The following is a 114,584-nucleotide window of genomic DNA, read 5'->3' as shown; positions in this document are numbered from 1 at the left end:
ATCGAAATTAGGTGGCAGTACTGATTCCCGCATCCTGTCCCCTGGTCCACTATGACCACTCCGCCGCCCCGGCATGCATATGCTGCGGGCAACGGAGGCATCACCGCCATTCGGCAAAAATTGTATAAAAAACAACAGATGGATTATTATGCGGCCAGGAAGCAAGCGGCCCATACCTCTTTCGACCAGATCGAAATGTTGACAAATTTTATATACTTCGCTACATTAAGTACCTATCGGTACGAAATTCGCCGACCAGGATCTCGACATTGGTTGTACGCACCTTCAGAGTTGACAGACGCCATGAACAGCCTCAGTAAAGAGCAGACCGCCGCCGTTGCCGCCTTCATCCAGGCCTGCCACAGCGTATCGACGCTGCAGGATTTCCGCACCGTTGTAGGCCCTCGCCTGCGCGACGTGCTGCCCCACGCGATGTTCGCATGCGGTTGCATGCGCATGGCGGACCGGCGCATCGTGGAAGCGGTTAACCTCAGTTTCCCTGCAGCTTTCATGAACGGCTTTGTGGTCGAGGATAACCACTGCCCGTGCCCTGCGCTGCGCCGCTGGGTTGAGACGCGCAGCCCGGTATTCGTCGACCCGGATTCATCGTTGCTCTTGCCGGGCGACCGCGCATGGCTGGCCAACGCCGAGCGGCATGGCATCCGCAATGTCGCTATCCATGGGGTGATGAGCCTGAGCCAGGAGCACGCCTGCTACTTCTCGTTCGGGAACCTCGACCAGTGGAACCGCGAGACGGCTTTCCTGCTGCAACTGCTGGCGCCGCACCTGCATTACGCGCTCACCCATGTCGAGGAATTCGGCAACAAGCGCCCCAAGAAAATCCTCACCGAGCGCGAACAGGAAGTGCTGAAGTGGATCTGCGGCGGCAAGTCGAATTCGGAAATGGCCTCTATCCTCGGCATCAGCTCGTGGACGGTCAAGATCCACGTCAGCAACCTGCTGGCCAAGCTGAATGCCTCCACCCGCGGGCATGCCGTGGCCAAGGCCATCTCCTCCGGCCTGATCGAAGTTTAAGCCGCCTTCAGGTGCCGCTTGCGGGTCGGCGCCGGTGTCTTGGGCCACACGGCCATCGCGGTATCAATCACCGTCATCAGCTTTTCCTGGCCTGCGCCGCTCTTGGCCATCACGGCCAGGCCCGCAATCAATGAACTGAACAGCGCGGCCATCGCCTGCGGCGTCATCCCGGGCGGCAACTGGCCATCTTCCTCCGCCCGCCCCAGGCGCTGCAGAACCATCGTTTCCGTGCCCTGCAGGGCCGAGCGCAATGCCATCTCCACCGAGGCGGGAATGCTCGAGCCGCCGCAATCGGCGGTGCCGTTGATGATGAAGCAGCCGCCCGGCAGTTCGGGATCGGCCAGCATCTCGGCCAGCGAGCGCAGGAAACCTTGCAGGGCGGTGCGGCCGTCTGGCTCGTCATTGAGCTTGGCCGCATGGCGCGCGATCAGCAACGACAGGTAGCGCTGCAAGCCTTTCAGGTACAGGGCTTCCTTGTCGCCGAAGGCCGCGTACAGGCTCGGTTTCGACAGCCCCATCGCATCGGTCAGCTCGTGGAGGGAAGCGTCCTGATAGCCATGCTTCCAGAACACTTCCACCGCCCGGTCCAGGGCGTGGTCGATATCGAAAGTGCGTGGGCGGCCGCGTTCGCGCGTCATGGTGATCTCCATTAAATCGTTTGGTTGACGAATATTATACTAACCGGTATATTAAATACCTATCGGTACATAAATAAAGACGGACCGGTATTTTTCAATTTTTTTGCCGCCCTCTGCAGGGCGGCCTTTCAAGGAGAAGATGATGGGTAGACTGACTGGCAAAACCGCTCTGATCACCGGCGGCACCACTGGCATCGGCCTGGCGACGGCCAAGCTGTTCCTGAAAGAGGGCGCACGCGTTGCGATCATTGGCCAGGACGCACAGCGCGTCGAAGCGGCCGGCAAGGAACTCGGCGAAGGCGTCCTGGCGCTGCGCGCCGACGTATCCTCGGCGTCGGACATGGCCGGCGTTGCGGCCAAGCTGAAGTCGGTTTTTGGCAGCCTGGACGTGGTGTTCGCCAATGCCGGCATCGCCCAGCCGATGCCGTTCTCGGACGTGGACGCCAAACACATCGACAACCAGGTGGACGTCAACTTCAAGGGCGTGATCTACACCGTGCAAAGCGTGCTGTCGATGCTGAACAACCCATCGAGCGTGGTGCTGACCGGCACCACCCTGGTTGAACAGGGCGTGGCCGGCCTGGCGGTGTACTCGGCCACCAAGGCTGCAGTGCGTTCGCTGGCGCGTACCCTGTCGACCGAGCTGACCCCACGCGGCGTGCGTGTCAACGTCATCAGCCCGGGCCTGATCGAGACCCCGATCTACAGCAAGCTGGGCCTGCCGCCGGAAGCCGTGCAGGAGTGGGCCGGCCAGCTGATGGCCAAAGTGCCTGCCTCGCGCTTCGGGCAGCCTGACGAAGTCGCAAAAGCCGTGCTGTTCCTGGCAAGCGACGATTCGTCCTACATGATCGGCGAGAACATCCTGTTCGACGGCGGCATGGCGACCCTGTAATGCATCAAGGCCCGCTCGCGCGGGCCTTTCGATGTCATTACCGGGGAAAGGTCTCCCAGTACTTAGGCGCCCGCGGGCGCCTTTTTTTACAGGTCGAGAACCAGGGTGTGATCCAGTGAACGTGAGCAGCAAGGCATGAACTGGTTATTGCGCGCCTTTTCTTCTTCGGTGAAGTAACAGTCGCGATGTTCGGGCGTACCGGCCAGCACGCCCGTAATGCAGGTGCCGCACAGGCCCTCGTTGCAGGACAGCGGAATGGCGATGCCATGTTCGCTCAACACGCCGGCCACCGTCTTGTTGGCGCCGACCCGGATTACCTTGCCGGTACTGGCGATGCGCACGTCGAAAGCGCCCGGTTCGGGCAGCTCTTGCACCGGCGCGGCGAAGTGTTCGACGTGAACCTGTGCCGCCGGCCAGCCGTGCGCCGCCGCGCGCTCGCGCACGTGGGCGATGAAGCCTGCCGGGCCGCAGACGTAGACATGGGTACCAGTGTCCGGCACCGCCAGCAGCGCATCGGCGTTGAACAGCTGGTATGGTCCCTCATCGTCGAGGTGCAGCATGGCGCGACCGGCCCACGGCGACTGCGCGATCAGATCAAGGAAGGCGGCCCGCTCGCGCGAGCGGGCGCAGTAGTGCAGTTCGAAGTCACGGCCTTGCGCCGCCAGTTCCGCCGCCATCGCCAGCATCGGCGTGATGCCGATGCCGCCGCCCAGCAGCAAGGTGCGCCGGGCGGGGACCAGGGCGAAATGGTTGCGCGGGGCGCTGATGCACAGCACGTCGTCCGTGACGATTTCCTCATGCATGGCACGGGAACCGCCGCGCGACGCGGGATCGTCCAGGATGCCGAGCAGGTAGCGCCCGCGTTCCAGCGGCGAACTGCAGATCGAGTATTGGCGCACGATGCCATTCGGCGCCTGCACGTCGATGTGGGCACCGGCGGTGAAGGGCGGCAGCTCGCCGCCGTCCAGCGCGCGCAGCTCGAAGCTGGCGATGCCAAGCGCTTCTTCGCGCCGCTGCGCTACCCTGACCAGCAGCTGCGGCGCCATCGGAGCCGCTTCCATCACGCCGCCTCGGCCGGCGCGTAGGCCGCCAGCACTTCGGTCAGCGCGGCCACCAGCTTGTCGGCGTCTGCCCGCACGCGCACCACGCTGCGCAGGTATTGCTCGGTCGATCCGGCCTTGTTGCTGCATTCGCGGATCACCAGGCCATACTGATCGAGCAGGATATCGCGCACCTGCTTGCCCGACACGCCTTCCGGCAGTTCGCTGAACAGGAAGTTGCCCTTGGATGGATAAGTCTTCAGGCCCGGCACCGTTTGCAATTGGCGGTACATGTATTCACGGTCTTCGGCGACCTTGACGAAGCTCTGCGCATAGATGTCCTTGAACTGGCCGATGTTCTTCAGCACGAAGCCGGCCAGGCCGTTCACGTTCCAGTACGGGACTTTGGCGCGCAGGGCGGCGGCAGCGCGCGTATTGGCCACCGCGTAGCCCAGGCGAATGCCGTGCCAGCCGAGCGACTTGCCCATGCTCTTCACCACGATCACGTTGGGCGACTCCATCGCCAGCGCTTCCGCGCTTTCCAGGCCGGAGAATTCGATGAACGATTCGTCGATGATCAGGGCGTCGATGTCGGACAGCTCGCATGCCATCTTGCGGATATCGTCGCTGCTGAACCATGCGCCGGTCGGGTTGTTCGGATTGCAGATGACGACAGTCTTGGCGCCGGTTTCGCGCGCGCGGGCGATCACGTCGTCGGCGCCGATCACGAAGTCGCGGGCGCGGTCGCGGTGCACGAAGTGGACCGGGATGTTGAATTCAGGCGGCAAGTCGGTCCAGCGGCCAAAGGTAGGCACCGAGGTCAGGATCGGACCGCCGCTGTCGCGACACAGGATCGTGATGATTTCCGTGATGCCGTTTGCCACCACGATGTTCTCGGCCGGGGTGCCGACCAGGCCGGCAATCGCTTCCTGGTACACCGGCGAATAGTCCGGGTAGTACTTGAGGATATCGCCCATGTTCTGCGCGATCAGGTCCAGCATCTGCGGTGGCGGGAAATACGAATTGGCCGGCACGCAGAAGTCGGTCAGCTTGCCCTGGTACTTGGTGCGCGAACGGATCGCGAAAATGGACGGGTTGTGGAAACGGGTCTGGAAAATATCCAGGTTGTTAGCAGTCATAGCATCCTCCGCTGATAATCTTGAAGTCGCCGACGATTTCGACGCTCTTGCCGAAACGACGCACGATGTCTTGTTTGAGGGTGTCGCCCAGGCGATCGCTGGCGCGGTACATCACGCCCAGCACGGTGCCGCTGTGGGCGCAGTTGACGCCCAGCGCACCCAGCTCGCGGCTGGTGGCCAGCATTTCGTCGAACTGTGGCTTGAGGTGGATTTGCTGGCTCAGCGTCGCGCTGGCAGTTGCCGCTTCCGCCACGGCCAGCGGATCGGCATGGCGCAGGCCGCGTTTCAGCTTGGCCAGCGCGTCTTTCAGGTAAGGCTGGTTCTGGCGGTAGATGGCGCGCGCCTTCTTGCGGTCGAAGCCGATGGTGTCGATCTCGCCGCCGCAGTCCACGACCAGCACATTGAGGTCGGCTGGCGCCGGCATCGAGTCGATCAGGCGGCCGGTCAGGTGGTTGACTTCCGCGATGCCGGGGAAGTGCACGCAGTCGGACGGTTCGATTTCGGTCACCAGGCGCGCGAACAGTTGCGCGTCCAGGCGTACTTCGGCGCTGCGGAACACCGCTTCCAGCGCGGCCGTGATGTCGGCCGAACTGGACGCCATGCCTTTGCCGCGCGGGATGTCGCTGTAGATGGCGATCTTGTGGCCAAGGCGGAAAGCGTATTCGTGCGCGGCCAGCGAAATGGTGTCGCGGATCTTGGTGAAGCGGTTCAGGTCCGACAGGTGCAGGCCGTCGTCGTGTTCTTCGACGGTGGCATAGGAGAACAGGTTGACCGGGCAGTTGACCAGGAAGTCCTGTTCGTCGATGGCGCCTTGCATCAATTCACCGCAGGTGCCGGGCGCTTTGAGACGCAATGCGGATGCTGCGTCAACGCCAATGGATGTCGCTTGCATGATGGTTTCCTTTGGGTGGGAACAACAGATGTGCGCCGGCGCGGGGCCGGCGCGACAGGAGGGAATTAACGACTCAGGCTGCGGCTTTCACTTCTTCGTAGAGGTTGGCGAAATAGTTCAGCGCCTCAGGGTCGTAGTTCTTGATGTAGTCCGGAACCGGGCGGGCTTCGCCATCGAGCGCGATCGCAGTCGAGAACGGGATGGTGTCGCCGACCTGGCCCATGAAGTGGTCGACCTTGGACTGGTCGCCCTGGATCGCATGGAAGAATTCCAGGTGCTCGCGGGTGTACGGGTTGCACTCGGCGCCGTCGCACACGAAGCTCCAGTAGTCTTCGTAGTCGGCCAGGCGCATTTCGTGGTATTCGGCCATCGCCTGTTCGAACGAAGCTTCGTTCTTCAGCACGCGGTCCAGGAAACCCGATACCAGCTCGGCGTCGCGCAGCGAGTGGGTGATGCCCATCGCGGTCCACTGGTCCTTGAAGCTGCAGGCGTCGCCCACCAGCACCCAGCCGTTGCCGTAGGTCTGGCGGTGATAGGCCACCATGCGGCCCATGGCCTTGAATTCTTCCACGCGCTTGCCTTTGGCGACGATGGCGGCCACTTCCGGCGCCACGTAGCCATAGGTCTTATGGAAGTTCGCTTCCGGATCCTTGCTGAAGTCGCTCCACCAGGCGGTCGGACCGTACACCAGCACCAGGTGGCGGTCTTCCATGGTCGGGAAGATGGCGGTGCCGAAGCGGCCGCGCTTGTGGATGCACAGTTCCGGCTTGTCGATGCCGCTGAAGTAGCCGTAGTAGGCGAAGGTCGACTTCTCGCGCACCACGGTTTTCTCGGCGCCGACCATGCCGGCGAATTGCGACATGCGGCCATCGGCGCCGACCACCACGCGGGCACGTGCCGCCAGCAGCACGCCATCCGGGCCGCTGCCGCGCACACCGACCACCCGGCCTTCTTCGATGATCAGCGATTGCACGGTGGTGGCTTCGCGCACGTCGACGCCGGAAGCACGCGCTTCATCCATCAGCACCTTGTCCAGGTAGAAGCGGCGCGGGCCGGAGTAGTAGTCGACCACGCCGTGATCGTCGCCATGCAGCTTGATGAAACGGTCCTTGACCGCCTGCACCGGTACGCCACCGTGCAGGCTGATGCCTTCGATGGAGACTTCCAGTTGCTTGAAGCTTGGAGTCTGCTCCAGCACCTTGCCGGCCACGCCCAGGCGGTTCAGGTAGGACATGCCGCGCGGCCAGATGAAGTGGGTGGAGTTGGTGTCGCGCGGGAAGGTGTCGCGCTCGACCATCAGTACTTTATGGCCCTTGCGTGCCAGCCAGGTGGCGGTGGGCGCGCCGGACACGCTGCCGCCCACGACGATGACGTCAAACTGTTCCATGGTGATTCCTCAATAAGTGAAAATAGCGAGCATGATTCAGCTGGCTTTGCGGTAAGTGAATGCTTCGAACGAGACGCGGTAGGTCTTGTTGTTCTCGTTGTAGCGGGTGCAATACTGGGTCGGATACCAGCCATCGGTTTGCACGGCGGCCGGCTGCTTGACCGGTTCGCAATCGTTTGGCTTGGAGTCGAGGTAGTCCTTGCTCATCATCGGCTCGTAGAACGTGATGCGGCCGTCGAAGGTGCCGAGGATGAAGGTGTTGGTGAACGTGCCGCCGTTGAATTCAGGTGCGGTGGCATCGGCGTAGTGGTTGCCCATGTGCGCGTACACCAGGTTGGTGTTGAACATGTCCGGATGCACGTACTGCGCTGCTACCGGAACCTTGGCCTTGTCCGCGATGGCGCAGTTGACCAGGCCAGGGCAGGTGCCGGTGATGATGGCCAGGCGTTCGGTGTCGGCGATGGTGTAGAAGTGGAAGTCGAAGTGCGGACGGTCATACACCTGGTCCGGCACGTGGCCGTGTGCTTCCCAGTTGATGGTAATGCTTTTGAGCTGGCTTGGATTCGGGTCGAAGTACAGGGTGCGCGAGTGGCCGCCCACGCATTCGTCATGGTCGTCGATCTTGTCGTCGTTGTTCAGGTCCAGGCAGGTCTTGCCGTCGTTGAGCGGATGGTGCGGCAGGTTCTGCAGGGTCGATTCGTGGAATTCGACGCCGATTGCTTCCGGCTTACCTTTAGGGCTGATCTTGGTGTAGGCAGTGAAGCGGCCGTTGCCCATCGAAGCGCTGTCGCCGTAGCGCATGCCTGGCTTGTATTTGACTGGAGCTTCGTCGTCTTCATGTGCATGTACCTGCAGGGATGCTGCGAGCAAGGCGAGTGCGATGGCGGTATGTTGGAGTTTCATGTGTTGATCCTGTTTGGTTTGTAGTCACCGGCCGCGAACTGGTCGCGACATCGTTTTTTTGAATTCGAGGGTATGGTGACAAAACAGGATCGCAACCACCATAGCCCACCCGGGCTAGTACTTGTACGTGGAATGGTTGCAAGCGAAAAGGTTGTGCGAATTCTCCTATTGCGTTCAGAATCCTCTTATGAAATTTGATGACAGGAATATGGGAATGGATTTTTCGCAGTCTGCTACGCGCAAGCATCGCCGCTTGCTTGCTGCTTTGCTTGTTATCGGTGCGGGGATGCTCGCGTTGGCTGCGTTGGTCTGCCAGCCTTTGGTGACGGCAGTGCCATCGACGCCGCCAGCGGTCGATCCCGCCAGGCTCGAAGCGCACGTGAAAAAGCTGTCCATCGATTTTTATCCGCGCTCATTCGAGCAGCGCCCAAAACTGGAACGCACGGCGGCGTACATCGCAGAGCAATTCAAGGAAGCTGGTGCGCAGGTATCGATGCAGGATGTGGTGGTCGAAGCTGAGCACTACAAGAATGTCGTCGCGCGCTTCGGCCCCGAGAGCGGGCGCCTGCTCGTGATTGGCGCCCATTACGACAGCCACGGTGCAACACGCGGAGCCGACGACAATGCCAGCGGCATTGCGGGCTTGCTGGAATTGGCGCATCTGCTGGGACGGGCCGGACCAACGCGCCCGGTTGAACTGGTGGCATATACCCTGGAAGAGCCTCCGCACTTTCGCTCCCCTCACATGGGCAGCGTATGGCATGCGAGCGCACTGAAAGCGGCGGGACGTGACGTGGAGATGATGCTGTCACTGGAGATGATCGGCTACTTTACCGATCGTCCTGGCAGCCAGGCCTACCCGCTGGCTGCGATGAAACTTGCTTATCCTGATCGCGGCAATTTCATCGCACTGGTGGGGCAGTTCGGCGACTTTGGCCTTAGCCGTTCAGTGAAGGGCGTTATGTCGGGCGCGTCGCAGTTGCCGGTCTACTCGCTCAACGCGCCCAGCTTTGTGCAAGGCGTCGATTTTTCCGATCACCGCAGTTATTGGGCGCAGGGTTATCCGGCGCTGATGGTGACCGACACGGCATTCATGCGCAATCCGAACTATCACCGGGCCGGCGATACGTTCGAAAAGATCGATTACCAGCGGATGGCGATGGTGGTGCAGGCGGTCTACGCGGTGGCCAAAAGGCCTGGAACTTGACGTCCAGAGGACGGGGAACTAATATAACTGACTCATAAGTAAGTTACCCGGAATCAACTTTAAGTATGCAAGCCCCGACTGATACCAAGCCCCGCTGGGAGCGACGCAAGGACGCGCGTCCGCAGGAATTGCTGGCGGCTGCGCTGGAACTGTTCGTCGATCGTGGATTTGCCGCCACCCGCCTGGAAGACGTGGCGCGCGCCGCCGGCGTCTCCAAGGGCACGCTCTACCTGTATTTCGAAAACAAGCAGGAACTGTTCAAGGCCGTAGTGCGCGAGACCATTGTGCAGACCATCGGCCAGGCCGAAAGCGATGCCGCCGCCGCCCAGGGCATGCCCAGCGACGAGCTGCTGCGCCAGATGCTGCGCACCTGGTGGACCAAGGTCGGCGCCACCAAGGCCGCCGGCCTGACCAAGCTGATGATGGCCGAATCCGGCAATTTCCCCGAACTTGCCCAGTTCTATAATGAAGAAGTCATCGAGCGCGGCAGCGCCTTGCTGACCCGCATCCTGGAGCGTGGCGTGGAGCGCGGCGAATTCCGCCCGCTCGACCCGGTGATGATGACCAACGTCCTGATCGCCCCGGTGCTGACCCTGATGATGTGGAAGCACAGCTTCTTCCCCTGCGAGACTCACGAGGGCGTCGACGCCGACGCTTTCATGGACACCTTCCTTGGCCTGGTGCAGCAGGGGCTGGCCCCGAAAAAACCAGCTTAAATTGCCGATTTTGGTCGTTCACCCCCCCAAAACTGCAGACTGTCGCAATTTCCCGCGATCCGTTGTCTTAATCGTTAATATGCCCACCTGACCAGACAAACGATAAAATGACGGATTATTTATCCCTCACCGAGTCAACAAAGATGAATATCGAACAAGCCCGTTTCAATATGATCGAACAGCAAATCCGCCCTTGGGATGTGCTGGATACGGACATCCTCGATCTCTTGCTGGTCGTAAAACGCGAGAATTTCGTGCCAGAAGCCTACAAGAACCTGGCTTTTGTCGACACTTTCATTCCGCTGGCGGGTGGCGAGCAAATGCTGACCCCGAAGCTGGAAGCGCGCATGGCACAAGATGCGCAAATCAAGAAACATGAAAACGTGCTGCTGGTTGGCGCGGGCACCGGCTACCTGGCCGCGCTGCTGGCCCACCGTGCACGCCACGTTACCGCCGTCGAAATCGCGCCTGAACTGAAGGCGCTGGCGGAAAAGAACCTGGCGGCGAACGGCATTTCCAATGTGACCGTGGAACTGGGCAATGGCGCCCAGGGCTGGTCCAACGGCGCGCCGTTCGACGTGATCGTGTTCTCCGGCTCGCTGCCGGTACTGCCGGAAGCAGTGCTGCAGCAAGTGAAGGTAGGCGGCCGCATCGTGGCCATCATCGGCGATTCGCCTGTGATGTCCGCGCACCGCATTACCCGCACCGGCGACCACGGCTACGACACCGTCAAACTGTTTGAGACCGATGTCAAGCCGCTCGACCTGGCGGTGAAACCTTCGGCGTTCACTTTCTAAGGAACGCCAATGCAGCACTTAACCGCACCGGAACTGGCTGGCTGGCTGAATGATGAAAGCCGCAGCAAGCCTTTCCTGCTGGACGTGCGCGAGAACTGGGAATTCGAGACCTGCCATATCGCAGGCTCGACCCTGATGCCGATGCAGACCATCCCGGCCCGCATCGACGATCTCGACGAGGATGCAGAAATCGTCTGCATCTGCCACCACGGGGCGCGCAGCCTCAACGTGGCAGCATTCCTCGAGCATCATGGTTTCAGCAAGGTAAGCAATCTGACAGGCGGGATTCACGCCTGGGCTGTGCAGGTAGACAGCTCAATGCCGCAGTATTAGGCACGAAAACTAATCCTTTTTGACGACTCCAACGGAGATGCAAATGCAGAAACCCCTCCTCGCCGTGCTGGTATCCAGCGCCCTGTTCTCGCTGAATGCACAGGCGGCCGACCTGGTCCAGGTGTACAAACAGGCGCTCGCCAACGACGCCACTTACGCCAGCGCCCGTGCCGCGCTGGCAGCTGGCCAGGAACGCACGGCGCAGGGACGTTCGCAATTGCTTCCAACTGTCGGCCTCAGTGGCACTGCCTTGAAAAACAGCGGCGACCAGACTGACCGCATCAAAGGCCTCTCTGGCGACACGGATAACTACAGCCACACGATGCAGCTGCAATTGACCCAGCCCCTGTTCCGCTGGGCCAACTGGGAAAACTACCAGCAGGGCAAGCTGTCCACCGCCGCAGCGGAAGCCGTGTTTGCGCAAGCGCAGCAAGACGTGATCCTGCGCGTGTCGCAGGCCTACTTCGACGTGCTGACCGCACAGGACAACCTGACCGCGACCCAGGCGCAGAAGGCGGCCACCACCGAGCAGCTGGCATCTGCCAAGCGCAATTTCGAAGTGGGCACCCAGACCATCACCGACACGCACGAAGCGCAAGCAGCATACGACCTGGTGGTGGCGCAGGAATTCGCGGCCCAGAACGATCTGGAAGTGAAGCGTACCGCACTGCAGCAGATCATCGGCCAGGCGCCTGGTGCACTGGCACCGCTGCGCACCGGCGTGACTGTCGCCAGCCCGCAGCCGGCAACGCTGGAGCCGTGGGTGTCGGCGGCAGAAGAACAGAACTACGGCGTGACCGGCGCCAAGCTGAATGTGGAAATCGCCAAGCGTGAAATCAGCAAGCAGCGTGCAGGCCACATGCCGACGCTGGACCTGGTGGCGCAGAAGACCCGCAATTCGGTGAGCGGCGCTTCGCTGGCCAACAACAACGCCATCGGCGTGACCTGGAGCATCCCGATCTTCAACGGCTTCGCCGTGACCAGCAAGGTGCGCGAATCGATCGCCCTGGAAGACAAGGCCCGCAACGACCTGGAAGCTTCGCGCCGCCAGGCGGCACAGACCGCGCGCCAGGCTTTCCTCGGCGTGAACAGTGGCCTGGCCCAGGTCAAGGCACTGGAAGCGGCGGAAGTGTCGTCCAAGTCCGCACTGGAGTCGAACAAGCTGGGTTACCAGGTGGGCGTGCGTATCAACATCGACGTGCTGAATGCACAGCGCCAGTTGTACACCACGCAGAAAGACCTGTCGAAGGCGCGTTACGACACCATCATGAATGGCTTGCGCCTGAAGTCGGCGGCTGGTTCGCTCAGGGAAGAAGACCTGGAGCCGATCAACGCCCTGCTGGACCACTAAGCATCAATGTCGCCGCGGCGCCAAGCAAGGCGCCGCGGCAAGTCTCCGCGGGAAGTCACCTCAACGCAATCCGGCTCCCTGGCCGTCGAAACTGCGTTCGATCAGTTCGATCTTGTACCCGTCCGGGTCAGTCACAAACGCAATCACGGTAGTGCCGCCTTTTACCGGGCCCGGCTCGCGCGTGACATTGCCGCCATTGGCGCGCACTGCCTCGCAGGCGGAAACGATGTCGGTCGCGGAAATGGCGATATGGCCGTAGGCATTGCCCATATCGTATTTCTCGACGCCATAGTTATACGTCAGCTCCAGTTCCGCATGCTCCGGGTTGTGCCCGTAGCCGAGGAAGGCCAGCGTGTACTTGTATTCGGGATTGTCGCTGGTGCGCAGAAGTTTCATGCCCAGCACCTTGGTGTAGAAGTCGATGGAGCGCTGCAGGTCACCAACCCGCAGCATCGTGTGTAGGATTCGCATGGCTACATTGTATTGGTTTTCTCAGCGACCCGCCGGCACCACGCGCCATACCACGTTGCCCACGTCGTCCGCCACCAGCAAGGCCCCCGTTTTATCCACCGCCACGCCTACCGGCCGGCCCTTGGCCTTGCCGTCGCGCGTCAGGAAGCCAGACAGGAAGTCCACCGGCGGCCCGGATGGACGCCCTTCGGCAAACGGCACGAAGGCGACTTTGTAGCCGCTGAATTCCTTGCGGTTCCATGAGCCGTGCTGGCCGATGAAGGCGCCGCCTTGCCAGCTTGCCGGGAACAGCTTGGCATCATAGAAAGCGAGGCCGAGGGAGGCGGTGTGCCCGCCCAGCGCGTAATCCGGCATCACGGCCTTGGCCACCAGGTCCGGGCGCGGCGACTTGACGCGCGTGTCGACGCGCTGGCCATAGTAGCTGTAGGGCCAGCCATAAAAGGCGCCATCCTTCACGGAGGTCAGGTAGTCCGGTACCAGGTCCTCGCCCAGTTCATCGCGCTCGTTGACCACCGTCCACAGCGCCTTGGTTTTCGGCTCCCACGCCATGCCGTTTGCGTTGCGCAGGCCTGTTGCGAACAGGCGTGACTTGCCGGTGGCGCGCTCATATTCCCAGATCGCGGCGCGGCCTTCTTCCTTATCCATGCCGTTCTCTGCGACGTTGCTGTTCGAGCCCACCGTCACATACAGGAAGCGGCCATCCGGGCTGGCCGTGATGTTCTTGGTCCAGTGGTGGTTGATCGGGCCGGCCGGCAGGTCCAGCACCTTGATGCCTGCCGCGCTGATGGAAGTTGCCCCCTCGTTGTAGGGGAAGCGCACTACGGCGTCGGTATTGGCGACGTACAGGTCCTTGTCGACCAGCACCATGCCGAAGGGCGAGTTGAGGTCCTTGATAAAGGTGCCGCGCGTTTTTGCCACGCCGCGTTCGTCGATATCGCGCAACAGCGTGATGCGGTTGGCGGAAGGCGTGACCGACCCGGCCTTTTTCATTTCGTGCTTCATGATGGCGCCCTTGATGCCTTTGCCATCTTCCGGCTTGGGCGGCGCGGCCGTCTCGGCGACCAGCACGTCGCCATTCGGCAGCACGTACAGCCAGCGCGGGTGGTCGAGGTCGCGCGCATAGGCGCTGACGCTGAAACCCGAGGCGGGCAGCGGCTTGTCGTCGCCCTTCCAGCGTTCGACCGGCGCCACGTTGACGGTCGGGATCAGCTTTTTGTTTGGCTCCGGCAGGCTAGGGTTGGGGCCCCAGCTTGCCGGGTAGCTCTGCGCCAGTGCGTATTGGGCCAGTGCATATTGGGCCAGTGCTGCGGCGCAAGCTGCGAGCGAAAGGGTGGCGGTTCGCATGGCGGGCCTCAATCGCGTTTGGTGCCGGGAAGGGGATGCGCCTTCGACTCGCTGCCGGCCTGCGGCTTTTGCAGGCCTGGCTTGCCGTGCAAATCGGTGTCGACCAGGCCCTGCTCGACATCTTCCGCTGCCTGGCGGATCACGCTGCGCGTCTTCTGCTGGGTTGCGCCCTGCGGCGACTCGTCGCGCTCGTGCGGTAGGCGCTTGCCGGCGCTGCGGTCCACGGGCGTCTGCGTGTTGACCTTGCGGTCCTTGCTGTTCGGTTCCATGGTGTCGTCCTCCTCAATTCATGGTAGCGAAGGCTTGCAGCGGCGGTCGCCAGCTTGAACAGAAGCAATTCCACGGGTAGCATTGCAATATGGATATCGCCACCGACAATACTTGCCGCAACTGCGGCGCCACCACTTCCGGAAACTTCTGCCATATGTGCGGGCAGGAGACCCACCTGCATGCGCCAAGCTTCAGCGAGTTCATGCACGAGTTCATTGGCCACTACGTTGCGCTGGAGGGGCGCCTGTGGGGCACGATCACGCGCCTGCTGTTCCGCCCCGGCTTGCTGACCGCGGAATACGTGGCCGGGCGCCGCAAGCGTTACGTTGAACCGTTGCGGCTGTACCTCTCGCTCAGCATCATTTTCTTCGCCGTGCTGAAGTTCAGCGATGCCGGCGTTGCGACAGTTGATCCCCGTCCGCTGCCTCCGGGCGCGACGCAGCAGGTCGCTCCGGCGAAAGAGCAGCCTGCGATTGTCAACGAAAGGCTGCAGCAGGTACTGCAAAAGGAGACGCCCGGCATCTCCCACTCCATCGAGCGCTTCGACAGGATGAATGACCACGAGAAGAGCGCCGTGATGCAGGCAGGCTTCTATAAATACGCGCCCTACGCGATCTTCCTGCTGATGCCGGTATTTGCATTGTGGCTCAAATTGCTCTACCTCGGCACCGGCAAAAAGTACGGCGAGCATATGCTGTTTGCGCTGCATAGCAATGCATTCGCCTTCGTGATGCTTGGCGTATTTATCTTCCTGCCCGACGGATTCCTGAAGTTTGTTGCGCTCTGTTGGGTGGCGGGCTACCTGCCGTGGGCGATGCAGCGCGTCTACCAGAAAGGCAAGTGGGGAACCTTCTGGCGCTGGGTTCTGCTTGGCCTGCTGCACGGCGTTTCGCTGGCAATCGCCGTCCTCGGCGTGATGGGGCTGGGGATTATCTCTGCCCACTAAGCCGTACAAAGGCCGCGACTTCGCGCGCGGCCTGCTCCGGTACTGTTTGCAGCAGGAAGTGCGGTGCATCGAATTCGGTCACCGCGGTGGCCGGTTTGAGCTGCGCTACCAGCGTTGCCGCCGCACGCGGCACCAGCCAGTCGCGCGTCGCACGCAAGTAAAGAATCGGCACGGCGCATTTCTCCAGCCGGTCGCTGACATCGACCGCCAGCACCGCACGCATGCGCGCCTTCAGTGCAGCGGAACTCACTAGCCTCAATGCCGCTTTGAACGGCGCCCGCATCCGGGTATCGACCAGCCAGCTTGCCGGCAGCGCTTTCAGCGGGATTAAGCCGAATAGCCCCTTCAATACCGCCAGTCCTGGCCTCGGGCTGCGCGCAAACGTGCAGCACAACACCAATCCTTGCAACCGGCCCGGTGCCGATGCCGCAATTGAGATTGCAATCGGCCCCGAAAATGACTCGCCCAGAAGAACATAAGGTCGGTCGGAAGGAATCGCCGCCCGGGCAAGCGCCTCCAGCTGCTCGTACCCGCCGCAATGGTCGCCCGGATACCTCACCACGCGCACATCGAATTCCCCGCCGAGCGCTGCGATGAATGGCGCGAAAAGCTCGCCCGTCCCGTCCATGCCGGGCAACATGACGATGGTGTGCTTTAACTCTTTATTTGAGTGATCCACGGCGATACAGCCACACGCTATAAGCAGTAATCACGACGGTCAGCGCGAAGTCGGCCAGCGTCGTCGGTCCGTGGTTGTTGGTGAACAGCCTGACGACACTCCATGCGAGGTAAGCTCCGAACGCATAGGCGCCGGCTTTCCTCATGAAGAAGAGTAGCATTGCAGACGTGAAATGAAACAGCGGGAAGAGAAATCCCGCCAGGAACGCAACTGGCGACAGGGTACCGGTTGAAATGGCTAAATCGAGCTGTTGCCAGCCGCTGGATACCAGGTAAATCAATGCGCCAAGCTGGAACGTGCACAAGGCCGCGATCAGGTAGACCGGGACAGGACGCTTGTGCTGGTCGCCAGCGCTCAAGTCGGAACGCGGCGGAGCGTACAGGTTGTCGGCCACGTTTCGCTATTCCTGCCAGAAGTCGAATTTGGTGCTGCGGGCGTTTTTGTTCTGGCGACGTGTGCGTTCGGCAGCCTGGCGGGCTTCGGTCTCGGCGCGCTGGCGCTGGCGGTCTTCTTCGGCAGCTTGTGCCTTGGCGGCGCGCTCGGCGTAGACGCTGTCCAGGCGGCGCTGCGATTCGAAGCGCTCGCTGATGTTCTGGAGGTGGATGGCTTGCTGGGCCAGCGCCACCACCCACGCGATCGCCAGTGCCCACAGCACGAAAGTGTAGAACGATTGCCAAGACCCGAAAGAACCTTCCAGCAGGGGCCGCGCCTGGCCCAGCGCACTCTGGCCGACAAACGCCAGCAGGCCCGCCATGACACCCAAGACCACCGTCCCAAGCAACTGCCGCTTGGCCTGGAGGCGCATCTGGTCAAGTTCAAATTGGGCTTCTGATACGGAATCCATGGCGCGGCAAAGGGGAGCAAATCTCTCGATAGCTTGAATTCTACCGCACCTTGCCGCCTGGAAAGCCGCAGATGGCCTGCATTTGAGATGGATCAGTACGCCAAACGTTCCTCGCGCCCGGTCAGTTCCTCATTCCGCAGCTGTCGGCTGCCACAGTTCGACCTTATTCCCGTCCGGATCGATAAACCAGCCAAAGCGGCCGTAGTCGAAGGACTGGACATCGCCCACCAAAGTGCCGCCGCCATCGGCGACCTGTTTCAGCGCGCCGTCCAGGTCATCCACAATGAAATTGATCATGAACTCGCGTTTGGACGGGGCGAAATAGGAAGTCGTGCTTTTGAAGGGGCTGAACACCGTAGCGCCATTCGACGGCATCGTGGCCGGAGCGAAGGAAGCGTATTCCTTGGCCTCGGCGGGCAAGCCCAGGCAAGCCTGGTACCAGGCCATCAGCGCTTGCGGGTCCTTGGACTTGAAGAAAATCCCGCCAATGCCCAATGCTTTTGCCATTCCAGTCTCCCTTGTTATATACTGTGCAAACATACAGTATTTATTAGCGTATCGGCCAGCGTCGCAATGCATGGCATGAGCAAGCATTATGGGTTACTCTGCTGCGTGTTGCCACCCCCATATTTTGACCGAGATTTATATGTCCGCTACGCATCCGATGTACAACACGATTGCCTTGGTTGTCCGCCCCAATACCACCGGCATCGAAGAACCGGTGCGCGATGTGTTGGACTTCCTGAAGCAGGGCGGGTACAGCGTGGTGCTGGAGGCGGACACGGCCGAGCACCTCGCCATCTCGGATATCCCCTCGATGAGCGTGCAGGGCATTGGCGAGCGCGCCGACGCTGTAGTCGTGATGGGCGGCGACGGCACCATGCTGGGCATCGCGCGCCAGCTCGCGTCCTACGATACGCCGCTGATTGGCATCAACCAGGGCCGCCTCGGCTTCATGACCGACATCCGCCAGGAAGACATGCTGCCCGTGCTGGGCCGCATCCTCGGCGGCACGCACAAGGCTGAACGCCGCACACTGCTGGAAGGCCGCGTCATGCGCGAAGGAAAGGCGATCTTCTTCGGCACTGCCGTCAACGACGTCGTGGTGTCGCGCGGCGCCGGCGCCGGCATGGTGGAACTGAGCGTCGATGTCGACAACCAGTTCATGTACAACCAGCGTTCAGACGGCTTGATCATCTCCACCCCGACCGGCTCCACCGCCTATGCGCTGTCGGCCGGCGGCCCGCTGCTGCATCCAACCCTGGGCGGCATCGTCATGGTGCCGATTGCACCGCACGCGCTGTCCAACCGCCCGATCGTGCTGCCCGATTCCAGCGAAATCGTGATCGAGATCAAGCGCGGCAAAGACACCACTGTGAACTTTGACATGCAGACTTTCGCCAGCCTGGCGAATGGCGACCAGATTCATATCCGCCTGTCGCCGCACACTATCACCTTCCTGCATCCGGAGGGCTGGAGCTACTACAACACCCTGCGCGAAAAGCTGCACTGGAACGAATACCCTTCTACTGACGGCAAAATCTGATGCTTCGAACCCTGTCCATCCGCGATTTCGTTATTGTCGATTCGATTGAGCTTGAATTTTCCCCTGGCTTCACAGTCTTCACCGGCGAAACCGGTGCCGGTAAATCCATCCTGATTGATGCACTGACGCTGGCGCTGGGTGGCCGGGGCGATGGCAGCATGGTGCGCGAAGGCGCTGCCAAGGCCGACATCACCGCCGACTTCGCGCTGACCGAACAGGCACAAGACTGGCTCGTGGCGAATGAGTTCGCGGTGGAGGAGGGCGGCGCATTGCTGCGGCGTGTGATCGACAACGCTGGCCGTTCCAAGGCCTTCATCAACGGCGTGGCTGCGACGGCGGGGCAATTGCGGGAGCTGGGCGATATGCTGGTGGACATCCACGGACAGCACGCGCACCAGTCGCTGCTGAAAGCCGATTCGCAGCGCGAACTTCTGGATAACCAGAGCGGCGCCAATGTGCGCGAAGTGACGGCGGCATATCGCGCCTGGCGCGCTTTGTCGAAGCAGTTGGAAGAATACGAGGCCAACGCGGCCAACCTGCAGTTCGAGCGCGAACGCCTGGAGTGGCAGGTAACGGAACTGGACAAGCTGGCGCCGAAAAAAGGCGAGTGGACGGAAATCGGCAATGAACATTCGCGCCTGTCGCATGCGGCCAGCCTGCTGGAAGGCGCGCAGGAAGCACTGGGCGTGCTATCCGAAGCGGAAGATCATCCAGTGCTTTCGCAGGTCACCACCGTCGCGTCGCGGCTCGGCAAACTGGTGTCGGTGGACGCCGAGCTGCAGCCAGTCGTCGACCTGCTCGAATCGGCTCGCATCCAGTTGCAGGAATCGGTGTATGCGCTGAATAACTACATGGACCGGGTGGAGCTCGATCCTGAACGCCTGCGTCAAGTCGATGCGCGCATGGAAGCGCTGCATTCGGCCTCGCGCAAATTCCGCGTGCTGGCCGATGAACTGCCGGACGAGCATGAGCGCTTGTCGGAAAAGCTGGCGCAGCTGGCCGATGCCGCAGACCTGGAAGGCTTGCGCAAGCAAGAAGAAAAGCTGAAGGCTTCTTATCTCGCATTGGCCGCGGAGCTGTCGGTGACGCGCGCGAAAGCGGCGCACGCGCTGGGTGCAGCTGTCACGCAAGGCATGCAGGAGTTGAGCATGTCCGGTGGCCGCTTCGAAATCGCGCTGCGTCCGTGCGATCCGACTGCCTACGGCGTGGAGCAGGTGGAATTCCTGGTAGCAGGCCATGCCGGCGTTGCACCACGTCCGTTGGCCAAAGTGGCTTCGGGCGGCGAACTGGCGCGCATCTCGCTGGCGATCTCCGTAATCACCTCGCACGCAACGACAGTGCCGACCCTGATCTTCGACGAAGTCGATAGCGGCATCGGCGGCGGCGTGGCGGAAGTGGTCGGCCGACTGCTCAAGCGCCTGGGACAAGAGCGCCAGGTGCTATGCGTGACGCACCTGCCTCAAGTGGCAAGCCAGGGCAACCAGCATTTCCAGGTCGTCAAGGGAACTTCTGATAACGGCCGCACCGCCTCGCGCATCGAAGTGCTGGACCAGAAATCGCGCATCGAAGAAGTAGCGCGCATGCTGGGCGGCCTGGAAATCACTGCCACCACCCGCAAGCATGCCCGCGAGCTGCTGGCTTCCTGAATACGCCATGCCTACTTATATCTGTGTTATTCCAGTGGATTGCCGCCTGCTAGGGGAAGATGACTTGCGGCACTCCGTGGCGCTGATCAACAAGTGGCAAACCGGGAAGCCAGCGCTATTGGCCGGCCCACTTCAGTCAAGCAGCAAATCCTCTTGTCGGCGATGGACTTTACGGCGATCGGGTGAATTTAGCTGCGCGTTTTCCGCAGACACTATCGCGTGAATGTCGGGCTGAAGGTGCGCTTGCGTTGGGATGGGAGGTATTCGGGGAAGGCGCTGAACGGGCGGTGGCAGCACGCTCGAGAATTTTGGCCCAGGTTGCTCGGGCGGCGATGGTGCGGCAGCCGGTGTTCGGGCGACTTGTGGCTCCCGGGGGCGGGCCAGCTCGCGGCGGACAGCATCGGCTCCTCGCCAGTGATTTTCGCCTGGGAACAGCAACGCTACTTCCGACCACGCACTTCGGGAAATGCCTTTGCAGCGACAAATGAATTCGTGCGGCGATACTGCATTCCCGAGATGCACGATGTTGTCGCCAATGACTTCGGCATAAGCGTAGCCTGAACGGTTCCAGACGCGCAGCTGGGTGCCCTCGGGTAGGAATACCTTTTTCCATTGGTAACCACGCAGGCGGATCCCCGGTACTTCGCCGCCCTCGGTACGAGCCAGCCATTCTTCAATCGCCATTGCGGCGAGCTCGCCGGCGTTCAGCTCGGCCTGATGTGCATCCGCATACTGCAGTAAGCGGCACAAAGTGGTGGCGGGTATCGCCAGGCTTGCTATGTCTTTCATGCTGTTTTCCTCCGCTGTTTTGCGCTGAAACGCGCTGTTTTCCGCTGTTTCTTCTTTGATCACTGTACGCACGGGTAGTTCCCGGAAAAACAGCGGGAAACAGCGGAAAACAGCAGAAAACAGCGGCTCATTTCAGCGAAAACGACATACGCAGTTGGGAGGACGTCCCTCACTTCAGTAGGAGCCGGCCGGCAACTGGAGGAGGAATATTCGAAATTGCTTTCGAAGAGCTCTTGCGCTGATGCTGAAGCGGGAAATGGACGCACACGATCGAGCAGCAGAGCGCACAGCTTGCTCATTCAACGCGCAAATAGCGTACCGACTCAAAGGACTGATATAGTGCCAAACCCGCTGCCCGCTTTCTTTCATCGAAGTCTGCGCCTTGATAAAAGGGCTAACGCAATTCATCGAATTGTTGAAGGAGTGCGTCTACGAGAAACTTGGGATTCAAATTAATAAAATGGCGAATAGACGATGGATCCAGTTAGCGAAGTAAGAATTCTTGCCGAGTATGTGAGCGAGCACCCAGAGTTTACGGAAGCAGAGGCTCTGGATGCGCTTATCCGCGCCGGCGTTGGCATCTCGGTTGCCAGCGATGTTTACTCGTTCACCCAATCAGCTTGGGCGAGGGCGTTGGTCGCTCCGATTGGCATGAACTTCTCGGACGAATACATCGTTGCGAACGAGTCTGGGGAGATACTCTCACGTGGGAAGGTTTCGTCTCAAGCGCACTTCATAGCGGCGACCAAGCTCGTTGCTGACTACTACCGGACGAATGGTTTCCTTCGGCTTGCTGCAAGTTCTTCCGAATATGGGGCGATCGAGCAAATGGAGCGTGCAGGAAAAGACCCGAGTAAAGCCAAGGCCGCGCCGCAAATTCGCATCATTGGCGAAGTCACCCCGGAGGCTGTGAACAGAGTGCTCGCTCAACTAAACGTTTCGAAGCCTCCTGACCCCGATGAGGTTGCCAAAGCTTTTTCTGAGCACAGCCTTGAAGACACCGTGGATGGCGGAGTTAAGAGGCGTCCGTGGTGGCGTCTGTGGTAAATCAGGCTGTCGCGATCCTATAGAGTCTCAATCAAATATGCTGGAGGAAGGCGCCCGTCAGTCCCAGCAGTACCGGGTTTATAATGGCGCGCCCACGAATAACAAAAAAGTACCCAAGATGCCGTTCGCCAAAGAACCCGCCCTCCAGCCAGGCTCCGTTTCCAGAACCGCCGTGGTATTGGTCAATCTCGGCACGCCTGACGAACCGACGCCGGGCGCCGTGCGCCGCTACCTGAAGGAATTCCTGTCCGATCCGCGCGTGGTCGAAATTCCGAAGGCGGTCTGGTGGTTCATCCTGAACGGCATCATCCTGCCATTCCGCTCCAAGCAGTCGGCGCAGAAGTACGCTTCGATCTGGACCAGCGACGGCTCGCCGCTGAAGTTCCACACGCAAGCGCAAGCCAAGCTGTTGCGCGGCCTGCTAGGTGAGCGTGGCCACAACGACGTGACGGTAGCCATGGCCATGCGTTACGGCTCCCCATCCCTGCCCGAAGTCCTCGGCAAGCTCAAGGCCGATGGCCACGACCGCATCCTGATCCTGCCGGCCTACCCGCAATATTCTGGTACCACCACCGCCTCGGTCAGCGACGCCGTGTTCGACCACTATAAGAAGGTGCGCAATATTCCCGAGCTGCGCTTCGTGCGCGATTACCACGACCACGACGGATATATCGACGCGCTGAAAAAGACCGTGCTGGCCCATTGGGAATCCAACGGCCGCGGCCAAAAACTGGTGATGAGCTTCCACGGGGTGCCAAAACGTACCATCGACCTGGGCGACACCTACCAGCGCGAATGCATGGAAACCGCCCGGCTGCTGGCGGCCAAGCTGCGCCTGAACGAGAATGACTACCTGGTCACCTTCCAGTCCCGATTCGGCAAGGCTGAGTGGCTGCAGCCCTACACCGCGCCGACTGTGGCGCAATTGGCAAAAGACGGGGTGCGCAAGCTGGATGTGATCTGCCCGGGTTTCACCAGCGACTGCCTGGAAACCCTGGAAGAAATTGCAATGGAAGTGCGCCACGACTTCCTGTCCAATGGCGGCAAGGAGTTCAACTATGTCCGCTGCCTGAACAGCCATCCGGCCTGGATCGCTGCCCTGACCGAGGTTGCCGAGCAACACATGATCGGCTGGCCGACCATGTCGTCCATGCGCAAGCTGCGCAAGTAGCCAGTTGTTAGCACTTGCGGGTGGTGAGTGCTAACCTGCTAAAATAACTGGTTAGGGGAAGAGTTCGCTGAAGACGATCACCGCCGTAGCAAGGAAGCTCCACGCGATGATCGATGCTGTAATAAATGGCAACTTCATGATGCGCTCCGAGGGGACGCGGTGTCCAGGCACCGCATAGATTCATCTTAGTCAAAACCCCCGGTTTACGTATCTCAGAGCTTTGTAAAATTTGTAACTCTTCAGTTACAACAATCCCGCGGCGTGCGCCGGGCCTTTGCACTGAGGGGCAGAATACCCCTTGAAAAGATAGGGGCAAGCCCCATTTCTTGCCCGTGCAGGAAGCAACAGATGTCAGATAAACACGATTTTGTAGGAGTCTTTTAGATGCAAGACCAGGAAAACCAGCCAAGCCAGAACCCGGAAGTGGAGCAGGCAGAAGAGCAAACGACTCCCGCCGAAGCCCCTGCGATGTCCGACCTGGAAGCGCAGCTCACGGCAACCGAGGCAAAACTGGCCGAAATGCACGATGCATTCATGCGTGCCAAGGCGGAAGGCGAAAATATTCGCCGCCGCGCCCAGGAAGACGTTGCCAAGGCCCACAAATTTGCCGTCGAAAGCTTCGCCGAAGCCATGGTGCCGGTGAAAGACAGCCTGGAAATGGCGCTCAAAGTCGACAACCCGACCCTGGAATCGCTGAAGGAAGGCGTCGAAATGACCCTGAAACAGCTCAATTCCGCCTTCGAGCGCAACCGCCTGATCGAAGTGATGCCGGCGGCCGGCGAAAAGCTGGACCCGAACAAGCACCAGGCCGTGGCCATGGTGCCGGCCGAGCAGGAAGCGAATACCGTCGTCACCGTGCTGCAAAAGGGTTACATGATTGCGGACCGCCTGCTGCGTCCCGCCATCGTGACGGCTGCCCAGCCAAAGTAAGCACTTGAAAAGAAACACAAATTCCACATATAAGAAGTAATTAAACTTAGTACACAAGGAAGAACAAATCATGGGCAAAATCATCGGTATTGACCTGGGCACCACCAACTCCTGCGTCGCCATCATGGAAAATGGCGCGCCGAAGGTCATCGAGAATGCGGAAGGCGCGCGTACCACCCCTTCCATCATCGCCTATCAAGAAGACGGCGAAATCCTGGTTGGTGCACCTGCCAAACGCCAGGCCGTCACCAACCCAAAGAACACCCTGTTCGCGGTGAAGCGCCTGATCGGCCGCAAGTTCCAGGAGAAGGAAGTCCAGAAGGACATCTCCCTGATGCCTTACGAAATCATGAAGGCCGACAACGGCGACGCCTGGATCGGCGTGCGCGACAAAAAACTGGCTCCTCCTCAAATTTCCGCAGAAGTGCTGCGTAAGATGAAGAAGACCGCGGAAGACTACCTGGGCGAAGAAGTGACCGAAGCGGTCATCACCGTGCCTGCGTACTTCAACGACTCGCAGCGCCAGGCAACCAAGGACGCCGGCCGTATCGCTGGCCTGGAAGTCAAGCGCATCATCAACGAACCTACCGCAGCCGCGCTGGCATTCGGCCTGGACAAGACCGACAAGGGCGACCGCAAGATCGCCGTGTATGACCTGGGTGGCGGTACTTTCGACGTGTCGATCATCGAAATCGCCGACGTGGACGGCGAGAAGCAGTTCGAAGTGCTGTCGACCAACGGCGACACCTTCCTGGGCGGCGAAGACTTCGACCAGCGCGTGATCGACTACATCATCGACGAATTCAAGAAGATCAACGGCCTGGACCTGAAAAAGGATCCAATCGCCCTGCAGCGTATCAAGGCATCGGCCGAGCGCGCCAAGATCGAACTGTCGTCCTCGCAGCAGACCGAAATCAACGAGCCTTACATCGCCATGGCGAACGGCGCTCCAGTCCACCTGAACCTGAAGATGACCCGCGCCAAGCTGGAGTCCCTGGTTGAGGAACTGATCACCGCCACCATCGAGCCTTGCCGCACTGCGATCAAGGACGCCGGCGTGAAAGTGTCCGACATCGACGACATCATCCTGGTCGGCGGCATGACCCGTATGCCTAAGGTGCAGGAGAAAGTGAAAGAGTTCTTCGGCAAGGATCCACGCAAGGACGTGAACCCTGATGAAGCAGTGGCCGTCGGCGCCGCGATCCAGGGTGCAGTCCTGTCGGGCGACCGCAAAGACCTGCTGCTGCTGGACGTGACCCCGCTGTCCCTGGGTATCGAAACCCTGGGCGGTGTGATGACCAAGATGATCCACAAGAACACCACGATTCCTACCAAGTTCTCGCAAGTGTTCTCGACCGCCGACGACAACCAGCCGGCCGTCACCATCAAGGTGTACCAGGGCGAACGCGAAATCGCTGCCGGCAACAAAGGCCTGGGCGAATTCAACCTGGAAGGCATCCCGCCAGCAGCACGCGGCACCCCGCAGATCGAAGTGACCTTCGACATCGACGCCAACGGCATCCTGCACGTGGGCGCGAAAGACAAGGCCACCGGCAAGGAAAACAAGATCACCATCAAGGCAAACTCCGGCCTGTCCGAAGAGGAAATCCAGAAGATGGTGAAGGACGCCGAGCTGAACGCGGAAGAAGACAAGAAGCTGAAGGAACTGGCCGAGTCCCGCAACCAGGCCGACGCGCTGGTGCACTCGACCAAAAAGTCCCTGACCGAGTACGGCGACAAGCTGGACGCCGGCGAGAAAGAGAAGATCGAAGCTGCGATCACCGCCCTGGAAGCCACCATCAAGGATGGCGACAAGGCAGCGATCGACGCCAAAGTGGCAGCACTGTCCGAAGCTTCGCAGAAGCTGGGCGAGAAGATGTACGCTGACATGCAGGCGCAGCAAGGCGCGGCCGGTGCCGAAGGCGCTGGTGCCGGTGCACAGGCTGAATCCAAGCCGGCACAGGACGACGTGGTCGACGCTGACTTCAAGGAAGTCAAAGACAACAAGTAAGCTTCAAATCCGGTCAACTCTATGACCTGCCGAGCCGAGCATCCATCAGGGGCTCGCTCGGCTTTTTCGCATAAATTGGTACACCATGGCAAAGCGTGATTTTTACGAGATCCTCGGGGTCGCTAAGAACTCGTCCGAAGACGAAATCAAGAAGGCCTATCGCAAACTCGCGATGAAATATCATCCGGACCGCAATCCGGATAACAAAGAGGCCGAAGAGAAGTTCAAGGAGGTCAAAGAGGCCTACGAGATGCTGACCAACCCGGAGAAGCGCGAAGCGTATGACCGTTACGGTCACGCAGGCGTTGATCCGAATATGGGAGCGGGCGGCGGTGGCGGCTTCGGCGGCTTTGGCGACGCCTTCGGCGACATCTTCGGCGACATTTTCGGCGGCGGTGGCCGCGGCCGTTCTTCCGGCCCGCAGGTTTATCGCGGCGCCGACCTGCGCTACAACCTGGAAATCACCCTGGAGCAGGCCGCCCACGGCTTCGACACCACCATCCGCGTGCCGAGCTGGGACAAGTGCGATACCTGCCACGGTTCCGGCGCCAAGCCGGGCACCCAGCCAGTCACCTGTTCCACTTGCGGCGGCCACGGCCAGGTGCGCATGCAGCAGGGCTTCTTCAGCATCCAGCAGACCTGCCCCAAGTGCCACGGCACGGGCAAGATCATTCCAGAGCCATGCCCATCGTGCTCCGGCGCTGGCCGCATCAAGCGTAACAAGACGCTGGAAGTGAAGATCCCGGTCGGCATCGACAACGGCATGCGCATCCGCTCCACCGGCAACGGCGAGCCAGGCACCAACGGCGGGCCGCCTGGCGACCTGTATGTGGAGATCCACATCAAGCCGCACGCGGTGTTCCAGCGCGAAGGCGACGACCTGCACTGCGAAATGCCGATCAGCTTCGCCAAGGCGGCGCTGGGCGGCGAAATCGAAGTGCCAACGCTGGACGGCAAGGTGAGCTTCACCATTCCGGACGGCACCCAGTCCGGCAAGACCTTCCGCCTCAAGGGCAAGGGCATCAAGGGCGTGCGCTCCGGTTATCCGGGTGACCTGTTCTGCCATGTCGCCGTTGAGACCCCGGTCAAGCTGACCGACAAGCAGAAGGACCTGCTGCGCGAATTCGAGCGTTCCACTACCGAGGGTGGTGCGAAGCATAGCCCACAGACCAAGTCCTTCATGGACAAGGTCAAAGACTTCTTCGAGTGACAAACATGAGCGACGACGTACTGAAGCACCTGCTGGAAAACAACCGTAAATGGGCCGAGGCGAAAATCGCCAAGGACCCGGACTACTTCCGCGACCTGTCGATGGTGGGGCCGGAATATCTGTGGATCGGCTGCTCCGATTCGCGCGTACCGGCAAACGAACTGCTTGGCCTGCCGCCAGGCAAAGTGTTCGTGCACCGTAATATCGCCAACGTGGTGGTGCATTCGGATTTGAATGCGCTGTCGGTGCTGCAGTTCTCGATCGACGTGCTGAAGGTGAAGCACGTGATCATCGTGGGCCACTATGGCTGCAAGGGCGTGCACACCGCGCTGACCGGCGGCCGCGTGGGCCTGGTCGATAACTGGCTGCGCCACGTGCAGGACGTCGCGCAAAAGCACGAGCGCTACCTCGGCTCCGCGCTGAACGATGTCAGCAAGCAGAGCGAGCGCCTGTGCGAGCTGAACGTGGTGGAGCAGGTCGCCAACGTCTGCTCCACCACCATCGTGCAGGACGCATGGGACCGCGGCCAGGAACTGACCGTGCACGGTTTCGTGTACGGCTTGAAGGACGGCCTGCTGAACGACCTGGGCATGAACGTTAGCTCCCAGGCTGACTTGCAGCCCTCGCTCGAAGCCCGCCTCGCGCAATACGCTTCCTGATCCAGAGGCCCGCAAATCGCGGGCCTTTTTTCCATTCCCGTGCGGCCAGCCTGGTGCAAGGATTGCGACGGCCTTTGCATAGCGGAAGACATCGCACCACTGCGTACCATTGAAGCGGCATACGGCGCTGCGCGTAGCGGACGTTGCTCAAGCATGCCGAATGCGGGTTTGGATTCATCGAACCGGTAGCTACGAGCCTACTGTCGAGGATTGAAAAGCATGTACACTCGCGTATATGCGTAAATCGATAGCTACCTTCCTCGCCGCCCTGGGCACGCCGCTGCGCAGGGGACTGGAGAATTTCGCACCTAGCCAGCAACTCGTCGTGAAGGCTGGGGATGTGCTCGTCCAGCCGGCACCGGACGGCAAGTCCTGGTCCGCCCTCAAAGTGTTTGCTGTCGAAGGCGCGACTGCCCATTGCATGACCTACGAGCCGTCGACCGTCAAGCCCACGTTGGATACGCTGGCGCATGCCGCTGTACGCATGGCGCATGCGCCGCGTGCCACCGCATCATTGGCTGAGGGCTGGGAGCTGGCCGGCAACCAGCCCGCTTCCGCGCGCGAGCTGCAAGGCCTGAAGTACATGGACTTCGAACTCTATGTGCACCTGACCGGGCAGGATGTCGGCGCCATCATGAGCACCGCCACCGAACATTTCGAACGCGCCGGCATGCATGCCGCTGAGGGCCGCAGCATCGAAGCCATCAACGAATACGGCAAGGCCATCGAACTGTACCCGGCCTACACCGACGCGCTGGACAAGCGCGCCTTCGCCTTCATGGAACTGGGCCTGTATGAAAAGGCACTGCGCGACCTCGATGAATCGCTCTACCTTAATCCGGAAGGCATGTCCGCCTTCTTCTCCAAAGGCGAATGCCTGATGAAGCTGGGTCACCTCGACGAAGCGCAGGCCATCTTCATCGAGGGCCAGGAACGCTTCCCCGAGCACGCCACTCAATTCAATGAATTCCTCAAGCGAACGCGCGCCTTTGCGCTGACCGGCCGTCCCGCATAGCGGCCCTGCCTTGCCCCAGCCATGAAAGTTGCGTTCAAAGTACTCCTGTTTTGTTTAGTGCCAGGGCTTGCTGTGTCCATCGCGGCGCTTTTCGGAATGCCGGGAGCGCGGGACGGGAATGTACACATTGCAGGAGACTATTACTTCACGCATTCCGGTGGCGACCAGAATTCGATCATTGAGGAGCACGCCGGAGCATCCCGCTTTGTCGTCCATATGAAGGTTGAAGAGTTTATTGTGCAAGGCGACGGGATCCTCGTCACCAGGCGCCCTGTCCTGCGTGCGGAGAGCGCCAACAATCGCTGGGAATACCGCCTCCCCGACACCTGCGAGTATTACAGGATCGACGTAGCGGAACGTAAGGTGCAAGGGCCATTCACGTTGACCGACGTGAGAAATCGTGCTGAGTGGGCCTTCCATGAACAACGCCGGGCGCGCGGTGATTTCGGCGCGACGAGGTGTAAGCTGGACGCCATCTGGTCGCCGTCAAGTAGGGTTTGACGGGGCACGGCTTCGGAATTCAAGGAAATCGCGCGCTGTGCGGCCCGTCGCCTCCAGCATTGGCAAGTGGCCTATGCCGTCCATCACGACAAGGCTTGCATTCGGCATCAGGGCCATGGTGGCAGGTCCACCTTTCGGGCTGAGGATGCGGTCTTCGGAGCCCCACACGATCAGCGCCGGCGTTTCGATGGGCCCCCGGAGGTGCGGGGAAGCCACCAGCTGCTTCATAAGGTCGCAGTGCAACGGGTAGTCCGCTACCGCGCGTCGCGCGAGCACATGCTTCAGCGAATAGGGAAAGAAGGGCGGCCTAGCCATGCAGCTTGCCATCATTGTTGCGAAGTCGCCTGGCGCTGGCACCAGTAGCGGCATGCCGCCGCCGGCCAGATATTGCTGGAAGGCCGGGGATTCAAGCGTTTCTTCCGTACCGGCGGGAGCCAGCAGCCACAGGCTCTCCACCTGCTTCGGGTAGCGTGCCGCGTATTCGGCGGCGATGAAACCACCCATTGAGTTGCCACCCATGTGGAAACGCTGCACGCCCAGCTCCGCCATGAAGGCTCGCAGGTTTTCGACTTGCGCCGCCATGTCGTGCTTCGCGGATGGATCGCGGCGTGCATCGCCAAAGCCCGGCAGGTCGGGAATGACGACGCGGAAGTGCGGGGCCAGCAGGCGGGCGATGCGGGTGAAGTTGTCCTTGTCGCCGGCGAAGCCGTGCACCAGCAGCAGGACCTCCTTGCCTGTGCCGCTGTCGAGATAGGGCAGGGAAGCATGCCGCAGTGTGAGTCCGGAACGCTTGCGCTCCAGCGCAAGTGAAGCCCGGGCCAGCGGGGCTGGCAATAACCGGTCCGCCGCTGCGAGCGCCAGCGCCACGCCGCCTAAGGCGTACAAGAAGAACATCCGCACCTCCGTATTGACTTGTTATTAATGCAAAATTATAGTCTGCCAAACCATCCAGGGGGCGGCAATGGATTACGAAGTAGTGATCGTGGGTAGCGGCTTTGGCGGCATATGCAGCGCAATCAAGCTGAAGGAAGCCGGCATCGACAACTTCATCATGCTGGAAAAAGATGAAGTATTCGGCGGCACCTGGCGCGTCAACACTTATCCCGGCGCTGCCTGCGATATTCCCAGCCACCTTTACTCGTTCTCCTTCGCGCAGAACGCGCACTGGAGCCGACTGTTCCCGCGGCAGGACGAGCTGCTCGAATACACCCTGCGCGTGGTGCGCGAACACGACCTGGAGCGGCACCTGCGCCTCGGCACGGCGCTGCACTCCGCGCAGTTCGACGAGGCGGCCGGCCGTTGGCGCATCGCGACCAGCAAGGGCGAGCTGACCGCGCGCGCGGTGATCTTCGCCATTGGCCTGCTGGGCCGCCCCAGCAAGCCGCAATTCCCCGGCATGGAACGCTTCCAGGGCCTCAGCTTCCATTCGGCGCAGTGGGACCATGGCGTCGACTTGCGCGGCAAGCGCGTGGCCGTGATCGGCAGCGGCGCCAGCGCGGTGCAGTTCGTGCCGGAGATCCAGCCGCAAGTGCAACAGCTTGACCACTACCAGCGCACCGCACATTGGGTGCTGCCACGGCCCGACCGCGCCATCACGCGCGTCGAGCAATGGCTGCTGGACCGCGTGCGCCCGCTGCAACTGCTATACCGGGCCAAACACTATGTGCAGTTCGAATCGCGCGTAGTGCTGTTCATTTTCCTGCCGGCGCTGGCAAAGATCATGCAATGGCAGGCCATGCGCCACCTGAAGCGCCAGGTCGCCGATCCGCAACTGCGCGCCAAGCTGGTGCCTGATTACACGCTGGGCTGCAAGCGCGTGCTGCTGACCAATGACTACTATCCAGCGCTATCGCGACCCAATGTGGCGGTGCTGAAAGACGGCATCCGCGAAGTGCGTGAGCACAGCATCGTCACCGGCAGCGGCGAAGAACGCCCGGTCGACGTCATCATCTACGCCACCGGTTTCGACGTCGAACACGCCTACGGCCCGATCGAGCTGCGTGGGCGCGGCGGCTGCAGTTTCGCGCAGGCGCTGGAGCAAGGCGCAGGCGCATACAAAGGCGCCACCGTGACGGGCTTCCCCAACTTTTTCATGATCACGGGGCCGAATACCCTGCTGGGCCATAACTCGATGGTCTACATGATCGAATCCGGCGCGCGCTATGCGGTGGACGGCGTGCGCCGCCTGTTGCGCGACGGCCTGCACTCGGTCGAGGTGCAGGCGGAAGTACAGGGTGCATACAACCGCAAGCTGCAGCAGAGGCTCAAGGGCACCGTGTGGCACACCGGCTGCAAGAGCTGGTACGTCGATTCGCGCGGCCGCAACCTGGTGATATGGCCTGGCTTCACTTTCCACTACCGCCACATCACGCGGCGTTTCGATATCGGCAGTTACATCGTGCGCCGCTCGGCCTGAAGCTTCGTACAATGGGCTGATGAAAGCCAAGCCGGACGCGCAACAGCCAGCCACGCTGGATGAGTGCCGCCGCTGCGACTTGTGGCGCAATGCCACGCAGCCGGTCGGCGGGCAAGGCGCGCGCCGCGCCAAGCTGATGCTGGTCGGTGAGCAGCCGGGCGACCAGGAAGACCTGGCCGGCAAGCCCTTCGTCGGTCCCGCCGGCGACTTGCTCGACGACGCACTGGAGGCAGCCGGCATCGACCGCCGCCAGGTCTACATCACCAATGCGGTCAAGCACTTTAAGTGGGAGCCGCGCGGCAAGCGCCGCATGCACAAGACGCCCGCGCAGAAGGAAGTCGCGGCCTGCCACTACTGGCTTGAGGCGGAACTGGAAAGCGTGGCACCGGACGTCATCGTCGCCCTCGGCGCGACGGCCCTGAAGTCCATCCTGCAAAGCGGCAGCGTGGCACTGAAAGACTATATGGGCCAGCCCGTCGAACGCGGCGGACGCTGGATCATCGCCACCTACCATCCTGCCTATGCCCTGCGCGTTCCCTCCAGCGAAGCGCGCGCCGCCGCCCGCCGGGCCATCGTCGACGCCCTGCTGCAAGCCAAGCGCTTGCTCTGATGCGTTGTCAGCGCGGCCGCCGCTTGCTATTGTGGCATTTCCTGAAACCCGCGCAGCTGGCCGATGCGGCTTGATAATGCGATAATCCTTGCGAACTTCATTGCTGGCTAATTCAAATATGGATGATGTAAACAAACAGGGTGAGCGCGGCCCCGGCGGCGCCACCGTGTACGACGTGGCGCGCCTGGCCGGGGTCTCGGCCATGACGGTGTCGCGCGTCATCAATGGCAACGTCCACGTCAGCGAGGCCACGCGCGACAAGGTGCTGGCCGCCATCTCCACCCTCAAATACCAGGTCAACCAGGCGGCGCGCGCGGCGCGTATTGGTACCTTGCGCGTCGGCCTGTTGTACAGCAACCCGTCGGCCGCCTTCCTGAGCGCGCTGCTGGTGGGTGCGATGGACCAGTGCAGCCAGAATGGCGCCCAGCTCCTGCTGGAGCGCTGCGACGGGCTGTCCAGCCAGCGCCGCGCCATCGAGCGCCTGATTGCTGAAGGTGCGGACGGCATCCTGGTGCCGCCGCCCTTGTGCGACGCGCCGGAAGCATTGCGCCAGCTCGATGAAATCGGCATGCCTTGCGTGGCGGTGGCCACCGCGCGCCCGGTCAGCAGCGTGGCTGCAGTGCGCATCGACGACTATGAAGGTGCGCGCACCATGACGCGCTACCTGCTTTCGCTCGGGCACAAGGACATTGCCTTCATCAAGGGCGATCCCGAGCACACCCCGGCGCAACTGCGCTACCAGGCTTTCGTCACCACCATGGAAGAGGCCGGGCTGGCCGTGCCGCCGCAGCGCGTGGCACAAGGCCTGTTCACCTATCGTTCCGGGCTGGCGGCAGCGCGCAACCTGCTGGCGCAAGAGCCGCGCCCGAGCGCCATCTTCGCCAGCAACGACGATATGGCAGCGGCGGTGATCGCGGTGGCGCACGGCATGCACCTGCAGGTGCCGGAAGACCTGACCGTCTGCGGCTTCGACGACACGCCTGTTGCCACCACCGTGTGGCCGGAATTGACCACCATTCACCAGCCGATCGGCGACATGGCGCGCGTGGCGGTCGACCTGCTGGTCGACCAGATCCGCTGCCGCCGCGCGGGCGAGCCGCGCCAGGCGGCGCACCGCCTGCTGCCTTATACCCTGGTCGCGCGCGAGTCGTCGGGCGGCGGCGCCTGAGCTTACCAGTAAGGCTGCCAGTCGCGCTGCAGGCGCACCAGCGCTTCCAGGAAGAAGTAATCGCCCCAGATGCAACATTCGTCGACGCCGACGCCATGCGGCTTATGGTAGACCGCATGCTGCAGCAAGCCGCTGCCCGGCGCGGCTGCCTGGTTCAGGTAATGTTGCGCCAGTTCCTGCACTATGCCAACGGCCGCCGCCTGGTACGAGTCCCGTAGCGGGTTGCCGGGCGCCAGGCGGGGCGCCAGTTCCAGCAAGCCGCAGGCGGCGATCGCTGCCGCCGAACTATCGCGTTCTTCGCTGCCGGAAGTGAACATCAGGTCCCAGTAGCAGATGCCATCCTGCGGCAGGCGATTGAGGTAGTAGTTGGCCAGCACCTGGGCCAGGTCCAGCAGCCGGCTGTCGCTGTTATAGCGGTACGCCAGCGGAAAGCCGGCGATGCCCCAGGCCTGGCCGCGCGCCCAGCATGAGTCGTCGGCAAAACCCTGGTGCGTCTTGCCCTGCAGCGGCCGGCCGCTGGCGGGGTCGAAAAAGAAGGTGTGGAAGGTGGAACCGTCCGGCCGCACGATATGGCGCGCGGCGGCCTCGATGTGGCGCTCGGCCGCCGCGCGGAAGGACGGGTCGCCGCTATGTTCGCTGGCCCAGTACAGCAGGGGCAGGTTCAGGTTGCAGTCGATGATCATGCGGCCCTGCTGCGCCGGATCGCTCAACTCGCCCCAGGCCTGGATGATGCCGGCCTTCGGCAGGTAGCGTTCCAGCAGCAGGCGCGCTGCGCCCATCGCCGCTTCCGCAGCCAGCGGATCGCCGGTCAGCCGGTGCGCGGCCACGCAGGACAGGCTGTAAAGGAAGCCCAGGTCGTGATGGTTGGTTTCCTGGCGATTGGCCTGGCGTGCGTGGAAGCTGCGCACCTGGCGCTCCGCCGCGGCGCGGTAATGGTCGGCGCCGGACAGTTCGTAGGCCAGCCACAGCATGCCGCTCCAGAAGCCGTTGGTCCATTCCACGTTGCCGATGGCCGGATACACCTGGCCGCTGGTCGACGGTGCGGGAAACCGTTCGCCGAAATACTGCAGGTTGCGGTCGATCGACAGCAGCACCTGGGCCGTGGCGCGCGCCAGCAGGGCGCGGTCGATGGCGCCGTTCCAGCGCTGGGGCAGGCGTTCGCTGGCCAGCGCTTCAATGCGTGCGCTGTTCAGGGATGGGGACATGCAGTGACTCCTTGGGTTGTGCGGTGCGCGCGATTTCCGGCGCGGTGGGCGAGAGCAGCCATGCCGACAGCAGCAGGAACGCCAGTCCCAGGCCGGCCATCGCCAGGTAGCTGTTGGAGAAGCCGATCAGGTCGTAGCCCTTGCCGGCCAGCGGCGACAGGATGGCCAGGCCGAGCGAATGGCCGAAGCTGACGCCCACCATATAGATGGTCGAGGCCAGGCGGTTATCGAAATGGCAGGCGATGTAGCGGAACACCGATACCACCAGGATCGGCAGTTCGACGGAGTGCAGCAGTTTCATGGCGGAGATGCTGAGCGGGCCGGCCGCCAGGCCGGAACCGGCGATGCGCAGCAGCATGATGCTGCCCGCCAGCAGCAGGCCGCGCTTGGCGCCGATGCGTTTGACCAGCAGCGGCGCCACGAACAGGCCGCCCGCTTCAATGAAGATCTGCAGGGAATTCAGGTAACCGAACATGGCGGCGCCGGTTTGCGGGTCGGCGAACAGGCTGGTGAAGTAGCTGGGGAACTGCTGGTCGAACACCAGGTACAGGTTGGTGACCCCGAGGATGAACACCATAAAGCGCCAGAACTGGCCGTTGCGCAGCAAGGCGAGCGCTTCGGCCAGGCGCACTACCTGCCCGGCTTGCGCAGGCGCTGCGCCGGCACTGCCGCCGGTGCGCCAGAACAGCAGCATGCCAAGCAGCACCAGGCCGGCGGCCGAGGCGCAGAAGAAGTTGATGGACGGGTCGATGTTGAACAGGCGGCCGCTCACCAGCGCGGCGCTGGCAAAGCCGAGCGAGCCCCACAGCCTGACGCGGCTGTATTCAAAGCCATGGCGGCGGCCGATGCGGTCGACGTAGGATTCCAGTGCGTAGCTGCCGGCGATGAAGGTCACGCCAAGATAGATGCCGCCCAGGATGGCGCCGGCGACAATGTTCGCCTTCAGCAGCGGCGCATAGGCCAGGGTGAAGAACAGGCCGCACAGCGTGACCAGGCCGGCCACGAACCACAGGACGTGCTTGCGCAGGCCGACGCGGTCGGAAATGAAGCCATATACGGGCTGCGAACACATGGCGGCCACGAAATTGGCCGAGAACACGATGCCGGCTTGCGTTCCGTTCAATTGCAGGCTGCTGCGCAGCCACAGGGCCAGCAGCGAAATGCTCATCGCCTGCGCGAAGAAGAACACGAAAACGAAACTGCACAGGAAGCGGAAGTGAGACTGCTGGGTGCTCATGGTGTCGTCCTGCCTGTTGTCTGGTTAGTGGGGTGCGTCTGCGCTTGCGGCGCGCGGCGATATCGCAGGCGCCAAGGCTGCCGGCAGTGCCGGTGTGCTTTGCATGTCAACCTGCCTCCGGTAAATGCGCTGCCACCAGCAGGCTTTCGACCTGGGCCAGCGATGGCGGGCTGGCGCCGGCGGCGGTGCACGCGGCAGCGCCGGCGGCCACGGCAAAGCGCAGGTGGGCACCATCCTCGCGCATGGGGTACTGCATCAAGCTGAACAGCAGGGCGCCGATGCTGGCGTCGCCGGCGCCGATGCTGTCGGTCACGCTCACCCGCGGCGCTGGTGCATGCCAGGCATGGCCATGGCGCAGCAGGCGCGCGCCCTGTTGGCCCAGGGTGTACAGGATGGTGGCGGCGGGATTGAGCTTGCGCAGCCCGGCCAGCGCGCTGGAACAGGCTTGGGCATCGGCATCGGGGGCGAGCCGGAACAGGCCGCGCAAATCTGCATCCGATACCTTGATGACGTCGGCCAGGGCTGCCATGCGCTGCAGCGTGGCGTCGTAGCGTTCATCCATCATGGCGCGAAAATTGGGGTCGTAGCTGATCGCAGCGCCTTGCGCCTTCAGCTCCGCGGCCAGGGCCAGCAGCTTGCCGGCCAGCGGTTCGCGCGCCAGGCTGATGCCCCCGAAATGGACCCAGCGTGCCGCCCGCTGCCAGCCGCGCGGCAGTTGCGCGGCATCGAAATGCAGGTCGGCGCTGTCGTCGCCGATGAAGAAATAGCGCGGCGGCTCCAGCTCATGCACCACGGCCAGCAGCGGCGCACGCTCGACCTGCTGCAGGAAGCGCGGGTCGAGGCCGGCAGCGCTGGTGGCGGCGGCCAGTTCGGCGCCGAACACGTCGCGGCTGACGGCGCCGGCAAAGGCGCTCGGGATGCCGAGTTTCGCCACGACGCGCGCCACGTTCCAGGCGGAGCCGCCAGCCTGGCTGCTCCAGGCGGCAGGGCCGCTGCGCAGCAAGTCGGTCAGGGCTTCGCCGGCGGCGACGAATTGCGGCAGCCGGTTCATGGCGCCCCTCCGGCAGCGCCATGGCCGGCCTGCCAGGCGGCGATGCGGTAAGTGGTGTGCCACGGCGCGGCAGGATCGAGTGCAATGCCGGTGCGGTCGGCCAGCGCGTGGCCGGCCGGCGCCGTGGCGACGCGGCCCAGGTCGAACAAGCTGTTGACCGGCTCCGCGCCAAGGGCCAGGTGGCGGCCCTGCCAAGGGAAGCGCTGGCGCCCGCCGTTGCTGACCCATAGCAGCAGGTCGGGCAGCTGCGCCGTATCCCACCACAGGCCGACGCAGGCGTCGTAATCGAGGTAATGCAGGGCGAACGGTGGGGCGCCTGCTGCGGCCTGCAGTGCGCGCGCTTGCAGCAGTTCTTCGAACACGCCGTCGGCCGGCAGGTGGCTTAGGTCGAGCGGGCCGTCGATGCCGGCCAGTGCCGACAGGTCGGCGGAACAGGTGTCGGGCTGCAGCCGCGTCACCGAATCGCTTGCCAGCACCGGGTAGCTGTGGATGCCATGGTGGCGGCCCAGCAGCAGGCGCACGCGGCGCGCTGCCGGCGGCAGCCGGAAAGTGGGGTGCAGGCCGAGCGGCAGGCGCGTGGCGCGGCGCGCCCATACCGTCAGCGAAATATCGAGGGCGGCGGCATGGGGGGCGGCTGTAATGGTGCGTTCGACGCGCGCCACCGCCGAACCGGCGGGGTAGTCGAGCGCGAGGTGCACGCGGCCGGCATCGGCATGCAGGCAGTGCCAGCGGTGGTTGGCGGCGTAGCCGTGGCCCCAGGCGTCGCCGGCGCTGCGTAACTGCCAGCCGGGCGGCAAGGCGCTTGGCGCGTCGGTGCGGCCGAAAGGAATGCATGGCCACTCGCCGCGCAGGCGGCGCAGCATGCCAGGCAGGGCACTGGCGCGGGTCAGGCCGGACCAGGGCGCCACGTGCATGACGTCCAGCTCGCGCTCGTCGTCCAGGCGGAATTGCACGGGGCCGAGCATGCCGCCCATGGCCTGCACCTCGGCGCTGCCATGAGCCCAGGACAGGCGCCATGGCCCGAGCGCGGCGCGTTCGGCGGCGCGGTCAGCGGCGCACATCGAGCCTCCCGTTGCGCACGGCTTCCACTTGCGCCGCGCTGGCCAGGTTGAAATCGCCGGCGATGCTGTGCTTGGCCACGGCGGCGGCCAGTGCGAATTCCAGCGTCTCCTGCTCGGTGTGGCCGCTGTGCAGGCCATGCAGCAGGCCTGCAGCGAAGGCGTCGCCGCCGCCGATGCGCTCGACGATGCCATGCATGGCATAGCTGCCCGCCTGCAGCAGGGCAGCGCGGGTGTACAGCGTGGCCGACAGCTGGTGCCGGTCGACGCTGTCCTGCACCCGCTGCGTGGCGGCCAGGCGCCGCAGGTGGGGGAAGGCGGCAAAGCATGCCAGCGCCGCTTCAGCGCCGCGTCCGGCCTGGGCCAGGCCGGGCTGGCCCAGCGCCAGTGCAATATCGCGCTGGTCGGCAAAGGCCAGGTCGGCATGGGACAGCAGGCCGTGCAGCACCTCGGCGCCGTCGCAGCCGCGCGCGGCCCACAGCGAGGCGCGGTAATTGCCATCGAAGGAAACCTGCACGCCCAGCGCGCGTGCCGCCTCCATCGCTCCCAGCACGGCTAGCGCCGCCTGCCCGCCGACGGCGGGCGACACGCCCGACACATGCAGCCAGGCGGCACCCACCAGCAAGGAAGGCCAGTCGTAGGCATCTGCCGCCGCCTGCGCAAAGGCGGAGCCGGCACGGTCGTACACGATCTCGGACGGGCGCAGTACGGCGCCCGGCGTCACGAAGTACAGGCCCATGCGCCCTGGCGCAAAGCGCAAGCCATCCACGGCGACGCCATGCATGCGCAAGGCGTCGCGGGCCGCCTGGCCCAGCGCATTTTCGGGCAGGGTGCCGGCCATTGCGGCCTGGTGGCCAAAGCGCGCCAGCGATACCGCCACATTGGCTTCGGCCCCGCCGATGCAGGTGTCGAGCCGCGGCGTTTGCAGCAGCAACTGGCCGCTCGGCGCCGACAGGCGCAGCAGCACTTCGCCGAAGCAGACGATACGGCCCCTCATCGCGCCAGCCATCCGCCGTCGACCGGCAGCACGATGCCGTGCACATATTCGCTGGCACGGCTGGCCAGGAATACCGCGGCGCCGGCCAGGTCGCCGGGCTGTCCCCAGCGTGCCGCCGGAATGCGTGCCAGGATCGCCGGTGCGCGCTGCGGGTCGTCGCGCAGCGGCGCCGTGTTATTGGTTTCGAAGTAGCCCGGTGCGATTGCGTTGACGTTGATGCCGGCCTGCGCCCATTCATTGGCCAGGGCGCGCGTCAAGCCTGCGACGGCGCTCTTGCTTGCGGCATAGGCCGGTACCCGCAGCCCGCCCTGGAACGACAGCATGGAAGCGATGTTGACGATCTTGCCGCTGCCCTGGCGCGCCATGTGGCGGGCTGCGGCCTGCGACAGGAAGAACGGCGCCTTGAGGTTGGTATCGACCACGCGGTCCCAGTCGTCTTCGCTGACCGCCAGGCTGTCGGCACGGTGGATGGTGCCGGCATTGTTGACCAGGATGTCGAGTCGCCCGCGCCAGGCATGGGCGGCGTCGGCCAGTTGCCGCATGCTGGACGCGCCCTCGGCGAAGTCGGCCTGCAGGAACAGGAAGTCGCGCCCGGCAGCGGCCACTTGCGCCGCCGTTTCGTCGGCGGCGCTGCGGCCGGCGGCCACGATGTCGGCGCCGGCCCGGGCCAGTGCCACGGCAATCGCCTGGCCCAGGCCCGTGTTGGCGCCGCTCACCAGCGCCACACGGCCGGACAGGTCGAATAGTGCTTGCATTGGCGGCGTCCTTATTTCAACTGGCAGATATCGAGCACGTTCATGTCGGTGTAGTCGAGGTTCTCGCCGCCCATGGCCCAGATGAAGGCATAGTTGGAGGTGCCGGAACCCATATGGATCGACCATGGCGGCGATACCACCGCTTCTTCGTTGGCGACCACGATATGGCGCGCACTGTCCGGCTGGCCCATGAAATGGAACACGCGCTCATTCTCCGGCAGGCTGAAATAGAAATAGACTTCCGAGCGGCGCTCATGCAGGTGGGGCGGCATGGTATTCCACACGCTGCCCGTCTTCAGCACGGTCAGGCCGAGCAGCAATTGGGCCGACTGGCACACGCCTGGCACCACGTACTGGTAGATGGTGCGCGCGTTGGAAGTTTCCATGCTGCCGCGCTCCAGCGGCACGGCGTCGGCGTGGCTGATCTTCTTCAGTTCGAAACGCGCATGGGCCGGCGTCGAGACCAGGTAGAAGCGCGCCGGATTGTCCGGATCGTCGGAAGCGAAGCTGACATCGCCCGACCCCATCGGCACGTACAAGCAATCGCGCGGCGCCAGCGCAAATACTGCGCCATCGACGGTCACGCGGCCGCCGCCAGCGACGTTGATGATGCCCAGCTCGCGCCGCACCAGGAAAGGCTGGCCCACTGCGGCGGCCGGCTCGCCCTGGCGCGGCAGTTCCAGCGCGGCGTGCAGCGGCGCTGCGCCGCCAATCACGAAGCGCTCGTGGTGGCTGTAGTGGAGGACCAGGCGCCCGGCCTGGAACAAGCCGTCCAGCAGATAGCGTTCACGCAGCTGGTCGTTGCTGGCGCCCGCCATCATGGCGGGATGTGTCGCGTGGAAGCGCTTGTCGAACATTTACCGTCTCCAGTCTGTTATCGATAACAAGTATATTCCCCTATGGCGTCGCAAAGCTATGCCAATTTCGTATAAATAAGCGCCGTTTTTTCATTCCACTGCCCAGCAAAGTGTCACTAGCATGTAAAAAAACGCATCAAAAACACAAGCATCCGGCCGCCGATTTCCGTTATCGATAACAAGGCCGGAGAACAAAAAGCAATGGAGGAGACATGTTCCACGATTTGCTGAGGGGCGCGGCGTGCGCCTGCCTCGCCCTGCTGATGCCGGCGGCCGCCCTGGCCGCCGACCGCCTGCAGGTGTTCCCTTTCCCGCAAACGGTGCGCTATTCGCACCACAACGACGATTTCACGGTGCGGGTGCGCACCCCGGGCGGCGCATGGCAGGACCTGTATGAATACCGCGCCAAGGTGGACCTGGATACGCAGCAGGATGCCTCGATGGTCTACTTCAATTTCGACGGCGCGGTGGAAGTGGCGGTGCAGAAGAACAACGGCAGCTTCACCAAGGTGCAGGTGCGGCCCGGCAACCGCGGCCTCACGCCGGCAGTGCGCGACGGCGTCGCCTATTTCACCCTGCAGCACCCGGAAAACCTGAGCGTTGAATTCGACGACGACCGGCTGCATAACCTGCACATCTTCACCCATGCCATCCGCCAGGACATGCCGGCGCAACAGGCCGGCCTGGACAGCTACGGCATCGGCCAGGGCAAAATGCCCGATTTCACCCAGCCCGTGGTGTACTTCGGTCCCGGCGTCCACAGTGGAGAATTCCGCCTGCGCTCCAACAGCACGGTATATATCGACGGTTCGGCCTTCCTGAAAAATCCCCTCGTCATCGATGGGGTGGAAAACGTGAAGGTGATCAGCGACGGCGTATTCGACGGCGTCGAGATGCAGGCCATCCGCAATTCGAAGAACGTCAGCATCGACGGGCTCATCTTCATCAACCAGCCGCACGGCACCATGCGCTGTATCAGTTCGCAGGACGTCGACGAGAAGAGCATTCGCAGTATCGGCGCCGGCAAGTGGTCCGATGGCCTCGGCCATTTCGCCTGCGAACGGGTGCGCATCAGCGACAGCTTTATCCGTACCTCGGACGACTGCATCACGCTGTACAACCATCGCTGGGACATCTGGGGCAATACGCGCGACGTCACGGTCAGGGATTCCACCCTGTGGGCCGACGTGGCGCACGCGGTGATGATCGGCATCCACGGCAATACGCCGACGCCGGAGCATCCGCAGCCGGAAGTCCTGGAGCGCATCCGCTTCAGCAATATCGACATCCTCGAACACGACGAGGATGAACCCGAGTACGAAGGCGCCATCGGCATCATGGCCGGCGACGACAACCTGGTGCGCGACGTGGTGTTCGAGGACATCCGCGTCGACCGCATCGAGGAGGGCAAGCTGTTCAATCTGCACATTGCCTATACCCCGAAGTACAACACCAGTCCCGGGCGCGGCATTGAAAATGTCACGCTGCGCAATATCAGCTACACCGGCAAGGGCTCGCCCAGCGCGTCCCTTATCTACGGCCACGACACGGGCCGGCAGGTACGCAACATCGTCATCGACAACGTGACGGTAGCCGGCAAGCGCCTCACCGGGCCAGCATCCAACCTGCTCGACATCGGTCAATACGTCAGCGGGGTGAGCTTCCGCTAGCAGTCTTCGCAGTACTCAAAATAATATCTGGAGGAGATGGAGTATGAACAAGCAAAACAGGATGACCCTGCAACTGTCCGGCGTCGCACTGGCCGTGATGCAGGCCTTTGCGCCGCAAGCCATGGCGCAGGAGCAGCAAGCGGACGCGGCGTCGACCGTGATCGTGACGGGCATGCGTGCCAGCGCACGTTCGTCGGTCGCCATCAAGCGCGATACCATGGAAGTGGTCGACTCGATCACCGCCGACGACATCGGCAAGCTGCCCGATACCAATGTCGGCGAAACGCTGACCCGCATTCCCGGCGTACAGTCCTACCGTTTCGGTGGCGAGGCTTCCGCGCCATGGGGCGGCTTCGGGTCCGGCGTGACCATCCGCGGCCTTGGCTACACCGGCTTCCAGACCAACGGCCGCTCCTACTTCAGCGCCGGCGGCCGCGAATTCAACGTCGAGGCGGCGATTCCCGCCATGGTGGCCGGCATCGACGTCTACAAGAACCCGTCGGCGGAACACATCGAAGGCGGCATCGGCGGCCTGGTCAACGTGCGCACGCGCAACCCGAGCGATTTCAAGAACCTGACGGTGTCGCTGGGCGTGAATTACCGTGAAAACGACCTCGCCAGGAAAGCCGATCCGGAACTGTTTGGCCTGATCGCCAACCGTTTCGACCTGGGCGGCGGCAGCCGCATCGGCGTGATGGCAGCCGCCACCTACCAGAAGAGCACCACGCGCAACGACAACAACCCTGCCAACCGCGGTCCCAGCCTGAAGCGCGCGATTCGCGCCGACAGCGCCGAATATGCCACCCTGGCCGCCGCCAACACGGCCAACGCCACCAGCCAGCCGATGTCGGCCTATGTCGGCCGCAGCGACATCAGCGCCCTGGTCAACGTGCCGACCAGCGGCGCGCAGACGCCGAACATGGCCGGCCTGAGCGCCGAACAGCAAAGCAATGTGATGGTGGGCTCCTGGGTCAACAGCAACGTGTTCCAGGAAACCATCATGCGCGAACGCAAGGGGCTGAACCTGGCGGCCGACTACCGCGTCAGCAACACCCTGCGCTTCTACACCGAAGCGAACTACTTCAAGTTCCTGTACCACCAAAACTACCGCGGCCTGAACTCGAACGATGGCGCCAATGTGCAGAACCTGCAGACCACACCGTTCAACTACGATGAACAACTGGCTAACCGCAACAGCAACGGCGGCAGCAACGACCAGGTGCTCAACAAGCGCCTACTGAGCGGCACCTTCCTCAATTCGACCGTGACCACCGTTGGCGGCGACGAGCACACGCCGTGGGAAACCATGATCGGCGCGGTCGGCGCCGAATGGAGCCCGACCCCGCGCCTGTCGCTCAAGGCCGACGCCAACTACATCAAGTCCGACAAGAAGAGCGACAACCGCTCGATCCGGATGGATTCGGCAGCCGGCCTGCAGTGGTCGACCAGCCGCGTCGCCGATGGCGCGCCGCATTACCTGAACTTCAGCGGCCCGAGCCTGGGCGATCCGCAGAACTTCGTGTTCAAGGACTATAACAACGGCCAGAATTACCACAATACCGACAGCGGCTATGCGCTGGCGCTGTCCGGTACTTATGACATGGACGGCTGGTTCCACAAGCTGCGCTTTGGCACCCGGGTCGCCTACCAGCACGACCTGTTCCAGAATTACGGCTTCAGCAAGTGGCTGACCACCGATGCCAAGGATGTCAATGCCAGCCGTTCGAACGCCTTGCCGGCCACCACCCTGTCCGGCAACCTGGAGCAGGCGCCGACCAACTTCATGCGCGGCGAAGCCGGTTACAGCGGGGGCTACCTGGTGTACACGCCGGACGCCTTGCTGGGCGACCAGGTCAAGAACGCCTTCCCCAATGCCGGCATCCTGGCGCAAGGCTCCTACCCTGAAAACCAGGGCGCGCGCAGCATCTTCGGCGAACACAACTCGGCCGCTTACATGGTGGGCGACTTCAGCGCGCTGCATGACCGCATCAGGGGCAACATCGGCGTGCGCCTGGTACGCACCCAGACCAAGGCGACGGCGCGCACCACCGATGTTGCCACCGGCAAGATCGTCGACGTGGTGCAGACCTCCAGCTACAACAATGTGCTGCCGACCTTCAATATGACTTACGAAGCGGCGCCGGACAGCCTGGTACGCCTGGGATATGGCCGCGGCATGACCCGTCCAGGCATTGGCTCGCTCAATCCGGTGGTCAGCGTCAATACCACCAACGGCACCGGCAGCATCGGCAACACCCAGCTCAGGCCACTGGTGGCGGACAGCTTCGACATCTCGCTGGAACATTACTTCAACAAGACCAACTACGCGTCGCTGGCCCTGTTCGACAAGAAGATCAAGGACTTCCCGAACGGGATCATTTCCTGCGAAACGCTCACGACCGCGCCGGCCTACACCGGCGTGTTCGAGAACGGCTGCAGCAATGGCCAGTATTCGATGGTGAAGTCGGTCAATTCCGAAAAGGGCTATGCGCGCGGCTTCGAAGTGGCGGGCCAGTATTTCTTCGACTCCGACTACGGCTTGCTGAACAACTTCGGCGTGTCCGCTTCGTACAGCTACGTCAAGACTTCCAACCCGGTCAACTTCGGCACCGCCGCTGCGCCGAAGATCGTCGATACGATGCAGCCGTTCGTCTCGAAGAACAACTTCAGCCTGTCCGGCATGTACGAAGACAGCAGGTTGTCGGCGCGCCTGGTCTATACCTGGCGCTCGCCATCGGTGCTGTTTAACGTCGATCCATACCCGATCTGGGCGCGCTACATCAAAGCCTACGGCCTGCTCGATGGTTCGCTCAGCTACCGCCTGACGGACGAACTGACGCTGCGCTTCAACGCCGCGAACATCCTCAACAAAGCGGCGAACCGCGGTATCGGCGAGCCTGGCCCGACCCAGACCGCGATGGAGTTCCAGCACTTCTACAACGGCCGCACGTACAGCCTTGGCCTGAACTACACGTTCGGCAACAAGTAAGGTGTCCCGGTGCATGACGCACCTTGGTGCCGGGGCGACGTCGCAATGACGCGCTCCGGCACGTTTTAGAAGAGGTTTGAGTGAATATTCGTTTCATCTTCGCGCCGTTGCTCCTGGCTGCAGCGTTTTCCTGCGCTGCGGACGCCGCCACGCCGGAATGGGAACAGCCCCAGGTTGTTGCGCTTAACCGCGAGCCGATGAAGGCCACGTTCTTCAACTTCGAGAGCGTGGAAAAGGCGCTGGCCGGCGATATGGCCGCATCGCAGTATTTCCGTTCCCTGGACGGAGCATGGCAATTCGCCTACACGCAGGGTGTGGCGCAGCGGCCGGCCGATTTCTACAAGCCGGACTTCGACACCAGCGGCTGGAAAACCATCCAGGTGCCGGGCATGATGCAGGCGCAGGGATATGGCAAGCCCATTTTCACCAACATCAAGTATCCGTTCCCTGCCAATCAGCCTTTCATCCCGCATGAACTGAACGAAGTAGGTTCCTACCGGCGCGGCTTCGACGTGCCGGCCGACTGGCTGGAGCGCGACGTTTTCCTGCACATCGGTGCAGCGGGGGCGGCATATTACATCTGGGTCAACGGCGAAAAGGTCGGCTATTCGGAAGACTCCAAGCTGCCGTCCGAATTCAATATCGGAAAATATGTGCGGCCAGGCGCGAATACCATCGCCATCGAACTGTATCGCTGGGCCGACGGCTCCTACCTGGAGGACCAGGACTTCTGGCGCGTCTCCGGCATCGAGCGCAGCGTGTACCTGTATGCCGAACCCAAGTCGCACCTGCGCGACTTCATGGTGAGCGCTACGCTGGACAAGGCGCGCTACCGCGACGGCATCTTCGTGCTGGACGCGGCCCTGGCAGGCCGGTCCGCCGGCGGCCGCGTGGTCGCCACCGTCCTGGATGGCGGCAGGCCCGTCCTGAGAGCCGAAGCCGCTGTCACGTCAGGACGGGCGGCGCTGCGCGGCAAGCTGCCCGACGTCAAGCCATGGTCCGCCGAAACGCCGCACCTGTACCAGCTCCTGCTCGAATACCGCGATGCCGACGGCAAGCTGCTGTCCGCCACCGCGCGCAAGATCGGCTTTCGCACGGTGGAAGTGGCGGACGGCGAAGTGCGCGTGAACGGCAAGCGCATCATGATCAAGGGCATGAACCGCCACGAGCATGATCCGGATACCTTCCGCGTGATGTCGATGGCTTCCATGCGGCGCGACATGGAACTGATGAAGCAAGCCAACATCAATGCCGTGCGTACCTCGCACTATCCGAACGACCCGCGCTGGTACGACCTGGCCGACGAATACGGCATGTACGTGCTGGACGAAGCGAATATCGAATCGCACGAATACATGGAAAAAGGGGACGCCGCGGGTGATCCGGCGCAGCGCGCAGCCACCCAGCTGGGCTACCAGGAAAGCTGGAAGGACGCCCACCTGGACCGCGTCTCGCGCATGGTGGAACGCGACAAGAACCATCCTTCCATCATCATCTGGTCGTTGGGCAATGAGGCCGGCACCGGCATGAATTTCGAACTGGCCGCAGCCTGGATCCGCCAGCGCGACCCGGGCCGCCTGATCAGCTACCTGGGGCATGGCACCATCGGCGAAGAGCACCTGCCGAACGCCTACGTCGACATCTATGCGCCGATGTACGACGACATCGACAAGATGGCCGGCTATGCGCGCGACCCGCGCTACAGCCAGCCGATGATCCAGTGCGAGTACGCCCACGCCATGGGCAATTCGCTGGGCAACCTGGAGGATTACTGGAAAGTGATGCGCGCCCACCGCAAGCTGCAGGGCGGCTTTGTCTGGGACTGGGTCGACCAGGGTGTGCGCGCGAAAGACGCGCAAGGCCGGGAATACTGGGCTTCCGGCTTCGACCTCAATCTCGAGCGCGGCGATAACAGCGTGGTAGGCGATGGGGTGGTCGATTCCGACCGCACCCCGCAGCCGGAATACTACGAGCTGCAGAAAGTGTACTCGCCGGTCGTCTTCGAAGGCGATCCGCGCAGCGGCAAGCTGACGGTGGTGAACCGCTACGATTTTCGCGACCTGTCCGGCTTCGACTTCGAGTGGATGCTGGCGCGCGACGGCGTGCCGGTCGCCGGCGGCAAGCTGGAAGGCGTGAATGCGCCGGCCGGCGCCGCGCGGCCATTCGCCTTCAGGCTGCCCGCCGTCAAAGCCGATGGCGGCGAGCTGGTATTGACCCTGCGCGCCAGAGCGAAGCCGGATTCGACCCATGGCGTGCCGGCAGGCAGCGTGCTTGGCTGGTCGCAGTTTATCGTTGCCAGAGCGGCAGCGCCGGCGCCTGCTGGCAAGCTGGCCGCGCCGCTGCGCACGGCGGGTTCGGTCACGCTGGCTGCCGGCAAGGCGCGGCTGGAGATCGATGCCAACTCGGGCCTGGTCAGCTACAGCGCCAATGGCCAGCTGCTGCTGAAGGGCGGCATGCCGAACTTCTGGCGCGGCATGACCGATAATGACGAAGGCACGGGCGTCGACCGCAGCCACCAGGTATGGCAGAAATTCAGCGAACAGCGCCAACTGCGCGCCATCGAAACCGGCCGGGACTTCGTCAAGGTGCAGTATGCGTTCGGCGCCGGTGCGGCGGAGTGGGAAACCATTTACCGCATGGATGCCGGCGGCAGGCTGCTGGTGGATGCGGCATTCACACCGCTGCGCGACGACCTTCCGGACCCGCTGCGCCTCGGCCTGCGCTTCAATCACAGTGCTGCGCTGGACAGCGTGAACTGGTACGGCCGCGGCCCGCAGGAATCCTATGCCGACCGCCTGACGGGCGCCGCGCTGGGCCGCTACGGCGGCAAGGTGGCCGACCAGTACCACACCGGCTATCTGCGTCCGCAGGAGAGCGGCAACAAGAGCGGCGTGCGGTGGCTGGCGCTGACCGATGAAAGTGGCGCCGGCATCCGCGTGAGCGGCGCGCAAGCGCTGTCGATGAACGTCCTGGCCTTCCCGTATGAAGACCTGTACCTGCGCCCGCGCGGCATGCGCCATAACGCTGATATCGTCCCGCACGGCGATGGCAGCCTGCTGGTCGACCTGGCCCAGGCCGGCGTGGGCGGCGACACCGGCTGGAGCCCCGACGGCCGGCCGCTGGTGCGCTACCGCATCAAGCTGCAGCCTGCGCGCTACAGCTTCACAATTGCGCCCACCGCAGCCAGGCCGGTTGCCGCAGCGCTGGCGCCGGACTACTGCAACCCTGTGCTGCACGCGGACTACGCCGATCCGGACGTGATCCGCGTCGGCGCCACGTTCTACATGACCGCGTCCAGCTTCAACAGCGCCCCCGGCCTGCCGCTGCTGGAATCGCGCGATATGGTGCATTGGCAGCTGGTCGGCCATGCCTTGCCGCAGTTGGTGCCGGCCGCGCAATTCGAGCGCCCGGCGCACGGCAAAGGCGTATGGGCTCCGGCATTGCGCCATCACGACGGCAAGTTCTGGATCTTCTATCCCGATCCGGACCAGGGCGTGTATGTCATGACGGCCGCGGACTTCCGCGGCCCCTGGAGCGCGCCAATGCTGCTGCTGGCCGGTAAAGGCATCATCGACCCGGCTCCTTTCTGGGACGACGATGGCAGGGCATGGCTGATGCACGCCTGGGCGCGCAGCCGTGCCGGTTTCAATAACGTGCTGACGCTGCGCGCCATGGCGCCGGATGCCAGCCGGCTGCTGGACGACAAGGGCAGCAACGTCATCGACGGCGGCAAGTTCGCCGGTTACCACACGCTGGAAGGCCCCAAGCTGTACAAGCGCCAGGGCTATTATTATGTCTTCGCTCCCGCCGGCGGCGTGGAACAGGGCTGGCAGTCGGTGTTCCGCTCGCGCCGCATCGAAGGACCGTATGAGGCGAAGATTGTGCTGGCCCAGGGCCGCAGCGCCAGCAACGGCCCGCACCAGGGCGCCTGGGTGCAGGCGCCCGATGGCGGCGATTGGTTCTATCACTTCCAGGATAAGGGCGCCTATGGCCGCATCGTGCATTTGCAGCCGATGCTCTGGCAGGATGGCTGGCCAGTGATGGGCGAGCAGCAGGACGGCAAGGGTATCGGCCAGCCGGTCAGCCATTACCGCCAGCCGGTTGCCGGCAGCTTCGATGCGGTGGCACCGGCCACCAGCGACAGTTTCGACGGCCCGCAACTGGGCCTGCAATGGCAATGGAATGCCAACTGGAATCCCGCCTGGTTTTCGCTGCAGGCAAAGCCGGGCAGCTTGCGCTTGCTCAGCCAGTACGACGCGCAAGCCACGCAGCAGGCCAGCTTGTGGAACCGCGCCGCGCTGCTGCTGCAAAAACTGCCTGCGGCGCAGTTCACTGCGACGGCCACGCTCGACCTGTCCGGCCTGGGCGACGGCGACAGCAGCGGCCTGCTGTTGTACGGCCTCGATTACGCCTGGATTGGCGTGCAGCGCAGCGGCGGCGCCAACCGCCTGGTACTGGACACCTGCCTGAAAGCGATGGCGGGCTGCCGCGACGAGGAGCAAGCCGCCGTCAAGCTGCCCGCCCGCCGCGTCTACCTGCGCTTGCAGATGGCTGAAGGCGGCCATGCCACCTTCAGCTATAGCCTGGACAACAAGAACTACCAGGTATTCGGCCAACCATTTAGCGCCACCGCCGGCCGCTGGGTCGGTGCCCGCATGGGCTTGTTCAGCGCCGCATCCAGCGCGCAAGGTGGCGGCTTCGTCGACGTCGACGATTTCAACGTGTCTCTCTGACCGGCCAGGCACTCCCAACGCCAGGCTAGTTTTTTGTGGCACGGACGCCAGCCGTCCGTGCCCATTTTTTTATACCAGCAGGATGCCCTGCAAGGAAGAGATGTGGCCGCCAAAGCTCCAGCTGCGCAGCAGCCCGCCGTCGCCGTTGAATTCGAGTAGCTGGCGGCCCTTGCGGCCGTTATCGGGGCCATGGCCCTGCCAGTTGGCGACCAGCAGGCGGCCATTGTCAAGTCGCTCGAAGCTGGCGTAAAAGAATGGCGCCACTTCAGCCGGCACGGTGCCTTCGTCGCCGAACAGCTTGACGCAAATGCCGTCCGCATTGAAGCGCGCCATGAAGGCGCCATAACCGGCCGAGACCAGGGTAGCGCCGTCTGCCAGGCGCTCCGCCTTCCACGCATGTTCGAATCCTGCCGCTTCAAAGCTGCGCAGCGTTGCCAGGTCGGGCGTGGTTTCGAGAATATGGTCGTTGGTGCACAGCAGGTAGCTGTCCTGCGGCGTGGTGCGCATCAGGCGCACGTAGTCGCCGTCGCGGCGGGCGCAGTGCACCACAGCCAGGTCACGGTCCAGCGTCAGCACGTTGACGCCGCCGCTGCCGTCAAGGTCGATGCCGGTGACCAGGGTACAGCCATCGGCACGGCGCTGGACGGCGGTGACGTTGTGCCAGCGGTCGCACGCAGCCAGCACGTGGCCGCTGGCGATATCCAGTTCGAAGAAGCCGCGTGCGAAGCCGACCAGCACGCGCTGCCCGTCCAGGCGCTGCAGATCGCGCGCCAGCGGATAATCTGCCAGGTCCAGTACCCACACCGGGTGCGGCAAGTTGGTATGCACCAGCATGAGCTGCTGGCGTCCTTCATCGATGGCGATCAGGCGGTAGTGAGTGTCCATGGACACTACTATCGCATGGCCATGTTATCGAAAACATGCCGTCGCTGGAATCGTTATAGCAGCAAGCAAAGTTTGCATAGTTATCAGCGACGCCATCAGCCTGGCATCGCCGCCCAACTGGCGTGCCATGATGTAGGCGTTGGGTGCAGTCGGCAGCGCGCAATAGAAACCGGCAGCCAGCGCCACCGCTTCCGGCAGGCCGAATAGTGCACAGACCTGGTAGGCCACCAGCGGCAACAGCAGCAGCTTGAGCGCGGAGGTCAGGGCCAATGCCGCAGGGCGCAAGCCTTCCAGCGAAAACACCAGGCCGCTGCCGACGGAAACCAGGCCAAGCGCCAGCGCCGACTTGCCCAGGATGTCCAGGGTATTCATTAACGGCGCCGGCAAGGCCAGTCCGGCCAGGCTCGCGCCTATTCCCGCCAGCGTGGACAGGATGATGGGATTGGTCGCCAGCGTCCTTGCCACCTTGCCCAGGTGTGCCTGGCTGCCGCTCCACCAGGACAAGGCCAGGATCGAGAGCAGGTTCACCGCCGGCAGGCACAAGGCCAGCGCCAGCATCACCAGCGCCGCCGTCTGCGGCGGGAAAAATAGGGCGGAAACGGCAATCCCGAAGTAGCTGTTGGGGCGGATCGCGCCTTGCACCACGGACGAGCGGCTGGCGGCGGGCAGCGCGCGCCAGGGCAGCAGCAAGAGCAGGGCAATTCCCGCCACCACCAGCGTTGGCAGCAAGGTCGCCAGCGCCAGTTCGCCCACCAGGCGGCCATGGAAGTCGAGCCGCGAAGTACCGGTGAACAGCAGGGCGGGAAAGGCGATGAAGTAGGAGAACTTCTCAACCGAAGGGAAGAAGTCGTCCGGCATCCAGCGCGACTGGCGGATCGCCACGCCCAGCATGATGAGCAGGAAGACTGGAACGATCGAGGCCAGCATCTTAGCGTTTGGCCAGCTGGCGGTCATGCAGGCGGGTCAGCGTCAAGAGCGCTGCGATGCCGCCGATCAGGGCCATGAACATATCGGACTGGGTATCCCACGGGTCGCCCTGGGTGCCGAGGAATTCGTCGGCGCCCTGGCCCAGGGCCAGGGCTGCACCCCATTCGATCAGTTCATAGGCCGCGCTGATTGCCAGCACGATCGAAAGCACGATGAAGGCCAGCATCTTGCCGGCCGGGAGATAGCGGCCGCGCAGCAGGATTTCCCGCGCCACCATCACCGGCACGAAGCCTTGCGCGAAATGCCCGATCTTGTCGTAGGGATTGCGCGCCAGGCCGAACCAGTGCTGCAGCTCGAAGCCGAGCGGCACCCGCGCATAGGTATAGGCGCCGCCCACCATCAGGATTATGCAATGCACGGCGATCAGCACGTAAAGCAGGTCGGTCAGGCGGTAACTGCGGTAGGTCGCGGCCATCAGCGGCAGGGCAATCAGCGCGGGCGCCACCTCCATCCACCACGTGGTGCGGTCGTAGGGAGCGATGCCGGACCAGGCAAGTGCAAGAATGACAATGGCGCCCAGCGCCAGGTGCAGGGGGGAGAGAATTCGGTTCATTCTGCGATATTAACTCGAAAGCTGGCCCGCTTCTTGCTCGATAGTTGTCATGAGCCGCAATCTACGCATCGTTTTGATCCACCCGCCGCACGAAAGTGAGGCACGCGCGCACGCCCTGCATTCCGGGCTGGCGGAGGCGGGCTACGACCTGGTCGCCTCGCTGCCGGCCGATTTCCACCTGCCCGAACACATCGCCCGCCTGCAGCCCGACATGATCATTGTCGACGCCGAATCGGACGCGCGCGACGTGCTCGAACACATCGTCATTGCCACCCGCGACGAGCGCCGCCCCATCGTCATGTTCACCGAAGACGACAAGGCCGATTCCATGGAAGCGGCAATGGCGGCGGGGGTTTCCGCCTATGTGGTGGCGGGTTTGCAGCCCGAGCGCATCAAGCCCGTGCTGGACGTGGCGCTGGTGCGCTTCAAGCGCGAACAGAAGCTGCTGGACGAGCTGGAAGGGACCCGCCTCAAGCTGGCCGAGCGCAAGCTGCTGGAGCGCGCCAAGGGCATCCTGATGGCGCGCCAGGGCCTGACCGAAGACCAGGCTTTCCAGAAGCTGCGCAGCATGGCCATGAACAAAAACCTGAAGCTGGCCGAATTGGCGCAGCGCATCCTGGACGCGGAGGATTTGCTCGGTTGATGCACCGTCACGGTGCATTGCCGGCAGGAGTGAAGTATGCAGATTGAAAAAGACATCGTCAGGATTGGCTTCAACCCGCTGACCGATTGCGCGTCGCTGGTGATGGCGTGCGTGCTCGGCCTGGACCGCAAGCACGGCATCCGCATCGTATTGAGCAAGGAGACCTCGTGGGCCGGCGTGCGCGACAAGCTGCTGACCGGCGAACTCGATGCTGCCCACGCGCTGTACGGGCTTGTCTATGCAACCCATCTCGGCGTGGGTTCGGCGCGGCGCGACATGGCCATCTTGATGAATTTGAATCGCAACGGCCAGGCCATTACCCTGTCGCGCCGCCTGGTGGACGAGGGCGTGCGCGATGGCGCCGCGGTTGCCGCCGTGTCGCATGAGCGCGAGCTGCGCTGGGCCCAGACCTTCCCGACCGGCACCCATGCCATGTGGCTGTATTACTGGCTGGCGGCGCACGGCGTGCACCCATTGCGCGAAGCGCGCGTGATCACGGTGCCGCCCTCGCAAATGGCGACCAACCTGGCGGCCGGGCACATGGACGGCTTCTGTGCCGGCGAGCCGTGGAACCACCGCGCCGTGATGGACGGCGTGGGCGTGACCATTGCCACCAGCCAGCAGATCTGGCCCGACCATCCGGAAAAAGTGCTGGCGACCACCGCTGATTTCGTGCGCCGCAATCCCAATACCGCGCGCGCCCTGGTCGCTGCCGTGCTGGAGGCCAGCCGCTGGATCGACGCCAGTTCGGCCAACCGCATGGCGATGGCCGAGATCATCTCCGCCATCCAATATGTCAACACCGGCAAGGACGTGATCTGGCAGCGCATTCTCGGCCACTATGAAGACGGCATGGGCCGCAACTGGGAAGATGCGCACAGCATGCGCTTCCACCAGGAAGGCGCGGCCAACTTCCCCTACCTGTCGGACGGCATGTGGTTCATGACCCAGCAAAAACGCTGGGGTTTGCTCAAGGCGTCGCCCGACTACCTCGGCGTGGCCCTCAAGATTCACCAGATCGCCCTATATAAAGAGGCGGCAGAAATTACGGAGACTCCAATCCCCGCCAGCACCTTGCGCAGTTCGGTATTGATGGACGGGGCCACCTGGGATGGCAGGGACCCCGAGCGCTACGCCGAGTCCTTCGACATCCGCATGTAGCGAAGGAGCGTCCATGCAGGAAGCGGCCAAGCCCTTGTCGGGCGAAGTGTTCGGAGCGTTGATCAACCTGTCCGGCCGCCGCCGGTTCACTTCCCAAAGGCTGGTGCTGTACGCAGTGCTGGCCGCCCAGGGGCAGGACGGCGCCGCCGGGACCGCGCGCGACGCCCTGGCCCTGTTCCGCGACGCCCACCACACCCTGCTGAATGGCAGCGCTGCGCTGCCCGGCATCTTTTGTGCCGAACTGCAGGATGCGTATTACGGCCGCCCCGACGGCGCGCGCCAGATTGCCGCCTTCATCGAGCTGGCGCAGCGCGCGCTGGACAGCGGCAAGGCCGGGCCGGCGCTGGAGCAGCTGGTGGCTACCGCCACTCCCGTGCTGGCAGTGCTGAACCAGATCACCGCCATCTATGAAGAACAGTCCAAAAAGCACGCCGTGCTAATGAAAAAGCAATTGCGCGGCGTGATCACGGAAATCGAGACCATTGCCCGCCAGGCCAGGATGGTGACCTTCAACGCCCGCGTAGTGGCAGCGCGGGCCGGTCATGCGGGGCGCGAATTCGCCGTGGTAGCCGGCGTGCTGTCGAATATCACCACGGAAATCGACGACATGGTCAAAGCCGCGCTGCAGGCGGCCAACGCCTGAGGGATGCACCAGCGCGTGCGCTATTGCGGTGCACCATAGTTGGGCGCGGTGCACCGCCAGATGGCGAAAATCCCTTTTTTCGGGGCCGGCCAGCCCCGTTTGCCCCTGACGAGAGGCTGGCACAGCTCTTGCAAAGCATAGGTAAAGGGTCGATCTAACGGAGGATCGGCAAAACCGGACAACGGCGTCCGCGCAGCGCAACCTTCGATAGGTGCGGCTGTGCGGACGCCTTTTTGTTTTCAGGGATAACGACATGGCCAGCAAAGCGACCAGCATCAAACTGTTTTCGTTCTCAACGCCGCAGATGCGTGCCTTCCACCTCACCTGGATGGCCTTCTTCATCTGCTTCTTCGCGTGGTTCGCCTGCGCACCACTGATGCCTGTAATTAAGGGCGAATTCGGCCTGACCCCGGCGCAGATCGCCAACATCAATATCGCCGCCGTGGCAATCACCATCATCGTGCGCCTGGTGATTGGCCCGCTGTGCGACCGCTACGGCCCGCGCAAGGCGTACACCGGCCTGCTGCTGCTGGGCGCCATCCCGGTGCTGGGCGTGGCCGCGGCGCAGACCTATGAGAGCTTCCTGTTCTTCCGCCTGCTGATCGGCGCAGTCGGGGCCAGTTTCGTGATCACCCAGTACCACACCTCGGTCATGTTCGCGCCAAACGTAGTGGGCACTGCCAACGCGGCAGCCGCGGGCTGGGGCAATGCTGGCGGCGGCGTGGTGCAGTCCACCATGCCGATGATCATGGCCGCCATGGTCATGCTGGGCGTGAACGAGACCATGGGCTGGCGCGCCGCCCTGGTGGTGCCGGGCGTGCTGATGCTGGTCATGGCCTTCGTCTACTACCGCTTCACCCAGGACTGCCCGGACGGTAATTACGCTGACCTGCGCGCCGCCGGCATCGAACTGGAAGGCGGCAAGAAGGGCGGCTGGTCGAGCTTCAAGCTGGCCGCTGCCAACTACCGCGTCTGGCTGCTGTTCGTGACCTACGGCGCCTGCTTCGGCGTGGAGATCTTCATCCACAATATCGCCGCTACTTATTACGTCGACACCTTCAAGCTCACGCTGCCGCAAGCCGGCCTGGCAGCGGGCAGTTTCGGCTTGCTGGCGCTGTTCGCCCGTGCACTGGGCGGCTATGTGTCCGACAAGGCCGCTGCACGCGGCAGCCTGAATAGCCGCGTCACCCTGCTGTTCGCCATGATGATCGGCGAAGGCGTCGGCCTGATGTTCTTCTCCAAGGCCGACAGCGTGGCCTTCGCGGTGATCGCCATGCTGGTGTTTGGCCTGTTCACCCACATGGCGTGCGGTGCGACTTATGCGCTGGTGCCATTCGTCGACAAGCGCGCCCTGGGCGGCGTGGCCGGCATCATCGGCGCCGGTGGCAATGTGGGCGCCGTGGCAGCAGGCTTCCTGCTGAAAGGCATCGGCAGTACCCAGCAAACCCTGTGGATCCTTGGCGTGTTCGTCGCCGTCTCCGCCCTGTGCGCATTGGCCGCACGCTTCAGCGAATCCACCGTCAAAGAAAATGCAATTGCAGGAGCAGCAGCATGAAGAAGATCGTCGTCATCGGCCATGGCATGGTTGGCCACCAGTTCCTGAAATCGCTGCCGGCGGGTAGCGCCCAGGTCACCATCCTGTGCGAAGAACCACGCCCGGCTTACGACCGCGTGCACCTCTCGGAATTTTTCAGCGGTAAGAGCGCGCAAGAACTGTCGCTGGTGGAAGAAGGCTTCTTCGACCGCGACGACATGGTGCTCAAGCTGAACGGCCGCGCTGTGGCCATCGACCGCGCCGCGCACACCGTCACCACCAACAGCGGCGAAGTGCTGTCCTACGACAAGCTGGTGATCGCCACCGGCTCCTTCCCGTTCGTGCCGCAGATCGAAGGCAAGGACCGCAAGGACTGCTTCGTCTACCGCACCATCGAAGACCTGGAAGCCATGCAGGAATGCGGCGCACGCTCGAAAACCGGCGTGGTGATCGGCGGCGGCCTGCTTGGCCTGGAATGCGCCAAGGCGCTGAAAGACCTGGGCCTGGAAACCCACGTCGTTGAATTCGCCCCGCGCCTGATGGCCGTGCAGGTCGACGACGGCGGCGGCCGCGTGCTGCGCCAGAAGATCGAAGACCTGGGTGTGACCGTCCACACCGGCAAGAACACCACCGCCATCGTGGCCGGTGAAAGCGGCACCCACCGCATGCAGTTTGCCGACGGCACCTCGCTGGACACCGACATGATCGTGTTCTCCGCCGGTATCCGCCCACGCGACTACCTGGCCCGCGAATGCGGCCTGGAAGTCGGCCCGCGCGGCGGCATCGCCATCAACGACCAGTGCCAGACCAGCGACCCGGACGTGTACGCGATCGGCGAATGCGCACTGTGGAACGGCCAGGTGTTCGGCCTGGTGGCCCCGGGCTACGACATGGCCCGCGTCACCGCGCGCCATATCGCCGGCGACAGCTCCGCCGAATTCACCGGCGCCGACATGAGCACCAAACTGAAGCTGATGGGCGTGGACGTGGCCAGCATCGGCGACCCGCATGCCAAGGCCGACGGCGCGCGCAGCTACCAGTTCACCGACGAGCGCAAGCAGGTATACAAGAAGATCGTGGTCTCCGACTGCGGAAAATTCCTGCTGGGCGGCGTGATGGTGGGCGATGCGGCTGAATACGGCACTCTGCTGCAAATGATGCTGAACAAGATCGAACTGCCGGAGGCGCCGGAATTCCTGATCCTGCCGCAATCCGATGGTGCGGCTAAGCCAGGCCTGGGCGTAGACGCCTTGCCGGCCGGTGCCCAGATCTGCTCTTGCAACGACGTATCGAAAGGCGCCATCTGTGACGCCGTCGCCGGCGGCGCCACCAGCATCGGCGCTATCAAGAAATGCTGCGGTGCCGGCACCTCCTGCGGCGGCTGCGTGCCGCTGGTGACGCAGATCATGAAGGCGGAAATGAAGAAGCTGGGCATGGACGTGAACAACCACGTCTGCGAACACTTCCCGCACTCGCGCCAGGAACTGTTCCACCTGATCCGCGTCGGCCAGATCAAGTCCTTCGAAGACCTGCTGGCACGTCACGGCAAGGGCTTGGGCTGCGACATCTGCAAGCCGCTGGCAGCGAGCATCTTTGCCACCTGCTGGAACGACTTCGTGCTGAAGAAGGAACATGCCAGCCTGCAGGATTCGAACGACTACTTCCTGGGCAATATCCAGAAAGACGGCACCTACTCGGTGGTGCCGCGCATGCCGGGCGGCGAAGTGACGCCGGAAGGCCTGATCGCGGTTGGCCAGGTGGCCAAGAAATACGGTCTGTACACCAAGATCACCGGCGGCCAGCGCGTCGACCTGTTCGGCGCCCGCGTCGAGCAACTGCCTGCGATCTGGGAAGAACTGATTGCCACCGGCTTCGAAACCGGCCACGCCTACGGCAAGTCGCTGCGGACCGTGAAGTCCTGCGTCGGTTCCACCTGGTGCCGTTACGGCGTGGACGACTCCGTCGGCCTGGCGATCGAACTGGAAAACCGCTACAAGGGCCTGCGTACCCCGCACAAGATCAAGTTCGGCGTGTCCGGCTGCACCCGCGAGTGCGCCGAAGCGCAGGGCAAGGACGTCGGCATCATCGCCACTGAAAAAGGCTGGAACCTGTACGTGTGCGGCAATGGCGGCATGAAGCCACGCCACGCCGAACTGATTGCGTCCGACCTGGACAAGGCAACCCTGGTGGCCTACATCGACCGCTTCCTGATGTTCTACAGCCGCACGGCCGACCGCCTGCAGCGTACCAGCACCTGGCGCGAAAACCTGGAAGGCGGCCTGGATTACCTGAAAGACGTGATCATCAAGGACAAGCTGGGCATCAACGCCGAAATGGAACAAGACATGCAGCGCGTGGTCGACACCTACGCCTGCGAATGGAAGGAAGCCGTGAACAACCCGGAAACGCGGGCCCGCTTCCGCCACTTCGTCAACAGCCCGGAAGCAGACAGCAATGTGGTCTTCATGGAGGAGCGCGGACAGATCCGCCCTGCCACCGTGGAAGAACGCAAGCTGATCCCGATCAAAGCCATCGCCTGAGGAGAAAAACCATGCACCGTGATACCCAAGCCTCTGCCTGGACCGCCGTTTGCGGCGTGGAAGAAATCGTCCCCAACACCGGCGTTTGCGCACTGCTGCAAGGCCAGCAAGTTGCCGTCTTCCGCATGAACGACGGTGCTGACAGCCGCGTTTTCGCCATCGGCAATTACGACCCCAATTCGGAAGCAAGCGTGCTGTCGCGCGGCCTGGTCGGCAACCTGGGCGAACGCCTGGTAGTCGCCTCGCCGATCTACAAGCATCACTTCGACCTGCAAACGGGCGAATGCCTGGAAGCGCCGGAACACTCGGTGCCAACCTGGCCGGCACGCATCGAAGGCGGAAAGGTCTGGGTCGGGGCATGAAGCCCGCCCTGGTCGTTGTCGGCAACGGCATGGCCGGCATGCGCACGGTCGAGGAGCTGCTCAAGCTCGCGCCGGACATGTACGACATCACCGTCTTCGGTGCCGAGCCACATGGCAACTACAACCGCATCCTGCTGTCGCCAGTGCTGGCGGGCGAGAAGACGGTCGACGACATCATGCTGAACACGCGCGAGTGGTACGAGCAGAATCGCATTACCTTGCATGCTGGCGACCCGGTCGAATTCATCGACCGCAAGCGCCGCCTGGTGCGTGCCCGTTCCGGCCTGGAAGTGCGCTATGACCGTCTGCTGCTGGCTACCGGTTCGCGCCCCTTCATCATCCCGGTACCGGGCCACGAACTGCCAGGCGTACTGGCCTTCCGCGATATCCAGGACGTGGAGTCGATGCTGGAAGCGGCGCGCAACCATCGCCACGCGGTGGTGATCGGCGGCGGCCTGCTCGGCCTGGAGGCGGCCAACGGCCTGCTGCGCCAGGGCATGCAGGTCACCGTGGTGCACGTGACCGACGCGCTGATGAACCAGCAGCTTGACAAGCCAGCCGCGCAGCTCCTGCAAAAAGCGCTGGAAGCGAAAGGCCTGGTCTTCCGCATGGAAGCGCAGACCAGCGAAATCGTCGGCACCGGCCGCGTGACTGCCGTGCGCTTTGCCGACGGCAGCGAGATTCCGGCCGACCTGGTGGTGATGACCGCCGGCGTGCGCCCGAACATCGAACTGGCCCGCCGCAGCGGCCTGCATTGCGAACGCGCCATCGTGGTGGACGACACCCTGCAAAGCTTCGACCCGCGCATCTACGCTGTTGGCGAATGCGTGCAGCACCGTCGCGCCACCTTCGGCCTGGTGGCGCCGATCTGGGAGCAGGCACGCGTCTGCGCCGCCCACCTGGCAGGCGCCGGCCATCGCCGCTATGTGCAGCAGGTTACGCCGACCCGCCTGAAAGTGACTGGCGTCGACCTGTATTCGGTCGGCGACTTCATGGGCGGCGAGGGAAGCGAAGACCTGGTGCTGCGCGATCCGCGCCGCGGCGTCTACAAGCGCCTGGTGCTGGACGGCGGCCGCATCACCGGCGCGGTGCTGTACGGCGACGTGCAGGACGGTCCATGGTACTTCGACCTGATCCAGAACCGCACCGACATTTCGTCGATGCGCAACCATCTCTTGTTTGGGCAGGCGCTTTGCGCGCAGGCTGCGTGAATTCATGATTAAGACGACGTGCGCCTATTGTGGTGTTGGTTGTGGTGTCACGGCGACGCCGCGTGCTGATGGCGGATTCGATATTGCCGGCGACGCCGCGCATCCCGCCAACCAGGGGCGCTTGTGCGTGAAGGGTTCCGCGCTGGGGGAGACGATTGGCCTGGAAGGGCGCCTGCTGTATCCGATGATGCGCGACCGGAAAGGAGACAGCTCGCTGCAGCGCGTAGCCTGGGGCGAAGCGCTCGACCACGTGGCGGACAAATGGCGCGCCATCATCGACGAGCATGGTCCGGATGCCGTGGCCTTCTACGTCTCGGGCCAGTTGCTGACCGAGGACTATTACGTCGCCAACAAGCTGGTGAAAGGCTATATCGGCAGCGCCAATATCGACACCAATTCCCGCCTGTGCATGTCGTCCGCCGTAGCGGGCCACAAGCGCGCCTTTGGCGAAGACGTGGTGCCGGTGAATTATGAAGACATCGACCATGCCGACATGGTGGTGCTGGTCGGCTCCAACCTGGCCTGGTGCCACCCGATCCTGTTCCAGCGCCTGACGCGCGCCAAGGAAGCGCGTCCCAACATGAAGATCGTGGTGGTCGACCCGCGCCGCACCGCCACCTGCGAGCTGGCCGACCTGCACCTGCCGATCAAGCCCGGCACCGATGTGTGGCTGTTCAACGGCCTGCTCAGCTACCTGTCGCGCATTGGCGCCGTCGATCCGGGTTTCGTCGCTGCCCATACCAGCGGCCTCGAAGATGCGCTGGCGGTCGCCACGCTGACGCCGGAAGAAGTGGCGCGCGCCTGCCGCCTGAACCTGCAGGACCTGATGGAATTCTACGAATCCTTCGCAGCCACCGCGAAGGTGATCACCGGCTTCTCGATGGGCGTCAACCAGTCCAGCGCCGGCACCGACAAGGTGAACAGCATCATCAACTGCCACCTGATCGGCGGCCGCGTCGGCAAGCAGGGCATGGGCCCTTTCTCCATCACCGGCCAGCCCAACGCCATGGGGGGACGCGAAGTGGGTGGCTTGGCAAACATGCTGGCCGCGCACCTGGATCTGGACAACGCCGCCCACCGCGACGCCGTGCAGGCGTTCTGGGAGTCGCCACGCATTGCCTCGCGCCCGGGCCTGAAGGCGGTCGACCTGTTCGAAGCGATCGAAGCCGGGCGTGTGAAGGCGGTGTGGGTGATTGCCACCAATCCGGTGGTCAGCCTGCCGAACGCCGACCAGGTGCGCCGCGCGCTTGAACGTTGTGAACTGGTGGTGGTATCCGACGTGGTGCAGGACACCGACACCAATGCCTACGCGGATGTCCTGCTGCCGGCACTGGCATGGGGCGAGAAGGATGGCACAGTCACCAACTCCGAGCGCCGCATCTCGCGCCAGCGCGCCTTCCTGCCTGCGCCGGGCGAGGCGAGGGCGGATTGGCTGATCCTGTCGCAGTTCGCGCTGCGCATGGGCTACGACGGTTTCGGCTACGCCAGCGCCGCCGAAATCTTCACCGAGCACGCCCGCCTCAGCGCCTGGCGCAATAGCGACAGCGAGCTGCCGCGCGCCTTCAACATCGGCGCCCTCGCCACACTGGGCGAATCCGCCTACGACGCCCTGCCGCCGACGCAATGGCCGGCGATCGCCGCTGCCAGCGCACCGCCAGTGACCCGCCCATTTGCCGACGGCCGCTTCTCGCACGCCGACGGCCGCGCGCGCTTCGTGACCACGGTGCCGCGCGCCCCGGCCAACCTGCCAGACGGCGAATTCCCGATCACGCTCAACACCGGCCGCGTGCGCGACCACTGGCACACCATGACCCGTACCGGCCGTGCGCCGAAGCTGGCCGACCACATCGCCGAATCCTTCATCGACATGCACCCGCAAGACGCGCTGCTGTGCGGCGTGAAGGAAGGCGAGCTGGCGCGCGTATCGAGCCAATGGGGCAGCATGATCGCCCGTGTGCAGCACGGCGGCGGCATCGCACGGGGCAGCGCCTTCGTGCCGATCCATTGGAACAACCAGACCGCCTCCGACGCCCGCGTCGGCGCTGTGGTGAACCCGGTGGTCGACCCGGTCTCCGGCGAGCCGGAATTCAAGCACACGCCGGTAATCATCGACCGTTTCCCGGTGAAGTGGCACGGCTTCATCCTGAGCCGCGACGCGTTGCAACTCGACGCGCTGGCCTATTGGACCAGGGTGCAAGGAAAAGAATTCCAACGCTACGAGCTGGCCGGCCGTAACACCATCGAAGACTTCGGCGCCTGGGCGCGCCAACTGCTCGGCATCAAGGACGATGATGCCGACTGGCTCGAATACGCCGACCGCACCTCCGGCGTATTCCGCGGCGTGCACCTGGTCGACGACCGCATCGCGCAATGCATCTTCATCTCGGCGCGGCCCGACCTGCCGGCCCGTCAATGGCTGGCCAGCCTGTTCGACAAACCGCAACTGGAAATGGCCGACCGCGCAGCATTGCTGGCCGGCCGTCCGATCGCAGCCGGCGCCGATGCCGGCCCAACGGTCTGCTCCTGCTTCGGTGTCGGCCGCAATACCATCTGCAAAGCTATCCGTGAGCAGGACCTGACCACGCCGGCGCAGATTACCGCCTGCGTGAAAGCCGGCGGCAACTGCGGCTCCTGCGTGCCCGAGCTGAAAAAGCTGCTGAGCGAGGTCCGAGTGGAGGAAACCGCGTAAAAACTGCCTGTGGTAGAGTTGTCATGGGAGCGCATCATGGCAATCCGTGACAACTTTACCTACACGGACATGGACGAGTGGCTCAACGATAAACGAGTCACCGAAATAGAATGTCTGGTGCCGGACCTGACCGGCGTCGCGCGCGGCAAGATACTGCCGAGGGCTAAATTTACCGAAGAACGGGGCATGCGCATCCCGGAGGCGGTGCTCGGCATGACCGTCACCGGTAACTCGCCTTCCGACGATGCCGCTTATGACCGCGCCATCTCGCCCACCGACCGCGACATGGTGCTGAAGGCCGATCCCACCACTATCACCATGGTGCCCTGGGCCACCGACCCCACCGCGCAAGTCATCCACGATTGCTATTTTTCCGACGGGCGCCTGGTCGATTTCGCGCCGCGCTCCGTGCTGCGGCGGGTGCTCAAGCTCTACGAGGACAAGGGCTGGTGTCCCATCGTTGCTCCCGAACTCGAGTTCTACCTGACTGACAAGAACTCGGATCCCGACCTGCCGCTGAAGGCGCCCATCGGCCGCAGCGGCCGCGCCGAGACCAGCCGCCAGGTCTACAGCATCGACGCCGTCAACGAATTCGACCCGCTGTTCGAAGACATCTACGATTTCTGCGACATCATGGGTCTGGATGTCGACACGCTGATCCACGAGATTGGCGCAGGCCAAATGGAGATCAACTTCCTGCACGGCGAGCCGCTGGGCCTTGCCGACAATGTGTTCTACTTCAAGCGTACTTTGCGCGAGGCAGCGATCAAGCACCATATGTACGCCACTTTCATGGCCAAGCCCATGGCCGGCGGGCCCGGATCGGCAATGCATGTGCACCAGAGCGTGCTCGACGCGCGCACCCGCAAGAATATTTTCAGCGACGCCGACGGCGCCCCATCGCAACTGTTCAAATTCTATATCGGAGGGCTACAGCGCTACATGCCTGCTGCGCTGGCAATCACCGCACCTTATGTGAATTCCTACCGCCGCTTGGTGCGGCACACCGCCGCGCCGATCAATATCCAGTGGGGGACGGACAATCGCACCGTAGGCTTCCGCGTGCCGGAATCAGGCGTGCAGGATCGACGCGTCGAAAACCGTATTATTGGCGCAGACGCCAACCCTTACCTGGCGCTGGCGGTCACACTGGCCTGTGGCTATCTCGGGATGACGGAGCAGATCGAACCGACTGCACCAACCGCAGGCAGCGCGTATGACCTGAAATACGAACTGCCCCAGGGCTTGCCGGAAGCCTTGCGCGCGCTCAGAGCAGAAGAGAAACTGCACCAGGTGCTGGGCGAACGCTTCATCGACGTCTACGCTGCCGTGAAAGAACTCGAACACCAGGAATTCATGCGTGTGATCAGCCCCTGGGAGCGTGAGCACCTGTTACTACATGTCTAGGCCAACCATGAACTTCAACTTCTTCGCCTCCGAGATATCCTCAACCCCAGTGGACGGCATCTGGACGGTAGGGTTTATCGACCCCGCGCAGAAAACCTATTTCCTTGTTCAACGCGACGTCGACAATGTGATGGGGCAGCAGGGCCTCAATATCCACTACGTAGAATTCAAGGACCAATCGAAAAGCTGTTACGGAGGAATTGAACGCGTCCAGATACTGCGCGACGCCGTGCGCTTCCGTCTTTCTTCCACGGGCGCCGATTGGATTGGCATGTCGGAGATTGTCGTTTCATTCACATTGAGCAAACCCGCGCTGGCAGCGATGTCGCAGGCCTTGGCACACATCGTCGAGCATGGGCGCGTCGAGGTGCTTTAAGCTTCTTGACCGTCTTTTTGCACCGATGCTATAGTCCGCCTGTCGGAAAAGGCAGACTTGGTTTGGTAAGCCCAAGTCCTTTCGGTAACGAAAGCTCTGGTCTTTGGCCCTTGCATGAGATCCCCGCGACGAATATTTGACGCCATCTGGCGTCCAGTGTTCGTCCGTGCGGAATCCAGGCTTGGGAACGCTCCGGTCGAACATCGACAATGGAGCCTCGACATGCATATCCCCCGTACCCAATCCCATGACGTTTTGATCGCCGGCGCTGGCCCGGTAGGCCTGTTCCTCGCTTGCGAGTTGCGGCTGGCTGGTTGCTCAGTGATCGTCCTCGAACTGGCACCAGCGCCCAGTACGCCGCTTAAAGAACTTCCCTTCGGCCTGCGGGGCCTTTCGGTATCAACCATTGAGAGCCTTGATCGTCGCGACCTGCTGCGCCCAATCGAGGAGCGCGCGGTCTCTCGCAGCTCGCCTGCGGCAGCTCACTGGATGCAGCAAACGCGCCGTCCCGCGGGTCATTTCGCCGGCATACAGTTCTTTCATGACCAGGTAGACAGCTCGCAGTGGCCATACCGCTTGCAAGGACCGGTCAGCAATGTTGCTTCGGACTTGGCCAGCATCGAAGCAGTCCTCGCGGACCGTGCAGAGAAATTGGGTGTCGAGATTTTACGCGGCTGCGGCGTCGATACTTTCACGCAGTCTGATGGAGGTGTAACCGTCTTTGCTGGAGGCCGGGAGTTTCAAGGACAATGGCTTGTCGGCTGCGACGGTGGGCGCAGTTCCGTGCGCAAGGCGGCAGGCATCGGCTTCGCCGGTACTGATCCCGAATTCACTGGTTATTCGGTCCAGCTCAAGCTCGCTGAGTCGGGCATGCTCAAACCTGGTCGCCACTACACCGCGAAGGGCATGTACACCTACGGAGCACCCGGCACTATTGGGTTGGTTGATTTTGACGGCGGCGCTTTTCACCGTACCGTACCAATCACGCGTGAACATGTCGAGAAGGTACTGCGCAAGATTTCCGCCACCAGCGTTACCGTAACGGAGCTTGAACTCGCCACGACCTGGACGGATCGCGCCTACCAGGCAAGCGAATACAGGAAGGGCCGCGTGTTGCTGGCCGGTGACGCCGCACACGTACACTCGCCGCTGGGCGGGCAGGGCTTGAACCTGGGCCTTGGCGATGCGATGAACCTGGGCTGGAAGCTGGCAGCGACAATACGCGGAACTGCTCCCGTCGATCTGCTGGATAGCTATGAGCGCGAACGGCGCCCGGAAGGTGCACGGGTCCTCGACTGGTCCCGCGCGCAGGTGGCGCTGATGCGTCCCAGCCCAAGCTCGCGCGCGCTGGAAGCGATCATGCGCGACCTGCTGCAAACGCGTGACGGTGCCACCTATTTCGCGGGGCGCGTTTGGGGTGTCGAGTCCCGCTACGACCTCGGTGATACCCATCCGCTGGTGGGCCGTAGCGCGCCAGACTTTGAACTGATCGACGGCACCAGGCTGAACGCGCACCTTCAGACTGGGCACGGCGTACTGCTCGATTTCGACGGATGCGAATCATTGAAATCACTTGCAGGTCGTTTGGATGACCGCGTTCGTTACGTCGCGATCGACGCGAAGGAGCGATTGGGTTTGACCGCATTGCTGATTCGTCCTGACGGTATCGTCGCCTGGGCCAGTGATTCCGGCAGCAACGACATGGACGCGACCGATTGCACTTCCAGATGGTTTGGCAAGCCTCTCTCCATACCCACATGATATATTGCTAATTTGCTTGGCACATTCAACAATGTCATATGCCATCCTCATTGGCGGATTGCTGTTTCCGCTGATTAGCTGGATCTCTTTAGCTCTCAGCGCATTCCTTTGCAGTCACACGGGGCGCCAACGTCAGGTGGCACCAGCTGGTGCGGGTTTCGTCGTAACGGATTCCGGTGCCACCGATGACTACGGGATTGATGGTATGCAGCTACTGAGGATTTCTGACTGAGGATGGGTACCGATAGCGCCCAAGTACAATTGATAGCAAACGCGCTTTACGAGATTCGTGTTCTGTTGAGCCCTTATCTCGGTAGCGAAAATGGTGCGCCAACTGATGTTCGCATTGCAGCTCACTTGGCTTATGCCTTGCACAATGAAGCTTCCGCCTTGAGCGAAGGGGGAACCTTTGACGTCACCACGGCGCTTAACAAGGTGACATTATTGCGGCCCTGAGTGATGGAGTCGATGCCTTTCGCCTTCGCGCTTGCGGACGGGTGCTGCAGGACTGTGGCGACAAAATATTCATCAATCGCTGCCCGGCCTGTAATCGCATCCTTCGCACGCGACGGGCAAAGCAATGCTTCTGGTGTAGCCACTCCTGGCATGAAAAGACTAAAGATCCATATGAATAAAAAGCTCATTCCCTTGTTGGTGTGCTTCAGCCTGGCCATCGTTTCACTAACTGCCGCCAGCCAGGAGACCACCAGGTATCCCATAGAGATTGCTGACTTCCAGCAGTGGGAGAAATTCCCTGCGCAATGTGCAGATTATCGCCGCAGTACCGTCAGGGCCTACGCCCCAGCGCTTGCCGACTACAGCAAGAGGCAAGGCGTACAGCGCAACGCTGATCACGTTCGAATATACTGACATCATTGGAGAAAAGCGGCAGTCGCTTAGCTCTCAATTGCTGATCGTATTCCTGGACACAGGAACGTTCAAAGTGCGCAGCACGTCGCCTGCGGAACACGGTACCGACGCGGAAGCCGGCGTACTCGAACTTCTGCAGTGCGTTGCATGGTCAACGTAAACAATCTTTCGCGGAATAGATATGGAAGTTGAGTTTTGGGGACTACTGCATGATGGCGGGATCGATGCCATATGTGGAGAAATCCCAGGGGCGGTATCAATCGAGGTTTCGATCAGATATTTGCGTCAGCAATTTCCCGGCAAGGGAACTGGATTCAGAATCGACTTGGTCAATTGCAGCCAACTTACATATCGAGAATATGACTCAACGCCGATCACTGACTTCAACGGGATCGTAGCGTTGGGCCCTGAAATTGTGAGCGTTGAACAGGATGCGAGCCCTGTGGTTGTGAACTGCGTCATGGGTTCCCTTGCCATCGCTTATGAGTCAGCCTCAATCCATTTGGACACTGGCGAAGAAATATCGTCCAACGAACTCTTCGCCGCCAGCAAAGCGTATTGGGATGCGTGGTCAGCAAGCCAGCCTGCTGCGATCGATGAAAAAAATCAGTGATAGTCATGATCAAGAAACTTCTTTCCATATTTCGTAATTCCTCGCCTGTAAACCCAAAGCCGGAAGTGACGCAGCCCGTCGTCGAATCTTCCCAGAGCGAAGAACGTCCGCTGGTTCGGTGGCTGACAAAGGAAGACCCGGAGAATCCATTTGTTCTTGAAGGGTTCGACTGTTATGGCTTTACCAGTTCGATGCTTTCAACAACGAAAGATCAAGACGTCGCCAGGTCCTTCCTTGCGCTGCGATCGGAGGACGGCCAGGCACTACGCGATACTCTTCCCGAAGATGGCGTCGAGATACCGTGTCTTCTCTCATATGCATTTGGTGGGGAAACACGCGATGGGATCTTGTTCAAGTCTGCGGTGATGGAAGAAAAATGGGACATCTATCTTTACGATAACCGCGTTTATTTCTGCCGAAGCTGGACTGGCACGCTCGCATTTGTTGCCGAACTGGCGCAAGACGACAATGCGTTTCGAATTTCCCGCGTTTGGGCTCCCGGTTCCAACGATTCAGCGATGTCGGTCCGCCAGGTCGATTATCTGGTTAAGAGTCACCTGTACAAGCGCCGAGTGCTTCACCCGCTACCAGATGAACTGGAACGTGACCCCGACGTCGTTGCGATGTACTCCTTCAGCCAGTATGGACGGCTATGCTGCTTTGGATCTTATGAAGATACGCTCGGAATTGCCATGTTAAAAACCGATGTGGGCAACGACATTGCCGTCCGCTCACCAAATTAGGCAAATGGAACACATCGAGACGTTGGAAAATTTGGAGACATTTCTGGGCTTGGCGCTGGTGTCCTACGAACCAGTACCCAGGATCGAGCATCCTGGTATTCGCATCTCGCACGCCTGCGAAAATATTGCGCGGCACATCAAGAGTGGCGACCAGGAGGCCGCACGCATTGGGTGTCGAATCATCGTGACAGACCCGCACCTCCCGTTTGGAAAACTCATTAAGAGTGGAATAGCTCGAGCTCTAAAGCAGCGCATCGAACTTCTGTCCGCACATGAACGGGCCAGCCTGGTTGATAAAACGGTGGAACTTTTAAGTCTTCAGTTCTGCCCGCGAGAGGCTGAGGACTATTGCAAGGCTGTTAAACGAATTGGACCGTCCGCAGTACAAGACGTCATCAACAGTACTTGTGCTACGAACGATAAGTCAAAACGGCTCTTGAACTATTTGAGGCAATCATATTCAAACTGATGCAATGCCCTAAATGCCACCCATGCAGATGTATTTGATCACAAGGTAATCGTCGATGCCGTGCGTCGAGCCTTCGCGGCCAAGGCCTGATTGCTTGACGCCGCCGAAGGGCGCGATCTCGGTCGAGATCAGGCCAGTGTTCACGCCCACCATGCCGCTTTCCAGTCCTTCCGCCACGCGCCAGATGCGGCCGATGTCACGCGAGTAGAAATAGGCGGCCAGCCCGAACTCCGTATCGTTGGCCAGCGCCACCGCTTCCTCGTCGCTCTTGAAGCGGAACAGCGGGGCGAGTGGGCCGAAGGTTTCTTCGCGCGCCACCAGCATGCCTGCGCCGACGTCGGCCAGCACGGTAGGCTGGAAGAAGCTGTGGCCAAGTTCGTGGCGCTTGCCGCCCAACAGCAAGCGTGCGCCCTTGCCAAGCGCATCGGCGATATGCTCTTCCACTTTGACGACGGCCTTCTCTTCTATCAGCGGGCCTTGTGTCACGCCGTCGTCGGCGCCATTGCCGACCTTGAGTTTGCGTACCGCCTCGACCAGCTTTGATGCGAACGAGTCGTACACGCCATCCTGCACATAGATGCGGTTCGCGCACACGCAAGTCTGGCCCGCGTTGCGGTATTTGGAGGCGATAGCGCCTTCCACTGCCGCGTCCAGGTCCGCATCGTCGAATACGATGAAGGGCGCGTTGCCGCCCAGTTCAAGCGACAGCTTCTTGATCGTTGGCGCGCATTGCTCCATCAGCAGGCGGCCGACCGCAGTGGAACCGGTGAAACTCAGTTTGCGCACGACCGGGTTGGAGGTCATCTCGCCGCCGATCTCGCGCGAGGCACCGGTGATGACGCTGAACACACCAGCGGGAACGCCGGCGCGTTCCGCCAGCACGGCCAAGGCGAGTGCTGAGAAAGGCGTAAGTTCCGCCGGTTTCACCACCATTGGACAGCCAGCTGCCAGTGCAGGACCTGCTTTGCGGGTAATCATCGCAGCAGGGAAGTTCCACGGTGTGATCGCTGCGCACACGCCAATCGGCTCGCGCGTCACCAACACGCGCTTGTCCGGCCATGGCGATGCCAGGGTTTCGCCCGCAATACGCTTGGCTTCTTCGCCAAACCATTCGATGAAGGACGCGGCATAGGCGATCTCGCCTTTGGATTCAGCCAGCGGCTTGCCTTGCTCCGCTGTCATGAGCGCGGCCAGGTCGTCGGCATTGGCGAGGATCAGGTCATTCCATTTACGCAGGATAGCGGCGCGCGCCTTGGCCGGTTTTTTTCGCCACTCGGGCCACGCGGCATTGGCCGCCTCAATCGCGCGGCGCGTTTCGGCGGCGCCCATTTTCGGCACGCTGCCAAGCGTTTCGCCGGTCGCGGGATTGGAGACGCTGATTGATGCGCCCCCGTCGGCATCGCACCATTGGCCAGCGATATAGCACTGTTGGCGCAGAAGGCTGGGATCTTTCAGGGTCAGCATGATTCACCTCCGAAGCAAAAATCCAGTATACCGGGTATCACGCTGTACTGTTGCCACATTCCCAAATTGGGAATAAGATCAAACTGCACACTGATAGTTACCGAAAAAACTAAACATGCGCCGCCCCATCGTACTGGTCCCCGCCTGCAGTCAGAATAAAGGCCCCCATCCCAGCTACGCCGCTCAAAACAAATACGTTGAAGCGGTGGCTGTGGGAGCGCGCTGCCAGCCGTTGTTGGTCCCTCCACTGGGCGACAACACCGATATTGAAAGCCTGCTCGGCATCGCCAATGGCATCATGCTGACCGGCGCTGCCTCCAATGTGCAGGCAAGCCTGTATGGGCAGGAGACGCTGGATCCCTCGCTGCCTCTGGACCCGGCGCGCGATGCGACCATTTTGCCCCTGATCCGTGCAGCGCTGATGCATGGCATCCCGATCCTGGCGATCTGCCGCGGCTTCCAGGAGGTGAATGTGGCGCTGGGCGGCACGCTGCACCAGGCCGTCCACACCGTGCCAGGCTACTTTGACCATCGCGAAGACAAGACCCAATCGCTGGAGCAGCAATACGCGGCTGCCCACAGCGTCAAGCTGGAAAAGGGCGGTCTGCTGGCGCATATCCTCGATGGTGCTAGCGAAATACAAGTGAATTCGCTGCACGGGCAGGGCATCGATCGCCTGGCGCCCGGCCTGCACGTCGAAGCCATTTCCGACGATGGCTTGATCGAAGCCTTCTCCATCGCGGCTTCTCCTTCGTTTGCGCTGGCGGTGCAATGGCACCCGGAATGGCGCGTCGAGGAGAACCACGATTCCATGCGCATGTTCAGCGCATTCGGTCTCGCGTGCCGCGTGCATAGGGATCGCATTCCTTAGGTGGCTTTCCTTCAGTAGTGCTGTTTTTCAAACTACCTGAGAGGAAGCTATGGCAATCCGCGAAAATTTCAGTTACACCGACATGGACGAGTGGCTCAATGACAAGCGAGTCACCGAAATCGAATGCCTGGTCCCTGACTTGACCGGCGTCGCACGCGGGAAGATTCTCCCGCGCGGCAAATTCACCCAGGAGCGCGGCATGCGCATTCCTGAAGCGGTGCTCGGCATGACTGTCACCGGCAATTATCCGACCGAGGATGATGCCTACGACCGCGCCATTTCCAGCACCGACCGCGACATGATCCTGAAGGCCGACCCTACCACCATCACCATGGTGCCGTGGGCAGCCGACCCGACGGCGCAAGTGATCCACGACTGCTATTTCAGCGACGGCCGCCTGGTTGATTTCGCCCCGCGCTCAGTGCTGCGGCGTGTATTGAAACTGTTTGAAGACAAGGGCTGGAAGCCTGTCGTTGCGCCGGAACTGGAGTTCTACCTGACCGACAAGAATTCCGATCCCGATTTGCCGTTGAAGGCACCGATTGGCCGCAGCGGCCGGGCCGAAACCAGCCGCCAGGTCTACAGCATCGACGCGGTGAACGAGTTCGACCCGCTGTTCGAAGACATCTACGATTATTGCGACTTGATGGGCCTGGACGTGGATACCCTGATCCACGAGATCGGCGCCGGCCAGATGGAGATCAACTTCCTGCATGGCGAGCCGCTTGGCCTGGCCGACAAGGTGTTCTTCTTCAAGCGCACCCTGCGCGAGGCGGCGTTGAAGCATCACATGTACGCCACCTTCATGGCCAAACCGATGGCGGGCGAGCCGGGATCGGCGATGCACATCCACCAGAGCGTGGTCGATGCGCGCAGCGGCTGGAACATCTTCAGCAACCAGGATGGCTCGCCATCGCAACTGTTCAAAGCCTATATCGGCGGCTTGCAGCGCTATATGCCCAGCGCCCTGGCCATCGTGGCGCCCTATGTGAATTCATATCGCCGGCTGGTGCGTCACACTGCGGCGCCGATCAATATCCAGTGGGGCATGGATAATCGCACCGTCGGCTTCCGCGTGCCGGAAGCGGGTGTACAGGACCGGCGCGTGGAAAACCGCATCATCGGTGCCGACGCCAATCCCTATCTCGCGCTGGCGGTCACGCTGGCGTGCGGCTACCTTGGCATGACCGAAGGGCTGGAGCCGACTGCGCCAACCATGGGCAGTGCCTACGACATGAAGTACGAGCTGCCGCAAGGCTTGCCGGAGGCGTTGGGCATCCTGCGCGCCGAGGATAAGCTGCGCTTCGTGCTGGGCGAGCGTTTCATCGATGTGTATGCTGCCATCAAGGACCTGGAACACCAGGAATTCATGACCGTCATCAGTCCGTGGGAGCGCGAGCACCTGCTGCTGCACGTATGAGGAGGCGATCATGGATGACACCAAGACTATCCAGGCGCGCGACCATGCGCATTACATGCATCCCTTCACCGACCACAAGGTGCTCGGTGAACGTGGTGTGCGGGTGATGGTGCGCGGGAAAGGCATCTACCTGTGGGATTCGGAAGGCAAGAAGATTTTGGACGGCATGTCCGGCCTGTGGTGCGTGAATGTGGGCTACGGCCGGCACAGCATTTCGCAGGCCGTGTTCGACCAGATGGAGACGCTGCCGTTCTATAACAGCTTCTTCAACACGACCAATGTGCCGGCTGTGACCCTGGCCGCCAAGCTGGCGCAGATTGCGCCGCCGGGCTTCAAGCACGTGTTCTTTACCGGTTCCGGTTCCGAGGCGAACGACACCAACGTGCGCATGGTGCGCCGTTATTGGGACTTGAAGGGCCAGCCGCAACGGCATACCATCATCAGCCGCTTTAACGCCTATCATGGCAGCACCATGGCCGGGGCCTCACTGGGTGGCATGGAGGGCATGCACGCGCAAGGCGGCTTGCCGATCCCGGGCATCGTGCACATCCGCCAGCCGAATTATCTTGAATCCGGGCGCGGCATGACCGAGGACGAATTCGGCATCGAGGCTGCTTCGTGGCTGGAACAGAAAATCCTCGACGTCGGCCCGGAGAAAGTGGCGGCCTTCATCGGCGAGCCTATCCAGGGTGCCGGCGGCGTGGTGATCCCGCCGCGCAGCTACTGGCCGGAGATCCAGCGCATCTGTGACAAATACGGCATTCTCCTGATCGCGGATGAAGTGATCACGGGTTTTGGCCGTACTGGCCGCATGTTCGCTTGCGAATACTTCGATTTCAAGCCGGACCTGATCACGTTCGCCAAAGGCGTTACCTCGGGCTATATTCCGCTTGGCGGGGTGCTGGTTGGGGAGCGCGTGGCCGAGGTGCTGATCGGGCAGGGCGGCGAGTTTGCGCACGGCTTTACATATTCCGGCCATCCAGTCGCCTGTGCGGCGGCGCTGGAGACGATCCGCATCATCGAAGAGGAAAAGCTGGTGCAGCGCGTGGCGGAGGACACCGGCCCCTACCTCGCGCAACGTTTTGCCACGCTGGGCGAGCATCCGCTGGTTGGCTACGCCAATAGCTGCGGCTTTGTCGCGGGCCTTAACCTGGTGCGCCGCAAGGGGCCTACCATCCACGGGCACGAATACTTCGACCCGAAACTTGAAGTGGGCATGATATGCCGCGGCTATATGTTCAACAACGGCATGATCATGCGTGCGGTCGGTGACCGAATGATCATAGCGCCGCCGCTGGTGATGACGCGTGAACAGATCGATGAAATGGTAGCCCTGATCCGGCGCTGCCTCGACGATACCTATGCGGACCTGCAGCAGAGAGGATGGATGTAAGCCATGGCAAAAGAATCGATCAACTGGCACGAGCGTGCCAAGATGCTGACGCTGGACGGACGCGCTTTCATCAACGGTGAGCGCACCTGGGCGCGCGGTGAGCGCAAGTTCGACAACCTGTCCCCCATTGATGGCCGCTACCTGTCGCAGACGGCGCGTTGCGACGCGGCCGATGTCGACCAGGCGGTCGCCGTGGCACGCCGTGCCTTCGACAGCGGCCGCTGGGCGAGCCAGGCACCGGCACAGCGCAAGCGTGTGCTGGTCAAGTTCGCCGACCTTATGATGCAGAACAAGGATGAACTGGCGCTGCTCGAGACGCTCGACATGGGCAAGCCAATCAAATACAGCCAGGTGGTCGATGTGTCGCTTGCCGCGAATTGCATCCGCTGGTACGGCGAAGCAATCGACAAGGTGTATGGCGAGATTGCACCGACACCGGGTAATTCGCTGGCATTGATTACGCGTGAGCCGGTCGGCGTGGTCGCTGCCATCGTGCCGTGGAATTATCCGCTGCTGATGGCGGCGTGGAAAATCGCGCCGGCGCTGGCAGCGGGCAACAGCGTGGTGCTCAAGCCATCCGAGAAGTCGCCGTTGTCGGCGCTGCGGCTGGCCGAACTGGCGGTGGAAGCCGGCATCCCGCCAGGCGTCTTCAATGTACTGCCGGGTTACGGCAACGAGGCCGGCGCCGCACTGGCCATGCACATGGACGTGGACTGCATCGGCTTCACCGGCTCCACGCGCACGGGCAAGCAGATCATCCAGATGGCCGGGCAGTCGAACCTGAAGCGCGCCTGGACCGAGTTGGGCGGCAAGTCGGCCAACATCGTGTGCGCCGATTGCCCCGACCTTGACGCCGCTGTTGCCGCGGCAGTCGGCTCGATCTACTTCAACCAGGGCGAGAGCTGCAATGCGCCCTCGCGCCTGTTCGTTGAGGAGTCGATCAAGGACAAATTCCTGGAAAAGGCGCTGGCCATGGTGCCTTCTTTTGCACCGGGCGATCCGCTCGACGAAAAGACCGTCATGGGTGCGATTGTCGATTCGATCCAGATGAAGACCGTGATGGGCTATATCGACGCGGGCCGCGACGAAGGCGCGAAGCTGCTCGCCGGCGGCAATGCTGTGCGCAAGGAGACTGGTGGGTTCTATGTGGAGCCAACGCTGTTCGACGGCGTGCAAAACACCATGCAGATCGCGCGGGAGGAAATTTTCGGACCGGTGCTGTCGGTGCTGTCGTTCCGTGATCTCGACGAAGCAGTGAAGCAAGCGAACGATACGCCGTATGGCCTGCACGCAGCGGTGTGGACGTCGGATATTTCGAAAGCGATCCGCACCTCGCGTGCGCTGAAGGCGGGCACCGTGCACGTCAACCAGTACGATGGCGACGATATCACGGTGCCGTTCGGCGGCTACAAGCAATCAGGCAATGGACGCGACAAATCGCTGCATGCCTTCGACAAGTACACCGAAATGAAAACCACCTGGATCCAGGTTTAAGTCAAGCGCCGCAGCACTTCTTGAATTTCTTGCCGCTGCCGCAAGGGCAGGGATCGTTGCGTCCGGCCTTGGTCACCTTAGGCTGCGGTGCGTGGAAGAATTCGTTGATCTTGATGACCGACTGCGGCAACCTGGCGGGATTCAGCGGTGCCTGGAACGGCACCAGCAGTGCGGGCTGCTGGGCGCGTAGCGGCCCCCAGGCATCGGCTGCAATAGCGACGCCGGCCATAAAGCCTTCGCACCACGCCTCCACGGTCCAACTGCCTCCGCATTCGTAGATTGGCTCGAAGCTGCCCGGGTCTTTTTGCATCCACACGCGCATGTAGTCGTGATGACGCAAGGCCAGCGCGGCAGCTTCGTCGCTGCCGGCCGCGCCACCCCAGACTGCGGGCAGCCACGTTTCCTGCGCTACTTCGGACGGGCCAATCATCAGCGCGGTCAGGAAGCCTTCCAGCTTGGCCACGTCCATGCTCTGCGGGCCCATTGCGGCCAGCAGTTCATCGAGCCGTTCGTACTCGTCGTCTTCAAGCGGCTTGCTCATGGCGTCAGAAACAGTGCTCAATTGCCGGGAAAGTGCCGCCCTTGACGGCGTCGATGTAGGCTTTCACCGCTGCCTGGATCGACACCTGGCCTTCCATGAAGTTCTTCACGAAGCGCGCTTTGCGGCCTGGGAACACGCCCAGCATATCGTGCATCACCAGCACCTGGCCCGAGCAATCAGGACCGGCGCCAATACCGATGGTCGGCATCGACAGCATGTCGGTGACTTCCTTGCCCAGCGCGGTGGGAATGGCTTCCAGCACCACCATGGCCGCACCCGCTGCCTGCAGCTTGAGCGCGTCCTGTTTCAGCAGTTCGGCGCTTTCGATGGTCTTGCCTTGCACCTTATAGCCGCCCAGCGTGTGCACGGACTGCGGGGTCAGGCCCAGGTGGGCGCAAACAGGGATCGAGCGCTCCACCAGGAAGCGCACGGTTTCAGCAACCCAGGCGCCGCCTTCGATCTTCACCATGTGCGCACCGGCCTGGATCAGTTGCACGGCGTTGTTGAATGCCTGTTCCGGCGTGGCGTAGGAGCCGAAAGGCATGTCGGCCAGGATCAGCGCGTTTTTCGCGCCGCGTGCGACGGCGGCGGTATGGTAGGCGATTTCCTGCACGGTCACCGGCAGGGTGGACTGGTGGCCATTGCATACCATGCCCAGCGAATCGCCGATCAGCAGCACTTCCACGCCGCAGCCGTCCATCAGGGAGGCGAAGCTGGCGTCGTAGCAGGTCAGCATGGTGATCTTTTCGCCGGCTGCCTTCAAGGCGTTGATCGAAGGGATCGTGACCGCCTTGGTAGGGACGGCACGCGCAGGCGCCGGGTAAGGGTTTTGCAGGTTGCCAGACATGGTATGTCCTTAAATTCGAAAAGCGATATTCTAACTGCGGCTGAATCCGAATGCTGCAATCAGCCAGGACTTGTTAGAGCAGTTCTTCGGGTGTCCGTACCACGCCACAGTCATGAAGATGGTTTGCTTCTAAACCGGTAAACCGGGGTCAGACCCAAGGGTCAGACCCCCAACGGTCTTTCGGTTTCGACGTTGGTTCCAGGTCTTTGACGTTCGAAAAAGATCAGACGCCTTAAACCAAAACCCTCGACAGTTGAGCAGACGGGGTCTGACCCTGCGCCGGATGGCCGTCCCGTCCGACCCCGGTTTACCGGTTTTAAAGGCGGATAATACCTTGGTTGGAAACCGAAGGCACGAAATCGGCCGCGCATCCCAGTCCCGGCAACACGAGATCCGGCACCAGTTCAAGCAGCGGCATCAGGACAAACGCCCGCTGATGCATGCGCGGATGCGGCACAAGCAGCGTAGCCGTCGCAATGTGTTCATCGCCATACAGCAGCAAATCCAGGTCCAGCGTGCGCGGCGCATTGAAGTAAGGCCGCTCACGCCCATGCGCCCGCTCGATATCGAACAGCGCCTCCAGCAACGCCTGCGCCGGCAGCCCGGTGCTCAAGCGCGCAACAGCATTGATATAGTCATCACCCGAAGAGTCAATCGGTGCCGTGCGGTACAGCGAAGACACCGCCTCCAGCGTGACGCCCGGCAGCTTGCGCAGGCGCTCCGCCGCATCCAGCACGTTGGCCCGGGCGTCGCCAAGATTGGCGCCGATGCCGATGAAGGCGGTAACAGGCATCAAGCCTCGCCGGCCGGTGCGTTGCCGCCACTGCCACCGCCACTACGGCGGCCGCGGCGCGGGCGGCGGCGGCGCTTGCGGGCCGGCGCTTCGCCCTCCGGGCGTGGTTCCAGGAATTCGTCGTCATCGGACTCGTCGCCTTCTTCGCCGTCCGGATTCGCGTCCACTGGCGCGTCGTCGAGCGCTGCGGCGCGGCTGCGGCGCGGCGCAGGTTTCTTTTTCTTGCCGCCGCCGGACGACGCCGTCGACACCAGCTCGGCGCGCATGGTCTCGTCGCCTTCGTAGAAGGCAGTCCACCAGTCGCCCAGTTCGCGGTCGATCTCGCCGGAGGCGCAGCGCAGCAGCAGGAAGTCGTAGCCGGCGCGGAAGCGTTCATGCTCCAGCAGCTTGTACGGGTTCTTGCCATTGCGGCGCTCGAAGCGCGGCTGCATGGCCCAGATATCGCGCATGTCGGAACCGATCTTGCGCTGGATCGCCAGCTTCTCGGTCTGCGACTGCAACACTTCGTCGGCGGCCAGGTGCAGGGCCGGGATCGGGAACTCGCCCGCCGCCTGGTAGGCCTGCCACTTCTCCAGCACCTGGTGCCACAGCAGGGACGCAAACAGGAAGCCCGGCGACACGGTCTTGCCGGCCATGACGCGCTTGTCGGTGGAGTCCAGCGCCAGCGTTACGAACTTGGTGCCCAGCGGCTGCTCCAGCACCACGTCCAGCATCGGCAGCAGGCCGTGATGCAAGCCTTCCTTGCGCAGCTGCTGCAGGCAGGCCAGCGCCTGGCCGGAAGTCAGCAGCTTGAGCATTTCGTCGAACACGCGCGCTGCAGGCACGTTGTTGATCAATGGCGCCATCACGCCGATCGGCTCGGCGGTGGAACGTTCGATGGAGAATTTCAGCTTGGCCGCAAAGCGCACCACGCGCAGCATGCGCACCGGGTCTTCGCGGAAGCGCGCTTCCGGCTGGCCGATGATGCGCAGCGTCTTGGCGCGGATATCGTCGATGCCGCCGTGGTAGTCCAGCACTTCCTGCGTGGCAGGGTTGTAGTACATGGCGTTGATGGTGAAGTCGCGGCGCTCCGCGTCTTCCGCCTGGGAGCCGAAGGTGTTATCGCGCAGCACGCGGCCATGCTCGTCCTTCGGCGCATTGTCGGTGGCGGTGCCGCGGAAGGTGGTCACCTCCAGCAGGTCCTGGCCGAACATCACGTGCACGATCTGGAACCGGCGGCCGATGATGAAGGCGCGGCGGAACAGGCGCTTCACCTGCTCCGGCGTGGCATTGGTGGCGACGTCAAAGTCTTTCGGCTTTACGCCCAGCAGCAGGTCGCGCACTGCGCCGCCGACCACGAAGGCTTCAAAGCCGGCTTCCTGCAGCGTGCTGGTCACACGGATCGCGTTGTTCGACACCATGCGCGGGTCGATGCCATGGTCCTTGGCGCCCAGCACCAGCGGTTCGTTGCGGGGTCTCGCGTTCTTGACGCCCAGGATCTTGCGGATAAATTTCTTAATCATTGAACAGGTGAATTAGTGGCCAGCCTTGCGCGGTCGCGTGCTCGGACAGCTTGGCGTTCGGGTTGGTCGCAATCGGATGGCTGACGATCGACAGCAGCGGCAGGTCGTTATGGGAATCGCTGTAGAAGTGGACGCTTTCGAAGCTGTCCAGCGAGTGCCCCAGTTTCTCGAGCCAGGCCTTGGTGTGCACGATCTTGCCTTCGCCCTGGGTTGGCGTGCCGAGCAGCTTGCCGGTGATGCGGCCGGCGGCATCGCGCTCCGGCATCGCAGCAATCAGGTGCTCGACGCCGAAGGCCTTGGCGATCGGCGCCACGACGAAGTGGTTGGTTGCCGTGACGATCGCCACCAGGTCGCCGGCGTCGAGGTGCTTTTGCAGCAGGGCGCGGGCGGCCGGCAGGATATTCGGCATCACCACTTCGGTCATGTACTGCTGCTGCAGTTCGGCCAGTTGCCCGGGCTCGAAGCAAGCCAGGGTTCCGAGCGAAAATTCCAGGTATTCCACCGGATCCAGGGTGCCCGCCTGGTATTGGGCGAAGAACTCTTCGTTGCGGCGCTTGAATTCAACGGCATCGACGGCGCCTACGCGGCACAGGAACTGGCCCCATTCGAAATCGGAATCGATCGGCAGCAGGGTATGGTCAAGGTCGAACAGGGCGAGTTTCATCATTCTTTCGCTTCCTCCTGCAGCCATTCGCGCAGCAGGGGCAGGGTGATCGGGCGTTTGGTTTCCAGGGAATACTGGTCGAGCGAGTCGAGCATCGAGGACAGCGATACCATGTCGCGCTGGAAGTGCGACAGCAGGTAAGGTAGCACACCGGGCGAGAGGGTCAAACCGCGCGCTTCGGCCATTTGCGTCAGCGTTGCCAGCTTTTCCTCGTCGGTCAGGCCATGGATCTGGTACACCAGGCCCCAGCCCATGCGCGTGCGCAAGTCCTCGCGCACCGGCAGCACGGCCGGGGCGACCGAGCCCGCGCTCACCATGAAGGCGTTGTTGGCGCGGATCTCGTTGAACAGGGCAAAGGCATCGATCTGGGCCACCGGCGACAGCTTTTCGCAGTCGTCCAGCAGGTACAGGTCCACGTCCGGCGAATACAGGAACTCGGTTTCAATCGAAAACGGCGAAATATAGCGCGCGCGGTCGCTCGAGGCGAGCGCCTTCAGCAGGTGCGACTTGCCTGCGCCAATTTCCCCCCACAGGTAGGCGAAATGCTCGCGGGAGCTGCGTTCGGCGAACTGGCGCATCAGCGCCGCCACCTCGGCATTGCGGCCCACCTCGAAGGATTCGAGGGTGCACACCGGCTCCGCACCCAGGTCAAGCACCAGCTGTTTCATTGGACTTGTCCCGATATTGTGGACTTTTTGCTAACGTAATCGATCTTCACACTACGCATTATAAAAGCTGCTGCGCAGGTAGTGGCGGCGCAAGTGCCTGAAACCGACCATCAAGAGGGCGGAAGCGGGCAAAGCCAGCAGTACGCCGACGAAGCCGAACAGCTGGCCGAAGGCCAACAAGGCGAAGATCACGGCCAGCGGATCGAGGCCGATGCGCTCGCCGACCAGGCGCGGCGTCAGGAAAAAACCTTCGATTACCTGGCCCAGGCCATAGATGATGGCCACTGCCACCAGCCCGCTCCAGTCGGAAAATTGCAGCACCGCCGCCATCAGCGCCAGCAGCAGGCCCAGGCCGAAGCCGAGATAGGGAATGAACACCAGCACGCCGGACAGGATGCCGACTGGCAGCGCCACGTCGAAGCCGGCCACCGCCAGCGCAGTGGAGTAATAAACCGACAACACCAGCATCACCAGCAACTGGCCGCGCAGGTACTGGGCCAGCAGCACGTCCGATTCGCGCGCCATGTCCATGGTGGCGCCGATGTAGCGGCGCGGCACGGCTGCGGCAATGCGGGCCAGCAGCTGGTGCCAGTCCAGCAGCAGGTAGAACAGCACGACCGGGATCAGCACGACCGTTGCCAGCCAGCCCAGTACCGCACTGCCGCCGGTGCGCACGGAATTCAGCACGGCAGACCAGAGCTGGTTGCCGCTTTCGGCCATTTTTTCAGCCACCAGGGCCTTGATGCTGGCGCCGTCGAGGGTGAATTGCACGCCCAGTTGCTGCAGGCGCGGGCCGAGGGTGTCGTTCAGCTTGGCCAGCGAAGCGGGAATGGCCGCCTGCAACAGGGGGATTTCCTTTTGCAGCACCGGGACCACGATCAGCAGCAGCGCCAGCACGGCGGCGCCAAACAGCGTGATGACGACGGAAACGGCCAGCGCGCGCGGCATTTTCCAGCGCCGCAACAGGCGCATGCGGCACAGCTTGTCGACGGCGGGATTCAGCGCGTATGCGAAAATGGCGGCTGCCAGGAAAGGCGTCAGCACCGGCCCCAGTATCCAGAGCAGGAAAAAGAAGGCGGCCCAGACCGACACCCAGAATAGCGTTTGTTTTTGTTCTGCCGAGAGGGAAAATGGCATCTGCTGGGGCATGGTCGGGACGAAGGAAGGGCTATTCTAACGCCTCTGCTGTTAAAAACACCATGCGCCGGGCCGACCAGTAGTTTAATATTTCCATAAATCAACTCCGATCTGATGTCATGCTGTCTGTCCGTTCCCGTGCCGCCGTAGCGGCCCTGTCCCTGGCATTTGCCGCGCATGCCCCTGCCATGGCGGCCGATGATGGCGAAAAATGCGAAGGTTTCAACCGCCTGCTGTGCATGCCGCGTGCCGCCGCCGCCAGCGTGGCCGACGCCGCAGCCAACATGGTCGAGGCGGTGAACTTCAAGAAACCATCTTCCAAAGTCATCGACGCGACCGATGAAGGCGACCTGTCGCGCATCAAGCGCTTCGACCAGGCGAAGGACCCCAGTTTTGCCCCGGAAAACATGCTGGGCGTGGCGGTCAACACCTACCTGACCAAGCCCGACCCGGCCAAGGACGCCAAGCGCTTCGCCGTCCTCGAATACCTGGTCGGGAAGGCCGACCTCTCCGGCGAACTGGGCACTGTCCTGCTGCAGGAGACCGTGAACCAGGCTTATTTCGCGCGCAACGTCCCGCAGGAAAGCTGGCCGCGCCGGCTGGCACTGGCCCACCTGCTGGTCGAGCATGGCGCCAGCGCCAGGGGCATCAACCTGTCGACCTGCGACTATTGCGAAACCGACAATGAATACCTGGCGCTGCTGATCCTGGCCGGTGCCAACCCCAATGTCCAGTCGACCACGTACTCGGCCCTGCTGAACCGCTTCATCCGCAAGGACCAGTTCGACGCCGCCAGGCGTCTGATCGCGCTGGGCGCCGACCCGAACGGCAGCACCTGGGGCAAGCGCAGCATGCTGGTGCGCCTGATCAGCGAATGCGACCAGGACATGACGCGCAAGCTGGCCACGCCTGAGCGCTTCGAGGCGGAATGGCAGAAATGCGTGTCGGCGGTGAGCGCCCGCGTCAGCTTTGCCATCGAGCAGGGCGCCGACCCGAACGGCAAAGCCGACCCGGACAATGGCTGCCTCACGCCCTACGAGGTGGCACGGGAAAAGAAGAACGATGAATTGGCCGAACGCCTGCTCAAGCTCGGTGCGCGCCCCGGATTGGGGGAAGTTTGCCGCTCCGGGGGCTGAAAAAGCGGAAGTTCGGGGGGTAAAAATGCTAAAATAGCGGACTTGCCGTATTCGGCCACCGCTTTTCCATTCTTCCGCCTCAGTTGCGACAACACCATGAGCCAACCTTCGAATGTTTCCCTGTCCTACCGTGACGCAGGTGTCGATATTGACGCCGGCGACGCCCTAGTTGAAGCGATCAAGCCATTCGCCAAGCGCACCATGCGCGAAGGCGTGATGGGCGGCATCGGCGGCTTCGGCGCGCTGTTCGAGATCAGCAAGAAATACAAGGAGCCGGTGCTGGTTTCCGGTACCGACGGCGTCGGCACCAAGCTGAAACTGGCGTTTGAGCTGAACCGCCACGACACCGTGGGCATCGACCTGGTGGCCATGAGCGTGAACGATATCCTGGTGCAGGGCGCCGAGCCGCTGTTCTTCCTCGACTACTTCGCCTGCGGCAAGCTGAACGTTGCGACCGCCACCGACGTGATCAAGGGCATCGCCAAGGGTTGCGAAATCTCCGGCTGCGCGCTGATTGGCGGCGAAACCGCTGAAATGCCTTCCATGTACCCGGACGGCGAATACGACCTGGCCGGCTTCGCCGTCGGCGCGGTGGAAAAATCCAGGCTGATCGACGGTTCCAAGATCAAGCCGGGCGACGTGGTGCTGGGCCTGGCCTCCTCGGGCGCCCACTCCAACGGATACTCGCTGGTGCGCAAGATCATCGAAGTGGCCAAGCCGGACCTGGAAGCCGACTTCCACGGCCGCAAGCTGGCCGACGTGCTGATGGAGCCAACCCGCATCTACGTCAAGCCGCTGCTGGCGCTGATGGAAGCGATGGAAGTCAAAGGCCTGGTGCACATCACCGGCGGCGGCCTGGTGGAAAACATCCCGCGCGTGCTGGCCGACAACCTGACCGCCGAACTGGATGGCTCCTCCTGGACCATGCCGCCACTGTTCAAGTGGCTGCAGCAGCACGGCGGCGTGGCCGACGCCGAAATGCACCGCGTGTTCAACTGCGGCATCGGCATGACCGTGATCGTCTCGGCTGAAAACGCCGACGCAGCCATGGCCCAGCTGGCCGCAGCCGGCGAGACCGTATCCCGCATCGGCAAGATCCGCGCCCGCGCGGAAGGCGAGCACCAGACCATCGTCGTGTAAAAAATAGGGACGTACCCCATTTTTCAAGCAACGGAGCCCAAGCGGCTCCGTTTTTGTTTGATATTCCTCAAGCACGATTGAAACGTGATTGAGAATCATTCGCGTTTACGCTAGCATGCGGTTCCCTTAACCAAAAGGTAACCCATGAATGCGCGACTGAAACCGATCGCCGCTGACCCTACCCAGCTTAATGCCAGGCAGCGTGGTTTGCAGCGCACTCTCCAAGCCCTGTTCCGCGAACAATTGCTGGAACCGGGTCATTTGATCCACGATAACCACGCCAGCTGGCTGCCCTTGTGGGGCCAGCGCGCCATGCTGCGCTTTGAAGGCCTGCGCCTGGGCCGCATCGGCAACCTGCAGCTCGATGGCGCCATTTCGCTGGTGCAGCCGGGCCGCCCGCCGCAAGTGCTGGCCACGCCGGCCGAACTGCTGGCTGGCGTCGCCCCTTCGCTGCCCGGTCCTCCATCCGAAGAAGTCATCCAGCGCCTGTCCGTCGAGCTGGAAAACAGCACCACCAACGACGCGCTGTGCCTGGCCTACCGCGGCAACTGGGGCGAAGAACTGAGCGGCAGGCTGCGCGAGCGCCACCGGCTCTTCCTCGCCGCCTTGCGCAATTCCGGCCACGCCAATGTGCCGCTGCTGCTGGAGCAGTGGGGCACGCTGGGCCATCCCTGGCACCCGAACTACAAGACCAAGCTCGGGCTGTCCGCCGAAGACGTGATGGCGCTGTCGCCCGAATTCGAGGCGCAGTTGCGCGTGCCGCTAGCCGCACTGCGCGCCGCCAGGGCGCACGTGGCGTTTGCCGCCGATGGCGAGGAATACCGAAACTGGTTCGGCCGCACCTATCCGCAGGCCTGGCAAGCCTGGCTGGCCGCCATGCAGGCGCGCGGCCTGCCGCATGAAGGCTGGCTGCCATTGCCGCTGCATCCCTACCAGGCCAGCCGCCAGCTTCCGCAATTGTTCGCGCAGGAGATCGCCGGCGGCGACCTGCTGCTGCTCGACGCGGCGATGCCTGCCACGCCGACCATGTCGTTCCGCACCGTGGTGCCGCATGGCTCCGGACAAATGCCCCATGTCAAGCTGCCGGTCTCGCTGCGCCTGACCAGCGTGCAGCGCACGGTCTCGCCGAAATCGGCGGTGATGGGGCCGCGCGTATCGCGCCTGCTGTCATCGATCATCGCCAGCGAGGACGGGTTTGGCGGTACGCTGGCCATCGTGCCCGAGCAATGCGGCATCCACCTGCTGGACGCCGACGATGACCGCGCCCGCCACCTCGCAGCGCTGTACCGCGCCAACCCGGCTGCCTGCGTGGCGCCGGGCATGCTGGCGATGCCGGTGGGCGCGCTGTTTGCCGAGTCGCCCTTCAGCGGCCGCGCGCTGGTGACGGAGGCGGTCGCCCTGTGCTGCGGCGACGATGCCGCCGGCGCGCAGCAGTTCTTCCGCCTCTATGCGGCCACCGCGCTGCGCGCCGTGCTGTCGGCCTATCTTCTGTACGGCGTGGCTTTCGAAGCGCACCAGCAAAACAGCTTCATCGTGCTGGACCAGCACTACCGCCCGGTGCAATTGCTGGTACGCGATTTCGGCGATATCCGCATCCACCGCCCGACCCTGGAGCGCAGCGGCCACACGCTGCAGGCGCACCGCGCCGGCCACACCCTGTTCGACGATGAAGGCACAGTGCGCGACAAGCTGCTGCACGCGGTCCTGCTGTGCCATGTCTCGGAGCTGGCCCTGCTGCTCGCGCGCAGCTACCGCAGCGACGAAGATATCTTCTGGCGCATCTTCGGCCGCGAACTGGCCGCTGCCTTCGAGCTGTTGCGGGGCCAGGCAGATCCTGTGCGCTGGGAGCAGGAACGCGCTGCGCTGCTGGAGGGCGATTGGCCGGCCAAGTCCTTCCTGCGCATGCGCCTGACCGACAGTTCGGACGATGCCCTGGGCAGCATGCCTAACCCGCTGCGCGAGGCGCTGCGCTGATGGCTGCCTTGCGCTGGCTGTTCGCCATCCAGTTGCTGTCGATGGGCGCAATGGAGATGAGCGGGCCATTCTGGCCGCTGCAGCTGCGCGCGCTTGGCGATGCGCCCGGCGGCCTGGCGGTGGCCAGCGCAGTCGCCTATGCCGGACCGCTGGTGACGGCAATGCTGTTCACGCCCCTGTGGGGCCGCATCGGCGACCGTGTCGGCCACAAGCCGATGCTGTTGCGCGCCTTGCTGGCGCTGGCTGCCACCCAGCTCTGGCTCGCGTATGCCGGCAGCGGCATCGTGGTGCTGCTGGTGCGCCTGCTGCAAGGGGCCCTGGCAGGCTTCATCGCAGCCGCACAAGCCTACGGCGCAGGCATCGTCCCGCGTGCGGAGCGCGGCGCATTGATGGCGCGGCTGCAGGTCGCCACCGCGCTCGGTTCGGTGCTTGGACCGCTGGCCGGCGGGCTGCTGTTCTCGTCGCTCGGCTTCACGACGGTCAACGTGGCTGCCGCCGTGATATGCCTCGCTTGCGCCGTGTGCGCTGCGCTGGTGTTACCGGTGCCATTGCCGGCGCCAGTGCCACTAGCCTCGGCGCAGGATGTTGCCGGCACGCCGGGTGTGCACGTGCAGGCTGCGGTGGGGATGGGCAAGGTGGTGGCCGGCCTCCTGGCCGGCATCGTCCTGGTCCAGGCAGGCAAGATGATGCCGCAAGGCTTCTTCAGCCTGTACGCGGAGCAGGTGCTGCAAGCGCCGCCCTGGCTGACGGGTTTATGCTACGGCGCCACCGCTGTCGGCCTTTGCCTGTTCGCGCCAATCTGGGCAAAGCATTTCAAAGGCAGGCCGCGCGAGTGGGTGTTGCACAGGATCGAGTGGATCTGCTGGGGATGCGCCGGCATCGTCGCCCTGCAGGCTTGGGGCCGCAGCATCGTGCTGGTGCTGGCCGCGCGGCTGGCATGGGGCATCGCGATGGCCGCCTTGCTGCCGGTGTTCTACGGCCTGCTGTCGCAGGAAGTCGACGACCGGCAGCAAGGCCGCGTTCTCGGTGCCGGCAACAGCGCCGCCAAGGCGGGCGCGCTGCTGGGCGCAGCAGCCGGCGGCCTGGCCATGGCGTGGCTGCCGCTGGAACACATCTTCTGGAGCGTGGCGGCGCTGTACGCGGCAGCCGCACTCGGCATGCGTGCCTGGCGCGGCAGGGCTATCGGGCAGCCTGTTTCCGCGTGAAGTCCATAATCCAGTTGGTTTGCCAACTGGTGCCGTCGTCCCAGGAATAGGCCTGCTCCCAGCGCGCCTGGTGCGCGCTGCTGCGGGTCCAGGTGAAGCGCACGCGGGCTGTGCGGCCCTTGTAGACTTCCTCGCCCTCGAAGCGTCCCACGCCATCGGCATCGAAGCGGCCTACCACCGGCGGCAGCAAAGTGCCGGTGGCGGGATCGAGCCCGCCGTCGCGGTTGGTCAGCCAGTAGATGCTCCAGCGCCCGGTAGTTGGATCGAATACGCGCAGCGTCATCGCTACGAAGCCGGGCCGCCAGTCGCCCAGCGGCCGGTATTCGTCATAGTTGCCGATGCCGGCCGGCAGCGCCTGCACCAGGTTGCTGGCGCTGAAGGTCTCCCACGGGCTGTCCGGGTTGGCGTAATCCGACTGGCGGCGGTTCTGCACTGTCCAGTCGCCGTGCAGGAAGTCAAAGGCGTGCCGCCCGCGCTCAATTTCGGCCGGGGTGGCGGCGGGTGCACTTGCCGCGGTGCCGCCCACGGCCCCAGCAGCGCTGCTTGCCATGGCCAGTGCCGCAATCAGTTTTTTCATGGTCGTCTCCTGTTTGAAAGAGCCACCATGCTAGGCCGCCAACAGGCGAGAACCCGCCCTATATGCCGGCCGTATCTAAATCCGATACCAACGAGGATTTTCCTGGGCCCGCGCTGCGCTCCGGCGCGATCATTCGTCCTTGCCAAACGAAAGGACACGCCATGCTCACCACAATCTTCATCGTCTTCGCCGCCTGTTTTGTGCTGGAGCGCTTGCGGCCCGGATGGCGGCTGCCCCAGGTCCGCACCTGGCCCGTGCGCGTGCTGGCCATCAATGCCGTGCAGCTCGGCGTGGTCCTGCTGGCCGGGGTGAGCTGGGAGCGCTGGGCCTCGCAAGCCTCGCTGCTGCACCTGTCTGAGCACGTCGGCCCGGCGGCTGGCGGCTTGCTGGCCTACTTCATCGCGACCTTCGTGTTCTACTGGTGGCACCGCGTGCGCCACGAATCGGACCTGCTGTGGCGACTGTTCCACCAGATCCACCACAGCCCGCAGCGCATCGAGGTCATCACTTCCTTCTACAAGCATCCCGGCGAAATGATCGTCAACTCGATTATCGGCAGCCTGCTGGTATATGCCTTCCTTGGCCTGTCGCCGGAAGCTGGCGCGGTCTATACCCTGTGCACCGCGCTCGGCGAATTTTTCTACCACACCAGCGTCACCACGCCGCGCTGGGTCGGCTGGTTCTTCCAGCGGCCCGAGATGCACCGCATCCACCACCAGTACGGACGCCACAAGAACAACTACGGCGACATCGTATGGTGGGACATGCTGTTTGGCACCTACGAAAACCCGGAAAAGTTCGAAGCCAGCTGCGGCTTCGATCCCGACAAGGAAGAACGCCTGGCGGAGATGCTGGCCTACAAGGACGTGCACCGGCAGTGATCAGCGCAGCGGCAGCGCGATCGGCCGCATCGGCGCCGCATCCGCCCCGCGCAGCTTGAGCGAGGCGCCGATAAAGGCAAATTCATACACCTTGTCGCGCGCCAGCTGTTCCAGGTTGACCAGCTCCATGATCGGCACTCCGTGCTCGGCCAGCAAATAGGTGTGGACCGGGATGTAGTTGTCCTTCGCTTCGGAAAGGATGGCCTCGAAACTCAGGTTATCCGCGCCCACCACCATCGCCCCGTTCTGCTCCACCAGGAAGCGCGCCGCATCCAGGCCCATGCCCGGCGGATTCTGCATGAAGGCCTGGGCTTTTTCGAACTGCTGCATGCGGCCGGTGCGGATCAGCACCACGTCGCCCTTTCGCAGCGCCACCTTCTGCCTGGCCGAAGCCTCGGCCAGGTCCTTGCCGGTCACGCGGTAGTTATCCGGCAGCATGGAGACGCCCTTGGCCGCCGCCACGTCGATCAGCACGCCGCGCGCCACGATTGGCGGCAGCTTCTCCGCGCCCGCCACCTTCCAGCCACGGTCGCCCAGGTGTTCGGAAGCCTTGAGGCCGTTCCAGATCTTGCCATTCAGGCCGAAGTGGTTCAGCGCATCGATGTGGGTGCCCATATGGGCGTACATCGAGATCGCGCTGCCCGTATAGCTGACGTGCTGGTTCATGGCCTTGCCGGTCTCCATCGGGTCCGACAGCACGTTGCCGTGCGGCGTATGGGTCATCCACATCAGGTAGGGCGGGTCGCCGGCCGCCTGCCAGCTTGGCATGCCGACGAAATAATCCACCGACAGGTCATACGCGCGGCCGCCGCCGATGCGTGCCAGGATGGCCGCGCTGGAGGCCTGGGTGACCAGGTTTAGCCGCCCGATTTCATCTTGCGGCCCCCAGGGCTGGTGCCCGGTTCGGCAGCGATGGCGTTGGCGGTCAGCAGCATGGCTGCCAGGGCAGTTGCGAGTTTCTACCTGCGCCAGCACGGCGCACCGCAGGCGCCGCACGATTTGCTGGCGCACCGCGCGCTGGCATTCCGCCTGGCCGAAGCGCTCGGCCTGTGGCGCCTGGGTGCTGCCGGCCTGGCAGCTGCAGCCGCGCGTGGCCTACATCGTCTATCCCGGCAACCGCCACCTGCAGACCAAGGTGCGCGCGCTGTCCGACTTCCTGGCGGCGGAACTGCCGGCGATGTTTTAGCGCTTGAGGATCTTCGGCACCGGCGCCGGCCGCAGGCGGTAGGCGTCCGGCATGCCGGAACCGAGCAGGGGACGCAGGTACAGGCGGAAGGCATCGGTCACGCCGGTGCCCTTCTCGTCGATGAATGCATCTTCCATGGTGCGGGTCTTGCCTGCCACTGCTTCCAGCGGCAGCAGTTCATAGTCGACCGAATAGAAGCCGGTGCGCTTGATCGCCACCGAGCCATTGCGGTCGCCCCACATGGCGAACTGCACGGCCTTCTCGCCCACTTCGCGCGCCTCGCGCTGGTCTACGTCCGACACGCAGCCGATGAAGGAGCGCTGCAAATAGCCGAAGGTATCGCCGCGCACGCGCTTGATGCCCAGCTTGTCCTTGATCTCGTCGCACAGCAGGTCGGCCAGCGCACCGGTGCCGGAGAGCTGCACATTGCCGTGCGCATCGCGCTCCACTTCCTTTGCCAGCAAGGTGGCGATCGGTTCGCCTGACGCATCGTGGATGCCCTCCGACACTGCCACCACGCAGCGTCCGTAGCGCGCATACGTGTCTTTCACGTCTGCCAGGAACTGCTCGATCGAGAACACCCGCTCCGGCAGGTAGATCAGGTGCGGTCCGTCGTCCGGGAATTTCTTGCCGAGTGCCGAGGCGGCTGTCAGGAAGCCGGCATGGCGGCCCATCACCACGCCCACGTACACGCCCGGCAGCGAAGCGTTATCGAGGTTGGCGCCGGCAAAGGCTTGCGCCACGAAGCGCGCCGCGGAGGGAAAGCCCGGCGTGTGGTCATTGCCGACCAGGTCGTTGTCGATGGTTTTGGGGATGTGGATGGCGCGCAGCGGATAGCCGGCCGCCTGCGCCTGTTCGGCCACGATGCGCACCGTGTCCGATGAATCGTTGCCGCCGATGTAGAAGAAATGCTCGATTTCGTGCGCCTTCAGTACCTTGAAAATGTCTTCGCAATACTTCAGGTCCGGCTTGTCGCGTGTCGAGCCGAGTGCGGAGGAGGGCGTGGCGGCCACCAGTTCCAGGTTATGGCTGGTCTCTTGCGTCAGGTCGACGAATTCCTCGTTGACGATGCCGCGCACGCCGTGCAGCGCACCGTAGATGCGCGTCACATTGCGGAAGCGGCGCGCCTCGAGCACGACGCCGGCCAGCGACTGGTTGATCACGGCGGTCGGACCGCCCCCTTGTGCGACCAGGATTTTGCCAGACGACATCGCGCTGCCCCCTTCCAGTAAGTGACGGACGAGCCGCCAGCTTACTCCGTTTTTGCCCCCGCGCCGATATGCTTGTCGAGGAATTTCTCTACCCGGCCCCAGAAGTCGAGGCGGGTCTTCAGCGTGCTCCAGCCGTGGCCTTCGCCGACGTATTCGACGAATTCGGCATCGGCCTTGGCGTCCTGCAGTGCGCTGCGCAGCTTGGTGTAGTGCGGGTAGGGAACGCGACGATCATCGGTGCCATGCGCCAGCAGCAGCGGGCGCTTGATACGCGCGGCTTGCTTCAGCGGTGAGGTCGCGTCGAATTGTGCGGCGTCCTTTTCCAGGTCGCCCACCAGCGTTGGCACGCCGTAGGTCTTGTAATCAGGCGGCAGGTCGGACAGGACGGCCATGCCGCTGTCATACAGCAGCGGGATGTCGGTGACGGCGGCATAGGCGATGCCGCAACGGTACAGGCTCGCGTCCTTGACCAGTCCCATCAGCGTTGCGTAGCCGCCGTAGCTGCCGCCCATGATGCAGACGCGCTCAGGGTCGGCAATACCTTTGTCCACCGCCCATTTGACGCTGTCGGCAATATCGTCCTGCATCTTCAGACCCCATTGCTTCAACCCTGCATTGAACAACTTGAAGCCGTAACCTGTAGAGCCGCGGAACTCAGGCTCGAGCACGGCATAACCGCGCGATGCCAGGAATTGGCTTTCGGGATCCCAACCCCATGCATTGCCGCGCACATAGGGACCGCCATGAACCATCACCACCATCGGCAGCTTCTTGCCGCCCTTGGCCGGCAATGTCAGCCAAGCCGGAATCGCCAGGCCGTCGCGGGCGCGATACTTGACGATGTCCTGGCGGCCCATCTCGCTGGCCTTGACCTCTGGGCGTGTGCTGCCGAGGCCTTTGACTTCACGTGTGTTGCTGTTGTACAGGGAATAGAAGAGGGGCTGGCGGTCCGAGTAGCTGGCCACCAGCATCCAGCCGCTTTCCGGGTGCGTTGGCGGCGTGATGAGGTTGATCAGGCCAGCCAATTGCCGGTCTACCTCTTTCTGGGCCGCTTGCAGTGCCGGGTCGAACCAGACGCTGGAGCGGGCATCGGCCTTGTAATGGATGCCGGCCAGGCGATTGTTGGAATACACCATGCTGCCGCTGAAGTCGAAGTCCGCCATCGCCACCAGTGGCTGAGCATCGACTTTACCGGTGCCCAGGTCCATCAGGTACAGCGCGGCCTTGTCGCCGCCCTTGCGGGTCTTGACCAGCAGGCGCTTGTCGTCATAGAAGCCGATCGGCGAAATGCCCTCTTCGTTGACGCCATAGGCGGCCTGGGTCGCGACTTCGCGCCACTCGCCCGCGGCGTCGCGGAAATGGATAGTGTCCTTGCCATCTTTTTTCGAGATCATGATGGTTGGGACGCCCTTCTGGTCCAGCATCCAGTTTTGCGATACGCCGGGATGGGTTACCAGGCTCGATTGGCCGTTCACGGTGTCGAGCTTGACCAGTTCGGTATGTTCGATGTCATAGCCAGGCTTTTGCGACCAGATAGGACGCCGGACGTAAATGAATTGGGAATCCTGTGCGCCATTCTCATTCATCAGGTAGGTATTCCACGGCTCAAGGCGGGACTTGATATGCGTGCCAAGGTTGGACTTGGCCCAACGGTGATCGGCCAACTGGCGCGATTCCTTGCCGTCGCGGCTCATGGCATACAGGCCGGGCGCAAAGCGCCAGTCACCCGGTGCGGCGTCGTTGTCGATGACGTTATACACAAGGCGCTCATCGTTGACCCAGCGGACGTCGCCGACGTCGTAATTGTTCACGCGCTTGGCGCTGACCACTTGCAGTGTTTCGGTATCGATCACCGCCAGTGAATCCTTGGCGTTGTTGTCGCCGACGCGCAGGGCCAGGTAACGGCCGCTCGGCGAAATCCTCGCATCCTTGTAGCGCGGTTCTTCAAAGAATTGCTGGGCCGGTGGCGCAGCGTGGGCCAGTCCGGCCGCGGTGGCCAGTCCGGCCAGGAAATACTTGATCATTGTTGTCCTTGTGCTTGAGGTGGTACTTGATGTTGTCCGATCTGGCGGTCGAGGAAGCGCTCGACGCGGCTCCAGAAGTCGATGCGGTTGGCTGGCACGTAGAAGCCGTGGCCTTCCGCCGGGTACTCGACCCATTCGACCTGCTGGTTGTTGCGGCGTACCGCGTCGCGCATGCGGGTGCCATGCACCAGCGGCACGCGCAGGTCCGCGCCGCCGTAGGCCATCAACAGCGGCTGGGTGATGCGGTGTGCCTGTTCGATCGGTGAAGTGGCCTTGAAGCGCTCGGCATCCTTGACCGGATCGCCGATCAGGTCGGGCATGCCGTAGCGGCGGTAATCGTCGGTGGTGTCGTCGCGGTAGCGCCAGTGGCCGGTGAACAGCAGCTTGATGTCGGTAACGCCGACCCATTCCACGCCGCAGCGGTACAGTTGCGGGTCGTTGACCAGTCCCATCAGGGTGGCATAACCGCCATAGCTGGCGCCGGCGATGCAGATGCGTTGCGGGTCGGCGTAGCCTTTTGCGATGGCCCATTTGGTGGCGTCGGCAATATCGTCCTGCATTTTCAGGCCCCATTGCTTCCAGCCGGCGATGAAATGCTGCTCGCCATAGCCGGTGCTGCCGCGGAATTCCGGCTCCAGCACGGCGTAGCCGCGCGAGGCCAGGAATTGCACGTCCGGCCGCCAGCCCCACCTGGTGCCGCGCAGATAGGGCCCGCCATGCACCAGCACCACCATCGGCAGGTTTTTCGCTTCCTTCTGCGATGGCAGCGTCAGCATGGCCGGCACTTCCAGGCCGTCACGCGCGGCAATGCGTACCTGTCCCTGGCGGCCCATCTGTTCCGGTGCGATGGCGGGATAGGTGTCGCCCACCTTGTCCAGGGTCCTGGCGCGGCGGTCGTACACGTAATAACTGGCAGGGCGCACGTCGGAGAAGGCGCGCACCAGGACGTTCTGCGCCTGCGGGTCGGCGGGCAGGTCGAGCATGTTCACGGTTTGCGGCAAGGCCATGTCGATGTCGGCCTGCAATGCCTTAAGATCGGGATCGAACCATTGCGTACCTTCACTGTCGCGCAGGTAATGCACGCCGGCCAGCTTGCCGCCGCGGATGACCAGGCGGCCCTGGAAGTCATAGCCGTCCAGCGAGATCAGCGGCTTCTCATCGAGCTTGCCGCTTGCCAGGTCGAGGCGGTAGATCGACCTCTTGTCGGCGCCGTTGCTGGCCTGGACGTACAAGGTATCGCCTTCGCCATAGGCCACGGCCCGGATCGCGTCGTGGTCGACGGAATACGCCTTGAAGTTGGCCAGCGGGCGCCACGGCGCGCTGTCGTTGTCGCGCACCTGGATGCCGGCCTGGCCCTGGCCCAGGGTGTAGGCAAGGCGCAGGCAGCCCTGCTGGTCCAGCAGCCAGCCAATCGCGTTGCCGGGGTGGTCAACTGGCTGGCTGCGCCCGGTCACCGTGTTAAGGCGCAGGAGTCTGATGGCATCGACCTGCCCCGGGCGCTTCGACCTGTCTTCAACATAGACCCAGTCGGAGTCCTGTGCGCCGGTCTGGCGCAGCAGCGCGACATGCCACGGCAGGATCTCGCGCTGGGGCGAGCCTTGCATTACCCCGCCGTTATGGCGCAAGGCCAGTTGCCTGAAGCGCGTGCCGTCACGGTCCACTGCATACAGGCCGGGGCCTTCGGTAGCGTCGCCCTGGGCCAGTTGGCGGTCCTGGGTGTCAAATACCAGCCGTTGATCGTTGACCCATTGCACGTTGCGGATGTCGGTATCGCTGAAATTGGCCACGGCCTGCGCCTTGCGCGTTGTCAGGTCGACGACGACCAGCATGTCGCGCTTGCCCTTGGCGCCGATTTTGGCGGCTACATACTTGCCGCTCGGCGAAAGGACAGCCCCGCTGAAGGCAGGGTTTTCGAAGAAGGCTTCAATGGAAGGGGGAACTGCGGCGGCCAGGCACGCGGGTGCCGCCGCCAGCCCCAGCGTAATCGCCAGGGTGAGGGATAGGATTTTCATAGGGAACAAATGTTACTTGGATGGCAATCTTAAAAGCTAGCCAAATGTAACAATCGTCTATTCTGGCGTGCGAATGTGGCGTACAAGCGACAGGGTCCGCGCATCGGGCGCTGGCGTCAGCAGGCTGACCAAGACCAGCGCCGCCAAGCCGGCCGGCACGCCGAACACGCCGGCGGAGTTGGCCGCGATGCCGAACCATTGCCCGCTGATGCTGCCGCCCAGCACCGGGTTGGCATGCAGCATGTAGTACAGGCAGGTGAAGAAGCCGGCCACCATCGCCGCCATCGCGCCCTGGTGGTTGGCGCGCTGCCAGAACACGCCCGCCACCAGGGCCGGGAACAGCGTCGACGCTGCCAGCGAGAAGGCGGCGCCGACCAGCGACAGGATGTCGCCGGGCTTGGTGGACGCGGCATAGGCCGCGATGAAGGCTACCGCCAGCAACAGCAGCTTGGAAATCGTCACCCGTTTCTGGGTCGATGCCTCCGGGTCGACGATCTTGTAATACACGTCGTGCGACAAGGCGTTGGAGATGGCCAGCAGCAGGCCGTCCGCGGTGGACAAGGCAGCCGCCAAGCCGCCTGCCGCCACCAGGCCCGATACCACATACGGCAGGCCGGCAATCTCCGGCGTGGCCAATACCAGCACGTCGCCGTCGATCTGGATTTCGGCCAGTTGCACGATGCCGTCCAGGTTGATGTCGCTGATCGACAGCAGCGGGCTCGTCTTGTCTACATTGGCCCAATACGAGACCCAGGTCGGCAGGTGCGCGAAGTCGCTGCCCACCAGGGAGCTGTAGATATCGTATTTGACCAGCACCGCCAGTGCCGGAATGGTGAGGTACACCAGCAGGATGAAAAACAGGGTCCAGAACACCGACACCCGGGTCTCCTGCACCGATGGCGTGGTGTAGGAGCGCATCAGGATGTGCGGCAGGGCCGCCGTGCCCACCATCAGGCAGAACACCAGCGCCAGGAAGTTGTTGCGCTTCTGGTCCGACTGTTCGCGATCCGCACCGGGGAAGGGTTCGGCGTGCTTGACCAGTTCGCGCCCCCGGGCCAGGTTGTAGTCGCGCTGCGCCGTCCATACGGCGGCCGCATCTTCCACGGTTTTCGGGTAGTCGGCCAGCGCCCGTTCGGCGGCGCGGATTTCCAGCAGCGAGCCATTGCGCTGCTTGACCATATCGAGGTTGTGCTGCGCCTCGATGCGGCCCGAATCCCAGGAAGCGGGCAAGCCGTGCAGGCGCACGCCGAAATCCTCGGCGCGCTGCAGGAATACTTCGCGCACCTCGGCCTCCTTCTCGTCGTGCGCCAGTTGCGCCTCGCGCGCGCTGAGCTTGGGCAGCAGCTTGCCGTAAGCCACTTGCGGCACCGGGTTGCCGCCGTGCTTGACTGCCAGCCACATGGCCGGCATCAGGAAAGCCACCAGGATGATGATGTACTGCGCCACCTGGGTCCAGGTGATCGCCCGCATGCCGCCCAGGAAGGAGCACACCAGGATCGACGCCAGGCCGAGGAAGATGCCGACCGAGAAATCGACGCCGGTGAAGCGCGAGGCAATCAGCCCCACCGCGTAAATCTGCGCCACCACATAAGTAAAGGAAACGATGATGGTGGCGCCGACCGCCATCAGCCGCACCGCGCGCCCCTGGAAGCCGCCGCCGTAGCGCGCCGCGAAAAAATCGGGGATGGTGTACTGGCCGAACTTGCGCAGGTAAGGCCCGATCAGCAGCGCCACCAGGCAGTAGCCGCCGGTCCAGCCCATGATGTAGGCCAGGCCGTCGAAACCGTGCAGGTACAGCCCGCCCGCCAGCGAGATGAAGGAGGCGGCGGAGATCCAGTCTGCCGCTGTCGCCATGCCGTTGAACAGCGAAGGCACGCGCCGCCCCGCCACATAATACTCCGCCACATTCGAGGTGCGGCTGATCACGCCGATCGCCGCATACAGGATGATGGTGGCGAACATGAACAGGTAGCCGATCCACAGGCGCGGCATGCCTTCCTTTTCCAGCATCGCCAGCGCAAGCAGGAACATGGCGAAGCAGCCGGTAAACATCGTGTAGTAGCGCTGCAGCTTGCGGAACAAGGGCGTCCTCATGCCTGGCCCCCGTTCTCGCTGCGATAGACCCGCTCCAGCGCGCGCATGCGCCAGGCGTAAAAGCCGATGATGGCCAGGTAGATCAGTGAAGCGCCTTGCGCGGCCAGGTAGAACGACAGCGGCCAGCCGAAGATCGACAGCCCGCTCAATTCGCGCGCAAAGAAGATGATGCAGAACGTGGTGAGCAGCCAGGTGGCCAGCAGCCAGCCCGTCATGCGGCGTACACGGCGCCAGTGGCGCTCGAGCTTATCCAAAATGCGGTACCTCTTCTTCTTCGGGTGGCGTGTCCGGCACGCGCAGCGGGAATGTGACGCGGAACAGGCAGCCCGGGTATTTCGGGTCGGTGGTGCGCGGGTTGGCGAACAGGTCGACTTCCGCCTCGTGCTGCTGCGCCACTTCGCGCACGATCGGCAAACCCAGGCCTGAGCCTTCGGTATTGCTGCCCAGGATGCGGTAGAAGCGTTCGAACACATGGCCGCGTTCCGCCGCCGGGATGCCGGGGCCATTGTCTTCCACTTCAAGCAGCGCGTGCCTGCCGGTGCGGCGCACGCGCACCGTGACCGCACTGCCGCGCGGCGTGTAGCGCAAGGCATTGTCGATCAGGTTAGACAGCATTTCGCGCAGCATCATCGCGTTGCCCGAAATCGGCACGTCTTCGGGCGGCGGCTCATAGCCAAGGTCGATCCCGTAGTTGAACGAAGCCTGCACCCAGTCGTGCACCGTATTGCGTGCCACTTCGCCCAGCTCCAGCGCTTCCATTGCGGTGCCAGCCTGCGGCTGGTTCTCGGCGCGCGCCAGTGCCAGCAGCTGGTTGACCAGCCGCGTTGCCGCTTCCGACGACTTGGCCAGTTGCTCCAGCGAGCGGTGCACCTCGGCCTGGTCGGTCTGGCGCAGCGCCAGTTCCGACTGCGTGCGCATGCCGGCCAGCGGGGTTTTCATCTGGTGCGCAGCATCGGCGATGAAGCGCTTCTGCGAGTCGATCGACAGCTTCAGGCGTTCCAGCATTTCATTGAGCGACTTGACCAGCGGCGTGATTTCCTCCGGCACCTGGCGCGGCGGGATCGGGCTCAGGTCGTCCGACGGGCGGGCGCGGATGCGCTCCTGCAGTTCGCGCAGCGGCAGCAGACCGCGCGAAAGAGCAAACCACACCAGGGCCAGCACGATGGGCAGGATGATGAACTGCGGCAGGATCACGCCCTTGATGATTTCATTGGCCAGCTTGGCACGCTTTTCCAGCGTTTCCCCGACCTGCACCAGCGCCAGGCGCGGTGGCTGTGCCTTGTCTTCTTCCAGGTTGACCCAGGTCCAGGCGATGCGGATCGGCGTGCCGTGCAGCGTGGTGTTGCGGAACAGGACGGCGCCGGCGCGGATGTCCTGCAGTTCCGGGTCCTGCCTGGGCGGCGGCGGCAGGTCGCGGTCGCCGTCGACATGGGCGCCGGACGGGCTGCTGACCTGGTAGTAGATATTGTCCACGTCATCGGCGCGCAGGATGTCGCGCGCCGGTCCGGGCAGGCGCGGAATCGCGCCGGCCACTTCGCGCACCTGCTGCGTCAGCACGGTGACGGTATCTTCCAGCGCGTGGTCGAAAGGCTGGTTGGCGATGGACTTGGCCACCAGGTAGGTGATGGCAATGCTCATTGGCCACAGCAGCAGCAGGGGAGCGAGCATCCAGTCGAGGATCTCGCCGAACAGCGAGTGCTGGATCTCGTTCTCTTCGGCGGCCGGGGCGTGCTCCCAGCCGGCGGCCTGCTGCTCGCCGTTCACGTTGCGGCCGGCGGTTGCGGCGGGTTGAATTTCTCCAGGCAGTAGCCGAGGCCGCGCACGGTGGCGATGCGGATGCCGCCCACTTCAATTTTCTTGCGCAGGCGGTGCACGTACACCTCGATGGCGTTGTTGCTGACTTCTTCACCCCATTCGCACAGGTGGTCCACCAGCTGTTCTTTCGACACCAGGCGTCCGGTGCGCGCCAGCAGGATTTCCAGCAGGCCCAGTTCGCGCGCCGACAAATCCAGCATCTGCTCATTGATATAGGCGCTGCGCCCGACCTGGTCGTAAGTGAGGGGGCCATGCTTGACCACGGTGGAGCCGCCGCCCTGGCCGCGCCGGGTCAGCGCCCGCACCCGCGCTTCCAGCTCGGACAGCGCGAACGGCTTGGCCATGTAGTCGTCGGCGCCCAGGTCGAGGCCGTTGACGCGCTGCTCGACCGAGTCGGCCGCGGTCAGGATCAGCACCGGCAACAGCGAACCGCGCGTGCGCAGGCGGCGCAGCACTTCCAGGCCGGACAACTTGGGCAGGCCCAGGTCCAGGATCAGCAGGTCGAATTCCTGGGTGGACAGGGCAGTGTCCGCCTCCTGCCCGTTTTTTACGCAGTCGATCGCATAGCCGGACTGGCGCAGGGAGCGCGTCAGGCCGTCCGCGAGGACGCTGTCATCTTCGGCTAATAGGATACGCATAAGCTAACTGTAACCACCTCTTTGATAAATCGCAAAGTTTGCAAAAAGGGGCTTGTCAAAAGCACTGTAATTTTATACAGTACCACCTGTACAACGTAGTGACCCAATTCATTTAGCCGCGAAAGATCATCATGGACGACAAAAAAGGCGCAGTACCTGCATCGGAAAAAGCCAAGGCCCTGGCGGCCGCATTGGCCCAGATTGAAAAGCAGTTTGGCAAAGGCTCCGTGATGCGCATGGACGCGTCCGCCCCGATCGAGGAAGTGCAGACTGTCTCCACCGGCTCCCTGGGCCTGGATATCGCGCTGGGCGTAGGCGGCCTGCCACGCGGCCGTGTGGTGGAAATTTACGGCCCTGAATCTTCCGGTAAAACCACCCTGACCCTGCAAGCGATCGCTGAAATGCAGAAAATGGGCGGCACCTGCGCCTTCATCGACGCGGAACACGCGCTGGACGTGGTCTATGCTCAAAAATTGGGTGTCAACCTGCACGAGCTGCTGATCTCGCAGCCGGACACCGGCGAACAAGCCCTGGAAATCTGCGATGCGCTGGTGCGCTCCGGTTCCGTGGACCTGATCGTGGTCGACTCCGTCGCCGCGCTGACCCCGAAAGCTGAAATCGAAGGCGATATGGGCGATTCCCTGCCAGGCCTGCAGGCCCGCCTGATGTCCCAGGCGCTGCGCAAGCTGACCGGTACCATCAACCGCACCAACACGCTGGTGATCTTCATTAACCAGATCCGTATGAAGATCGGCGTGATGTTCGGTTCGCCGGAAACCACCACCGGCGGTAACGCCCTGAAGTTTTACGCCTCCGTGCGCCTCGACATCCGTCGTACCGGCTCGATCAAGTCGGGCGACGAGGTGATTGGTAACGAGACCAAGGTCAAAGTGGTCAAGAACAAGATTGCGCCTCCGTTCAAGGAAGCCCACTTCGACATCCTGTATGGCGAAGGCACCTCGCGCGAAGGCGAGATCATCGACCTGGGCGTGGAAGCCAAGATCGTTGAGAAATCGGGTTCCTGGTACAGCTACGGCGGCGAGCGTATCGGCCAGGGCAAGGACAATGCCCGTTCCTTCCTCAAGGAGCGCCCGGCCCTGGCGCGTGAAATCGAGAACAAAGTGCGTGCCGCGCTGGGCGTGCGTGAGCTGCCAGCGGTGACAGATGGTGAAGAGGCGCCGAAGCTGCGCGCTGTCGACTAAAACCGGTACCAGCCTGCGGCCGCCGCGTTTCAGGTGTCAGACCCAGTGGGTCTGACATCGGTTTACCGGTTTAAAAGCATGCCCCTCCCCAAACCCACCCTAAAAGCCCGTGCATTACGCCTGCTCAGCCAGCGCGAGCACTCCCGCCTCGAACTGGCCCGCAAGCTGCAGCGCCACGCGGAAGAGGGCGATGACGTCGAAGCCCTGCTGAACTTCCTCGAACAAAACAAATGGCTTTCTGAAGAGCGTTTTTCGGAAAACCTGGTGCACCGCCGCGCCGCCCGCTACGGCAACAGCCGCATCGTGGCCGAGTTGCAGCACCACGGTATCGGCGGCGACATGCTGGCCGAGGTCAAGGAAAGCCTGAAGGAAGACGAAGTCGAGCGCTGCTGCGAAGTCTGGCGCCGCAAATTCGGCGAAGTCGCCGACGATCCCGAAGGGCGGCAGAAGCAATTGCGCTTCCTCATGTCGCGCGGCTTCTCGCAAAAAGCCATTCGCACCGCCATGAAAGGCACCATGCCGGACGAGGAATAGCACGGGCCCGAGCCCGTATAATCCGCGCATGACTAAAACCCTGTTCAAAGCCGGCCTGCTCGCCCTGTGGTTATGGCTGCCGTCGCTGGCCGTGCTGGCAACCGACCACCTGCAATCTGCCGCCGACGCCTTGGCCCTGCTTTGTTTCTCGGCTTTTGTGCTGGCCTGGCCTTTCGTCCTGCTGCCGCGTCCGCGCTATACCTTCCTGCTGCTGACGCCACTGGCCTTGCTGGCCGGCCCTTACTGCTTCCTGACCTTCTTTTACCACAGCGTGCCGGGCGATGCCCTGGTGCTGTCGGCCTGGCAGACCAGTTGGGCGCAAACCCGCGAAGTGCTGGCATCCTTTGGCTGGCTGCTATGGCTGGTGCCTGCCAGCACGCTGGCCTATGTCGCCTTGGCATGGTCGCTGCCGCATACCTGGCGCCTCCCGTGGCCGGGCCGGCAACGCGTGATGGCGGGACTGCTGATGTTCGCCATGCTGGCCTTCACCGGCCGCACCTTCCTGTCGCACAGTTTGCGCTTGCCGCCATTCTTCGAATATTCGACCGCCAGCCTGGCATTTCCCAGCAACCTGGCGCTGTCCGCTTCGCGGGTAGCCATGCAGGCGGCGCGCCACGTCGATTTCGCCAGCCTCGACGGCCGCTACCAGGACGACAGCGCGCCAGTGCTGGTGGTGCTGGTGATTGGCGAAAGTTTGCGCACGGACCATCTTGGCCTGAACGGCTACCCGCGCGACACCACGCCGGGCCTGGCGGCGCTCGGGCCGGAACTGCTGTCTTTCCGCGACGTGGTCTCCAACGCCAACTGGACCGGCAAGGCGATGCCCACCATGGTTTCGCTGTCCGATGGAAGCAAGCGCGCCTCCCTGGTGCAGACCTTCCATGAGGCCGGCTTCCGCACCGCCTGGTTCTCTAACCAGGAAGCGGACGACATCAGCCGCATGGCCGATGTAGCGGAACACGCAAGCGGCTCCCGCGATTACCACCTGCGCACCGACGCCATGCTGTTGCCGCTGTTTGAATCCTTCCTGCGCCAGGCCGGTCCACGCCAGTTTGTCGTACTGCACACGATTGGCAGCCATATCTATTACGACGAACGCTACGGTGCCGACTCGCGCAAATTTGCGCCCACCCTGGCCGACCTCGGCCTGAACATGCCGCGTCCGCAGGACAAGCAGGCCGCCATCAATTCCTACGACAACACCGTGGTCGAGACGGACAAGCTGCTGGTGCGGGTCATCGACATCCTGCGCAAGGAGCAGCGCCCCAGCGTCATGCTGTTTGCTTCCGACCATGGCGAAAACCTGTTCGACGACGAGCGCGGCTTTTTCATGCACACGCAGTCGCCACCAACGCCTTACGACTTGCGGGTGCCGGTGCTGGCCTGGATGAACCAGAGCTACCGCCAGCGCTTTCCTGAGCGCGCGGCCGGGCTGCAGGCCAATCTCAACCGCCCGATCAGCAATACCAATGTGTTCCCGACCTTGCTTGACCTTGGCTCGGTGGGCTGGCGCGGCGCCGATCCGCGCCGCAGTTTTGCGCGCCGCGAGTTCGATGCCGGCAAGCGCATGGTGTACATCAACCTGAACGATATGGTCGATTTCGAGTCGGTCAAATGAACGCCAGGATTGGGCGATGAGTGGGGTTGTGCTACACTTTTGTAGTTTTATGCAGCACCGCGGGTGCGGTGGTTGTCCGTAGAAGCTGCGGCGTACTGTTTAGCTGCTTATAATTTTGGCCACGTTTTGTGGCATCGGTCTTATGTCCCTGTCAAATCCAGTCTCCCGACGTGCGCTGCGGCATACGCGCGCCATAGACATCCAGGCGTATTCACGCGAGGATGGCCTGTGGGATCTTGACGCCCATATCACGGACATCAAAACATTCGACACCATGCTGGCATCCGGCCCGCGCAAGGGCAACGAAGCCCTGCACGACCTGTGGCTGCGCGTGACCGTCGATAAGCAGCTGACCATCGTCGATGCCGAAGCAAGTTCGGACGCCGTTCCCTATCCTGGCCATTGCAACACGATCGGCCCTGCCTACAAAGCCTTGATCGGCCTGAACCTGATGAAGGGTTTTCGCCATGCAGTCAAGGAAAGGCTGGCCGGCGTACAAGGCTGTACCCACCTGACAGAATTGGCCCTGGTGCTGCCGACGGCAGCCGTGCAAGCCTTTGCCAATGACGTCTGGCCAGTGAACGAGCGCTCCAGCACTGCGACAGAAAAACCGTTCCAACTTGACAAGTGCCACGCCCTCAAGACCGATGGCGGGGCAGTTGCCGAGTTCTACCCACGCTGGTATGTCAACAAGACAGAAGCAGCCTAGGTGCTGTACAAAATACATCTAACCAACAAACAGGTATTCGAAAGAAGGGAAAGCCAGCATGAAAATCCATGAGTATCAAGGCAAAGAAATCCTCCGAAAGTTCGGAGTGACCGTACCGCGCGGTATTCCGTGCATGACCGTGGAAGAGGCGGTGAAAGCTGCTGAAACCCTGGGCGGCCCAGTATGGGTCGTGAAGGCACAGATCCACGCCGGTGGCCGTGGCAAAGGCGGCGGCGTGAAAGTTGCCAAGACCATGGAACAGGTGAAAGAGTACGCCGACCAGATCATGGGTATGCAGCTGGTGACCCACCAGACCAGCCCTGAAGGCCAGAAAGTTCGCCGCCTGCTGATCGAAGAAGGCGCCGACATCAAGAAGGAACTGTACGTTTCCCTGGTGACCGACCGCGTCACCCAGAAAGTTGTTCTGATGGCTTCCTCCGAAGGCGGCATGGACATCGAAGAAGTCGCTGAATCGCACCCGGAAAAAATCCACTCGATCGCTATCGATCCAGCCGTCGGCCTGACCGACGCCGAAGCCGCTGGCATCGCCGCCAAGATCGGCGTGCCGGAAGGTTCGATCGCCGACGCGGTCACCAACCTGCAGGGCCTGTACAAAGCCTACTGGGAAACCGACGCATCGCTGGCCGAAATCAACCCGCTGATCCTGACCGGTTCCGGCAAGGTCATCGCACTGGACGCCAAGTTCAACTTCGACGCCAACGCCCTGTTCCGTCACCCGGAAATCGTGGCTTACCGCGACCTGGACGAAGAAGATCCAGCTGAAGTCGAAGCATCGAAATTCGACCTGGCCTACATCTCCCTGGACGGCAACATCGGCTGCCTGGTGAACGGCGCCGGCCTGGCCATGGCAACCATGGACACCATCAAGTTGTTCGGCGGCGAGCCAGCCAACTTCCTGGACGTGGGCGGTGGCGCAACGGCCGAGAAAGTGACCGAAGCGTTCAAAATCATGCTGAAAAACCCAGGCCTGAAAGCCATCCTGGTGAACATCTTCGGCGGCATCATGCGCTGCGACGTGATCGCCGAAGGCGTGATCACCGCATCCAAAGCCGTGTCCCTGCAAGTGCCGCTGGTCGTCCGCATGAAGGGCACCAACGAAGACCTGGGCAAGAAGATGCTGGCCGACTCCGGCCTGCCAATCATCTCCGCTGACACCATGGAAGATGCAGCCAAGAGCGTTGTCGCTGCCGCTGCCGGTAAATAATTAAGGAATCACTATGTCTATCCTGATCAATAAAGACACCAAAGTCATCACCCAGGGCATCACCGGCAAGACCGGCCAGTTCCACACCCGCATGTGCCGCGATTACGCGAACGGCCGTGAAGCTTTCGTTGCTGGCGTGAACCCGAAGAAAGCCGGCGAAGACTTCGAAGGCATCCCGATCTACGCAACCGTCAAGGAAGCAGCTTCGGAAACCGGCGCGACCGTTTCCGTGATCTACGTTCCACCAGCAGGCGCAGCCGCTGCAATCTGGGAAGCCGTGGAAGCCGACCTGGACCTGGCCATCTGCATCACCGAAGGCATCCCGGTCCGCGACATGATGGAAATCAAGGACCGCATGGCTAAAGCCGGTTCCAAGACCCTGCTGCTGGGCCCTAACTGCCCAGGTCTGATCACCCCGGACGAAATCAAGATCGGCATCATGCCTGGCCACATCCACAAGAAGGGCCGTATCGGCGTGGTTTCCCGCTCCGGCACCCTGACCTATGAAGCAGTCGGCCAACTGACCGCTCTGGGCCTGGGCCAGTCTTCGGCAGTTGGTATCGGCGGCGACCCGATCAACGGCCTGAAGCACATCGACGTGATGCGCATGTTCAACGACGATCCTGACACCGACGCTGTGATCATGATCGGCGAAATCGGTGGTCCGGACGAAGCCAACGCAGCCCGTTGGATCAAGGACAACATGAAGAAGCCAGTGGTTGGCTTCATCGCCGGTGTCACCGCTCCTCCAGGCAAGCGCATGGGCCACGCCGGCGCGCTGATCTCCGGCGGTGCTGACACTGCACAAGCCAAACTGGAAATCATGGAAGCCTGCGGCATCAAGGTTACCAAGAACCCTTCCGAAATGGCTCGTCTGTTGAAGGCAATGCTGTAATAGTAGCTGTATGATAACGGGGAGCTTCGGCTCCCCGTTTGCGTTTACCAGGAGGATATCGATTTGGCAAAACTACTCGTGATGCGAGAAGGTGTTATCGAGCAGACAGTGCAGCTCACCAAGGAGCGCATGACCGTCGGCCGCCACAAGCATAACGACATTGTCCTGAACCACGGCGCAGTGAGCGGCGAGCATGCCCTCATCACGACCATCCTGGACGATTCCTTTCTGGAAGACCTGCAAAGCACAAACGGTACATTTGTGAACGGCCACCGCATCGGCAAGCACTTCCTGCAAAACAAGGATGTGATCAAGATGGCCAAGTACCACCTCGAATTTGTCAGCGACGGCATCCGGCCCCTAGCCGCGGCCGCCGCTACCATCCCCGCCATGCCGGTTCCGCCTTCGGCCTCGGTTTCGGCTTCGGCTTCGGCTTCGCCGAACACCCAGTTCGCCGAACTGCCGCTGGCCCATGTTGAAGTCCTGAACGGCAGCAACGCCGGCAAAACCCTGAGCCTGACCAAGGCCGTCACCAGCCTTGGCCGCCCTGGCGTGCAGGTAGTGGTGATCGCCCGTGCTCCCGAAGGTTATTCCGTTGCTCACGTGGAGGGCGACAAGTCGCCCCTGCTGAACGGCGACCCGATGCCGCGCCAGCCCCATCCACTGAAAGAGGGCGACATCCTCGACCTCAGCGGGATCCTGATGGCAGTCCGCGTCAGTTGACGAAAATTGTCATGCGGCAACACCATAAACTGACAAAGTTTGCAGCCCGCTTGACCAAAATCGTCATCTCAGCAGGAGAAAACTGACGGTTTTTGACAGAAATCATGGCGGTTTGCTAAAGAAATGGGCTGGCACGGTGATTGCACATACCCAAGTGTCCTGCCCAATTTTTTAGTCTCTTACCCGAAGGAGCAACAAATGAAATCCATGAAGATGATCAAGCGCCAAGCACAAGCCGGTTTCACCCTGATTGAACTGATGATCGTTGTGGCCATTATCGGCATCTTGGCTGCCGTAGCAATTCCAGCATACTCCGACTACACCGCCAAAGCTAAAGCAGCTGCCGGCCTGACCTCGATCGACGCAGTTAAGACCGCTGTTGCACTGTGCGGCCAGGAAAACGGCGGCGTTGTGACCGCTTGCGACACCGGCAAGGAAGGTATCAAGACCTTCACCGCAACCAAGGAAGTTGCTTCCGCTAGCGCCGCCGGTGGTGTGATCACCATTACCTTCGCCGCTTCCGGCGTGGGCGACGGCGTTGACGGCAAGACCGTTAAGTTCTGCCCGAACATCGCTGCTGATGCTACCACCCTGCGCTGGTTCGTCGACGCAACTGCTGTGACCAACACCGCAGTTCGTGACTCCCTGCAAAAGAACAACAAGACTGGCGACGTTTGCCCATAATGCTTAAAGCATGAATAAAAAAACCGGACTTTGGTCCGGTTTTTTTATTGCAGCTTCGTCAATCGATTTTCTGCTGGTCGGCCAGCGTGGCTGCTGAAAAATTGAGTTGGCACGGTGATTGCTTATTTTTTAGCGCAGTACCTAATTTTTAGATTCTTACCTGAAGGAGCAACAAATGAAATCCATTAAGCGTCAGGCACAAGCTGGTTTCACCCTGATTGAACTGATGATCGTCGTGGCCATTATCGGCATTCTGGCTGCTGTCGCAATTCCGGCTTACTCGGACTACACCGCTAAGGCCAAGGCAGCTGCTGGCCTGACCTCGATCGACGCAGTTAAGACTGCCGTTGCACTGTGCAGCCAGGAAAATGGCGGCGTTGTGACCGCTTGCGACACCGGCAAAGAAGGTATCAAGACCTTCACCGCAACCAAAGAAGTTGCTACCGCTAGCGCCGCCGCTGGCGTGATCAGCATTACCTTCGCCGCTTCCGGCGTGGGCGACGGCGTTGATGGCAAGACCGTTAAGTTCTGCCCGAACATCGCTGCTGATGCTACCACCCTGCGTTGGTTCGTTGACGCAACTGCTGTGACCAACGTAGCAGTTCGCGACTCGCTGCAAAAGAACAACAAGACCGGCGACGTTTGCCCGTAATGTCTAAAGCATGAAGAAGAAACCGGGCCTTGGCCCGGTTTTTTTTTAGTAACGTGGTGTAATTGCCGGCCGTTCAGCAGCGCGAGCAAGGTAAAGCCCAGCTGCACTATATCTCATCCGCTGCTCAAGGGCGAACAGCTACCGTTGATCTCAGAAGCGAAGGCTACACTCGCTACATCAGGTGACACAAAAAAGAACCTCGGCTGGCCCCAGCTGACAAAAAACGTCACTGCTAGAATAAAACTGACGGATTTTGTCAAAAAAACACAAGGATTTTCTAAAAAATAAGCTGGCACGGTGATTGCTTATACATCCCTGTCTTACCCAAATTAGAATCTTACCTGAAGGAGCAGTAAATGAAATCCATGAAAATGATCAAGCGCCAAGCACAAGCTGGTTTCACCTTGATCGAACTGATGATCGTTGTGGCCATTATCGGCATTCTGGCTGCCGTAGCGATCCCAGCATACTCGGACTACACCGCCAAAGCTAAAGCAGCTGCTGGCCTGACCTCGATCGACGCAGTTAAGACTGCTGTTGCACTGTGCGGCCAGGAAAACGGCGGCGTTGTGACTGCTTGCGACACCGGCAAAGAAGGTATCAAGACCTTCACCGCAACCAAAGAAGTTGCCTCCGCTAGCTCCGCCGCTGGCGTGATCAGCATCACCTTCGCCGCTTCCGGCGTGGGTGACGGCGTTGACGGCAAGACCGTTAAGTTCTGCCCGAACATCGCTGCTGATGCTACCACCCTGCGCTGGTTCGTTGACGCAACTGCTGTGACCAATACCGCAGTTCGTGATTCCCTGCAAAAGAACAACAAGGCCGGCGACAAGTGCTAATAATCGCCAAGGCATGAATAAAAAACCGGGCATCGGCCCGGTTTTTTTATTTGGGGTGACAGTTCACCGGTGCTACAGCGGGTAACCGGATGTGAAACGGCGCGCTTCTTCGGGCACGGCCATATCCGAAACGATGACATCGGTGCCCCTCCTGTGCGCGGTAATCGATGGCGGAATGGCGGCACCGAGCCGGCTGTCAAGAGTAGCGGCCAGCAAATTCCCCGATCATCTGTCGTTATGCCGGCTGACGCAAATCGCTGCCCGCTAAGGCGTGTCGCTCGCGCGCTCCACAGGGGCGAATGCGGACCGCTTGACTCGTGCACCGCGCCCTCAGCTTGCCGCGCTCAACCGGCCCAACTGTGATTGCGAGGGCGGTGCCAGAGAGTCGGTACCGGGTCTGTCATCGGACACGCGAATAGAATCACTGACAAATGAGCCGGTGCTAAGTCTCTCATTCGGACACGCGAACAGAGTCTTCGATAAATATCGATACGCGAATCCGACCGAATTTAGACCTTGAGATTCGTCAAATGAGGGCGCTAGCTGTCCAAATGACAGACCTGGCACCGGCTCCCTCGGCGCATGTATCGACGCGCCTTGCAACTTACGAAACCCTCTGACTTAAAAATTTCCCCTCATCTTGCATCTTTTTATTTAGCACGAACTCCTCGATAAGACCGCTCCAGTCAACAATATCCTCAAGCTCTTCTTCTGAAAGCCCAATTACACCATTGTCTTCAGGTCTAGCCTCAAGGTTAATTGGTTGGCCATTTAAAAACGCTTCGGCACTTTGAAAAAACCAAATGCCACTTGTTCCTAGGTAAAGGTCACGGCCTATAAAGAAAAAAGAATCCATAAATGGAACAGTCAAATTTCTGTCGTAATATCCCAGCCTGAAATAACATTTTCCGATTTCAAGCTGATTTTTCAGCGATTTTCTCATTGCAAGCTCTCAGATTTATTGTGCAGCGGCGCCAACTGCTAGCGCTGGAATTGTCACTTCTGGTGCAAGGATCAAGCATGTACCTAAAACAAGCGCTGCACCAGCGGCACAGGTCTTAGTGTTCGCGCTACAGAACCCAGGTTCTTGTTTTTTCTCCTTGCAACTGCAACTTAAGCCGCCGCTTGCAGGTGTTCCCGCCCAAGGTTTTTTAACGCCGTCACCTTTCATCCAGCGGACAGCACAGCTCTCAAATTCCTTACCATTACTCTCGCATTGAGTTACACATGCGTCGACCTGACTTGCATTGCAGGGCCGCCACCATTGGTCGGGGGCCTCACCTGTCGAGTCCGTATATTGCAGAGGACGACTCTTCACATATGCGTAAGTATTGATGCCCCCCTTCAATCCAATGGGATCGCTCTGCACATAACGCCCCGTCTGCGGATCGTAGTCGCGATAGTAGTTGTAGAGTAGACCACTTTCGCGATCAAATTGCTGACCTGGGAATCGCTGATTGAATATGAATGCACTTTGACCGGTAGGTTGTTCGTCAGGTGTCTCTTTGCCAAATGGATCACTATCCCATTGCCACACCAGGGCGCCAATGCCATCCGTGATAGTGCGCGGAGTGTTGATTTGGTCTGTGTGAATGAAGTACGCATTGGCTGCGGCTGAAGGGCCTGTTGCTTGGACTGCAATCGGCATTTCACCTAAGTAGACGTATTCGGTGAATGCACTGCCGGTGCTTTCGGCAATCAGCTTGCCGCCAAGATCGTAGTGGTAGACGATGCTCGCAGTCGGCGTGGTTTTTTGCACACGTTGCCCAAGCGCGTTGATCTTGTATTTCACCACACCTATAGCAGTGTTAGCTGAGACCATGCGGCCTCGTGCATCATAGTTGAATGTAGCGTTACCGTTATTGGTGATGCTACCGTTGGAATCGGAAAGGACCGTGTTTGTCTGGCTTCCGCTGACCTGCATGAGGCGGTTGCTAGTTGTGCGTAGGTGTAGTTGGTTACCGCTGCGCCGTTCACATACTGAGTACGGTTACCTACAGCATCATAGGTGTAGCCAAGGCTGCGTTGCGGGCGCTGTTCGATGGTGATGCGGTCAAGCTGGTCGTAGCCGTAGGTGCGGTTGTTGGCGCTGTTGCCGGCGTCGGTAATACCGGTAATGCGGCTGGCGGGGTCATAAGTTACCGTCTGGACCTGTCCGTTGAGCGTGTAGCTCGTCATGCGGCCATCGAGGTCATAGGTGCGCTCATAGGTCTGGCCATTTCCGAAGAGCAGCGACTTCAGCCCGCCGAACGGCATGTAGGTGATCTGGCTGGCGAGAAGCTTTGCTGTGCCGCCCGCTTGGCTGGTTTGAATCTGTTTGATGCGCCCGGCCTCATCGTATTCATAAGACACCGTGCGTCCACTTGGGTAGGTGATGCCGGAGGCGCGGCCGTATTGGTCGAATTGGTAAAGCGTTGTGTAGGCCTGGCCACCGATTGTGCGAGTCTCGCTCGCTACGCGTCCATGCTGGTCATATCCGTACTGGATGCTTCCGCTGGCATCCGTTACCTGACTCAGGCGACCAAGCGCATTCGGTCCCTGGTCGTACACGTAAGTCGTGCTCGTGCCATCGGCGTAGGTCGCGCTTGTAACACGGTTAAGCGTGTCGTACAGGTACTTGGTGGTCTGGTTTTTCGCATCAGTGCGTGTCGCCAGGTTCCCTGCTACGTCATAGGTGTTGACGGTATTGCCCGTGTCAGGGCTGCTGGTCTGTATTAGTTTGCCTTGGCCGTCGATCGTGTAGCTGGTGGCAAGGTTACGGGCATCGGTAACTTTGGTGAGCTGGTCCAGGCCATCAAACTCAAATTGCGTGACACCGTTCTTGGCATCAGTGACTTTGGTTCGGCGCCCAAGTACATCGTATTCATTCGTGGTCTTCCGGCCAAGTGGGTCGATCACTTCCTTGATGTGGCCGGCTTCGTCGTAGTTGTAGTTTGTGGTCGAATCCTGAGTCTGTGCGCTGCTAACGCCAGTGGCAAGAATCGCGATGGCCAGCACGGCCCTGTGTTTCAGGTGTCGAATCATTGCGCTGCCCCGGTAGTTTGTTTGAGTCGGTTCTGGGTGCTGTACACACGCGAAATCTGGCGCGCCAGTACACCGTTCACATCCCTGGTTTGCTCTCCGGTGCGATTGCCTGCGCTATCGAGCGTATAAGAAATGCTATTTCCCAGACTGTCCGCGATAGAGACCAGGCGGCGCGCGGAGTCATAGCCGTAACTTACAGACGAACCATCGGGCATGATTGCCCTGGTCATTTGGCCTGTGCCATCGTATTCATAACTGGTGACTTGGCCGCCTGTGGTGGAAGTCGTGAGCCAGCCGCGTGGCGAATACGTCAACTGCGTCACGAGGCCGTTCGGGTCGGTGACCATTCCAGGTCGGCCGTTGGCATCGTAGTTGGTAAACGTGGTTGCCTGGTTCAATGCGTTTGTGACGCTGGCGAGATTGCCTGCAGCGTCATAGGTGTAGGTCGTCACGTCGTTGACGTCGGTGCGCGGGCCGTCAACAGTGAGGAGGTGGCTCTGCGCATCGTAGGTGCTGGTCGTGACGCGTGGCGCACCGACTGGCGCTGCCGAGAAGCCGCTCGCGCCGCTTGCATCGCTGGTGGCCTGCACGCTGCTGGTCAGTTGGTTGCCGTTGGAGTCGTAGGTGTACGTTGTGATCCGCATTGGCTCCGCAACCCTGATCGGCAAACGGAACGTCGCGTGCCACTCGGTGCTGATGGTACGGGCGAGACTAGTTCCTGCGGCTTCAACACGCTTGATCTCCAGCTTGCGGTCACCGAGGCAGGTGTATTGGGTTGTGTTGCCGCTGAAGTCTTTGTAAGTCAGCCTGTTGCCAAAAGTATCGTAGGTGCTCGTTGCAGTTACATCAGCGCCGTTATCTGCTTTCTCCGTTTCAGAGACCGGGAACAGCATGAAGCCGATTTTCTGGAACTTGACTGACCGGGTCGCACCCAATGGTGACGTAACTGTCCGCGTCCAGGTTGAGGGATCATAGTCGACCGCAAAGGAATCGGCCTCGCCAGCATGTCGCGTCGATGCTGCCAATCCGCGAGCGTTATACGTGTATGTCGCGAAGCGTGAGAACACTTCGGACTCTCGCTCTTCGGAAATACCGGTCAAAGCGTTTGGAAGATTCACTCCGGCAGTGAACTCCTGCTCGTTATAGTGGTACTGCTTCCGGAAGCCATCCGGGTAAATGAGCTGTGCCAGGTTGCCTGCAGCATCATAGGCGTATTGATATGCGTTGCCTGCGGGATCAGTCATCTTGATCAGCCATCCTGCAGGATCATATTCAAAATTAAGCTGACGGCCGGCTGCATTGGTTACGCAAAGGAGCTGATTAGGCGCTGTGCGTTTCGCTGACGCCGCACATGCTGGAGCGCCGGTTGGATACACGGTGCCGACGGTGGCCGTACTGTATGTGAGCTTGACTTCGTCGTCAGCGCTCTTTGCAGACAACAACAACCCAGCTTGGTCGTAGTTTTCAGAGGTATTGGTGGCGGGATCAAACAGCTGATGCTTTACGCTATTGACGATACTACTAAAGGTGGTCAGGCTAAGTTGGTTGGGATTGCCTGGACTCTTGGACCAAGGGTTTGCTGATGACGTGCGGACGAACCCCTTATTGTCAAAGTTCGGGCGAAATGCCGTGGCCCTGTAAGGGTACGTGGTATCCAGGAAAAGCCGTCGTTCAAAGCTGTGCTGCCAACTCCCGTGGTTGCCCATGCCAACCATCAGGGTCGGGAACTGCGAGTTGTAGGTGCGCGAAAAGGTGAGCAGCCCTTTGGTGGCAGCATAATCCGTTTCAGCCGCAAATTTTGAACCATGCGCAGGGTTGATCGGATTCCCGACCCCGCACTCACAATCAGGGTTGGTCGTGCGCGTGATTACGGCACTGATAGACAAGCCACGGATCTCATCTTGTCGTGTCGTCGGCTGCCAGTTTACGGTGAGAGTCACTGGTATCCGATAGCTCCATCCTGCGACGCCGCCTCCGGTTAGTCCACCCGTAGGCGAAATGGAAACAAAAGTTAAACAGTAGTTTGGACTGGTGGCTGCCTCTTTCGCTTGCTTGGCGATGATGTTTGCAATCGCCTCACCCGGAAATTTTCAAGCTAGTTGTCGCCTAATTTGATAGTTCAAGCTGCTTTTTTCAATGTGTGCTGGTCTACCTCCATGCTGTTCAAAGAATGTCCATTCTCAGGGTTCA

Annotated in this window: 104 protein-coding genes; 57 read left to right on the top strand and 47 right to left on the bottom strand. The window is 62.2% G+C overall.

All coding sequences use genetic code 11. From position 1 onward, the window contains the following. The first annotated feature begins 303 nt into the window (after positions 1-303). A complete protein-coding gene (locus ASD58_RS32515) occupies positions 304-1,035 on the top strand; it encodes a LuxR family transcriptional regulator (protein WP_057260704.1) in 732 nt (243 codons plus the stop codon). On the opposite strand, the gene ASD58_RS08610 is transcribed toward ASD58_RS32515, so the two are convergent. Next, entirely contained in the window at positions 1,032-1,673 is a 642-nt protein-coding gene (locus ASD58_RS08610) for a TetR/AcrR family transcriptional regulator (protein WP_057260703.1), read from the bottom strand. The two genes, ASD58_RS32515 and ASD58_RS08610, sit on opposite strands and share 4 nt — an antisense overlap. Before the next feature lie 142 nt (positions 1,674-1,815). Here ASD58_RS08610 and ASD58_RS08605 point away from each other — a divergent pair, with 142 nt between their 5' ends. Continuing rightward, a complete protein-coding gene (locus tag ASD58_RS08605; RefSeq protein WP_057260702.1) occupies positions 1,816-2,565 on the top strand; it encodes an SDR family oxidoreductase in 750 nt (249 codons plus the stop codon). Between the two features lie 86 nt (positions 2,566-2,651). On the opposite strand, the gene ASD58_RS08600 is transcribed toward ASD58_RS08605, so the two are convergent. The 5 genes from ASD58_RS08600 to ASD58_RS08580 all read right to left on the bottom strand — a co-directional run bounded on the left by ASD58_RS08600 (position 2,652) and on the right by ASD58_RS08580 (position 7,926). After that, positions 2,652-3,626, bottom strand: coding sequence for a PDR/VanB family oxidoreductase (locus ASD58_RS08600; RefSeq protein WP_229209938.1), 975 nt, complete (start codon positions 3,624-3,626; stop codon positions 2,652-2,654). Continuing rightward, the gene (locus tag ASD58_RS08595; protein WP_057260701.1) at positions 3,626-4,744 is read right to left on the bottom strand and encodes a histidinol-phosphate transaminase; all 1,119 of its coding nucleotides are present in this window, start codon (positions 4,742-4,744) and stop codon (positions 3,626-3,628) included. The genes ASD58_RS08600 and ASD58_RS08595 overlap by 1 nt, the downstream gene beginning before the upstream one ends. After that, positions 4,734-5,636, bottom strand: a complete 903-nt coding sequence (locus tag ASD58_RS08590; RefSeq protein WP_057260700.1) for a hypothetical protein — start codon at positions 5,634-5,636, stop codon at positions 4,734-4,736. The genes ASD58_RS08595 and ASD58_RS08590 overlap by 11 nt, the downstream gene beginning before the upstream one ends. A 73-nt stretch (positions 5,637-5,709) precedes the next feature. Further along, positions 5,710-7,023: an NAD(P)/FAD-dependent oxidoreductase gene (locus ASD58_RS08585; RefSeq protein ID WP_057260699.1), complete on the bottom strand. Its 1,314-nt coding sequence runs from the start codon at positions 7,021-7,023 to the stop codon at positions 5,710-5,712. A gap of 36 nt (positions 7,024-7,059) precedes the next feature. Then, entirely contained in the window at positions 7,060-7,926 is an 867-nt protein-coding gene (locus ASD58_RS08580) for a hypothetical protein (protein ID WP_057260698.1), read from the bottom strand. 187 nt (positions 7,927-8,113) lie between these two features. Here ASD58_RS08580 and ASD58_RS08575 point away from each other — a divergent pair, with 187 nt between their 5' ends. The 5 genes from ASD58_RS08575 (at position 8,114) to ASD58_RS08555 (ending at position 12,330) form a co-directional block, all read left to right on the top strand. Further along, the gene (locus ASD58_RS08575; RefSeq protein WP_200951587.1) at positions 8,114-9,133 is read left to right on the top strand and encodes a M28 family peptidase; all 1,020 of its coding nucleotides are present in this window, start codon (positions 8,114-8,116) and stop codon (positions 9,131-9,133) included. Between the two features lie 65 nt (positions 9,134-9,198). Further along, positions 9,199-9,849: a TetR/AcrR family transcriptional regulator gene (locus tag ASD58_RS08570; RefSeq protein ID WP_057260697.1), complete on the top strand. Its 651-nt coding sequence runs from the start codon at positions 9,199-9,201 to the stop codon at positions 9,847-9,849. A gap of 143 nt (positions 9,850-9,992) precedes the next feature. After that, the gene (locus tag ASD58_RS08565; RefSeq protein WP_057260696.1) at positions 9,993-10,646 is read left to right on the top strand and encodes a protein-L-isoaspartate O-methyltransferase; all 654 of its coding nucleotides are present in this window, start codon (positions 9,993-9,995) and stop codon (positions 10,644-10,646) included. 9 nt (positions 10,647-10,655) lie between these two features. Continuing rightward, on the top strand, positions 10,656-10,979 hold the full coding sequence (locus ASD58_RS08560) for a rhodanese-like domain-containing protein (RefSeq protein ID WP_057260695.1): 324 nt from the start codon (positions 10,656-10,658) through the stop codon (positions 10,977-10,979). 43 nt (positions 10,980-11,022) lie between these two features. After that, the gene (locus ASD58_RS08555; RefSeq protein WP_057260694.1) at positions 11,023-12,330 is read left to right on the top strand and encodes a TolC family outer membrane protein; all 1,308 of its coding nucleotides are present in this window, start codon (positions 11,023-11,025) and stop codon (positions 12,328-12,330) included. A 60-nt stretch (positions 12,331-12,390) separates the two neighbouring features. Here the strand turns inward: ASD58_RS08555 and gloA are convergent, their stop codons facing one another. Genes gloA through ASD58_RS08540 form a run of 3 tightly spaced genes read right to left on the bottom strand, consistent with a single transcriptional unit; the run spans position 12,391 to position 14,414 of the window. Next, a complete protein-coding gene (gene gloA, locus ASD58_RS08550) occupies positions 12,391-12,801 on the bottom strand; it encodes a lactoylglutathione lyase (protein ID WP_082565302.1) in 411 nt (136 codons plus the stop codon). 21 nt (positions 12,802-12,822) lie between these two features. Then, on the bottom strand, positions 12,823-14,145 hold the full coding sequence (locus ASD58_RS08545; protein ID WP_057260692.1) for a sorbosone dehydrogenase family protein: 1,323 nt from the start codon (positions 14,143-14,145) through the stop codon (positions 12,823-12,825). 8 nt (positions 14,146-14,153) lie between these two features. Further along, positions 14,154-14,414 (bottom strand): hypothetical protein, encoded by a 261-nt coding sequence (locus tag ASD58_RS08540; RefSeq protein WP_057260691.1) that lies wholly within the window; start codon positions 14,412-14,414, stop codon positions 14,154-14,156. Positions 14,415-14,503: 89 nt separating this feature from the next. Between ASD58_RS08540 and ASD58_RS08535 the strand changes: the two genes are divergently transcribed. Continuing rightward, on the top strand, positions 14,504-15,361 hold the full coding sequence (locus ASD58_RS08535) for a DUF3667 domain-containing protein (protein WP_057260690.1): 858 nt from the start codon (positions 14,504-14,506) through the stop codon (positions 15,359-15,361). Here the strand turns inward: ASD58_RS08535 and ASD58_RS08530 are convergent. The 4 genes from ASD58_RS08530 to ASD58_RS08515 all read right to left on the bottom strand — a co-directional run bounded on the left by ASD58_RS08530 (position 15,345) and on the right by ASD58_RS08515 (position 17,391). Further along, positions 15,345-16,040: an alpha/beta fold hydrolase gene (locus ASD58_RS08530; protein ID WP_229209937.1), complete on the bottom strand. Its 696-nt coding sequence runs from the start codon at positions 16,038-16,040 to the stop codon at positions 15,345-15,347. The two genes, ASD58_RS08535 and ASD58_RS08530, sit on opposite strands and share 17 nt — an antisense overlap. Continuing rightward, complete coding sequence (locus tag ASD58_RS08525) at positions 16,024-16,434, bottom strand: hypothetical protein (RefSeq protein ID WP_057260688.1); 411 nt, start codon at positions 16,432-16,434, stop codon at positions 16,024-16,026. Before ASD58_RS08525 ends, ASD58_RS08530 begins: the two co-directional genes overlap by 17 nt. Before the next feature lie 6 nt (positions 16,435-16,440). Beyond that, on the bottom strand, positions 16,441-16,884 hold the full coding sequence (locus ASD58_RS08520) for a hypothetical protein (protein WP_057260687.1): 444 nt from the start codon (positions 16,882-16,884) through the stop codon (positions 16,441-16,443). A gap of 129 nt (positions 16,885-17,013) precedes the next feature. After that, positions 17,014-17,391 carry a VOC family protein gene (locus ASD58_RS08515; protein ID WP_057260686.1) on the bottom strand — a complete coding sequence of 126 codons (378 nt, stop codon included), beginning with the start codon at positions 17,389-17,391 and terminating at the stop codon, positions 17,014-17,016. Positions 17,392-17,530: 139 nt separating this feature from the next. On the opposite strand from ASD58_RS08515, the gene ASD58_RS08510 reads away from it, so the two are divergent. Together ASD58_RS08510 and recN are read left to right on the top strand one after the other, a co-directional pair. Beyond that, positions 17,531-18,430 (top strand): NAD kinase, encoded by a 900-nt coding sequence (locus tag ASD58_RS08510; protein ID WP_057260747.1) that lies wholly within the window; start codon positions 17,531-17,533, stop codon positions 18,428-18,430. Next, complete coding sequence (gene recN / locus ASD58_RS08505; protein ID WP_057260685.1) at positions 18,430-20,076, top strand: DNA repair protein RecN; 1,647 nt, start codon at positions 18,430-18,432, stop codon at positions 20,074-20,076. The genes ASD58_RS08510 and recN overlap by 1 nt, the downstream gene beginning before the upstream one ends. Before the next feature lie 132 nt (positions 20,077-20,208). Here recN and ASD58_RS31135 read toward each other — a convergent pair whose 3' ends face one another. Then, positions 20,209-20,937: a hypothetical protein gene (locus ASD58_RS31135; RefSeq protein WP_156401202.1), complete on the bottom strand. Its 729-nt coding sequence runs from the start codon at positions 20,935-20,937 to the stop codon at positions 20,209-20,211. A 402-nt stretch (positions 20,938-21,339) separates the two neighbouring features. Here ASD58_RS31135 and ASD58_RS08500 point away from each other — a divergent pair, with 402 nt between their 5' ends. The 8 genes from ASD58_RS08500 to ASD58_RS08465 all read left to right on the top strand — a co-directional run bounded on the left by ASD58_RS08500 (position 21,340) and on the right by ASD58_RS08465 (position 29,409). Then, positions 21,340-21,912, top strand: a complete 573-nt coding sequence (locus ASD58_RS08500; protein ID WP_057260684.1) for a hypothetical protein — start codon at positions 21,340-21,342, stop codon at positions 21,910-21,912. 118 nt (positions 21,913-22,030) lie between these two features. Further along, the gene (gene hemH / locus ASD58_RS08495; protein WP_057260746.1) at positions 22,031-23,083 is read left to right on the top strand and encodes a ferrochelatase; all 1,053 of its coding nucleotides are present in this window, start codon (positions 22,031-22,033) and stop codon (positions 23,081-23,083) included. 384 nt (positions 23,084-23,467) lie between these two features. Next, positions 23,468-24,013 (top strand): nucleotide exchange factor GrpE, encoded by a 546-nt coding sequence (gene grpE, locus ASD58_RS08490; protein WP_057260683.1) that lies wholly within the window; start codon positions 23,468-23,470, stop codon positions 24,011-24,013. A 70-nt stretch (positions 24,014-24,083) separates the two neighbouring features. Then, complete coding sequence (dnaK, locus tag ASD58_RS08485) at positions 24,084-26,024, top strand: molecular chaperone DnaK (RefSeq protein ID WP_057260682.1); 1,941 nt, start codon at positions 24,084-24,086, stop codon at positions 26,022-26,024. An 85-nt stretch (positions 26,025-26,109) separates the two neighbouring features. Further along, positions 26,110-27,234 carry a molecular chaperone DnaJ gene (gene dnaJ, locus ASD58_RS08480; RefSeq protein ID WP_057260681.1) on the top strand — a complete coding sequence of 375 codons (1,125 nt, stop codon included), beginning with the start codon at positions 26,110-26,112 and terminating at the stop codon, positions 27,232-27,234. 5 nt (positions 27,235-27,239) lie between these two features. Further along, positions 27,240-27,893, top strand: a complete 654-nt coding sequence (locus ASD58_RS08475) for a carbonic anhydrase (RefSeq protein WP_057260680.1) — start codon at positions 27,240-27,242, stop codon at positions 27,891-27,893. Positions 27,894-28,128: 235 nt separating this feature from the next. Next, positions 28,129-28,908, top strand: a complete 780-nt coding sequence (locus ASD58_RS08470) for a hypothetical protein (protein WP_057260679.1) — start codon at positions 28,129-28,131, stop codon at positions 28,906-28,908. Between the two features lie 21 nt (positions 28,909-28,929). Further along, a complete protein-coding gene (locus ASD58_RS08465) occupies positions 28,930-29,409 on the top strand; it encodes a hypothetical protein (protein ID WP_057260678.1) in 480 nt (159 codons plus the stop codon). Here ASD58_RS08465 and ASD58_RS08460 read toward each other — a convergent pair. Further along, a complete protein-coding gene (locus tag ASD58_RS08460) occupies positions 29,395-30,303 on the bottom strand; it encodes an alpha/beta fold hydrolase (RefSeq protein WP_057260677.1) in 909 nt (302 codons plus the stop codon). The two genes, ASD58_RS08465 and ASD58_RS08460, sit on opposite strands and share 15 nt — an antisense overlap. A gap of 67 nt (positions 30,304-30,370) precedes the next feature. Between ASD58_RS08460 and ASD58_RS08455 the strand changes: the two genes are divergently transcribed. From ASD58_RS08455 to ASD58_RS08445, 3 genes are all read left to right on the top strand, one after another. Continuing rightward, the gene (locus ASD58_RS08455; protein ID WP_057260676.1) at positions 30,371-31,825 is read left to right on the top strand and encodes an NAD(P)/FAD-dependent oxidoreductase; all 1,455 of its coding nucleotides are present in this window, start codon (positions 30,371-30,373) and stop codon (positions 31,823-31,825) included. A gap of 19 nt (positions 31,826-31,844) precedes the next feature. Beyond that, positions 31,845-32,435 (top strand): UdgX family uracil-DNA binding protein, encoded by a 591-nt coding sequence (locus ASD58_RS08450; RefSeq protein ID WP_082565301.1) that lies wholly within the window; start codon positions 31,845-31,847, stop codon positions 32,433-32,435. Positions 32,436-32,553: 118 nt separating this feature from the next. Continuing rightward, on the top strand, positions 32,554-33,603 hold the full coding sequence (locus ASD58_RS08445) for a LacI family DNA-binding transcriptional regulator (RefSeq protein WP_057260674.1): 1,050 nt from the start codon (positions 32,554-32,556) through the stop codon (positions 33,601-33,603). A 2-nt stretch (positions 33,604-33,605) separates the two neighbouring features. Here the strand turns inward: ASD58_RS08445 and ASD58_RS08440 are convergent, their stop codons facing one another. The 7 genes from ASD58_RS08440 to kduI all read right to left on the bottom strand — a co-directional run bounded on the left by ASD58_RS08440 (position 33,606) and on the right by kduI (position 40,763). Continuing rightward, complete coding sequence (locus ASD58_RS08440) at positions 33,606-34,808, bottom strand: glycoside hydrolase family 88 protein (RefSeq protein ID WP_082565300.1); 1,203 nt, start codon at positions 34,806-34,808, stop codon at positions 33,606-33,608. Then, a complete protein-coding gene (locus tag ASD58_RS08435) occupies positions 34,777-36,045 on the bottom strand; it encodes an oligosaccharide MFS transporter (RefSeq protein ID WP_057260673.1) in 1,269 nt (422 codons plus the stop codon). The genes ASD58_RS08440 and ASD58_RS08435 overlap by 32 nt, the downstream gene beginning before the upstream one ends. Before the next feature lie 106 nt (positions 36,046-36,151). Further along, the gene (locus ASD58_RS08430) at positions 36,152-37,096 is read right to left on the bottom strand and encodes a carbohydrate kinase (RefSeq protein ID WP_057260672.1); all 945 of its coding nucleotides are present in this window, start codon (positions 37,094-37,096) and stop codon (positions 36,152-36,154) included. Continuing rightward, entirely contained in the window at positions 37,093-38,157 is a 1,065-nt protein-coding gene (locus ASD58_RS08425) for a hypothetical protein (protein WP_057260671.1), read from the bottom strand. The genes ASD58_RS08430 and ASD58_RS08425 overlap by 4 nt, the downstream gene beginning before the upstream one ends. Next, positions 38,144-39,151 (bottom strand): sugar kinase, encoded by a 1,008-nt coding sequence (locus ASD58_RS08420; protein WP_057260670.1) that lies wholly within the window; start codon positions 39,149-39,151, stop codon positions 38,144-38,146. The genes ASD58_RS08425 and ASD58_RS08420 overlap by 14 nt, the downstream gene beginning before the upstream one ends. Further along, complete coding sequence (gene kduD / locus ASD58_RS08415) at positions 39,148-39,906, bottom strand: 2-dehydro-3-deoxy-D-gluconate 5-dehydrogenase KduD (RefSeq protein WP_057260669.1); 759 nt, start codon at positions 39,904-39,906, stop codon at positions 39,148-39,150. The genes ASD58_RS08420 and kduD overlap by 4 nt, the downstream gene beginning before the upstream one ends. Before the next feature lie 11 nt (positions 39,907-39,917). Continuing rightward, positions 39,918-40,763, bottom strand: coding sequence for a 5-dehydro-4-deoxy-D-glucuronate isomerase (kduI, locus tag ASD58_RS08410; protein WP_057260668.1), 846 nt, complete (start codon positions 40,761-40,763; stop codon positions 39,918-39,920). A 212-nt stretch (positions 40,764-40,975) separates the two neighbouring features. Here kduI and ASD58_RS08405 point away from each other — a divergent pair, with 212 nt between their 5' ends. The 3 genes from ASD58_RS08405 to ASD58_RS32120 all read left to right on the top strand — a co-directional run bounded on the left by ASD58_RS08405 (position 40,976) and on the right by ASD58_RS32120 (position 50,155). Next, complete coding sequence (locus tag ASD58_RS08405) at positions 40,976-42,433, top strand: glycosyl hydrolase family 28 protein (RefSeq protein ID WP_057260667.1); 1,458 nt, start codon at positions 40,976-40,978, stop codon at positions 42,431-42,433. 43 nt (positions 42,434-42,476) lie between these two features. Then, positions 42,477-45,422, top strand: coding sequence for a TonB-dependent receptor (locus tag ASD58_RS08400; protein ID WP_057260666.1), 2,946 nt, complete (start codon positions 42,477-42,479; stop codon positions 45,420-45,422). 80 nt (positions 45,423-45,502) lie between these two features. Further along, positions 45,503-50,155 (top strand): glycoside hydrolase family 2 TIM barrel-domain containing protein, encoded by a 4,653-nt coding sequence (locus tag ASD58_RS32120; RefSeq protein ID WP_082565298.1) that lies wholly within the window; start codon positions 45,503-45,505, stop codon positions 50,153-50,155. A gap of 69 nt (positions 50,156-50,224) precedes the next feature. On the opposite strand, the gene ASD58_RS08390 is transcribed toward ASD58_RS32120, so the two are convergent. Genes ASD58_RS08390 through ASD58_RS08380 form a run of 3 tightly spaced genes read right to left on the bottom strand, consistent with a single transcriptional unit; the run spans position 50,225 to position 52,580 of the window. After that, a complete protein-coding gene (locus tag ASD58_RS08390; RefSeq protein WP_057260665.1) occupies positions 50,225-51,040 on the bottom strand; it encodes a hypothetical protein in 816 nt (271 codons plus the stop codon). A gap of 24 nt (positions 51,041-51,064) precedes the next feature. Then, positions 51,065-51,994: an AEC family transporter gene (locus ASD58_RS08385; protein ID WP_082565297.1), complete on the bottom strand. Its 930-nt coding sequence runs from the start codon at positions 51,992-51,994 to the stop codon at positions 51,065-51,067. Continuing rightward, positions 51,969-52,580: a DUF2238 domain-containing protein gene (locus ASD58_RS08380; protein WP_057260663.1), complete on the bottom strand. Its 612-nt coding sequence runs from the start codon at positions 52,578-52,580 to the stop codon at positions 51,969-51,971. The genes ASD58_RS08385 and ASD58_RS08380 overlap by 26 nt, the downstream gene beginning before the upstream one ends. A gap of 49 nt (positions 52,581-52,629) precedes the next feature. On the opposite strand from ASD58_RS08380, the gene ASD58_RS08375 reads away from it, so the two are divergent. From ASD58_RS08375 to ASD58_RS08325, 11 genes are all read left to right on the top strand, one after another. Beyond that, complete coding sequence (locus ASD58_RS08375) at positions 52,630-53,223, top strand: ANTAR domain-containing response regulator (RefSeq protein WP_057260662.1); 594 nt, start codon at positions 52,630-52,632, stop codon at positions 53,221-53,223. Positions 53,224-53,259: 36 nt separating this feature from the next. Beyond that, positions 53,260-54,384 (top strand): CmpA/NrtA family ABC transporter substrate-binding protein, encoded by a 1,125-nt coding sequence (locus ASD58_RS08370; protein WP_057260661.1) that lies wholly within the window; start codon positions 53,260-53,262, stop codon positions 54,382-54,384. Between the two features lie 13 nt (positions 54,385-54,397). Next, a complete protein-coding gene (locus ASD58_RS08365; RefSeq protein WP_200951586.1) occupies positions 54,398-55,027 on the top strand; it encodes a methyl-accepting chemotaxis protein in 630 nt (209 codons plus the stop codon). Positions 55,028-55,280: 253 nt separating this feature from the next. Next, positions 55,281-56,582, top strand: a complete 1,302-nt coding sequence (locus ASD58_RS08360) for an MFS transporter (RefSeq protein ID WP_057260659.1) — start codon at positions 55,281-55,283, stop codon at positions 56,580-56,582. After that, positions 56,579-59,101, top strand: coding sequence for a nitrite reductase large subunit NirB (gene nirB / locus ASD58_RS08355; RefSeq protein ID WP_057260658.1), 2,523 nt, complete (start codon positions 56,579-56,581; stop codon positions 59,099-59,101). The genes ASD58_RS08360 and nirB overlap by 4 nt, the downstream gene beginning before the upstream one ends. Before the next feature lie 11 nt (positions 59,102-59,112). Continuing rightward, positions 59,113-59,463 carry a nitrite reductase small subunit NirD gene (gene nirD / locus ASD58_RS08350; RefSeq protein ID WP_057260657.1) on the top strand — a complete coding sequence of 117 codons (351 nt, stop codon included), beginning with the start codon at positions 59,113-59,115 and terminating at the stop codon, positions 59,461-59,463. Beyond that, the gene (locus ASD58_RS08345; protein ID WP_057260656.1) at positions 59,460-60,674 is read left to right on the top strand and encodes an NAD(P)/FAD-dependent oxidoreductase; all 1,215 of its coding nucleotides are present in this window, start codon (positions 59,460-59,462) and stop codon (positions 60,672-60,674) included. Before nirD ends, ASD58_RS08345 begins: the two co-directional genes overlap by 4 nt. Before the next feature lie 4 nt (positions 60,675-60,678). Beyond that, complete coding sequence (locus ASD58_RS08340) at positions 60,679-63,363, top strand: nitrate reductase (protein WP_057260744.1); 2,685 nt, start codon at positions 60,679-60,681, stop codon at positions 63,361-63,363. A gap of 36 nt (positions 63,364-63,399) precedes the next feature. Then, positions 63,400-64,770, top strand: a complete 1,371-nt coding sequence (locus ASD58_RS08335; RefSeq protein ID WP_057260743.1) for a glutamine synthetase family protein — start codon at positions 63,400-63,402, stop codon at positions 64,768-64,770. Between the two features lie 7 nt (positions 64,771-64,777). Next, positions 64,778-65,146, top strand: coding sequence for an Imm10 family immunity protein (locus ASD58_RS08330; protein WP_057260655.1), 369 nt, complete (start codon positions 64,778-64,780; stop codon positions 65,144-65,146). 222 nt (positions 65,147-65,368) lie between these two features. Next, the gene (locus ASD58_RS08325; RefSeq protein WP_057260654.1) at positions 65,369-66,907 is read left to right on the top strand and encodes an FAD-dependent monooxygenase; all 1,539 of its coding nucleotides are present in this window, start codon (positions 65,369-65,371) and stop codon (positions 66,905-66,907) included. Positions 66,908-67,269: 362 nt separating this feature from the next. On the opposite strand, the gene ASD58_RS08315 is transcribed toward ASD58_RS08325, so the two are convergent. Continuing rightward, positions 67,270-67,626, bottom strand: a complete 357-nt coding sequence (locus ASD58_RS08315; protein WP_057260652.1) for a hypothetical protein — start codon at positions 67,624-67,626, stop codon at positions 67,270-67,272. A gap of 332 nt (positions 67,627-67,958) precedes the next feature. Between ASD58_RS08315 and ASD58_RS08310 the strand changes: the two genes are divergently transcribed. Continuing rightward, positions 67,959-68,390 carry a hypothetical protein gene (locus tag ASD58_RS08310; protein ID WP_057260651.1) on the top strand — a complete coding sequence of 144 codons (432 nt, stop codon included), beginning with the start codon at positions 67,959-67,961 and terminating at the stop codon, positions 68,388-68,390. Between the two features lie 5 nt (positions 68,391-68,395). Beyond that, positions 68,396-69,133 (top strand): hypothetical protein, encoded by a 738-nt coding sequence (locus ASD58_RS08305; RefSeq protein WP_156401201.1) that lies wholly within the window; start codon positions 68,396-68,398, stop codon positions 69,131-69,133. A gap of 478 nt (positions 69,134-69,611) precedes the next feature. Here the strand turns inward: ASD58_RS08305 and gabD are convergent, their stop codons facing one another. Next, positions 69,612-71,066 (bottom strand): NADP-dependent succinate-semialdehyde dehydrogenase, encoded by a 1,455-nt coding sequence (gene gabD / locus ASD58_RS08295; protein WP_057260648.1) that lies wholly within the window; start codon positions 71,064-71,066, stop codon positions 69,612-69,614. A 115-nt stretch (positions 71,067-71,181) separates the two neighbouring features. Between gabD and ASD58_RS08290 the strand changes: the two genes are divergently transcribed. The 4 genes from ASD58_RS08290 to ASD58_RS08275 are packed head-to-tail and all read left to right on the top strand — an operon-like array spanning position 71,182 to position 76,244. Beyond that, complete coding sequence (locus ASD58_RS08290; RefSeq protein WP_057260647.1) at positions 71,182-71,937, top strand: gamma-glutamyl-gamma-aminobutyrate hydrolase family protein; 756 nt, start codon at positions 71,182-71,184, stop codon at positions 71,935-71,937. A gap of 49 nt (positions 71,938-71,986) precedes the next feature. Continuing rightward, positions 71,987-73,357: a glutamine synthetase family protein gene (locus tag ASD58_RS08285; RefSeq protein ID WP_057260646.1), complete on the top strand. Its 1,371-nt coding sequence runs from the start codon at positions 71,987-71,989 to the stop codon at positions 73,355-73,357. 10 nt (positions 73,358-73,367) lie between these two features. After that, positions 73,368-74,750, top strand: coding sequence for an aspartate aminotransferase family protein (locus tag ASD58_RS08280; RefSeq protein ID WP_057260645.1), 1,383 nt, complete (start codon positions 73,368-73,370; stop codon positions 74,748-74,750). Between the two features lie 3 nt (positions 74,751-74,753). Further along, a complete protein-coding gene (locus tag ASD58_RS08275; protein WP_057260644.1) occupies positions 74,754-76,244 on the top strand; it encodes an aldehyde dehydrogenase in 1,491 nt (496 codons plus the stop codon). Between the two features lies 1 nt (position 76,245). Here ASD58_RS08275 and ASD58_RS08270 read toward each other — a convergent pair whose 3' ends face one another. From ASD58_RS08270 to ASD58_RS08240, 7 genes are all read right to left on the bottom strand, one after another. Beyond that, the gene (locus ASD58_RS08270) at positions 76,246-76,785 is read right to left on the bottom strand and encodes a UPF0149 family protein (RefSeq protein WP_057260643.1); all 540 of its coding nucleotides are present in this window, start codon (positions 76,783-76,785) and stop codon (positions 76,246-76,248) included. 4 nt (positions 76,786-76,789) lie between these two features. Further along, on the bottom strand, positions 76,790-77,632 hold the full coding sequence (gene panB, locus ASD58_RS08265; protein ID WP_057260642.1) for a 3-methyl-2-oxobutanoate hydroxymethyltransferase: 843 nt from the start codon (positions 77,630-77,632) through the stop codon (positions 76,790-76,792). Positions 77,633-77,948: 316 nt separating this feature from the next. Next, positions 77,949-78,425 carry a 2-amino-4-hydroxy-6-hydroxymethyldihydropteridine diphosphokinase gene (folK, locus tag ASD58_RS08260; protein ID WP_057260641.1) on the bottom strand — a complete coding sequence of 159 codons (477 nt, stop codon included), beginning with the start codon at positions 78,423-78,425 and terminating at the stop codon, positions 77,949-77,951. Beyond that, on the bottom strand, positions 78,425-79,927 hold the full coding sequence (gene pcnB, locus ASD58_RS08255) for a polynucleotide adenylyltransferase PcnB (protein WP_057260640.1): 1,503 nt from the start codon (positions 79,925-79,927) through the stop codon (positions 78,425-78,427). The genes folK and pcnB overlap by 1 nt, the downstream gene beginning before the upstream one ends. Continuing rightward, positions 79,920-80,591 carry an HAD family phosphatase gene (locus tag ASD58_RS08250; protein WP_057260742.1) on the bottom strand — a complete coding sequence of 224 codons (672 nt, stop codon included), beginning with the start codon at positions 80,589-80,591 and terminating at the stop codon, positions 79,920-79,922. Before ASD58_RS08250 ends, pcnB begins: the two co-directional genes overlap by 8 nt. Then, positions 80,591-81,259, bottom strand: coding sequence for a DnaA regulatory inactivator Hda (gene hda / locus ASD58_RS08245; RefSeq protein WP_057260639.1), 669 nt, complete (start codon positions 81,257-81,259; stop codon positions 80,591-80,593). The genes ASD58_RS08250 and hda overlap by 1 nt, the downstream gene beginning before the upstream one ends. 51 nt (positions 81,260-81,310) lie before the next feature. After that, a complete protein-coding gene (locus tag ASD58_RS08240) occupies positions 81,311-82,396 on the bottom strand; it encodes an AI-2E family transporter (protein ID WP_057260741.1) in 1,086 nt (361 codons plus the stop codon). 119 nt (positions 82,397-82,515) lie between these two features. Here ASD58_RS08240 and ASD58_RS08235 point away from each other — a divergent pair, with 119 nt between their 5' ends. The 4 genes from ASD58_RS08235 (at position 82,516) to ASD58_RS08220 (ending at position 87,851) form a co-directional block, all read left to right on the top strand. Then, entirely contained in the window at positions 82,516-83,532 is a 1,017-nt protein-coding gene (locus ASD58_RS08235; RefSeq protein WP_057260638.1) for an ankyrin repeat domain-containing protein, read from the top strand. A gap of 96 nt (positions 83,533-83,628) precedes the next feature. Next, positions 83,629-84,672, top strand: a complete 1,044-nt coding sequence (purM, locus tag ASD58_RS08230) for a phosphoribosylformylglycinamidine cyclo-ligase (protein ID WP_057260637.1) — start codon at positions 83,629-83,631, stop codon at positions 84,670-84,672. A gap of 144 nt (positions 84,673-84,816) precedes the next feature. Further along, positions 84,817-86,646 (top strand): IucA/IucC family siderophore biosynthesis protein, encoded by a 1,830-nt coding sequence (locus ASD58_RS08225; RefSeq protein ID WP_057260636.1) that lies wholly within the window; start codon positions 84,817-84,819, stop codon positions 86,644-86,646. Next, positions 86,646-87,851, top strand: a complete 1,206-nt coding sequence (locus tag ASD58_RS08220) for an MFS transporter (RefSeq protein ID WP_057260635.1) — start codon at positions 86,646-86,648, stop codon at positions 87,849-87,851. The genes ASD58_RS08225 and ASD58_RS08220 overlap by 1 nt, the downstream gene beginning before the upstream one ends. Here ASD58_RS08220 and ASD58_RS08215 read toward each other — a convergent pair. Then, positions 87,826-88,428 (bottom strand): hypothetical protein, encoded by a 603-nt coding sequence (locus tag ASD58_RS08215; protein ID WP_229209936.1) that lies wholly within the window; start codon positions 88,426-88,428, stop codon positions 87,826-87,828. The genes ASD58_RS08220 and ASD58_RS08215 overlap by 26 nt on opposite strands. Positions 88,429-88,589: 161 nt before the next feature. Here ASD58_RS08215 and ASD58_RS08210 point away from each other — a divergent pair, with 161 nt between their 5' ends. After that, entirely contained in the window at positions 88,590-89,309 is a 720-nt protein-coding gene (locus ASD58_RS08210) for a sterol desaturase family protein (protein WP_057260634.1), read from the top strand. On the opposite strand, the gene ASD58_RS08205 is transcribed toward ASD58_RS08210, so the two are convergent. Beyond that, positions 89,310-90,284 carry a cyclase family protein gene (locus tag ASD58_RS08205; protein ID WP_229209935.1) on the bottom strand — a complete coding sequence of 325 codons (975 nt, stop codon included), beginning with the start codon at positions 90,282-90,284 and terminating at the stop codon, positions 89,310-89,312. On the opposite strand from ASD58_RS08205, the gene ASD58_RS31620 reads away from it, so the two are divergent. Continuing rightward, positions 90,259-90,495, top strand: coding sequence for a hypothetical protein (locus ASD58_RS31620; RefSeq protein WP_162252997.1), 237 nt, complete (start codon positions 90,259-90,261; stop codon positions 90,493-90,495). The two genes, ASD58_RS08205 and ASD58_RS31620, sit on opposite strands and share 26 nt — an antisense overlap. On the opposite strand, the gene ASD58_RS08200 is transcribed toward ASD58_RS31620, so the two are convergent. The 7 genes from ASD58_RS08200 to ASD58_RS08170 are packed head-to-tail and all read right to left on the bottom strand — an operon-like array spanning position 90,492 to position 100,289. Continuing rightward, positions 90,492-91,706: a 6-phosphofructokinase gene (locus ASD58_RS08200; RefSeq protein ID WP_057260633.1), complete on the bottom strand. Its 1,215-nt coding sequence runs from the start codon at positions 91,704-91,706 to the stop codon at positions 90,492-90,494. The two genes, ASD58_RS31620 and ASD58_RS08200, sit on opposite strands and share 4 nt — an antisense overlap. A 41-nt stretch (positions 91,707-91,747) precedes the next feature. Beyond that, a complete protein-coding gene (locus tag ASD58_RS08195; protein ID WP_057260632.1) occupies positions 91,748-93,730 on the bottom strand; it encodes a S9 family peptidase in 1,983 nt (660 codons plus the stop codon). Then, entirely contained in the window at positions 93,727-95,742 is a 2,016-nt protein-coding gene (locus ASD58_RS08190; protein WP_057260631.1) for a S9 family peptidase, read from the bottom strand. The genes ASD58_RS08195 and ASD58_RS08190 overlap by 4 nt, the downstream gene beginning before the upstream one ends. A gap of 57 nt (positions 95,743-95,799) precedes the next feature. Further along, a complete protein-coding gene (locus ASD58_RS08185) occupies positions 95,800-97,836 on the bottom strand; it encodes a sodium:solute symporter family protein (RefSeq protein ID WP_057260630.1) in 2,037 nt (678 codons plus the stop codon). Next, a complete protein-coding gene (locus tag ASD58_RS32115) occupies positions 97,833-98,051 on the bottom strand; it encodes a DUF4212 domain-containing protein (protein WP_057260629.1) in 219 nt (72 codons plus the stop codon). The genes ASD58_RS08185 and ASD58_RS32115 overlap by 4 nt, the downstream gene beginning before the upstream one ends. A 31-nt stretch (positions 98,052-98,082) precedes the next feature. After that, positions 98,083-99,600 carry a sensor histidine kinase gene (locus ASD58_RS08175; RefSeq protein ID WP_057260628.1) on the bottom strand — a complete coding sequence of 506 codons (1,518 nt, stop codon included), beginning with the start codon at positions 99,598-99,600 and terminating at the stop codon, positions 98,083-98,085. Continuing rightward, positions 99,597-100,289: a response regulator transcription factor gene (locus ASD58_RS08170; protein ID WP_057260627.1), complete on the bottom strand. Its 693-nt coding sequence runs from the start codon at positions 100,287-100,289 to the stop codon at positions 99,597-99,599. The genes ASD58_RS08175 and ASD58_RS08170 overlap by 4 nt, the downstream gene beginning before the upstream one ends. A 131-nt stretch (positions 100,290-100,420) precedes the next feature. On the opposite strand from ASD58_RS08170, the gene recA reads away from it, so the two are divergent. The 10 genes from recA to ASD58_RS08120 all read left to right on the top strand — a co-directional run bounded on the left by recA (position 100,421) and on the right by ASD58_RS08120 (position 109,370). Next, positions 100,421-101,491: a recombinase RecA gene (recA, locus tag ASD58_RS08165; RefSeq protein ID WP_057260626.1), complete on the top strand. Its 1,071-nt coding sequence runs from the start codon at positions 100,421-100,423 to the stop codon at positions 101,489-101,491. Between the two features lie 78 nt (positions 101,492-101,569). After that, positions 101,570-102,025, top strand: coding sequence for a recombination regulator RecX (recX, locus tag ASD58_RS08160; protein ID WP_057260625.1), 456 nt, complete (start codon positions 101,570-101,572; stop codon positions 102,023-102,025). Positions 102,026-102,053: 28 nt separating this feature from the next. Beyond that, complete coding sequence (locus tag ASD58_RS08155; protein ID WP_057260624.1) at positions 102,054-103,643, top strand: phosphoethanolamine transferase; 1,590 nt, start codon at positions 102,054-102,056, stop codon at positions 103,641-103,643. Positions 103,644-103,785: 142 nt separating this feature from the next. Beyond that, positions 103,786-104,352 (top strand): DUF2889 domain-containing protein, encoded by a 567-nt coding sequence (locus tag ASD58_RS08150; RefSeq protein ID WP_057260623.1) that lies wholly within the window; start codon positions 103,786-103,788, stop codon positions 104,350-104,352. A gap of 58 nt (positions 104,353-104,410) precedes the next feature. Further along, positions 104,411-105,577 carry an ADP-forming succinate--CoA ligase subunit beta gene (gene sucC, locus ASD58_RS08145; RefSeq protein WP_057260622.1) on the top strand — a complete coding sequence of 389 codons (1,167 nt, stop codon included), beginning with the start codon at positions 104,411-104,413 and terminating at the stop codon, positions 105,575-105,577. A gap of 13 nt (positions 105,578-105,590) precedes the next feature. Continuing rightward, positions 105,591-106,472 carry a succinate--CoA ligase subunit alpha gene (gene sucD, locus ASD58_RS08140; protein ID WP_057260621.1) on the top strand — a complete coding sequence of 294 codons (882 nt, stop codon included), beginning with the start codon at positions 105,591-105,593 and terminating at the stop codon, positions 106,470-106,472. Between the two features lie 63 nt (positions 106,473-106,535). Continuing rightward, positions 106,536-107,195, top strand: coding sequence for an FHA domain-containing protein (locus ASD58_RS08135; protein ID WP_057260620.1), 660 nt, complete (start codon positions 106,536-106,538; stop codon positions 107,193-107,195). A 198-nt stretch (positions 107,196-107,393) separates the two neighbouring features. Beyond that, entirely contained in the window at positions 107,394-107,879 is a 486-nt protein-coding gene (locus ASD58_RS08130) for a pilin (protein WP_156401200.1), read from the top strand. A 175-nt stretch (positions 107,880-108,054) separates the two neighbouring features. After that, the gene (locus ASD58_RS08125; RefSeq protein ID WP_057260619.1) at positions 108,055-108,531 is read left to right on the top strand and encodes a pilin; all 477 of its coding nucleotides are present in this window, start codon (positions 108,055-108,057) and stop codon (positions 108,529-108,531) included. 356 nt (positions 108,532-108,887) lie between these two features. Further along, entirely contained in the window at positions 108,888-109,370 is a 483-nt protein-coding gene (locus ASD58_RS08120) for a pilin (protein WP_156401199.1), read from the top strand. Positions 109,371-109,974: 604 nt separating this feature from the next. Here the strand turns inward: ASD58_RS08120 and ASD58_RS08115 are convergent. Genes ASD58_RS08115 through ASD58_RS08105 form a run of 4 tightly spaced genes read right to left on the bottom strand, consistent with a single transcriptional unit; the run spans position 109,975 to position 114,334 of the window. After that, complete coding sequence (locus ASD58_RS08115) at positions 109,975-110,313, bottom strand: hypothetical protein (RefSeq protein ID WP_057260618.1); 339 nt, start codon at positions 110,311-110,313, stop codon at positions 109,975-109,977. 15 nt (positions 110,314-110,328) lie between these two features. After that, complete coding sequence (locus tag ASD58_RS32510; protein WP_162252998.1) at positions 110,329-111,162, bottom strand: RHS repeat domain-containing protein; 834 nt, start codon at positions 111,160-111,162, stop codon at positions 110,329-110,331. Between the two features lie 5 nt (positions 111,163-111,167). Next, positions 111,168-112,394, bottom strand: a complete 1,227-nt coding sequence (locus tag ASD58_RS08110; RefSeq protein ID WP_057260617.1) for an RHS repeat protein — start codon at positions 112,392-112,394, stop codon at positions 111,168-111,170. Continuing rightward, on the bottom strand, positions 112,391-114,334 hold the full coding sequence (locus tag ASD58_RS08105; RefSeq protein ID WP_229209933.1) for a DUF6531 domain-containing protein: 1,944 nt from the start codon (positions 114,332-114,334) through the stop codon (positions 112,391-112,393). The genes ASD58_RS08110 and ASD58_RS08105 overlap by 4 nt, the downstream gene beginning before the upstream one ends. Between the last annotated feature and the right edge of the window lie 250 nt (positions 114,335-114,584).

This window comes from Duganella sp. Root1480D1 (assembly GCF_001427305.1).
Taxonomy (GTDB): Bacteria; Pseudomonadota; Gammaproteobacteria; order Burkholderiales; family Burkholderiaceae_D; genus Rugamonas.
The sequence above is the reverse complement of the archived record's forward strand: the minus strand, read 5'-3'. Positions and strand labels throughout refer to the sequence as shown.

Coding starts and splice junctions, on each gene's coding strand:
- pcnB (WP_057260640.1), bottom strand. CDS start 79,927: ATGATTAAGAAATTTATCCGCAAGATCCTGGGCGTCAAGAACGCGAGA.
- ASD58_RS08560 (WP_057260695.1), top strand. CDS start 10,656: ATGCAGCACTTAACCGCACCGGAACTGGCTGGCTGGCTGAATGATGAA.
- ASD58_RS08270 (WP_057260643.1), bottom strand. CDS start 76,785: ATGAGCAAGCCGCTTGAAGACGACGAGTACGAACGGCTCGATGAACTG.
- ASD58_RS08345 (WP_057260656.1), top strand. CDS start 59,460: ATGAAGCCCGCCCTGGTCGTTGTCGGCAACGGCATGGCCGGCATGCGC.
- dnaK (WP_057260682.1), top strand. CDS start 24,084: ATGGGCAAAATCATCGGTATTGACCTGGGCACCACCAACTCCTGCGTC.
- recA (WP_057260626.1), top strand. CDS start 100,421: ATGGACGACAAAAAAGGCGCAGTACCTGCATCGGAAAAAGCCAAGGCC.
- ASD58_RS08390 (WP_057260665.1), bottom strand. CDS start 51,040: ATGGACACTCACTACCGCCTGATCGCCATCGATGAAGGACGCCAGCAG.
- dnaJ (WP_057260681.1), top strand. CDS start 26,110: ATGGCAAAGCGTGATTTTTACGAGATCCTCGGGGTCGCTAAGAACTCG.
- ASD58_RS08285 (WP_057260646.1), top strand. CDS start 71,987: ATGGCAATCCGCGAAAATTTCAGTTACACCGACATGGACGAGTGGCTC.
- ASD58_RS08450 (WP_082565301.1), top strand. CDS start 31,845: ATGAAAGCCAAGCCGGACGCGCAACAGCCAGCCACGCTGGATGAGTGC.
- ASD58_RS08275 (WP_057260644.1), top strand. CDS start 74,754: ATGGCAAAAGAATCGATCAACTGGCACGAGCGTGCCAAGATGCTGACG.
- ASD58_RS08440 (WP_082565300.1), bottom strand. CDS start 34,808: ATGTCCCCATCCCTGAACAGCGCACGCATTGAAGCGCTGGCCAGCGAA.
- ASD58_RS08220 (WP_057260635.1), top strand. CDS start 86,646: ATGGCTGCCTTGCGCTGGCTGTTCGCCATCCAGTTGCTGTCGATGGGC.
- ASD58_RS08170 (WP_057260627.1), bottom strand. CDS start 100,289: ATGCGTATCCTATTAGCCGAAGATGACAGCGTCCTCGCGGACGGCCTG.
- ASD58_RS08610 (WP_057260703.1), bottom strand. CDS start 1,673: ATGACGCGCGAACGCGGCCGCCCACGCACTTTCGATATCGACCACGCC.
- ASD58_RS08595 (WP_057260701.1), bottom strand. CDS start 4,744: ATGACTGCTAACAACCTGGATATTTTCCAGACCCGTTTCCACAACCCG.
- ASD58_RS08195 (WP_057260632.1), bottom strand. CDS start 93,730: ATGATCAAGTATTTCCTGGCCGGACTGGCCACCGCGGCCGGACTGGCC.
- ASD58_RS08400 (WP_057260666.1), top strand. CDS start 42,477: ATGAACAAGCAAAACAGGATGACCCTGCAACTGTCCGGCGTCGCACTG.
- ASD58_RS08570 (WP_057260697.1), top strand. CDS start 9,199: ATGCAAGCCCCGACTGATACCAAGCCCCGCTGGGAGCGACGCAAGGAC.
- ASD58_RS08510 (WP_057260747.1), top strand. CDS start 17,531: ATGTCCGCTACGCATCCGATGTACAACACGATTGCCTTGGTTGTCCGC.
- ASD58_RS08290 (WP_057260647.1), top strand. CDS start 71,182: ATGCGCCGCCCCATCGTACTGGTCCCCGCCTGCAGTCAGAATAAAGGC.
- ASD58_RS08370 (WP_057260661.1), top strand. CDS start 53,260: ATGCAGATTGAAAAAGACATCGTCAGGATTGGCTTCAACCCGCTGACC.
- ASD58_RS08210 (WP_057260634.1), top strand. CDS start 88,590: ATGCTCACCACAATCTTCATCGTCTTCGCCGCCTGTTTTGTGCTGGAG.
- ASD58_RS08535 (WP_057260690.1), top strand. CDS start 14,504: ATGGATATCGCCACCGACAATACTTGCCGCAACTGCGGCGCCACCACT.
- ASD58_RS08435 (WP_057260673.1), bottom strand. CDS start 36,045: ATGAGCACCCAGCAGTCTCACTTCCGCTTCCTGTGCAGTTTCGTTTTC.
- ASD58_RS08340 (WP_057260744.1), top strand. CDS start 60,679: ATGATTAAGACGACGTGCGCCTATTGTGGTGTTGGTTGTGGTGTCACG.
- gloA (WP_082565302.1), bottom strand. CDS start 12,801: ATGCGAATCCTACACACGATGCTGCGGGTTGGTGACCTGCAGCGCTCC.
- nirD (WP_057260657.1), top strand. CDS start 59,113: ATGCACCGTGATACCCAAGCCTCTGCCTGGACCGCCGTTTGCGGCGTG.
- ASD58_RS08235 (WP_057260638.1), top strand. CDS start 82,516: ATGCTGTCTGTCCGTTCCCGTGCCGCCGTAGCGGCCCTGTCCCTGGCA.
- ASD58_RS08215 (WP_229209936.1), bottom strand. CDS start 88,428: ATGAAAAAACTGATTGCGGCACTGGCCATGGCAAGCAGCGCTGCTGGG.
- folK (WP_057260641.1), bottom strand. CDS start 78,425: ATGCCTGTTACCGCCTTCATCGGCATCGGCGCCAATCTTGGCGACGCC.
- ASD58_RS08330 (WP_057260655.1), top strand. CDS start 64,778: ATGAACTTCAACTTCTTCGCCTCCGAGATATCCTCAACCCCAGTGGAC.
- ASD58_RS08185 (WP_057260630.1), bottom strand. CDS start 97,836: ATGAGGACGCCCTTGTTCCGCAAGCTGCAGCGCTACTACACGATGTTT.
- ASD58_RS08125 (WP_057260619.1), top strand. CDS start 108,055: ATGAAATCCATTAAGCGTCAGGCACAAGCTGGTTTCACCCTGATTGAA.
- ASD58_RS08515 (WP_057260686.1), bottom strand. CDS start 17,391: ATGGCAAAAGCATTGGGCATTGGCGGGATTTTCTTCAAGTCCAAGGAC.
- grpE (WP_057260683.1), top strand. CDS start 23,468: ATGCAAGACCAGGAAAACCAGCCAAGCCAGAACCCGGAAGTGGAGCAG.
- ASD58_RS08445 (WP_057260674.1), top strand. CDS start 32,554: ATGGATGATGTAAACAAACAGGGTGAGCGCGGCCCCGGCGGCGCCACC.
- ASD58_RS08420 (WP_057260670.1), bottom strand. CDS start 39,151: ATGAGGGGCCGTATCGTCTGCTTCGGCGAAGTGCTGCTGCGCCTGTCG.
- ASD58_RS08200 (WP_057260633.1), bottom strand. CDS start 91,706: ATGTCGTCTGGCAAAATCCTGGTCGCACAAGGGGGCGGTCCGACCGCC.
- ASD58_RS08460 (WP_057260677.1), bottom strand. CDS start 30,303: ATGTTCTTCTTGTACGCCTTAGGCGGCGTGGCGCTGGCGCTCGCAGCG.
- ASD58_RS08605 (WP_057260702.1), top strand. CDS start 1,816: ATGGGTAGACTGACTGGCAAAACCGCTCTGATCACCGGCGGCACCACT.
- ASD58_RS08110 (WP_057260617.1), bottom strand. CDS start 112,394: ATGATTCGACACCTGAAACACAGGGCCGTGCTGGCCATCGCGATTCTT.
- ASD58_RS08115 (WP_057260618.1), bottom strand. CDS start 110,313: ATGAGAAAATCGCTGAAAAATCAGCTTGAAATCGGAAAATGTTATTTC.
- kduI (WP_057260668.1), bottom strand. CDS start 40,763: ATGTTCGACAAGCGCTTCCACGCGACACATCCCGCCATGATGGCGGGC.
- recX (WP_057260625.1), top strand. CDS start 101,570: ATGCCCCTCCCCAAACCCACCCTAAAAGCCCGTGCATTACGCCTGCTC.
- hemH (WP_057260746.1), top strand. CDS start 22,031: ATGCCGTTCGCCAAAGAACCCGCCCTCCAGCCAGGCTCCGTTTCCAGA.
- ASD58_RS08555 (WP_057260694.1), top strand. CDS start 11,023: ATGCAGAAACCCCTCCTCGCCGTGCTGGTATCCAGCGCCCTGTTCTCG.
- ASD58_RS08190 (WP_057260631.1), bottom strand. CDS start 95,742: ATGAAAATCCTATCCCTCACCCTGGCGATTACGCTGGGGCTGGCGGCG.
- nirB (WP_057260658.1), top strand. CDS start 56,579: ATGAAGAAGATCGTCGTCATCGGCCATGGCATGGTTGGCCACCAGTTC.
- ASD58_RS08500 (WP_057260684.1), top strand. CDS start 21,340: ATGGATCCAGTTAGCGAAGTAAGAATTCTTGCCGAGTATGTGAGCGAG.
- ASD58_RS08305 (WP_156401201.1), top strand. CDS start 68,396: ATGATCAAGAAACTTCTTTCCATATTTCGTAATTCCTCGCCTGTAAAC.
- ASD58_RS08590 (WP_057260700.1), bottom strand. CDS start 5,636: ATGCAAGCGACATCCATTGGCGTTGACGCAGCATCCGCATTGCGTCTC.
- ASD58_RS08540 (WP_057260691.1), bottom strand. CDS start 14,414: ATGGAACCGAACAGCAAGGACCGCAAGGTCAACACGCAGACGCCCGTG.
- ASD58_RS32115 (WP_057260629.1), bottom strand. CDS start 98,051: ATGACGGGCTGGCTGCTGGCCACCTGGCTGCTCACCACGTTCTGCATC.
- ASD58_RS08430 (WP_057260672.1), bottom strand. CDS start 37,096: ATGAACCGGCTGCCGCAATTCGTCGCCGCCGGCGAAGCCCTGACCGAC.
- ASD58_RS08380 (WP_057260663.1), bottom strand. CDS start 52,580: ATGAACCGAATTCTCTCCCCCCTGCACCTGGCGCTGGGCGCCATTGTC.
- ASD58_RS08280 (WP_057260645.1), top strand. CDS start 73,368: ATGGATGACACCAAGACTATCCAGGCGCGCGACCATGCGCATTACATG.
- ASD58_RS08120 (WP_156401199.1), top strand. CDS start 108,888: ATGAAATCCATGAAAATGATCAAGCGCCAAGCACAAGCTGGTTTCACC.
- ASD58_RS08375 (WP_057260662.1), top strand. CDS start 52,630: ATGAGCCGCAATCTACGCATCGTTTTGATCCACCCGCCGCACGAAAGT.
- ASD58_RS08250 (WP_057260742.1), bottom strand. CDS start 80,591: ATGAAACTCGCCCTGTTCGACCTTGACCATACCCTGCTGCCGATCGAT.
- panB (WP_057260642.1), bottom strand. CDS start 77,632: ATGTCTGGCAACCTGCAAAACCCTTACCCGGCGCCTGCGCGTGCCGTC.
- kduD (WP_057260669.1), bottom strand. CDS start 39,906: ATGCAAGCACTATTCGACCTGTCCGGCCGTGTGGCGCTGGTGAGCGGC.
- ASD58_RS08425 (WP_057260671.1), bottom strand. CDS start 38,157: ATGTGCGCCGCTGACCGCGCCGCCGAACGCGCCGCGCTCGGGCCATGG.
- ASD58_RS08600 (WP_229209938.1), bottom strand. CDS start 3,626: ATGGAAGCGGCTCCGATGGCGCCGCAGCTGCTGGTCAGGGTAGCGCAG.
- ASD58_RS08385 (WP_082565297.1), bottom strand. CDS start 51,994: ATGACCGCCAGCTGGCCAAACGCTAAGATGCTGGCCTCGATCGTTCCA.
- ASD58_RS08155 (WP_057260624.1), top strand. CDS start 102,054: ATGACTAAAACCCTGTTCAAAGCCGGCCTGCTCGCCCTGTGGTTATGG.
- ASD58_RS08315 (WP_057260652.1), bottom strand. CDS start 67,626: ATGGGATACCTGGTGGTCTCCTGGCTGGCGGCAGTTAGTGAAACGATG.
- ASD58_RS08585 (WP_057260699.1), bottom strand. CDS start 7,023: ATGGAACAGTTTGACGTCATCGTCGTGGGCGGCAGCGTGTCCGGCGCG.
- ASD58_RS08575 (WP_200951587.1), top strand. CDS start 8,114: ATGAAATTTGATGACAGGAATATGGGAATGGATTTTTCGCAGTCTGCT.
- ASD58_RS08475 (WP_057260680.1), top strand. CDS start 27,240: ATGAGCGACGACGTACTGAAGCACCTGCTGGAAAACAACCGTAAATGG.
- ASD58_RS08325 (WP_057260654.1), top strand. CDS start 65,369: ATGCATATCCCCCGTACCCAATCCCATGACGTTTTGATCGCCGGCGCT.
- gabD (WP_057260648.1), bottom strand. CDS start 71,066: ATGCTGACCCTGAAAGATCCCAGCCTTCTGCGCCAACAGTGCTATATC.
- hda (WP_057260639.1), bottom strand. CDS start 81,259: ATGAAACAGCTGGTGCTTGACCTGGGTGCGGAGCCGGTGTGCACCCTC.
- recN (WP_057260685.1), top strand. CDS start 18,430: ATGCTTCGAACCCTGTCCATCCGCGATTTCGTTATTGTCGATTCGATT.
- ASD58_RS08335 (WP_057260743.1), top strand. CDS start 63,400: ATGGCAATCCGTGACAACTTTACCTACACGGACATGGACGAGTGGCTC.
- ASD58_RS08150 (WP_057260623.1), top strand. CDS start 103,786: ATGTCCCTGTCAAATCCAGTCTCCCGACGTGCGCTGCGGCATACGCGC.
- sucD (WP_057260621.1), top strand. CDS start 105,591: ATGTCTATCCTGATCAATAAAGACACCAAAGTCATCACCCAGGGCATC.
- ASD58_RS08455 (WP_057260676.1), top strand. CDS start 30,371: ATGGATTACGAAGTAGTGATCGTGGGTAGCGGCTTTGGCGGCATATGC.
- purM (WP_057260637.1), top strand. CDS start 83,629: ATGAGCCAACCTTCGAATGTTTCCCTGTCCTACCGTGACGCAGGTGTC.
- ASD58_RS08225 (WP_057260636.1), top strand. CDS start 84,817: ATGAATGCGCGACTGAAACCGATCGCCGCTGACCCTACCCAGCTTAAT.
- ASD58_RS08470 (WP_057260679.1), top strand. CDS start 28,129: ATGCGTAAATCGATAGCTACCTTCCTCGCCGCCCTGGGCACGCCGCTG.
- sucC (WP_057260622.1), top strand. CDS start 104,411: ATGAAAATCCATGAGTATCAAGGCAAAGAAATCCTCCGAAAGTTCGGA.
- ASD58_RS32515 (WP_057260704.1), top strand. CDS start 304: ATGAACAGCCTCAGTAAAGAGCAGACCGCCGCCGTTGCCGCCTTCATC.
- ASD58_RS08240 (WP_057260741.1), bottom strand. CDS start 82,396: ATGCCATTTTCCCTCTCGGCAGAACAAAAACAAACGCTATTCTGGGTG.
- ASD58_RS08130 (WP_156401200.1), top strand. CDS start 107,394: ATGAAATCCATGAAGATGATCAAGCGCCAAGCACAAGCCGGTTTCACC.
- ASD58_RS08565 (WP_057260696.1), top strand. CDS start 9,993: ATGAATATCGAACAAGCCCGTTTCAATATGATCGAACAGCAAATCCGC.
- ASD58_RS08465 (WP_057260678.1), top strand. CDS start 28,930: ATGAAAGTTGCGTTCAAAGTACTCCTGTTTTGTTTAGTGCCAGGGCTT.
- ASD58_RS08310 (WP_057260651.1), top strand. CDS start 67,959: ATGGAAGTTGAGTTTTGGGGACTACTGCATGATGGCGGGATCGATGCC.
- ASD58_RS08365 (WP_200951586.1), top strand. CDS start 54,398: ATGCAGGAAGCGGCCAAGCCCTTGTCGGGCGAAGTGTTCGGAGCGTTG.
- ASD58_RS08580 (WP_057260698.1), bottom strand. CDS start 7,926: ATGAAACTCCAACATACCGCCATCGCACTCGCCTTGCTCGCAGCATCC.
- ASD58_RS08520 (WP_057260687.1), bottom strand. CDS start 16,884: ATGGATTCCGTATCAGAAGCCCAATTTGAACTTGACCAGATGCGCCTC.
- ASD58_RS08545 (WP_057260692.1), bottom strand. CDS start 14,145: ATGCGAACCGCCACCCTTTCGCTCGCAGCTTGCGCCGCAGCACTGGCC.
- ASD58_RS08405 (WP_057260667.1), top strand. CDS start 40,976: ATGTTCCACGATTTGCTGAGGGGCGCGGCGTGCGCCTGCCTCGCCCTG.
- ASD58_RS08360 (WP_057260659.1), top strand. CDS start 55,281: ATGGCCAGCAAAGCGACCAGCATCAAACTGTTTTCGTTCTCAACGCCG.